The sequence below is a fragment of the Dyella marensis genome, assembly GCF_900112865.1.
Classification (GTDB): Bacteria; Pseudomonadota; Gammaproteobacteria; order Xanthomonadales; family Rhodanobacteraceae; genus Dyella_D; species Dyella_D marensis_A.
In genome coordinates, this window is the sequence record NZ_FONH01000009.1 from 1 (window position 1) to 113,941 (window position 113,941).

Genomic DNA, 113,941 nt, shown 5'->3' on the forward strand with positions numbered 1-113,941 from the left:
CCTACGACCCGCTAACCATCACCAACGCATAGGAGTTGATCATGGCTAAGCCAGATCATACGGGACTTCCGCGCTCGCCGATCCCCTCGGCGACACCCCCACCGACCATCCGGGCCGTCCGACGACGTTGCGGACACGGTTGAAGAACCGCAGGCTAAGAGTTTTCGCAGACAGTTTTCCGAGCCGTCCTACCCGGCGCGTAAGGCTGCGCCATAGCGAAACCTCCTAGTCCCGCATCCCACTTCCTCAATCAAGCCGCCCGGCGCTCAGCCTTTGAGCCGCCGGTGAACCCTCGAGTCCGTGTGATCGCGGTATGCCGTGCTGTCTGCGGCATGCCGTTTACGGAGCGAGGCCGCGGTGCTCAGCAAGGAGTTGCTTATGAACAACGTCTTTGGCGAACCCTGGATCATTCGACACACCAACTACTTCTCCGATCCGAACGCAGAGCCGGACGAACTGTTGAACGATGCCACCGAGTGGCTGCAGTACGCCTATAACGCCATCAAGCTGCTGGCGGAGTTGGTGCACGAACGCGGCAGTGTCGATGCCAATCGACTTCCAATCATGCTCGACGGCATCGCCGCCTTCATCGAAATGGGCACCCGCTGCACCACGCAGGCCCATCTACGCCTGCAGTGGCAACAACAATCGGCATAAACAACCGGCGTAGGTTGGGGTGAGCCGCAGGCGAACCCCAACGTTGCGGTGCACATCGATGTGCCGACGTTGGGGTTCGCTGTGCTCACCCCAACCTACGCCGGCTCTTTGCTCGTCATTCCTGCGCAGGCAGGAATCCAGTGGCGAAAGCTCAGGGTTTTCGCGACAAAGTCGATTTGGCTTTTCGCGACCATCGAGCGGTGTCGTTACTGGATTCCGGCCTGCGCCGGAATGACGAGCGGGGGGTGTTGACGCACTCCCAGGATGGGCGAGCTCTCTTCCGCGGCTCTGTCCGCTTTACTCCGCCGGCCCCGGCGCCAGCACGTCACGCTGTCCATTGATCCCCATCGGCGACACCAATCCCGCCGCCTCCATCACCTCGACCAATCGTGCCGCACGGTTGTAGCCAATGCGGAACTGCCGCTGCACGAAAGAGATCGACGCACGCCGCGTACGCAACACAAAAGCCGCGGCTTCGTCGTACAGCGGATCAAGCTCAGCGTCGCCATTTTCCTCAGCAAACAACTCGCCAGTGCCACCTTCACCCGGCGGCCCGGCAAGAATCTCGTCCTTGTAATCCGGCTCGCCATACTGCTTGAGATGCGCGACGACGCGATGCACTTCCTCGTCGGCAACGAAGGCGCCATGGATGCGCTGCGGATAACCCACACCCGGCGGCAGGAACAACATGTCACCCTGGCCAAGCAGACTCTCCGCGCCCATCTGATCGAGGATGGTGCGCGAATCGATCTTCGAAGAAACCTGGAAGGCAACGCGCGTGGGAATGTTGGCCTTGATCAGGCCGGTGATCACATCCACCGATGGCCGCTGCGTGGCGAGGATCAGATGGATGCCGGCCGCGCGCGCCTTCTGCGCCAGCCGCGCGATCAGCTCCTCGATCTTCTTGCCGGCGACCATCATCAGGTCGGCCAGCTCGTCGATCACCACCACGATCATCGGCAGCGTATCGAGCGTTTCCGGCACTTCCGGATGCGCGGGGAACGGGTTCATCAGCGGCCGCTCCGCGGCGCGCGCCTCGCGCACCTTGCTGTTGTAGCCGGCGAGGTTGCGCACGCGCAGATCGGACATCACGCGGTAGCGGTTTTCCATCTCGGCCACGCACCAGGCCAGCGCATTGGCGGCGAGCTTCATGTCGGTGACCACCGGCGCGAGCAGGTGCGGGATGCCTTCGTAGACCGACAGCTCCAGCATCTTCGGGTCGATCATGATCAGGCGCACGTCGTCGGGCGTGGCCTTGTACAGCATCGACAGGATCATCGCGTTCACCGCCACCGACTTGCCGGAACCGGTGGTGCCGGCCACCAGCATGTGCGGCGCACGCGCCAGGTCCGCCACTACCGGCTCGCCGGTGATGCCCTTGCCCATGGCCAGCGTGAGCAGCGAATCGGAGCCGCGGTATTCGCGCGAGCCGAGGATCTCGGACAACGCGATCATCTGGCGCTGCTCGTTCGGCAGCTCCAGGCCCATGCAGGTCTTGCCGGGGATCGTTTCGACCACGCGGATCGAAGTGCGGCCGAGACCGCGCGCGAGGTCCTTCATCAGCGCGACGATCTGGTTGCCGCGCACGCCGACCGCGGGTTCGACTTCGAAGCGGGTGATCACCGGGCCGGCGGAGGCGCCGACCACGCTGACCGGTACTTTGAACTCGCGCAGGCGCTGCTCGATCAGTTCGCCGGTTTCCGCCAGCTGCGTTTCGCTGACGGCGTCGGAGGTGGGCGGCGGTGAAGCGAGCAGCGAGAGCGGTGGGAGCAGGACGTTGGTGCGCGAGCGCAACGGCGTGGGAGCGGGCGCAGGCGCGGGCGCGGCAGCGATCGGCTCGTCGTCGTTGGCGGCGAAGCGGCGGGACGAGGCGGTGCGCGAGACCTGGGGTGCGTGGGCGAAGCTGGGTAGCTCTTCCGCGGCATCCATCGCGGTGTGTTCGGCGGATGCGGGCTCGACGAAGACAGGTTCGAAGACGGGCTCGGCGACGGTGGCTTCGGCGACTGGAATGCTCGCGGGTGCGATAGTGACGCGTGGAGCTTCGATCTCCGCCGGCGCGTGCGCACGCGCCGATGCGGCGCGCATGTCGATCTCCGTCGCGGCCGCTTGAACGTGGACACGCGCAGCCGGCTCATTCGCTGACGCACGCTCTGCCGCGGCCGCCATCGCCGCTGCAATCCGCCCTGTGGATACGCGCGGTGCGGAGACCGGCGCGACACGCGGCTGCTTCCACGGCTCGCGGATCACCGGCTCGTCCAGCGACGCCTTCGTGCGCTGCGTATCTCCACCGGGATGCATCTTGGACGGCGCGATGCGCTCCATCGTCGGCACGGGCGCAGCGGCCGGGCGCTGCGCGGTGTTCTGCGCCTGGCGCCGCGATACCGGCTTCGCCCCGGCGCGACGCACCGCGCCGCGCTGACGACGGGCGGGAAAACGCACACCACGAAAAGCCAGCAGGCGTTCGATCAAAACGGCAATACGATCGACCTTCGAGGACGTGCCCGCGAACAGCGCACGCCACGACACGCCGGGATACCAGCGCAAGGCCACCGCGAGGATCGCCAGCATCAGCAATGCCGTGAGCGCGGCGCCGAAGACCGAACCCAGTCCACTGGCCAGCACGCGACACACCGCACCGCCAGCCGACGGATCGTCCGTGTAATGCGCGACGACCAGACCTTCGAGCGTGGCGCTGGCCAGCAGCACCAACAGGCCGCCCAGCGCATACCGAATCGTGCCTTCACCACCTACCGGCCGTTTGCGGCCTTTGGCGACGAGGGCGCGAAGCGCGCGCCAGATCAACGGAATCAACCAAAGAGTGGACAGCCCGAAGGCGCCGAAGAAGAAAGTGAGCATGCTTGGTTTCGACTGGAACAGCGCCCCGCGAACTCAGCATGTTAGCGCCAATGCGTCAGGAACGGCAGAGGATAATGCCTTAAAGTGCTGTATTGCCTTCTAGACCGAACCGCCCACACCTTTGAATTTTTCGACGAACGCGGCGATCTTTCGGAAGACGTTCTGCTTCTTTGTCAGATATTGCGGATTGAGTGGACTCATCCGCGGTAGGAGAGTATTGAGCTCGGTGCCGTTTTCGCTGGCGAATTCCCGCTTGAGCGAAGCAGCGATATAGCGCTTTGCCGCCTCAAGATTCAGGCTCTCGGTCTCGATGAGTTCCCGAGCCTCGCGTTGCTGCTCTGCCTGGGCAAAGGTGAAGAAGACTTCGATCACACTGGCCTTGTCGCGAAGCTGATCCAGATCTGTCTGGTTGATGAAATCGACAACCAAGCTTTCTTTGGCACGGTTGCCCAGGCTCGCACGGATCACCCGGCGCACGTCCTCGACCAGGGCGACCTTGTCCTTGACCTTCTTGTTCTTCTCAAAAATCAACTCCAGGATGTAATCCAGGTTGATTTCCTGCGACTTGAGCAGGTCTACCTCGAAGACCACATCGTCCCAATCGATGCTGGATTTTTCTTTTTCCTCAGAGGATTTCTCTCGGCGCAGCCAGTCACGGATATCGTTGTACGTCGAACGGTAGTCCTGGACTTTACGATCGGAGGGAATGCGAATTGCCTGCAGTGAGGCCAGATCGGCATCGCTCAGATAATGCTTCGCCTTGAAGTCCTCGACAGCCTGCGGGTCGCTAAGGTCGATACCTTGCAAGGCTTTCAGACTGGCAAACTCATCGTAGTTCTGCAGGACATTCTCCACACGAAGATATTCGCCGAACAATTTGGCAAATACCTTCTTGTCGGACTCCTTTACGATGTCCACAGGATCAGGAAAGCGCTGCTCTAACTCACTGACCACGTCCATGAAGCCACGTCGGGCCTCACCGGTGACCACATCGGTGAAGCCGTCCATGTACTCCTTGTAGCTTTTCTCCAGCACCACGTTCCGGGTGTTCTTGTCGCCGAACAGGGTAATGGCATCGACGGTCGCCTTCTCCAGATCACGGAAGGTGATAATGTTCCCGAAGGTCTTAGTTGCGTCATAAATGCGATTCGTGCGCGAGTAGGCCTGAATCAAGCCGTGGTATCGCAGGTTCTTGTCAACAAACAACGTGTTCAGCGTCGGCGCATCGAAGCCGGTCAGGAACATCCCGACCACGATCAGCAAATCAACATCCTGATCTTTGACCCGTTTGGCCAGATCGCGGTAGTAATTCTGGAAGCCCTTGCTGTCCACGCTGAAGCTGGTCTTGAATAGCGCGTTATAGTCGGCAACGACAGCGTCAAGGAACTCCTTGGCACTGCTGTTCATGGCCGAGACTTCGAAGCCTTCGTCTGCGATGTCGCCTACCGCATCCTGTTCCTCATTGGCGGCGTACGAAAAAATGGTGGCTATCTTCAATGGCTTGTTGCGCTCCTTCTGCGAGATCTTGAAGGATTCGTAGTACAGCTTGGCCGCATCTACGCTGCTCACGGCGAACATGGCATTGAAACCCTTGGCGCCGGCTTGCAGACGATGGGTCTTTTGTCGGAAGTTGTTCAGGATGTATTGCGTGACTTCGCGGATACGGTCAGGATGCTGCAAGGCCTGCCTGTTTTCCGCCGCACTTAGCTTTTTCTCATCCAGCTCGCTTTCAATGGCTTTGAACCGCGGACGCACATCGTTGTAGTCGACCTTGAACTTAAGCACCTTTTCGTCGCGAATGGCATCGGTGATGACGTAGGAATGCAGTTCGCGGCCGAACACACTGGCGGTGGTATCCGCACCCAGGGCGTTCTGCGGGAAGATCGGCGTGCCAGTGAAGCCGAATTGGTGGAACTTCTTGAATTTCTTCTTCAGGTTTTTCTGTGCCTCGCCAAACTGACTGCGATGGCATTCGTCGAAGATGAAAACCACCTGCTCACCGTAGATCGGCAGATCGTTTTCGCTCTTAATCAGATTGTTGAGCTTCTGGATGGTGGTGACGATGATCTTGTTGTCGTCCTTGTCCAGATTGCGCTTGAGTCCAGCGGTACTCTCCGAACCGTTCACGCTATCGGGCGAAAAGCGCTGGTATTCCTTCATGGTCTGGTAGTCCAGATCCTTGCGGTCCACCACGAAGAACACCTTGTCGATGAATTCCAGCTCTGTTGCCAGGCGCGCCGCCTTAAAGCTGGTTAGGGTCTTTCCCGAACCAGTCGTATGCCAGACATAGCCGCCACCCTCAGTGCTGCTCCACTTCCCGGCCTGATGCGCGCTCTTTATCTTCCAAAGAATGCGCTCGGTAGCGGCAATCTGGTAGGGGCGCATGACCAGCAGGGTATCGCTGGCGTCGAACACCGAATATGTCAGCAGCACGTGGAGCAAAGTGTGCTTCTGAAAAAAGGTAGCGGTGAAGTCTTTCAGGTCTTTGATTGGGCTGTTGTCGGCCTGCGCCCAATTGATGGTGAAGTCGAAACTGTTCTTGTTGCGCTGCGTGGTATTGGCGAAGTAGCGCGTGTCAGTACCATTGGATATGACGAAAAGCTGCAAATATTTGAACAGAGATTGCTCGCTGTTGAAGCTTTCCTTGCCGTAGCGGTGCATCTGGTTGAAGGCCTCGCGAATGGCCACACCACGTTTCTTCAGTTCCACCTGCACTAGCGGCAGGCCATTGATCAGCACGGTCACGTCGTAGCGGTTGGCATGACGGCCGGTTTGCTCGAACTGCTTGATCACCTGCACTTTGTTGCGGGCGGTGTACTTCTTATCGAGTAGATAGATGTTCTGGATGTGGCCATCGTCGAACACGAAGTCATGTATGTGATCGTCATGAATCTTGCGGGTTTTTTCGACGACTCCATCACTGGGTTTGTCCAGCCAAGCTTCCACGAACCGCGACCATTCCCCATCCGAGAACCGGACGCTATTCAGTGCTTGCAACTGCTCACGGACGTTTGCGAGCAAGGCTTCGGGCGTGTTCAGGCGGGGCAGATATTCGTACCCTTGGTTGATCAGGTCCTGGATGAACTCCCGTTCGAGGTCGCCTTCGCTCTGGTAGCTATCGGCAACCTTCCACCCCTTGACGTACCTGTCGAGCACGATGAAGCTGTTCGACTCAGCGATGGGCTTGATGAACTCAACCATGTTGCGTTCCCTGTTGCTGCCAATAGCCATAACTGCCAATCAGGTGGTTCAGAAGGAATTTTACCGTCTGCTTCTCTTGCGGCGTCGGCTCGGCAACGGTCTCATCGGACAGGGTGCTGTGGCTGGTGAACTGGATGATACGATTTAAGTAGGCCAGCTTATCGTCGGGCAGTAGTTCCGACCATTGTGGGTAACCAAGGAAGCTTGCAGTTTTCTCATAGAGGTTACGCAGCAATGTGAAGTGATATCGCTGCACTTGGTCGGCGGCAATCGCCTGCTCAAGTGTCTTCCTGAGATGCAAGTGATAGGAAAAGCTCTTATTGGAATCGCCGTACTTGACGTTCAGATCGAAGGTGCCATCTTCCAAATGCTCCAATAGGTAGCAACCTTCCCTCTTTCCATTTTTGGCGAGCCCGAGCTCGTTATGGAGCACGTTGTAAAACAGTGGACTGTGAGTGGTGATGATGAACTGCAGGCTGGGCGGGCTGCTCCTGATAAGCTTCGCCAGATTGACGGCTAGTTCGATCAAGTGATTTTCGTCCAGCGAGCTCACCGGGTCGTCGATGAATACATATTCAAGTCGGTCAAACTCTCCGGTCTCACGATTTTCCGGCTCTGCAACACTGAGCGTACTGATGGCTTGATCCAGCAACGTATAGAAGATGCTCCAAATGAAGTTGCTTTCTTCGGCTTTCGAGATCTTGAGATTACCAGATCTTTCGTTATCGCCCCGCTGCAGCGAAAAGGTGACTTCGGAGAAATCTTCGCTGAAATGCGGGGTCAACTTGTCATTGGCATAGTGTTGAAAGTGCCTGACGATGTTTCCATCTTGTCCCAGATCTCTGAGCAGCGCGAGCAACCAGTCGGTAAACGAATTGGGCTGGATACGAAGCTTGGGCTCGGCATCCAGCGTCAGGTCATTATCCCAATAGAATAGGTCTTCGGTGAAGGCGCTATAGTACAAGATCTTTTTGTGTGGCGACCCGGACCGACTGACAGCCTCTCCTTCTCCATCAACGTTCTTAGGGGCGACAAACTGCTTGAATTCCCTAGAAAGACGCGTCTTGCCTGTACCGTTGAAGGCATAAATCAACTGCACCTTTTTGCCGGCGTCCTTAAGCTGCTTCGCGATTTCCCTGAGCGTCTTGCTCATATTATGCTACGTCCTCTCGCTCCACGAAGTTTAGTAGCTTGTCGCGGTAATATTCATACTGCTTGCTGCGTAACTCGATTTCACGCGGAAGACCTTCGCTGATGGAGTTGGCGAGAGCATCGAACTTATTGAGGATAGCGACAATGCGCTCCTGCTCTTCCAGTGGCGGCACCAAGATTCGAATCCTCAAAAGGATGTCGTCGTTGAGACTGACGCGCGTAGATAGGACAGCCATCTGAGTGATCTGTCTTCTAAAATGGGATGAGCGGAAGAAGTACGCGACGAATTGTGGATCGACGACGCCTTCCTCTTTGGGGCGAAGCCGCTTTGTGAAGCCATTGAATGTTGCTTTTGGATAGTCCCTGAGCGCGGCGCAGCTCATGCCGAGCCCTTCAAGGTCCTCGCTTGTTCTTGTGATGAAGACATCGCCCTTTTTGATCGAGTAGCGAGCTTGGTCCGCGTCCGTCGTATTGACAAGATCGGATAGGTCAGCCGGGACACTGAGATTGTTGAACACAGTCCTGAACGACAGAAACGGATGACCGAAGCCGAACTGATCCGCACTCTTTGAAAGTCCCGAAGACGACTCATATAGTTCGCCAACGGTGGTTAACCTCGCTTGTTTGCTTGCGCTATCCGCGCGTTCATCGAACGCCAGAAGCGCGTCGCGGTAATACTTGTATTGCCGCCGGCGCGCTTCCAGCTCCGCTTCCAGCTCCGCTTCCAGCTCCGCTTCCAGCTCCGTGAACGCGTCAAGCACTTTAACAATTTCGCGCTGTATTTCGAGCGCCGGAACAGGAACGCGTATTTTTGCGAGATTCCTCGCCGAAACATCAATTACTTTCGTTCCCGTTGCATATTTTTTTTTCTGATAAAAAAACTCAGGGGTGCGGAAGTAATACGAGAGATATTTCGGGTCCTGTTGATGTTTGATGACGGTGGCATGGCCACCGGTCACGATTTGCGATTCGCCAAGCCATGCAACCGCTTTACATACGTCTTCAATGTTTTCGCTCGTATTGGTTATGACTATGTCGCCAGTATCAACCTTTGCGAGCGGCGTTGCTGTTTTTGGAGCGACAAAGGAAATGGTTTTTGTAGCCCAAATGCCATAGTAAGTGTAAATCTGGCCGTAGTGGATGCACCCAATGCCAGACTCCGTAAATACGGATTTTGGCAGGCCATTGCCTCGCACGAGCTCAGCGATATCCCCGAGTGCTTTGAATTCCACACCATCTGGGCAGAGTTCCGAAATCAATTTGGCGATCCGACTCATGCTTCAGCCGTCCCACTTTCAATCTCGGCCACGATGGCATCAATTTCGGCACGCAACCTGTCGATTTTAGCCACCGTCGTTTTCAGCTCCGCGTTGACCTGGGTGATGTCCACTACTTCGCGGTTATCTCTCGCTTCGACATAGCTGCTCACAGACAGGTTGTAATCGTTACCGGCTATCGCCTCGTAAGCCACAGATTTGGCGAAGTGCGCTACGCCGGCCTTGCTGTCGAACACCTGCATGATCTGTTCGATGTACCTGTCGGATAGCTCGTTGTTGTTGGTTTTCTTGTCAAACAGGCCGCTCGCATTAATGAACTGGGTCTTGGTATCGGTCTTGTGCTTGGACAGCACCAGGATGTTGACAGCGATGGTGGTGCCGAAGAACAGGTTAGGTGCCAGCGCGATCACCGTTTCCACATAGTTGTTGTCCACTAAATATTGGCGGATTTTTTGCTCAGCTCCGCCCCGGTAGAAGATGCCAGGGAAGCAGACGATGGCGGCACGGCCCTTGCTGGAAAGATAGTGGAGCGCATGCAGTACGAAGGCGAAGTCGGCCTTGGACTTGGGTGCGAGCACACCGGCCGGGGCGAAGCGGTCGTCATTGATCAGGGTGGGGTCATCCGAACCTATCCACTTCACCGAATACGGCGGGTTGGAGACGATGGCGTCGAAGGGCTTTTCATCGTCGAAATGCGGGGTGCGCAGCGTGTCGCCAAGCTGGATGTTGAACTTGTCGTAGTTAATGTTATGCAGGAACATGTTCATCCGCGCCAGGTTGTACGTGGTGTGGTTGATTTCCTGGCCGTAGAACCCGTCTTCGATGATGTGTTCTTCGAACTGCTTCTTGGCTTGCAACAACAGCGAACCGGAGCCGCAGGCAGGGTCGTAGATTTTGTTGACGCTGGCCTGCTTATGCATGGCCAGCCGCGCGATCAGCTTGGATACGTGCTGCGGTGTGAAGAATTCGCCGCCGGACTTGCCGGCGTTAGCAGCGTAGTTGGAGATGAGGAATTCGTAAGCATCGCCAAACAGGTCGATGTGGCTGGCGTCGAAGCCGCCGAAATCCAACCCGGCCACACCCTTGAGCACAGCAGCGAGACGAGCGTTCTTCTCCTTGACGGTATTGCCGAGACGATTACTGGTGGTATCGAAATCGGCGAACAGCCCCTTGATGTCGTGCTCGGACGGATAGCCGCTGGCGGAGCTTTCAATGGCAGCAAAGATTCGAGCCAGGTCGGTGTTCAAGGTTTCGTTGTTGCTGGCTTGCGTGACCACGTTGGCGAACAGCTGACCGGGGTAGATGAAGTAGCCCTTGGTCTTGATGGCATCATCCTTGATATCCGCGGTGATGACGTTGTCAGCCACCTTGGCATACTGGATGCTGTCATCGCCACCCTCTATGTAGCTCGCGAAGTTCTCGCTGATGAAGCGGTAGAAAAGGGTGCCAAGGACATACTGCTTGAAGTCCCAGCCATCGACCGCACCACGCACGTCGTTGGCGATCTGCCAGATCTGGCGTTGCAGGGCGGCGCGTTGTTGGGTGCTTGTCATGCGGTGATTCCTAGTTCAGTGGGCTTGGCCCGCGTGCGAGGCGCGAGCCGATGGAGATCTGTTATCGCGACACTAGCTTGGTCGGTGTTCGGTCCAGTTTTTTTTAACCGGCAGTAGCGAATCCGTTTGCTCTCACTCGATCTCTACCGACCAAGAAATGTCGATAGAAGTCCTTGGATTATTAGGCCGATATTGGTGTATTGCTTAACTACCATCGATATTTTTAGGATCGGGCTATCCGCTGGATACCAAAAATGCGGTACTTCACGGTTAAGGATGCAATGACGTCTCGGTCCACAATCATAGGCAGTTGGGCAAGGTGACATCCATAGACGTCCATTGGATCACCTCACTTCCCGATACAAAATGACCCGAAGATCGCCCCCAGCAGATCGTCGCTGCTGTAGCTGCCGGTGATTTCGCCCAGTGCGTGCTGCGCCTGGCGCAGTTCTTCCGCGGCGAGCTCGCCCGCGTGTACGTCACGCAGCACGTCGGCGGTGCGGTCCAGGTGTTCGGCCACGCGTTCCAATGCCAGCACATGCCGGCGCCGCGCGCTGAAGGCGCCTTCGCCGCTGCCGGCGCCGGCCAGGCGCTTAAGGTGGTCGCGCAGGACGTCGAGGCCGTCGCCGTTCTTGGCGGAGGCCCATAGCCACCAGCTGCCTTCGCGCATCTCGCTGTGCGAAGGGCGGCGGTCGAGGTCGATCTTGTTGACCAGAACGATGCGTTCGACGTCGGCCTGCACGTCGGCGAACAGTTGCTGGTCTTCGTCGGCACCGGCGGCGTCGGTAACGAGGAGTGCGACGTCAGCGCGGGTCAGTTCGTGGCGCGCTCGGCGCACGCCTTCGCGTTCCACCGGGTCATCGGTATCGCGCAGGCCCGCGGTGTCGACCAGCTCCAGTGCGACGCCGTCGAGGTCGAGGTTCTCGCGCAGCACGTCGCGCGTGGTGCCGGCGATGTCGGTGACGATGGCGCGGTCGCTGCCGGCCAGCGCGTTGAGCAGGCTGGACTTGCCGGCGTTGGGGCGGCCGATGATGGCGACGCGCAAGCCGTCGGTGAGGCGCACGCCGCGCTGGGTTTCGCGCAGCAGTTCGGCCAGCTGTTTGCGCAAGGCCTGCAGTTGCCGCGCGATCGCTGGGTCGGCGAGGAAATCGATTTCCTCCTCGGGGAAGTCGATCGCCGCTTCGATATGCACGCGCAGCAGGATCAGCGCCTGCAGCAGTTCGTCGACCCGGCGCGAGAACTCGCCTTCCATCGAACGCAGCGCCGCGCGCGCGCCGGCCTGCGAACCGGCGGCGATCAGGTCGGCTACCGCCTCGGCCTGCGCGAGATCGAGCTTGCCGTTGAGGAAGGCGCGCTCGGTGAATTCGCCGGGACGGGCCAGGCGCGCGCCGAGTTCGCAGGCGCGGCGCAGCAGCGCATCGAGCAGCACGGCATTGCCGTGGCCCTGCAGTTCCAGCACGTGCTCGCCGGTGTAGGAGGCGGGGGCGGGGAAGTACAGCAGCAGGCCGCGGTCGATCAGTTCGCCGGCAGCATCGCGGAAAGCGGCGAAGTGCGCGTGGCGCGCTTCGGGCATGCGGCCCAGCAAGGCCTGCGCGATGGCGGGCACCGCCGGCCCCGACACGCGCAGCACGCCGACACCGGCGGCTCCGGGCGCGCTGGCGATGGCGGCGATGGTGTCGGCGGTGTCGCTCATGGCGGGGATTATCGTCGCCGCAAAAAGAAAAGGCCGCTTGCGCGGCCTTTTCGGTCAGGCGGTCTTGACCTTGTGGTCGGCGCGGTCCACCTGGCGGGTGATGAACCACTGCTGGGCCAGGCTGGTCGCGCCGTTGACCACCCAGTACAGCACCAGGCCGGACGGGAAGAAGGCGAACAGCACGGCGAACAGGATCGGCATCACCTTCATCATCTTGGCCTGGGTCGGATCCATGCCGGTGGTGGGGGTGAGCCACTGCGTGGCCAGCATTACCAGCACGTAGATCGCCGGCAGCACGAAGAACGGATCGGGCGCGGACAGGTCGTGGATCCAGCCGAAGAACGGCGCCTGGCGCAGCTCCACGCTCTCCATCAGCACGCGGTACAGGCCCAGGAACACGGGGAAGGTGACCAGGATCGGCAGGCAGCCGGCCATCGGGTTGACCTTCTCCTTCTTGTACAGCTCCATCATGGCCTGCTGCATCTTCATCTTGTCGTCGCCATAGCGCTCCTTGAGCGCGGTGACGCGAGGCTGCAGCTTGCGCATGCGCGCGCCGGAGCGGAACTGCGCAGCGGTGAGCTTCCACAGCGCGGCCTTCAGCAGCAGCACCAGCAGGATGATCGCCACGCCCCAGTTGCCGCTGATCGCGTGCAGCTTGGACAGCAGCCAGTGCAGCGGCTGCGCGATGACGGTCAGCCAGCCGTAGTTGGTCGACAGCTCCAGGCCCGGCGCGATCTGGTCCAGCGTGCCCTGCAGCTTGGGACCGAGATACAGGCGCGAAGCACTGGTCAGGCTCTGGCCCGGCGCCACGCTGAGCGAGGGGCCGACGGTGCGGATCAGGTAGTACGGCTGGGCCGTGTCCGGATTGACGACGCTGGTGGAGTAACCGTTCGCTTCCTGTGCCGGCGGAATCCACGCGACCACGAAGTAGTGCTGCAGCATCGCGGCCCAGCCGCCGGTGATCGAGCGGGTGAGCGGCTTCTTCTGGAAATCGGTAAAGGGCAGCGTCTCGAACTTGTCCTGCGGGCTGTACCAGCCGGCGCCGAAGAAGCTGTGTGCCGCCGGGTCGGTGTAGTTCTGCAGCCAGCTGCGGTTGTTCGGCTGGCCGGCGCGCTGCAGCTGCTCGTAGGCATTGCCCTGCCAGGCGACGGTGCTGCCGTTCTCGATCTTCTGGTCCATCGAGACGTCGTAGCTGCCACGCTTGAGCGCGTAGGTCTTGGTGACCTTCAGGCCCGCGGCGTCCTGCCAGGTCAGGTCGACCTTCAGTTCGTTCTGGCCTTCGGCCAGCTGGTAGGCGGTCTGCGCGCTCTGGAACACCGACAGGTGGGTCGGCGCGACCGAGGCACCGTTGCCCTGCGCGGTGGCCAGGCCGCTCTGCGCCACGAAGAAGTGCTCGGACTGCTCATCGAGCAGGCGCACCGGCGGGGGGCTCGGGTCCTTCTTGGTGACCGGCGCCGACGGATAGTGCAGCAGCTCGGAACGCACCACGCTGCCGCCGCGGGTGTCGACCGTCAGGCGCAGCACGTCGGTGCTGATGGTGATCAGCTGGGCCTTCGCCTCGGCGGTGGCGCTGCCGCCATTGGCCGGTACGGTCGCCGGCGCGCCGGTGGTGGAAGTGGCGCCGGGAACGCTGCCACCGTTGTCGGCGGAAGGCACCGCCGCGGTGCTGGCGCTCGCGACCGGCGCGGGGGCCGGCTTCGGGCCGTAGTCTTTCTCCCAATCCATCCACAGCAGATAAGCCACGGCCAGCAGGGCAAAGATAAGGAACGTGCGCGTTTGATTCATCGCGTGGCAGATCCGGTGAACGCCGCGGCTCCGAGCCGCAGAGAGGAAGGCGGGAAAAAGGTCAACGCGCGATTGTGCCGGCCGCGTCGTCCGGCTTCAATGCGGGCGGCCGCTTCTGCGACAAGAGCTTCTTCCACAGATAGTCGATTTCCGCGAGCAGTTCGGGGCCGGGCAGGCCGCTGGCCTGCTCGCGCGCCATCACCAGCAGATCGACGGCCGGAAGCTGGGCGCGGATGCGCCGGAAGGATTCGCGCACCAGGCGCTTGATGCGGTTGCGCTCGACGGCGCGCTTGGACACGCGCTTGGAGATGGCCAGGCCGAGCCGGGCCTGGCCGAGCTCGTTGTCCCTGTAGCGCACAGAAAAACAGCGGCCGCCGAGGCGGCCGCTGGCATTACGCATCGCGGCGAAGTCACCGGCGCGGCGGATCCGCGACTCGCGCGGCAGTCCGACACGCATGGACGAGACTCCGCTTACGGGATCAGGCGCTTGCGGCCCTTGGCGCGACGGGCGTTCAGGATCTTGCGACCGTCGGCCGTGGCCATACGGGCACGAAAGCCGTGCGTGCGGGCGCGCTTGAGCTTGCTGGGCTGGAAGGTCCGCTTCGACATGGCTTCCTCCTCTTGGGTATGTGGATAAAAAGGTTGGAAATTATGCCGCGCGTTCGAACGGGATGTCAAACCCCCGTTGCATCGGGGGTTTGCGTATCCTGTGGATAATTGTGTGGATAGCTGGCCGATAAGCGGCAGGCTGCTGTTAGACTTTCCGGTCCACCCTGCGCGCAAGCGCCCCTGCTGTGGCTGAAGAATACCCATGAGTGATCTGTGGCGGCGCTGTCTCGAGCGTCTCGAAGGCGAATTGAGCGCCGAGGACCTGCACACCTGGCTGATGCCGCTGCAGGCGCGCGACGACACCATGGGCCTGCAGCTGTTCGCGCCGAATCCGTACACCCTGGACACTGTGCGCGAGCGCTATCTGCCGCGCATCGAAGCCATGCTCACCCAGCTCACCGGGCACGAGCTGTCGGTGCGCCTGGAAGTGGGCTCGAGCGCCGCGCGCGTGCCGCCGCGCCCGGCTTCGGCCATGGCGCGCCCCGCGCCGGCGCCCGCCGTGGCGGAGCCGACGCCGATCCAGCCGCCCGCGCCGTTCAACCACAACCTCGATCCGCACTACACCTTCGAGACCTTCGTCGAGGGCAAGTCCAACCAGCTGGGCAAGGCCGCCGCCATGCAGGTGGCGATGAACCCGGGCCGCGCCTACAACCCGCTGCTGCTGTACGGCGGCACCGGCCTTGGTAAGACCCACTTGATGCACGCCGCCGGCAACCTGATGCGCGAGCGCAATCCGGACTTCAAGGTGCTGTACCTGCGTTCGGAGCAGTTCGTCGGCGCGATGATCGAGGCGCTGCGCACCAAGAGCATGGACGAGTTCAAGCGCCGCTTCCGTTCGGTGGACGCGCTGCTGATTGACGACATCCAGTTCTTCGCCGGCAAGGACACCACGCAGGAAGAGTTTTTCCACACCTTCAACGCGCTGTTCGAGTCCAAGCAGCAGATCATCCTCACCTGCGACCGCTATCCCAAGGAAGTGGACAAGCTCGAGCCGCGCCTGAAGTCGCGCCTGGGCTGGGGCCTGTCGGTGGCGATCGAACCGCCGGATTTCGAGACGCGCGCGGCGATCCTGCTGGCCAAGGCGCATGAGAAGGACGTGGCGGTGAGCGAGAACGTGGCGATGCTGCTGGCCAAGCGCATCCGTTCCAACGTGCGCGACCTGGAAGGCGCGCTCAACACGCTGGCCGCGCGCGCCAACTTCTACGGCAAGCCGATCACCACCGAGTTCGCCGAGGAAACCCTGCGCGACCTGCTGGCCACGCACGCGCAGGCGGTGACCGTGCCGAATATCCAGAAGACGGTGGCCGACTACTACCAGGTGCGCCTGCAGGATCTGCTGTCCAAGCGGCGCGTGCGCTCGCTGGCCCGCCCGCGGCAGTTCGCCATGGCCTTGTCCAAGGAACTGACCGAGCACAGCCTGCCGGAGATCGGCGAGGCCTTCGGCGGCCGCGATCACACCACCGTGCTGCATGCCTGCCGCACCATCAAGAAGCTGTGCGAGACCGATACGCGCATGCGGCAGGACTGGGAACAGCTGATTCGTATCCTCACCGGTTGATGAAATCGTCCCCGATTGGGATAAGCGCTTGAAAAGGGGTGGTGGAAGCTGTGGATAATAGGTGGACGTTCGTAGGCTCCCCGGTTATCCACAAGTGACCCACACGCAGCGGGCCAGTTCGATCACACCGTCTTTCTCGTTTAAAGCTTTGATATTTAAGTGGAAAACTAAGTTTTCAAGTTATCCACGGCACCTACTACCACCACAGAACTTCTTTTAAAAACAGAACAGCAGGTTTAGGGGAAGCGCCTACATGCAATTCAGCATCCAACGAGAAGCTCTGCTCAAGCCGCTGCAGCAGGTGGTTGGCGTCGTCGAACGCCGCCAGACCCTGCCGGTTCTCGCCAACCTGCTGGTCAAAGTCGGCGACGGCAAACTTTCGCTGACCGGTACCGACCTCGAAGTCGAAATGGTCGCCACCACGCCGGCCGACAAGCTGGTGGACGGCGAGATCACCATTCCGGCGCGCAAGCTGTTCGACATCGTGCGCGCACTGCCCGATGGCGCTCAGATCGAACTGAAGCTCAACGGCGATCGCATCGCCCTCCACGCCGGCCGCAGCCGCTTCACGTTGGCCACGCTGCCGGCCACCGAATTCCCCACCATCGACGAGATCGAGCTGGTCGAGCGGGTGAGCTTGCCGGAAGAAGTGCTGCGCGATCTGATGGAGCGTACGGCGTTCGCCATGGCGAACCAGGACGTGCGCTATTACTTGAATGGCATGCTGCTGGATCTGCAGGAACACACCCTGCGTTGCGTGGCCACCGACGGCCATCGCCTGGCGCTCAAGGAAACCAAGCTGGACAGCAAGGTTTCCACGCGCCGCCAGATCATCATCCCGCGCAAGGGCGTAAACGAGCTGATCGGCCTGTTCGAGACCGGCGACGGCCAGGTGGAGCTGGAGTTCGGCCGCAATCACCTGCGCGTGCGCCGCGGTGACGTGGTGTTCACCTCGAAGCTGATCGATGGCCGTTTCCCGGATTACGAAGCGGTGATCCCGCTGGGCGCGGACAAGTCGGCGACGCTGGATCGCGAGGTGCTGCGCAGCGCGCTGCAGCGCGCTGCCATTCTCTCGAACGAGAAGTACCGCGGCGTCAAGCTGGAGCTGTCCTCCGGGAAGATGCGCATCGTGGCGCACAATCCGGAACAGGAAGAGGCGGTGGAAGAGCTCGAGGCCGAGACGGTGGTGTCGGATCTCGCCGTGGGCTTCAACGTCGGCTATCTGCTCGATGCGCTTTCCGCGCTGCGTGGCGAGCGGGCTCGCCTGAACCTGCGCGACGCCCAGTCCAGCTGCCTGGTGCAGGAAGACGATAGTGAAGAGGCGCGGCACGTGATCATGCCGCTGCGCCTCTGATGGCCCAAGCAATGCGGGCCGACATGGCCAGCATGCAAGCCAGCAACGCCGGAGCTGTCGCAAGACGCTCCGGCGTTCTTGCATCTGGAGTCGCGCCATGAGGCTGGAACGTCTGCGCATTCGCGGGCTGCGTTGCCTGGCCGAGGCGGATATCGAGCTGGGCGAGGGTATTCACGCGTTTGTCGGCGCGAACGGGGCAGGGAAGACGAGCGTGCTGGAGGCGGCGTTCCTGCTTTCGCATGGGCGCTCGTTCCGGGCTGGGGCGAAGGACGTCTTGCTGCAGCGGGGGGCGTCAGCGCTCTCGGTGTTTGGCGAGATTCGCCATGAGGATGGCCGGATCGGGCGGGTGGGGCTCGGTCGGGAAGGCGCTCGATGGGAGGCTCGCTTAGATGGCCGGACGGCAAGTCTTGGCGAGGTCGTCAGCGAGTGCGCCGTGGTGTGTTTCGAGCCCGGCTCGCATGCGCTGATCGCCGGGGCAGCGGAGGAGCGTCGCCGCTACCTGGATTGGGGCGTGTTTCACGTGGAACACGAGTTCCTGCTTGCCTGGCGCCGCTATCAGCGTGCGTTGAAGCAGCGGAACAGCTTGCTTCGGACGGGCGGGGCGGTAGCCCCTGAGCTGTTCCAGTCCTGGGAAGCCGAGCTGTCCCAGGCCGGTGAGCGCATCCACGCCATGCGGCTTCGCTATCTCGACCTGCTCTCGCCGCATCTCGAAAGGACCATTGGCGGCCTGCTGCCTGAACTTGGCGCCATCCAGCTTCGCTACCGCCGGGGTTGGCCGGAAGAGAGGGGGCTGGGCGAGGTTCTGGCCGATCAGCGCGATCGAGACTTGGCGAGGGGCCATACCACCCAGGGAGTGCACCGGGCCGACTGGTCCATCAGCTTCGAGCAGGCCCCTTTGCGCGAGCATCTTTCCCGCGGGCAAGAGAAGCTGACCGCGCTTGGCTGTCTCCTCGCCCAGGCCGCGTTGTTCGCCGGTCAGAAGGGCGAATGGCCCATCGTCTGCCTGGACGATCTGGCCTCCGAACTCGATCTCGCCCACCAGACGGCCGTGGTGGGGCAGTTGACCGGGGTCGGTGCCCAGGTGCTGGTTACCGGAACCGAGCTTCCTGCGCCCTTACAGGGCCTCTCAGCGCATGTGTTCCACGTGGAACAAGGGAAAGTTGCTGCGCCTGCTATAATCACCGCTTAGTGTCCCTGCTCCGGCTCCAAGGCGCCGTGCCGGGCAGGGCAGATGGCGCCAGGAAACGATCACCGCATGAACTCATCCTACGATTCGAGCAACATCAAGGTACTCAAGGGACTTGAAGCGGTGCGCAAGCGCCCCGGCATGTACATCGGCGATACCGATGACGGCACGGGCCTCCACCACATGGTGTTCGAAGTCGTCGACAACTCCATCGACGAAGCCCTGGCCGGCTACTGCGATCACGTCATCGTGACCATCCACGAGGATGGCTCGGTCAGCGTCTCCGACAACGGCCGCGGCATCCCGGTGGGCATCCATCCGGAAGAAGGGCGCTCCACCGCGGAAGTGGTGATGACCGTGCTTCATGCCGGCGGCAAGTTCGACGACAACTCCTACAAGGTGTCGGGCGGCCTGCACGGCGTGGGCGTGTCGGTGGTGAATGCGCTGAGCGCGCATCTGTGGCTGACGATCTACCGCGAAGACCAGGAGCATCAGCAGGAATACGCCATGGGCGAGCCGCTGTATCCGGTCAAAGTGGTGGGGCCCTCCACCAAGCACGGCACCACCGTGCGTTTCCTGCCCAGCACGGAAACCTTCTCCAATATCGAGTTCCACTACGAGATCCTGGCCAAGCGCTTGCGCGAACTGGCCTTCCTCAACTCGGGCGTCACCATCGACCTGAAGGACGAGCGGGGCGAGGGCCGCCACGACACGTTCGCCTACGAGGGCGGCATTCGCTCGTTCGTGCAGCACCTAGCGCAGCTCAAGACCGCGCTGCACCCGAACGTGATCAGCCTGGCCGCACAGCAGGACGGCATCTCGGTGGAACTGGCGATGCAGTGGACCGACTCCTACCAGGAGACGATGTTCTGCTTCACCAACAACATTCCCCAGCGCGATGGCGGCACCCATCTCACCGGTTTCCGCGCGGCGCTGACCCGCTCGCTGCAGGGTTATATCGAGAAGGAAGGCCTGGCCAAGAACGCCAAGGTCGCCCTGTCCGGCGACGACATGCGCGAAGGCCTGATCGCCGTGCTGTCGGTGAAGGTGCCAGATCCGAAGTTCTCCTCGCAGACCAAGGACAAGCTGGTTTCCTCCGAGGTGAAGACCGCGGTGGAGCAGGCCGTCAACGAGAAGCTCGGCGAGTTCCTGCTGGAGCATCCGAACGAAGCCAAGGCGATCGCCTCCAAGGTGGTCGACGCCGCCCGTGCCCGCGAGGCCGCGCGCAAGGCTCGCGAGATGACCCGCCGCAAGGGCGCGCTGGATATCGCCGGCCTGCCGGGCAAGCTGGCCGATTGCCAAGAAAAGGATCCCGCGCTGTGCGAACTGTTCCTGGTCGAGGGTGACTCCGCCGGCGGTTCGGCCAAGCAGGGCCGCAACCGCAAGACGCAGGCCGTGCTGCCGCTGAAGGGCAAGATCCTCAACGTCGAGAAGGCGCGCTTCGACAAGATGCTTTCCTCCGCTGAGGTCGGCACCCTGATCACCGCGCTGGGCACCGGTATCGGCAAGGAGGAATACAACCCCGACAAGCTGCGCTACCACCGCATCGTCATCATGACCGACGCGGACGTGGACGGCTCGCACATCCGCACCCTGCTGCTGACCTTCTTCTACCGCCAGATGCCCGAGCTGATCGAGCGCGGCCACGTCTACATCGGCCTGCCGCCGCTGTACAAGGTGAAGCAGGGCAAGCAGGAGCAGTACCTGAAGGACGATGCGGCGCTCAACACCTATCTGATCGCCAGCGCCGTCGACAATGCCGGGTTGACCTGCAGCGAGGGCGAGCCGCCGATCACTGGCGAGGCACTGGAAAAGCTGCTGCGCGACTACCAGGCCGCACTGGACCAGATCGAACGCCTCGGTCACCGCTTCGACGCCAACGTGCTCACCGCTTTCCTCGAGCACACACCGATCGAACCCACGCTGTGGACCGACGCGGCCGCCATGCAGGCCTGGCTCGACGGCGCCGCGCAGCGCCTGGCTTCCAGCGGCCTGGGCAAGCCGCGTTACCGGCTGTCCCTGCGTCCGGCGCTCGACGAACAGCCGGCGGCGATCGAAGTGGTGCGCGACCAGCACGGCCTCAGCCACACCTGGCTGCTGCCGCAGCCGTTCTTTGCCGGCTCGGAGTTCCGCCCGATCCTGCACGCCAGCCAGCAGGTGGCCGGCCTGGTGCAACAGGATGCGGTGGTCCGCCGCGGCAACGCCTCGCGCGGCGTGCTCAACTTTGCCGACGTGCGCGGCTGGCTGCTGGACGAAGCGAAGAAGGGCCGCACCATCCAGCGCTTCAAGGGCCTGGGCGAAATGAATCCGGAGCAGCTGTGGGAAACCACCGTGAACCCGGAAACGCGCCGCATGCTGCAGGTCGGCATCGAAGACGCCTTTGTGGCCGACCAGATGTTCTCGATGCTGATGGGCGAGGCGGTCGAGCCGCGCCGCGAATTCATCGAAGCCAATGCGCTGAAGGTCGCGAACCTCGACATCTGAGGTTCGAGCGTTCGCAAGAAGGGCCTGCATTGCCCGTCCGAGGACGACGCATGCAGGCCCTCTTTTTTGCCGTCGTGCACTAGCGCATTAATACGCGAGCACATGCGTCAACCGCGGATTAAAGCTCTATCGACTTTGGTCGATAACGACAACGTTTACTGCGTCAGGGGACAATCGGACGATTCTCTGAGGTTTGTACGCGAACGCCTACGTGACCTCTGGCGGGGTGATCTCGAAAAGATTCGCCGGTGAATGTTGCAACTTATTGATTTTTAACAACCTTTCTTGCGGCACTGCGACTTGTTTCCTAGCGCCCGCTCGGGTTACGCTCCATGATCCCCCGCGCACCTTTGTGCGTGAAACCTTACACGAGGACTGCCATGAAGCACGTTCCCCTGATCAAGATGCTCGCCGGAGCGGCGCTTGCACTGACCCTGGCGAGCAGCCCGGTGATCGCGAAGGACAGCAATTCCAAGGAGAAGAAGGAAGCGCTGTATCCGAACGCGACCCGCACCGAGCCGAAGCTGGACCTCACCAGCGAGAAAGATCAGAAGGCTCTGAACGAAGGCCTCGACGCAGTCAATTCGCAGGACAAGGCGAAGGCGGAACAGATCCTCCAGCCGATCATCGACAGCAGCAAGAGCAAGTACGCGCAGGCGCTGGCCCTGCAGGGCCTGGCCAACCTGCATTACAACGATCAGGACGTGAAGGGCGCGATCGGTCTGCTCAAGCGCGCGCTGGACATAGGCGTCATGCCGAACGACACCTACTTCCAGCTGCAGTACATGCTCGCCCAGTTCTACCTGGCCGACGAGCAGTACCAGCCCGCGATCGACACCATCGAGAAGTGGCGCACCGACGGCAAGAAGGAAACCGCCGAGTCGTACGCCCTCGAAGGCAACGCCTATTACCGCCTCGAGAAGTACCCGCAGGCCATCGCCGCGATCAAGAAGGCGCAGTCGCTGACCGACAAGCCGAACGACAGCTGGAACCAGATCCTGATGGCCAGCTACGCCGAGTCGGGCCAGGGCGACCAGGCCGCGCAGCTCGCCCAGCAGCAGCTCGCCGCCAACCCGAACGATTCCACCGCGCTCAACAACGCCGTCGCGGTGCTGATGCAGTCGCAGAAGTATCCGGAAGCGATCCAGCTGATGGAGAAGTCGAAGGCGGCCGGCGCGTTCAAGAGCGAGAAGGACTACGTCAATCTCGCCAAGCTCTATCTGGTCACCGGCCAGGACAGCTCCGATCCCAAGCCCAATGCCGCCAAGGCGGTCGCCACCCTCAACGAGGGCATGAGCAAGGGCGTGGTGACCGACAGCTACGACAACCTCAAGCTGCTCGGCGACTCGTCCTACGTGGCCGACAAGCCGGCCGACGCCATCAGCGCCTACAAGAAGGCAATGGGCAAGGCCAGCGACGGTGAAGCCGCCATCCGCGCCGGCCAGCTGCTGATCAGCGAAGGCAAGAATGCGGAAGCGAAGACGCTGATCCAGCAGGGCATCGACAAGGGCGTGCAGCACAAGGGCACTGCCTACATGCTGCTGGCCGAAGCGTGCCGCGGACTCAAGGATAAGCAGGGAGCGATCGCAGCCATGCAGAAGGCTGCACAGGACCCCCAGACGGCCGACAAAGCGAAGGCCTGGCTGAAGACGGCAGGAGCCGGCAAGTAAGGCCGGCACAGGCGTTTTCAAGCGCTATCTGAAGGGCGGATGGACGTCCATTTATCTGCCCCTCAGATGCTATACAAACGCCATGTGCTGGTGTACCGTTGAAACCTTCCCGTGTTCGTGTCCAGTGGCAAATGTCATCCTTTGTGGAGACAACTTGCCGCCAAGTGTCGTGACCACGTCTCACCGAATGTCTAGCTTCAGATTAGTGACAGATGGCCTCAAGTAACGAAGCAACCGGCCAAGGGCCGTTCAATTGGAGGCGTACCTGGGCGCTGGCTGTTGCCATCGCGCTGCACGCGTTCGCGTTCCTCTTGCTGGTGGCGCCGATGGCGCCGCCGAAGACGGATCAGCAGAAGAAGGAACGCATCGTCCAGGTAAACTTCATCGAGCCGCCGCCGCCGCCGCCCCCTCCGCCGCCGCCGCCGCCGGAACCGCCGAAGCAGCCGCCGCCGAAGATCATCCAGCAGGTGCAGCCGCCGCCGACTCCGCCGCCGCCGGCTCCGCCGCCGGCTGTCGAGGAAGCGTCGACGAATCCGATCCCGGCTCCGCCGCCGGCTCCGCCTGCTCCCCCGGCTCCGCCTGCGGACATCACCGCCAGCCAGGACATCAGCTACAACAGCCGTATTCAGCCCAAGTATCCGCCGCAGGCGATTCGCCAGCGTCACGAGGGCACGGTTACCCTGATGATCCTTGTCGGCGTCGATGGTTCGCCCAAGGACATCAAGGTGGAAACGTCCAGCGGTTACCGTGAGCTGGATCAGGCTGCGATTGAAACGGCGCGCAAGTGGCGCTTCAATCCGAACATCAGGAACGGACAGAAGACCGAGGGTTACGTCCGTGTTCCGGTCAACTTCAATCTCAATCAGCTGTAACCAAAAGTTACGGTCAACCTGTTCACGCTTGACTTTCCAAGGGTAGCGTTATGTTCCAACAGACTCCTTCTCCGAACCCGGCCGCGGGCGGTACCTCCAACGCCGAAGCCATGAAGTCGATGGGCTTCGACCATCTCATCCACAACTTCGATTTCCTTGGCTGGATCGTGTTTGTGGTGCTGGTGGTGATGTCCTTCTCCTCCTGGTACTTCATCATTGCCAACGCCATCCGCAACGCCATGGTCCGTGGCCGCGCAGACAAGGTGATCAACGGCTTCTGGACCAACGGTTCCACGCAGGATGCGATCCGCGAGCTGGAAGCCCAGCCCAAGGGCGAACCCTTCTCGAAGATCGCGCTGGACGCCGCTTCTGCGGTGGCCCATCACCAGCAGGCTTCGGCCGGCGGTGGTCGCCTCGCCGAGTCGCTCAGCCGCTCCGAGTTCATCGACCGCGCCCTGCGCCAGGCCGTGGCTCGCGAGAGCCTGCGCCTCGAAGGCGGCCTGACCCTGCTCGCCACGGTCGGTTCGTCGGCACCGTTCATCGGTCTGCTTGGTACCGTGTGGGGTATCTACCACGCGCTGATCAAGATCTCCGCTACGGGCAACGCATCGATGGAAGCGGTGGCCGGTCCGGTGGGTGAGGCGCTGATCATGACCGCGTTCGGTCTGTTCACCGCGATCCCGGCCGTGCTCGCCTACAACTTCTTCAACCGCTCTAACCGCCTGACCTACGCTCAGTTCGACGAGTTCGCGCACGACCTGCACGACTTCTTCGCCACCGGCGCCCGCGTCGAAGGCAAGTGAGGGATTGACCCATGGCGATGAGCTCTGGAGATAGTTCCGGCGGTCCGATGTCGGAAATCAACGTCACGCCGCTGGTCGACGTGATGTTGGTACTGCTGATCATCTTCATGATCACTGCGCCGCTGATGTCCCACCGAATCACCGTTGAGCTGCCGACCGCGAATCCGAAGATTGTCGATACGGAACCGGTCGAGCCCATGGATCTGGCCATCAAGCCCGACGGCACGATGTACCTCAACGACGTTGAGGTGACGGAAGCCGAGCTGAAGGCCCAGTTCGCGGTTGCGGCGTCGAAGTCGCCGCAGCCGGAGCTGCAGATCCGTGCGGACAAGACGACGGAGTACAAGATCGTGCGTAAGGTCCTTGGCAGCGCCAAGGAGCAGGGCATGGTCCATGTCGGTTTCATCACGACCGGCAAGGAGTAAGAGTCATGGCATTCAGTAGTGGAAGCGGCAAGGGACCGATGGCGGATATCAACGTCACGCCGCTTGTCGACGTGATGCTGGTGCTCCTGATCATCTTCATGATCACGGCTCCCATCCTGACGCACAAAGTGAAGATCGACCTTCCGCAGCCGAACCCGAACGTGGTTCAGCCGGACAACCCGCTGGATCCGATCCGCTTGAAGATCGATCAGTCGGGCGCGTTGTACTGGAACGATACGCCGGTCGACGAGCTGGGCCTGCGGGCGCAGATCGCGGTGATCGCCAGCCAGTCCAACCAGCCCGAGCTGCAGATCAACGCGGACGACGGCGTGGCTTACGAGCATGTGGCCCGCGTGCTGGCCGCTGCCAAGAGCTACGGCCTCACCAAGATCGGCTTTACGGAAGGGCAGTAAATCCGGCAACGGATCGAAACAAAACTACCCTTGAAACCCCCGCTCCGGCGGGGGTTTTTTTATGCTCGAACGGAAGACTTCCGGGGTCCCGCACGGACGTATAGACGTCCATCTGTAAACCAGGCGAAGTCGGCGGGGCGGAAGCTGCCGCGTCGCCATCACCGTCAACGCAGGATCTGCAGGTAATTCCGCACCGTCGTCGCCAGCCCTTCGTACAAGGCCTCGCCGATCAAGGCGTGCCCGATCGACACTTCCGCCAGGCCCGGAATCGCCGCATGAAACGCGCCGAGATTCGCCTGGCTCAGATCGTGCCCCGCGTTGACCGCCAGCCCCGCCTGTTGCGCACGCCGCGCCGTCTGCGCGCATTGCGCCAAGGCATCGCGCGCATCGCCCTCGGCGAAGGCATGCGCATAGGGTCCGGTATAGATCTCGATGCGCTGCACGCCGATCGCCGCAAAACGCTCGAAGCCGCTCGCGCCGGCATCGACGAACACGCTCACGCGGCTACCGATCTCGCGCAGTTCCCTGACCAGCGGCCGCAGCTTGTCGACGTCGGCATCCAGCAAGGGATCGAAGCCATGATCGGAGGTGATCTGGCTGTCGCTGTCCGGCACCAGGGTCACCTGGGTCGGCCGCACTTCGCGCACCATGGCCAGCAGCCCGGGATAGCTGTCGCGCGCCGCAGCGAAGGGATTGCCCTCGATGTTGTACTCGACGCGGTTGCGCAGCATCGCGGCCAGCGCGCGCACGTCTTCCGGCTTTACATGCCGCTGGTCGGGACGCGGATGGACGGTGATGCCGCCGCAGCCGGCCTCGATGCAGGTCTGCGCGGCGCGCAGCAGGTCGGGTTCGTCGCCGCCGCGCGAATTGCGCAGCACCGCGATCTTGTTGAGATTGACGCTAAGCAGGGTCATGGACGCATCGGCTCGCAGGAAAGAACCTCCCGCGGGACCAGACACTCTTGCATCCCGCGCGGAGCAGGACCGGCAACATTGCGCCTATCCGGCGGCCGGAGCAAGTGTCCGCAACTGGATGGTCCTGGCCGCGCCACGCCAGGCGATGCTGCCGACATGATCGCCGTCCAGCGCCAGGCGATGCAGTTGCCAATGGGCCGGCAGTTCGCCATCGAGAAAGCGAAGCGCCAGGCGTTCGTCCTCGTCGGTGATGCCGAGCCGGTGCAGCCCGAACGCCAGGCCGCGCCCGGTCGCCTTCAACACCGCTTCCTTGGCCGTCCACAACTGCAGGAAGGCCGCATCGCGCCGTGCCGGCGCCAACGCCGCCAGCGCGGCGGTTTCTTCATGGCTGAAGTAGCGTTCTGCGATCTCCAGCGCACGCGGGCGAGGCCGCAGCCGCTCGAGATCCACGCCAGGCTCGATGCCCCGCGCCACCGCGCACAGCGCCTGGTCGCCGCTGTGCGACCAGTTGAAATGCAATGCGCCGGCCTCCGCGCCGGCCAGGCGCGGACGACCGAACTCGCCGGCCTCCAGGTGCACGTCTTCGATGCCGCGTCCCAGATAGGCCGCCAGCACGGCCTGGAACGGCGCCCGACCCTGGCGGTGGTCGTACGCCATCCTCCATACGTGTATCTCGTCATCGCGCAGGTGCTCTGCTACTTTCGCCGGCACCTGGTCGTACGTCATGGTCATCCGCGCATGGTGCCGGCCGGGCGGGGATCGAACAAGCGGCAGACCGGCCACCCGCCGCACCGCTTGCGGCACGCGCACCGGCGGTGCGCATCGGTGGCGACGGAACGCCCATGACGGGAGAACTGCCCTTGATCGCCGGCTGGCTGCTGCTGCTCGCGTCGTTGCTCTACGTGGGCCTGCTGTTCGTGGTGGCCTATGCCGGCGACCGCCGGCCGCTGTACCCGCGACAGCCCAAGCTGCGCCCGATCGTGTACAGCCTGGCGCTGGCGGTCTATTGCTCTTCGTGGACGTTCTACGGCGCCGTCGGCACGGCCGCGCGCGAAGGGCTCGGCTACCTGCCCATCTATCTCGGCCCGGCGTTGCTGTTCGTCTTCGGCTTCGGCTTGATGCGGCGCCTGGCCGTGGTGGCGCGCCAGCGCAATATCACCTCGATCGCCGACTTCATCGGTGCGCGCTTCGGCAAGTCGCACACGCTGGCCGCGACGGTGGCGCTGATCGCGGTGATCGCGATCGTTCCCTACCTGGCCCTGCAGTTCAAAGCGGTGTCGATGTCCTATGCCGCACTCGGCGGCGGCGCCTCGCAGTTCGGCGACAGCGCGCTGTGGTGCGCGATCCTGCTGGCCACCTTCTCGATCCTGTTCGGCACGCGCACCATCGATGCCACCGAACATCACCACGGCATGATGCTGGCGATCGCGCTGGAGTCGTTGATCAAGCTCGCCGCCTTCGCCGCGCTTGCCGTGTACGCGCTGTGGCGCGGGCCGGGCCTGGAGGCCACCGTCGCGTTGCCGGTGCAGCAGTTCGCCGAGGGCATCTCGCCCGGTTTCCTGGCGCAGACATTGCTCGCGTTCTGCGCGATGTTCTGCCTGCCGCGCCAGTTCCAGATCGGCGTGGTGGAGTGCGAGGACCCCAACGATCTCTATCGCGCGCGCTGGATGTTCCCGCTGTACATGCTGATCGTGAGCGTGGCGGTGATTCCCATCGTCGCCGCCGGCCTGCGCCTGCCGCAGGTCAGCCATGGCATCGCCGACGCCTGGGTGCTGAACCTGCCGCTGGCGCACGGCGACCGCGGCATGGCGCTGCTGGCCTTCATCGGCGGGTTCTCGGCGGCCACCGGCATGGTGATCGTCTCGTCGGTGGCGCTGTCGACCATGATCAGCAACGACCTGGTGATGCCGGCCCTGCTGCGCATCCGGCGCCTGCGCCTGGAGCAGCGCAGCGACCTGTCGCAGCTGGTGCTGCTGGTGCGCCGCATCGCCATTGTCGGCCTGGCCTGCATGGCCTACGTGTACTACCGCGTGGTGGCCGATACCGCCAACCTCGCCGCGACCGGCCTGCTGGCCTTTGCCGCGGTGGCGCAGTTCGCGCCGGCCATCGTCTCAGCGCTCTACTGGCGCGGCGCCAGCCGTCGCGGCGTGGCGACGGGCCTGCTCGCGGGCTTCGGCGTGTGGGTCTACACCTTGTTGATCCCGGCTACCCGCCCGAACGCGGCCTGGCTGCAGGACGGCCCCTTGGGCCTGAGCTGGCTGCAACCGCAGGCGCTGTTCCATCTGAGCGGCTGGGACCCGGTGATGCACGGCACGTTCTGGTCGCTGCTGGCCAATGTGGGCTGCCTGGTCTTCATCTCGCTGCGCTTTCGCCCCAGCCTGGAAGAACGCCTGCACGCCGCGATGTTCATCGAGCCGTACACGGTGGACCGCGGCAGCGTGAGCGACTGGCGCGGCCGCGTCGTCGTCGCCGACCTGCGCACGATTGCCGAGCGCATCGTCGGCGAGCGCAGCAGCCAGCGCGCGTTCGAGGAATACGGCGAGCGCCGCGGCCGGCCGCTGGCGCCGGGCGAAGCGGCCGATCGCGCCCTGATCCAGTACACCGAACGCCTGCTCGCTGCCGCCGTGGGCGCGGCCAGCGCGCGGCGCATCCTGATGGGCGCGCTGTCCGGCTCGGGCCTGGACATCGCCGAAGCCATGGCGCTGATGGACGAGGCCTCGCAGGAATTGCGCTTCAACCGCGAGCTGCTTTCCACCACGCTGGAAAACGTCTCGCAAGGCATCAGCGTGGTCGACGCCGGCATGCGCCTGGTGGCCTGGAACCGCCGCTACCTGGAGCTGTTCGATTACCCCGACGGCATGGTCTACGTCGGCGTGCCGGTGGCCGACCTGATCCGCTGGAACGCGGAGCACGGCGAACTCGGGCCTGGCGAAGTCGAAGACCAGGTGACCAAGCGCATCGCCTACATGCGCGCCGGCACGCCGCATCTGTTCCAGCGCGTGCGCCCCGACGGCACCGTGATCGAAATGCGCGGACGCGCACTGCCCGGCGGCGGCTATGTCACCACCTATACCGACGTCACCGCCTACAAGCACGCCGAGCAGGCGCTGATCGAAGCGAATGAAACGCTGGAGCAGCGCGTCGGCCAGCGCACGGCCGAGCTGAGCGACGCACTGGCCGCCACCGCGCGCGCGCGCCGCGAGGCGGAAGCGGCCAATGCCTCCAAGACGCGCTTCCTCGCCGCCGCCAGCCACGACCTGCTGCAGCCGCTCAACGCGGCGCGCCTGTTCACCTCGGCGCTGCGCCAGCATCCGGGCCTGGACCAGGACGCGGCCCAGCTGGCCGAGCGCATCGACGCTTCGTTCCGCTCCGCGGAGGATCTGCTCGATGCGCTGCTGGATACCTCACGCCTTGACGCCGGCACCTATCGCCCGGACGTCGGCAGCTTCGCCCTGGCTGATCTGTTCGATTCGCTGAAAGCGCAGTTCGCGGTGATCGCCGAGCAGCGCGGCCTGCAGCTGCACATCGTCGGCACCCGCCTGGCGGTGCGCAGCGACCCGCAGCTGCTGCGGCGGATCCTGCAGAACTTCGTCTCCAACGCGCTGCGTTATACCCGCAGCGGCGGCGTGCTGCTGGGCGCGCGCCGCATGGGCGAGGAAGTGCGCATCGAAGTGTGGGACACCGGGCCCGGCATCGCCGAGGAACAGCGCGCGCGCATCTTCGATGAGTTCCAGCGGCTGGAACGCCCGTCGCCGTGGGGCGAGAAAGGCCTGGGACTCGGACTGTCGATCTGCGACCGCATCGCGCACATCCTCGATCACCGGCTGGAACTGAGTTCGCGCGTCGGCCACGGCAGCCGCTTCGCCGTGGTGGTGCCGCGCGTGGCCGCGCTGCCGGCGCGCCGGCGCGCGGTGACGCAGCCGGCGATGGCCACCGAGCGCCTGCCGCTGACGGTGCTGTGCCTGGACAACGATCCGTCCATCCTCGACGGCATGCGCGCGCTGCTCACGCGCTGGGGCGTGGACTGCCGCGTGGCGCTGGACGTGCAGCAGGCGGAACAGCAGCTGCGTGGCGGCGGCATCGACATGATCCTGGCCGACTACCATCTCGCCGAGGACATGAACGGCCTGCAGGCCCTGCAGCATCTGCGCGGCGTGCTCGGCGACCTGCCGCCGGTCGCGATGATCACCGCCGACGGCAGCAGCGAATTGAAACAACGCGCGCGCCTGCTGGGCTACCCGTTGCTGCACAAGCCGGTGCGCCCCGCGGCGTTGCGCGCGCTGCTGAGCGCGCGCGTGCGCAAGGTTGGCGCGTAGCGCTTATTCGTCGTCGGGCAAGGGCTGTTGCAGGGCGCCCGGTTCCACCGCCAGCTGGCTGGCCGCCAGCGCCACCTGGGTGCGGTTGTTGACGCCGAGCTTGCGCATGATCGCGGTCATATGCGCCTTCACGGTCGCTTCGGATACGCCCAGGTCATAGGCGATCTGCTTGTTGAGCAGGCCTTCGGCGATCATGGTCAGCACGCGGAACTGCTGCGGCGTCAGCGAGGCCACGCGCGTGGCGACCTCGGCCTCGTCGTCTTTCAGCGCGCTGCCGCCATCGCCCAGCAGCGCATGCGGCAGCCACACGTCGCCATCGAGCACGGTGCGGATCGCCTGCACGATCTGCTCCCCGGAGCTGGATTTGGGGATATACGCCGACGCGCCATGCGCCAGCGCGCGCCGCGCCACCTGAGCTTCCTCGTGGCCGGAGACCACGATGGTCGGCAGGCCGGGGAACTGCCCGCGGATATGCGCCAGCGCCGAATAGCCGCGCGCGCCCGGCATGTGCAGGTCCAGCAGCAGCAGCTCCGCTTCCGGATACTGCTCCACCAGCGCCAGCAGGCTGTGCACGCTGTCGGCGCAATGCACGCTGGCTTCGGGCAAGGCGCCGAGGACCGCGCGCTGGAGGGCATCGCGGAACAGCGGATGATCGTCGGCGATCAGGACATCGGGCATGGTGAGAATCGGGAATAGGGAAGGGAGAGCAGGGAACAGGAATTGAGACTCGACAAGGTTCAACCGATTCTCTATTCCCGATTCCCTGTTCACTCATTTGATCAGGCGTTCTTCCACCAGGTTCTTCACCACGCTCGGATCGGCCAGCGTGGAGATGTCGCCGAGCTGGTCGGGCTGGTTCTCGCCGATCTTGCGCAGGATGCGGCGCATGATCTTGCCCGAGCGCGTCTTCGGCAGGCCCGGCGCCCACTGCAGGTAATCCGGCGTGGCGATCGGGCCGATTTCCTTGCGCACCCAGGCGACCAGTTCCTTGCGCAGTTCGTCGCTGCCCTGTTCGCCGGCGATCAAGGTGACGTAGGCATAGATGCCCTGGCCCTTGATCTCGTGCGGGCAACCGACCACCGCCGCCTCGGCCACTTTCGGATGCGACACCAGCGCGCTCTCCACTTCGGCGGTGCCGATGCGGTGGCCGCTGACGTTGATCACGTCGTCGACGCGGCCGGTGATCCAGTAGTAGCCGTCCTCGTCGCGGCGCACGCCGTCGCCGGTGAAATAATTGCCGGGGTAGGCGGTGAAATAGGTTTCGACGAAGCGCTGGTGGTCGCCGTACACCGTGCGCATCTGGCCCGGCCAGGAATCGGCGATCACCAGGTTGCCTTCGGTGGCGCCCTCCAGCACGGCGCCGCCGGCATCGACCACGGCGGGGCGGATGCCGAAGAACGGCTTGGTGGCGGAGCCCGGCTTGGCGTCGATGGCGCCGGCCAGCGGGGTGATCATGATGCCGCCCGTCTCGGTCTGCCACCACGTATCGACGATCGGGCAGCGCTCGTCGCCGACCACGCGGTAGTACCACTCCCAGGCTTCCGGATTGATCGGCTCGCCCACCGAGCCGAGCAGGCGCAGCGAGGCGCGCGAAGCCTTCTTCACCGGCGCCTCGCCCTCGCGCATCAGCGCGCGGATGGCGGTGGGCGCGGTGTAGAACAGGGTGACCTTGTGCTTGTCCACCACGTTCCAGAAGCGGCTGGTATCCGGGTAGTTCGGCACGCCGTCGAACATCACCGTGGTCGCTCCATTGGCCAACGGGCCGTACACCACGTAGCTGTGGCCGGTGACCCAGCCCACGTCGGCGGTGCACCAGTACACGTCGTCCTCGCGCAGGTCGAACACCATCTCGTGCGTAAAGCCGGCGAACACCAGGTAGCCGCCGGAGGTATGCAGCACGCCCTTGGGCTTGCCGGTGGAACCGGAGGTGTACAGGATGAACAGCGGATGCTCGGCTTCCACCGGCGTGGGTGGGCAGTCGGCCGACTGGCCCTCCATCAGCACGTGGTAGTAGCGGTCGCGCGGCGACTGCATCGGCACGGCGCTGCCGGTACGGCGCACCACGATCACGGTCTCCACGCTGTTGGTGCCGGGGCGCTCCAGCGCCGCGTCGACATTGGCCTTGAGCGGAATCTTCTTGCCGCCGCGCACGCCTTCGTCGGCAGTCACCACCACCTTGGCGGTAGAGTCGGCGATGCGGCCGGCCAGCGAGTCGGGCGAGAAGCCGCCGAACACCACCGAATGCACCGCGCCGATGCGTGCGCAGGCCAGCATCGCCACCGCGGCCTCGGGGATCATCGGCATGTAGATGGCCACGCGGTCGCCCTTGGCCACGCCCAGGTTCTTCAGCGTGTTGGCGAACTTGCATACCTCGGCATGCAGTTCGCGGTAGGTGAGGTGGCGCGATTCGTTCGGGTCGTCGCCCTCGAAGATGATCGCGGTCTTGTCGCCGCGCGAGGCCAGGTGGCGATCCAGGCAGTTGGCCGAGACATTGAGCTCGCCGTCCTCGTACCAGCGGATGTGCAGGTTCTTCGGGTCGTAGGAGACGTTCTTGATCTTGCTGGGCTTGCGGTGCCACTCCAGGCGCTCGCCGATGCGGCCCCAGAAGCCCTCCGGATCGCGCACCGATTCCTCGTAGAGGCGCTCGTAATCCTCTTTGCTGATGCGGGCTTTGGCGGCGAACTCGGGCTTGACGGGGTACACCTTGCTCATGGAGGGCTCCTGCTGGCCGGGCGGCTACGCCCGCGGGGATGTGGAGGCCGCGGCAAACCCTTGCCGGCGGCGCGTCCAGCGAGTGTAGCGAAAGGCCGGCAAAGCGCACGTGACGGGTCCGCTTCGACTTTGGTCGAGGTTCGACCAATGGGGAATAGGCGTCCGCATTGCAGCATCCCCAAGCTCGACGGGGCCATAGCCTGGGGAGGCACGACCATGGTGTTTACACGTTTAGGCGGCCATCGCGCCGCCATCGCGCTGGCCATCGCCGCCGCGCTGGCCTTGCCGGCCGGAGCGCAGGCCGAGCCGCAGGCCAAGAACAAGGCCAAGACCGCCACGCGCGAACAGCAGCTCGAATCGCGCGTGTCCCAGCTCGAACAGGAGCTGGCGGAACTGAAAGACATGCTGCGCCAGCAACAGACCACCCAGCAGCAACAGCAGCAGCAAGTGGTCCAGGCCCAGCAGCAGGCTGCCGAGGCCAACGCCACCGCGCAGAAAGTGGCCGCCGCGCCGCCGCCGAAGGAAAGCTTCAGCAGCGCGCCGGGCGTATCGGTGGCCTTGCACGGCTTCATCAGCGCCAGCGCCTTCAACCAGAGCAAGAACTTCTCGTTCGGCAACGGCCAGAACGCGGAGTACCCGATTCCCAGGACCACCGCCGCGCCTTCGTCCGGTTCGCTCAGCGGCGTGGACGTGCGCAACACGCGCTTCTGGCTCGACTTCAAGGGCGCCAAGTTCACCGACAGCTGGAGCGGCGGCGGCCGCATCGAGATGGACTTCTTCGGCGGCTTCAACGGTACCGGTCCCTACAGCGAACAGCAGCCCGTGCCACGCCTGCGCCAGGCCTATATGGACCTGACCAATCCGGACACCGGCAGCACCGTGCGCATCGGCCAGCAGTGGGAACTGCTGTTCCCGGTGGACATGGTCTCGACCTCGCTGTCGCACATCGCCTTCCCGCTGGGCTTCGGCACCGGCCTGATCGGCTGGCGCTTCCCGGGCGTGGTGTGGATGCAGGAGTTGAACCACAGCTCCAGCTCTGGCCCGAAATGGCGGTTGGACCTGGGCGCGTTCGAGGGCAACTGGAACGGGCCCGGCGACAACCTCAACTACCTGACCGCGGGCAACGCCGGTTTCCGTCCGCAGGTGGAAGCGCGCCTGCATGTGCAGGACAAGGACTGGCTGGCCTTCTTCGTGGCGCACTACAGCCAGGTCAACCTCAAGGGCGTGGGCGACACCGTGGCCACGCCGATCAAGGACAAGATCGACAGCCTGGTGTGGGAACTCGGCGGCAACTGGAAGCCCGGCCCGTGGAACCTCAAGGCGCTGGTGTATGCCGGCAAGGGCATCGGCCAGGTGTTCGGCGACCTCTCGCAGTTCGGCGACATCAAGGACAAGGGCGGCTACCTGCAGGTCGGCTACAACTTCACCAAGAACTGGAGCGTCAACGCGTTCTACGCGCAGAGCAATCCGGACGACAAGGACGTGATCCGCTGGGCCGGCAAGGCGCCGTTCGCCAATGCCCGCCTGCGTAACCGGCAGACCGCCTTGAGCCTGCAGTACGCCGCCGGCGCCTACGAACTGGGCGCGGAATGGATCTACGACAAGCTCGACTACACCACCAACGGCACCGACCGCAAAAAGCTCAACGGCAACCAGGTCAGCCTCAACGCGCTCTACAAGTTCTGATCCGCGCGGCGGCGCACGGTGTGCGCCGCCCACCCGGCCTGACATCCGCCGGCATTCACTCCGCATGGGGAGCAACATGGCTACGACCGCAATGGGCGCCGCGAACATCGGCACCGGTCACCGCAGGGTGATCCTGGCTTCCAGTCTCGGCACCGTCTTCGAGTGGTACGACTTCTATCTGTACGGCTCGCTCGCCGTGCTGATCGGCAAGCATTTCTTCTCTGGCCTCAACGAAACCAGCGCCTTCATCTTCGCGCTGCTGGCCTTTGCCGCGGGCTTCGCGGTGCGGCCGTTCGGCGCGATCGTGTTCGGGCGGCTGGGCGATCTGGTGGGGCGCAAGTACACCTTCCTGATCACCATCATCATCATGGGCCTGTCGACCTTCCTGGTCGGCGTGCTGCCGAGCTACAGCACGGTGGGCATGATCGCGCCGGTGCTGCTGATCGTGCTGCGCCTGCTGCAAGGCCTGGCGCTGGGCGGCGAGTATGGCGGCGCGGCTACTTATGTGGCCGAGCACGCGCCGGACGGCAAGCGCGGGCTGTACACCAGCTTCATCCAGATCACCGCCACCTTCGGCCTGTTCCTCTCGCTGCTGGTGATCCTCGGCACGCGCATGGCGCTGGGCGACAAGGTGTTCGAGGACTGGGGCTGGCGCATTCCGTTCCTGATCTCCTCGGTGCTGGTGGCGGTGTCGGTATACATCCGCCTGCAGCTGCAGGAATCGCCGGTGTTCCAGCAGATGAAGGCCGAGGGCAAGCACTCCAAGGCGCCGCTCACCGAAGCCTTCGGCCACTGGAAGAACCTCAAGGTGGTGATCCTCGCGCTGCTCGGCGCGACCGCCGGCCAGGCGGTGGTGTGGTACACGGGCCAGTTCTACGCGCTGTACTTCCTGACCCAGAGCCTGAAGATCGACGGCACCACGGCCAACCTGCTGATCGCCGCGGCGCTGATCATCGGCACGCCGTTCTTCGTGTTCTTCGGCTGGCTGTCGGACCGCATCGGCCGCAAGAGCATCGTGCTGGCCGGCTGCCTGCTGGCTGCGCTCACTTACTTCCCGATCTTCAAGGGGCTTACCCACTTCGGCAATCCGGCGATCGAGACCGCCGCCGCCAGTGCCCCGGTCACCGTGATCGCCGATCCGAACGCGTGCAGCTTCCAGTTCGATCCGGTCGGCAAGAGCAAATTCACCAGCTCCTGCGACGTGGCCAAGACCGTGCTGGCCAAGAAAGGCATTCCCTATCGCAACGAAGCGGCGCCGGCTGGCGCGGTGGCACAGGTGACGATCGGCACCGGCACCATCGAATCGTTCGAGGGCGGCGGCCTGGACAGCGCCACTTTCGCCGCGCAGAGCAAGGCCTTCGGCACCAAGATCGGCGACGCGCTCAAGGCCGCCGGCTATCCGGAAAAGGCCGACCCCGCGCAGCGCAACGACGTGATGCTGGTGATCCTGCTGGCGATCCTGGTGCTCTACGTGACCATGGTCTATGGCCCGATCGCCGCCTGGCTGGTGGAGATGTTCCCCACGCGGATCCGCTATACCTCGATGAGCCTGCCGTACCACATCGGCAACGGCTGGTTCGGCGGCTTCGTGCCTACCATCGGCTTCATGCTGGTGGCGTGGAAGGGCGATATCTACTACGGGCTCTGGTACCCGATCATCGTCGCGGTGGGTACGTTCTTCATCGGCCTGCTGTTCCTGAAGGAGACCAAGGACGTGAACATCACTACCTGACGGACATGCCAGGGAATAAAAAAAGCGGCGGCCATGGGGCCGCCGCTTTTTCTTGCGTCCGGGAAAAGCGCGTTACCGATTGAACGGCGGCTTCCCTTCGCGCAACCGCTGCAGGTCGTACTCGGACAGCGTTTCCGCGCGGGAGTGGGCGTCGATCTTCGACTGGGCGAAGGCCAGCGCGGTGGCGAACGCGCCCACGATGCCCAGCAGCAGCCACAGCCCCATCGCGCCGCCGCTGTGGCGGGTGAAGCTCAGGGCCAGGGAGAGCAGGGTGCCGATCAGCAGTAGCCAGCGCATGGGAGCCTCGTTCGCATGACAAAGGTGGTCGCCGGGATGCGGAGCAAGCTACGCCGACCTGGGCGCGGATCATAGTCGGCCGAAGGGCTGGGGTTTGCCGCGCCGCGCACAATCCATGCGGGTTCGCGGCGTAAGATCGGCCCGATCCAACCAGGGGACGATCCATGGAAGCGAAGTCCACCGAAGCCAGGCGCGGCGGATGGCTGCAGCGCCTGTTCGACAGCGCCGGCGGTGCGTTCGCCCTGCTGCTCGACCATCTCAAGCCCTTGCGCGTATCGCTGAGCATCCTGGCCTTCGCGGCGATCGTGGCGACCAGCGTGGACCAGGCGGCCGAGCTGTTCCTGATCGCGGTCTGGGTCGATCCGAGCCTGGGCCGCTACCTGGCCCTGCTGGCCAGCAGCGCGCTGGCCGGCCTGGCGGTCTGGTACGGCGCGCGCAATGCCTACCGGCTGACCTACCTGCGCTGGCCTGCCTTGCAGGAGGAGCGCGGCGCCGGCCTGCGCAATTGGCTGCCACGCATCATGGGCGCGTCGATTCCGCTGCTGGTGCTGCTCGGCTACGCGCTGGCCCTGGTCAAGGTGCCGCACGGGCCCTGCGGCATCACCCAGGACTGCGAGGGGCGCGTGTGGCGGGCAGCCGGCCTGCTGCTGGTGTCGCTGGCGCTGGCCGTGTTCTTCATGACGCGCCGCCGCCTGCTCAATGCGCTGCCGCGATTGGCCAAGGTGTCCGCCATTCCGTCCCTGGAAGATCGCGTCGAGCGCGTCGGCCAGCTCGGCCGCGCCGCGCGCAGGGTGTACCTGCTGTCGATCCTGGCCAACATCGCCGCCACCGTGCTGATCGCCTGGCGGCCGGAGCTGCTGGACGGCATCGGCCCGCTGGCGATCCTGCTGATTGCCGCCGCGTTCTTCGCCCTCAATGGTGGCTGGCTGTGCATGCTGGCCGACCGCCGCGGCTTTCCGCTGCTGACCGGGCTGCTGGCGCTGAGCGCGCTGCTGCACGTGCTGCATCTGAACGACAACCACCGCGTGCGTCAGTACCCCGGCATGAGCACGCACAGCCATCCGCAGACGGCGCCGGCGGACCATCGCCCCGCCTTCGACGACTACGCCAACGCCTGGCTGGACCAGCGCTGCGCCGGGCGCTCGCCCTGCCCGGTAGTGGTGACCGCGGCCGAGGGCGGCGGCATCCGCGGCGCGGCATGGACGGCGATGGTGCTGGCGCGGCTCACCGCGCTGGTGGACGCGCGGCATCCGCAGGCCGGCGAGCCCCTGCTGGCGCAGCACCTGTTCGCGGGCAGCGGTGTATCCGGCGGCAGCCTGGGCCTGGCGACCTATACGGCGCTGCTGCGCCAGCCCGCCGGCGCAAGCGCCGACACGCTCGAACGCCGTTCGCGCATCCTGCTCGACCATGACTTCCTCGCGCCGACCCTGGCCAACATGCTGTTCGTCGACTTCACCCAGCGCTGGCTGCCGGGCGCCTGGTTCGACGACCGCTCCCGCGCGTTGACCCGCGCCTGGGAACATGCCGGCCGCAAACAGGGCATGGACGCGTTCGCCCAGCCGTTCGCCGCGCTGTACGGAACTGGCGACGGCAAGCCGGACATCGGTACGCCGGCGCTGTTCCTCAACAGCACCACCGTGGCCGAGGGACGCCGCTTCATCCAGCACCCGTTCCGGCCGATGGCCTCGCCCCAATCGCAGCCGTGGACCGCCGCCTTCGAAGGTTCGGCCTGGCTGGATCCGCGCGTACCCCTGAGCGAAGCGGTGCTCGACAGCGCGCGCTTCACCTATGTCAGCCCCGCCGGCACGCTGGAGACCGCGCCGCCGCCCGGCGTCAATGCGCCGGTGCCCGCGCGGCTGCAGCTGGTCGACGGCGGCTACTTCGAGAATTCCGGCGCGGTGACGCTGGGCGAGGTCATGCACCGCCTGCGCGAGCTGGCGCGTGCGCGCGGCGTGGCGTTGCGTTTCATCGTGCTGCATATCAGCAACGATCCGGAGATGGCCGATTTCGTCGACCGCCACGACCCGGCCCGCCCGCTGCCGCTGTACACCACCGCCTGCCAGGGCCAGCAGCAGGCCGGCGGCAAGGGCAGCGCGCCGAGCGGCGAAGCCACGGCGCCGCTGCGCGCCCTGCTCGACACGCGCACGGCGCGCGGCGAGTACGCGCGGGCCCGCCTGCTGGAAAGCCTGCATACGGATGCGGCCGATCCCGCGCGCGGCGACATGCTGTGGCATTTCCGCCTTTGCCCCGGCGACTACCCGATTCCGCTGGGCTGGACGATTTCCTCGCCGGTGTTCGACGAGATGCAGCGCCAGCTCGAGCACAACTACCCGTTGGCGACGATGGCCGAGGCGCTGGACGCGCAGCTGTCCTCGGCGCATTGACGCAAGCGGTCGCAACGGCTGAATCTCAGCCGTTGCGACCGCGCTGGCGTAGCCTGTGCGGCATGTCCGAGCTCTCCAAACCCGCCCGCATCATCAAGGGCCGGGGTTCGTCGTCCCGCACCGTCAGCCGCTTCGACAAGCGCATTTACACGGCGGAAGACGATGGCTGGTACCAGGAACCGGAAGCCGCGCCGCGCCTGCCCACCGAGGTGCGCGAGGACATGGCGCGCAGCATCATCAGCCGCAACGATTCGCCGGACGTGGGCTTCTCGCAGTCGGTCAATCCGTACAAGGGCTGCGAACATGGCTGCGTGTACTGCTTCGCGCGCCCGAGCCATGCCTACCTGGATCTCTCGCCAGGCCTGGACTTCGAGACCAAGCTGTTCGCCAAGACCAATGCCGCCGAGCTGCTGCGCAAGGAACTGGCCAAGCCCGGTTACCGCTGCTCGTCCATCGCGCTGGGCATCAATACCGACGCCTACCAGCCGATCGAGCGCAAGTACCGCATCACGCGGCAATGCCTGGAGATCTTCGCGGAGACGAAGCATCCGGTCGGTTTCATCACCAAGAACGCGCTGATCGAGCGCGATATCGACCTGCTCGCCGCGATGGCGCGCGAGCGGCTGGTGAACGTGTATTTCTCGGTGACCACGCTGGACAACCGCCTCGCCTCCCGCATGGAGCCGCGCGCCAGCGCGCCGCATGCCAGGCTGCGCGCGATGAAAGCCCTGCATGAGGCCGGTGTGCCGGTCGGCGTGATGGTGGCGCCGGTCATCCCGATGATCACCGACCGCGAACTGGAAGCCATCCTGGAGGCGGCGAAGGAACACGGCGCGCAGGCGGCCGGCTATGTGCTGCTGCGGCTGCCGCACGAGCTGAAGACGATCTGGCGCGAATGGCTGGAACTGCATTACCCCGAACGCGCCGAACACGTCATGAGCCTGATGCGCCAGATGCACGGCGGCAAGGATTACGACAGCACCTTCGGCAAGCGCATGCGCGGCGAGGGACCGTTCGCGCAGCTGATCCAGCAGCGTTTCGCCAAGGCCTATGCGCGGCTGGGCTTCGGCCGGCTGGCGCCGGTGGACGCGAGCCGCTTCGTGCCGCCGCGGCCGCCTTCGCCGCAGGGCGAATTGTTCTAGCGAGCGTGTCGCGCGGCGCGAGACGGCGACGGCGCACACTCTGCGGATGGCCGCGCCTTCCGATCCCACCCCTGCTGATCCCTGGCTGCGCGCACTCAAGGGCCGTGGCGCCGCGTCCAATCCGCTGGGGCGCTTCGAGACCATCCGCCGCCACGCCGAGGACGACGGTTGGCAGCACGCCGTGCTGGACGAGGAACAGCCGCGTCCGCAGACCATGGTGACGGAAGAACGCGCGCGCAGCGTCATCACCCGCAACGACTCGCCGGATATCGGTTTCGACCAGGCGATGAATCCGTATCGCGGTTGCGAGCACGGTTGCATCTATTGCTTCGCGCGGCCATCGCACAGCTATCTCAATCTGTCGCCGGGCCTGGATTTCGAGACCAAGCTGCGCGCCAAGAGCAATTTCGCCGAAGTGCTGCGCGCCGAACTGGCCAGGCCTGGCTACGTGCCCAAGCCGATCAATATCGGCAGCAACACCGACGTCTACCAGCCGATCGAGAAGCATCGCCAGCTCACGCGTGCCGCGCTGGAAGTGCTGGCCGAGTGCCGCCATCCGTTCACCATCGTCACCAAGAACGCGCTGATCGAACGCGACCTGGATCTGCTCGCGCCGATGGCACGCAATGGCCTGGTGCAGGTGTTCATCTCGATCAACTCGCTGGACAACCAGCTCGCCGCCAAGCTGGAACCGCGCGCCAGCGCGCCGCATCGGCGCATCAAGGCGGTGCGGACGCTGGCCGAGGCCGGCGTGCCGGTCGGCGTGCTGGTGGCGCCGATCATCCCCGCGCTCAACGACCGCGACATGGAAGCCGTCCTCGACCAGGCCGCCGCCGCCGGCGCCAACAGCGCCGGCTACACCGTGCTGCGCCTGCCGCACGAGCTGAAAGTGCTGTTCCGCGAATGGCTGGCGCTGCACGCGCCGCAACGCGCGGAACACGTCATGAGCCTGGTGCAGCAGATGAATGGCGGCCGGGATTACGACAGCAATTTCGCCACGCGCATGCGCGGGCAGGGCGTGTTCGCCGATCTGCTGCGCCGACGTTTCGAAGTGGCGTGCCGGCGGCATGGCTTCGGCCGCGCCTGGGAGCTGACGCTCGATACCTCGCACTTCGTACCGCCGCGCGAATCGTCGCCGCAGGGGCAGTTGTTCTGACGCCGCAGCGATTCAGGCGAAGCGCTGTCGTATCCGCTCGATCTGCTCGTGATTGGCGGTGGCGATATCGCGGAACGCGTCACTGACCTGGGCGTGCTCGCCGACACGTTGCCAATAGTCAGTAGCCCAGGTTGCCGCCTGCTGCCACTGCGCGAGTACGTCGGGCCGAGGCGGGCGAGCCTGCAGGGGTGTGATGGGCAGGTTGCCGCTGGCGCCGGGGCGGTAATGCATCGGCAGCATGTCGTAGCTGGGGCAGAGCGCCAGCGGCAGCGTATCGTCGAGGAAGAAGGACAGGTTGCCGTAGTGCATGTCGGTGTTGGCAATGAGCCGCCCGAACCACCACAGGCGGGTGACATCGTCGACGGCGGCCTCGCCGAGCCAACCGTCCCGCAGCATGCGTGCCGCGGTGTCGGGCCAACCGTCACGCACACCATCGTGGGCATCGCTCCAGGCGGCCAGCGAGACCACGCCACGCCGGCCATGCGCACCGATGCGGTCGAACCGCGTCGATTCCAGGCAAAGCCTGTCGCCGGACCAAACCAGTTCGGTGCGTGCGCTGGCGATGCCTCGCTCGTGCAGCAGGCAGGCAGCGATGTGTTCGCTGACGAGCAGGTCCGCCCAGCGCCGGCCGACCGGATTGGCATGCACGGGCTCGGAGAACTTCACGATGACGTGCCGCAGCGAGCGGTCTTCCTCGACGACGCAGGCCGTGAACTTCGGTTGTTCTCCCGCAGCCGACGAACCTGCTTGCGGCCCGGACAAGGCGCGTTCGGCCAGTTCCGCATAGCGCAGCTGGCGTTCCCCCACGGGCAAGCCTGCGGCTGATGCACTCAAGGCCTTCTCGAGCGCGCGTTCGCCGAGCACGAACTGGCCGGGGCCATCCTCGCCGCGCAGCAGCAGGGCGGTCAGCACGTCGTCGTTGTTCCAGCGCAGGATGTCCTCGCCCAGCCCGAGCTCGGCCGCGTGCGCACGCGCGAACATGCGGCCGAGGAAGCCCTGCGGGCGCATGTCGTCCAGGAACCAGGGCAGGCCGGGAAACAACCCCTCGCCGAAGTCATCGCGTAGCCAGCCGGGCAGCCGACCGGCCTGGAGCAGGCTGCCATCGTTGTGCAGGGCAACCAGTTCGCCGAGTTCCTGGGGACGCCCTTGCGCATCGATCCGGTAAAGCGGCCAGCGATCGCCCAGCCCCCGCACCTCGCGGGTAACGGCATAGCGCGAGCGGCGTGCCTGGCCGATTCGGATGACCCGATCCCCCGCCTGGGTGAGCAGGCGGGATACGGTGGGCTGGCTGATGCCGAGGGTGTCGCCGAGGGCTCGGGCCGAGGCCACGCCCGCCCGCCGCAGTGCGGCGAGCAGTTGATCCAGCGAGATGACCTGGGTGTTCATGACTGAATAGATACTTGAATAGATACTTTCTATCAAGTCCTTTCTATATCAGCTAGTTATAATTATTTCACCCGAGATGTTGAATAGATTAAAGAATGGATTTCACGGCCTGTTACGGCGCCGCCGGCAGATACTTCTGGAACCACAGCAAGGCCCGCTGCAGCACATCGCGCTGGTGCTCCGGGTCGACGAAGTGGTGGCCTTCGTTCGGGTAGATCACCAGCGAGGTGGCCACGCCCTGCGCGCGCAGGGCGTGCCAGAACTCCAGTGACTGGGCGGCGGGGCATTCGGCGTCGCGGTCGCCGACCACCACCAGGGTGGGGGCGGTGGTCTTCTTGATGAAGTTGACGGCGGAACTCTTCGCGTAGGCCGACGGGTCGTCGTACACGGTGGCGCCGAAGTACGGCGGCATCCACTGGTCGATCAGGTTCTGGCCGTAATAGCTCTGCCAGTTGCCGATGCCGGCGCCGGCGACCACCGCCTTGAAACGCTGGGTCTGGGTGGGCGCGAACATGCTCATGAAACCGCCATAGCTCCAGCCGGTGAGGCCCAGGCGCTGGTCGTCCACCGGCAGGCGCTTTTCGATCGCGTCGATGCCGGCCAGCGTGTCGCCCAGGTCGCCGTAGCCGAAGTCCTTGCGGTTGGCCTGCACGAAGGCCTCGCCCTGGCCGAAGCTGCCGCGCGGGTTGGGCAGGAACACGAAATAGCCCAGCGCCGCGAACGGTATGCCGCCGTAGCCGACGCGGGGCCAGTGCGGGATCAGGGTGCTGGCGGGGCCGCCGTGGACGTTCACCACCATGGGGTAGGTCTTGCTCGGGTCGTAGCCGGCCGGATAGATCAGCCAGCCCTGCACGCGGCGGCCGTCGTGTTCCCATTCCACCGATTCGGCCTTGCCCCAGGACGGCTTGCTGTCGGCGTTGAGGTGCGTGACGGCAGGCGGCGGTGTCTGCGCGAGCGGGCCGGCATGGACTTCCGGCGCGGCGTCGAATGCGTGCTGCACGAAGGCCACGCGGGCCTGGTCGTCGGACAACGACAGGCTCATGGCCGCGCGCCCGTCGCCGATGGTGGCGGGCAGGGTGAACAGCACGCGCTCCTGCGTCGCGGCGGCGGCGGTGACCGTGTATTCGGCCACCTGGCTCTGCCCGCCGGCGAGCTGGCTGACCAGCATGCGCGCGCCGCCTTTCCAGGTCAGCCACACCGGCGTGACATGGATGCCTGGGGTGAGATTGGCGGGCTCGCCGCCGGTGGCAGGCACGCTGTAGATGTCGCCGCCGGTGGCGCCCTGGTCGCTCATCAGTCCGCCGATGAAGGCAATGCGCTGGCCGTCCGGCGACCAGCTCGGCAAGGCGAGCTGCAGGCCATGCAGGGGGCCGCGGGTGGTGGCGGGATCCACCACCGTCCTGGCGGTGGCGCCGGGCTGCGCGTCCTGCACCAGCAGCTTGGCGATCCACCAGTTGTTGTCGCCCGGCGGTGGCGCGGCGACGAAAGCCAGGCGCTGTGCATCCGGCGACCAGGCGAACTCGTAGACATGGCTGCCGGCCGGCGTGAGCAGGCGCGGCGTGCCGCCTTCCGCGGCGACGGCGGCGACGCGCTGCACTTCGACGCCGTCCACGCCGATCTCGCCTTCGGCCGGCTTGGCCGCTTCCAGTGCGCTGGAGCGGCGCGTGCCGTTCTCTACATACAGGAAGCCCAGCTCGCGGCCATTCGGCGCCCAGTTCAAATCCTGCGCCGGACCCTTCAGCACGGAGAGCTTCTTGAGCCCCTTCGCATCGGTGACGTCGGCGACGAACAGATCCTTGTGCTTGTCGCGGTTGCCGCAGTCGGAGAGAAAGGCCAGATGCCGCGAATCCGGCGCCCACGCGATATCGGTCTGGCTGCAGCTGCCCGCCTGGATCGAGGCGACGGGATGCGCGTCGCTGCCGTCGGCCTTGGCCACCTCGACCATCGGCTTGCCCTTGGTGCCGACCACCCAGGCCAGCCGCTGTCCGTCCGGCGACAGGCGCGCCATGGAAATCGGGCGGGTCCTGGCCAGGTCCGCGAGCACGCGCTCGATGCGCGGATCGCTCGCCGCCTGGTCGGCGAAAGCCAGCGGCGACAGGGCGAGGGCGAACAGGGGCAGCCAGCGGGTGGCGTGAGGCATGGGCTTAGGTCCGGCGTGCGGGGGAAAGCCGCACGCTAGCAGCCGCCTTATGGACAGGCCAGGGTGAGAAGCTGGGGGTTCTGGCGAAAGTTCTTATCCGCGCCCGGCGGGCGGCGCCTCAGTGCGTCGCCACCACCGGCGCGGCCGAAGCCTTGCGCGCCGCCTCCAGCGTGGCGAGCCTGGCCTTGATGGCCGGCATCGCCGCCAGCGCCGCGCGCTCGCCTTCCAGGATGGCCTGATTCTTCTGCTCGAAATCGGTGGCGCCGATCTGGTTGACCCGGGGACGAATCACCACGTCGGCGCGGGCCAGTTCCTGCTCGCCGAGCTTCTGGCCCATGATGCTGATCGACTGGCCGACCACGCCGAGCATGCCCTGCGGGTTGGAACCGTCGGCCTTGCTGGAGATGTCCACCGCGATCACCAGGTCCGCGCCGAGCTGGCGCGTGGCGTCCACCGGCACCGGGCTGACCACGCCGCCGTCGACGTAATGCCTGCCGCTGATCTCGACCGGCTCGAACACGCCGGGAATGCTGCTGGACGCGCGCACCGCCTGGCCGGTGTTGCCGCGCACGAACACCGTGCGATGGCCGTCCTCCAGCTGGGTGGAGACCGCCGCGAACGGCAGCTTGAGCTTCTCGATCGGGCGGTTGCCGACCAGCTGGTTGACGTAGTCCTGCAGCTTCTGGCCCTGCACCAGGCCGCGCGAGAACAGCTGCACGTCGCGGATCTTCGCCTCGTCCATGCCGAAGGCCTGCTCCTGCATCTGGAACGGATCCATGCCGCTGGCGTACAGCGCGCCCACCACGCTGCCGGCGCTGGTGCCGGCGACCACGTCGGCATGGATGCCATTGGCTTCGAGCATCTTGATCACACCGATATGCGCGAAGCCCTTGGCTGCACCGCCGCCCAGGGCCAGGCCGATGCGCAGCTTGGGCAGCACCACGGCGGGCGGCGGGACGGGCGTGGGTTTCGGCGCGCCGCCGAAACAGGCGGTGAGGGCGAGGGCGGACAGCAGCAGGACGAAGCGGGCGGGGCGCATGGAGTCGGCAGGCGAGTGGTCGGATGGCGGGCGAGTGTAAGGCCGGATCGGGGCGCCGGGCGGGAAGGATGCGGCGGCGCCGGGGACAGCTCAGCCGCCGTATAGCTTCTCGGCGCGCTGGAACAGCACCCAGCTGGTGGCGATGTACTTGTCGCCGCCGCGTGGCTGGTTGCCGCGATGGGTGTGGGTGAACGCCGCCGGTGCGATCAGCAGGCTGCCGGTGCGCGGCGCCACCTTGCGCTGCTGGTGCAGGAACTCGGTCTCGCCCTCGGCGAAGCTGTCGTTGAGATAGATCGTCCACAGCAGGTGCCGGTGCAGCGTCTGCGCGGTGGCGTCGCGCGGGAACAGCTCGCAATGCCAGTACGGATAGCCGCCGCTGTCGGCGCGGTAGCGCTGCAGGTTGATCGAGCCGGGCACGAACACCTGCCGCGCCAGCGCGCCCAGCGCCGCATCGTCCATCGCCGCCACGTCGGCCTCGCCCAGGCGGCGCGGCTCGCCCGTGGCCGGGTCGGGCACCTGCAGCATCAGCGGCGCGATCAGCGTGTAGGGATAGCGCCGCAGGTAGGCCACCAGGCCGGCCAGCATGGCCAGGTTGAGCGCGGTCTCGGCGTCGCGCCACTCCTGATGGTTGCTGATGGTGATGTCGCTGCTGCGCTTGAGCTGCGGATACACGCCGCCGCCGACCTGGCCCGGCACGACGGCGCCGCTGTGCTCGAAACGCTCGATCAGCGCGGCGCAATGCTCCGGCGCCAGCGCGTCGTGGAAGACCTCGATGAAATCGCCTGGCATGTCCCTTCCCGCGCCCACCCTGGTGATGTGCCTGTGACGGCTCAGCCCTGCGCGCCGTCGGCTTCCCGATGGTAGTGGGTGGCCAGCTCGATCTCCTTCCTGGAGCCGAGGAACACCGGCACGCGCTGGTGCAGGCCGGTCGGCTGCAGTTCCATGATGCGCTCGCGCCCGGTGGTGGCCGCGCCGCCGGCCTGCTCGATGATGAAGGCCATCGGATTGGCCTCGTACATCAGGCGCAGCTTGCCGCCCTTGGACTTGATCTTGGCGTCCAGCGGATAGAAGAACACGCCGCCGCGGGTCACGATGCGATGCACGTCGGCCACCATCGAGGCCACCCAGCGCATGTTGAAGTCCTTCGCGCGCGGACCTTCCGTGCCGGCCAGCAGCTCGCCTACATAGCGCTGCATCGGCGCCTCCCAGTGGCGCTGGTTGGACATGTTGATGGCGAACTCCGCGGTCTCTTCCGGAATGCGGATGTCGCGGCGGCTCAGGGTGAAGCTGCCCACTTCGCGGTCCAGGGTGAACTCGTGGGTGCCGTGGCCGAAGGTCAGCACCATCAGCGTGGCCGGGCCGTACACCACGTAGCCGGCGGCCAGCTGCTCGGTGCCCGGCTGCTGGAAATGCTCGGCGGCGGGTTCGGTGATGCCGTCGGGGCAGCGCAGGATCGAGAAGATCGTGCCCACCGAGATGTTGACGTCGATGTTGGACGAGCCGTCCAGCGGATCGAACAGCAGCAGGTGATTGCCCTTCGGGTACATGTCGGGGATCGGCTGCGGGTCTTCCATCTCTTCCGATGCGCAGGCGGCGAGCTGGCCGCCCCAGGCATTGGCTTCCAGCAGGATCTCGTTGGAGATCACATCCAGCTTCTTCTGCGCCTCGCCCTGCACGTTGTCGCTGCCGGCATTGCCCAGCACGCCGCCCAGGGCGCCCTTGCTGGTGGCCACGGCGATGCGCTTGCAGGCGCGCGCGACCACTTCGATCAGCAGGGACAGTTCGGCGTTGATGCGGCCGGCGCGGCGTTCCTCGATCAGGAACTGGATGAGCGAAACGGGCTTCATGGCGGGTCCGTAACGAAAGGGAACGCGCATTGTCCGGGCAGTTGCTGAACCGCGCCAGCCGGAAAACTACCCGGCGCCTTCACCGTTTCATCACCGCGCCGTGTCGGCGGCTGCTGACAACACGCTGGCAGCAGGGGGTCCCCAGACTGCGCTCCACGCATCGAGACCCCCACAAGGAACCCAAGGCCATGCTCAACCCCGTCGTCACCAACTGGTTCGAAATCCCGGTCCGCGAGATGGATCGCGCCATCCGCTTCTACGACGCCTCGCTGGGCACGTCGCTGCGCAGCGAGCTGTTCGGCGGCATGGAGCTGGCCGTGTTCCCGTACGACGCCGAGCAGCACGTCACCGGCGCGCTGATGCGCCTGGACGAGTGCGAGCCATCCATGCACGGCAGCACGGTGTACCTGAGCGTGGCCGACGTGGCGCAGACCCTGGCCAAGGTCGAGCAGGCCGGCGGCGCGGTGATCGTGCCGCGCACGGAGCTGCCGGAAGGCAAGGGCGCGTTCGCGCAATTTCGTGACAGCGAGGGCAACCGGGTGGGCCTATGGTCCCGGCAGTGACCTGAAACCCGCCCCGCCGCCGGCATGGGCCATGCGGCGGGCGAGGGAGGCGGCGCGATGTCGTGGCGCGCCGCCTTCATTCGTCGTTACCAGGATCGTCATCGTTATCCGGGGCTGAAGTTTTCGGGCGGCCGCCGGCAAGGCATAGCAATGGAGGGAACTGAACATGCGTGACACTGTGTATTTCCTGGTGTTCGACGGTTTTGCCGACTGGGAGGCCGCGCTCGCCCTGTGCGAGATCCGCCGTCCCGGCGACTGGCGCATCGTGACCGTGGGCTTCTCGGCCCGTCCGGTCACCTCGATGGGCGGGCTGAGCATCACGCCCGAGGTCACCCTGGACCGGCTCGACCTGTCCCGCGCGGCGCTCCTGATCCTTCCCGGCGGCCACCTGTGGCAGCGCGGCGAAGGCCAGGAAGCGGTGGATGCGGCCGAGCGCGTGCACGCCGCCGGCGGCACCGTCGCTGCGATCAGCAGCGCCGTGCTGGCGCTGGCCCGGCACGGGCTGATGGCGCGCAGCCGCCACACCGGCAATTTCACCGGCTTCGTCGGCGGCTATGGCGTCGTCTATGACGGCTCGGAGAGGTACGACCCCGATGCGCTCGCGGTCAGCGACGGTGGCTTCATCACCGCCAGCAGCCTGGGCAGCGTGGAGTTCGCGCGCGAAGTGATCCGTGCGCTGGACCTCTACAGCGGCAGCGATCGCGAGCATTGGTATCGACTGTTCAAGCATGCCGCCCCGCCGCCGTGGTACGCCGGCGAGAAGGCGGCCACTGTCTGAGGACTACCGTCATGGCTGATCCGATCAACCGTGCGCTGATGGCTCACCGGCCGCTGTTCCTGAGCGGCCTGCCGCTGGACGGGCAATACCGCCTGCCGCCGGCCAAGCCCGGGCGCAACCACTCTCAACCGGCCAGCGGCCTCGCCGCGGCCTTGGCCATCGCCGCGGCGGCGCGGCGCTCGACCCGAGGAATCACCCGATGACCAAGACTTATCACGGCAGCTGCCATTGCGGCCGCGTGCGCTACGAAGCTGACATCGACCTGTCGGCCGGTACCGGCAAGTGCAATTGCTCGATCTGCTGGAAGCAGCGCTTCTGGGGCGCCACGGTGAAGCCGGAAGCGTTCCGCCTGACCGAAGGCGAGAGCGAACTGGCCGGTTACCAGTTCAACACCAACAGCTGCCAGCACATGTTCTGCAGGCACTGCGGCGTGAAGCCGTTCGGCCGCGGCTATGTCGAGGAGATCGGCGGGGCCTTCATCTCCGTCAATCTCGCCTGCCTCGACGACGTCGCGCCGGGCGAGCTGGCCGAAGCGCCGGTGCGCTACTTCGACGGCCGCAACAACAACTGGATGGAAACGCCGGCGGAGACGCGGCACCTGTGACGACGCCGGCGGCCATCGATGTCATGGACGCTGCGCGCCATGACATCCGGCGCTGGCCGCCGTCGCGCGGCTCGGCGATCATGCACGGATGCGCCGCGCCGACCGCCTGTTCCTCATCATCCACGCCCTGCGCGGGCGCCGCACGGCGCTGCCGGCGCGGCACCTGGCGGATACGCTTGGCGTATCGCTGCGCACCGTCTATCGCGACGTGGCGGACCTGCAGCTCTCCGGCGTGCCGATCGAAGGCGAGGCCGGCGTCGGCTACGTGCTGCGCAAGGGCTCGGACATCCCGCCGCTGATGTTCACCGCCGAAGAACTCGAATCGCTGGTGGTCGGCACGCGCTTCGTGCGCGCCTTCGCGGGCGAGAAGCTGGCCGCCGGCGCGCAGGCGGCCCTGCTCAAGATCGAGGCGGTGCTGCCGCCGGAACTGCGCGAGCGCGCGGCGCGCACGCGCATCTATGCGCCGATCTGGCGCGACGCCGGACGCGTCGCCTTCGCCGCGATGATCGACCGCCTCAACGGCGCGATCAGCGACAGCCAGGTGCTGTGCCTGGACTACGCCGACGAGGCCGGCCGCACCAGCACGCGCGAAGTCGAGCCGCTGTGCCTGGCGTTCTGGGGCGGCAAGTGGACGCTGGGCACCTGGTGCCGGCTGCGCGAAGGCTTCCGCAATTTCCGCCCCGACCGCATCGCAGATTGCCGCACCACCGGCGAGCGTTTCGCGCCCCGGCCGGGGCGCGACCTGGATGCTTATCTCGAAGCCATGCGTGGTTATTACGAAGGCATGGATTGACGATTGACGTCCCGGCGTAGGTTGGGGTGAGCCAACGGCGAACCCCAACATGGCAGCACCGAGCGCAACGCATTGTTGGCGTTCACGGCGATTGCCGCAGCGCCTTGAGAATGCGCTGCCCGGGCCGGCCGTCATCGACAGGCAGCCCGCGCTTGCGTTGTTCCTCCTGGATCGCCTGCCGCGTCTTGTCGCCGACCATCCCGTCCACCGTGCCGATGTCGTAGCCGCGCGCCAGCAGCAGTTGCTGGATCTCGCGGCGTTCCGCGCGCGAGGTGCCCGGGTCGTCGGTGGGCCAGGCGGCGACCAGGCCGGGCTGGCTGCGCAGTCGGTCGGACAGCAGCGCGATCGCCAGCGTGTAATTGATCGACGCGTTGTATGCGTAGATCGCGTCGAAATTGCGCAGGGTGAGGAAGGCCGGACCCTGCGCACCCGCCGGCAACACCAGCCCCGCCGGTTCGTCGCCGCCGGGCAGGGGCGAGCCGTTCACCAGGCGCACGCCCTGCGCGCTCCAGTAACTGAGCGGCCGCTTGGCCGTGCGTCCGCTGATCTTGCTGTCGAAGGCGGCAGGCAGCTTCACCTCGTAGCCCCAGGGCTGGCCGGCCTGCCAATGCGACATCTGCAGGTAGTGCGCGGTCGAGCCCAGCGCGTCGGGCACGCTGGCGATCAGGTCGCGATGGCCGTCGCCGTCGAAATCCACCGCCACCCGCTCGAAGGTGGACGGCATGAACTGCGTATGCCCGAACGCGCCGGCCCAGGAACCCTTGAACTCGTCCGCGCCGATATCGCCGCTCTGCACGATGCGCAGCGCCGCGAAGAACTCGCCGCGGAAATACTCCTGCCGCCGCCCCATGCACGACAGCGTGCCCAGCGACTGCAGCAGCGGCTTCTGGCCGAACTGCTGGCCGTAGTTGCTCTCCACGCCCCACACGGCGACCACGGTGGCCGGATCGACGCCGTAGGTGCGCTGCGCGCGTTCGAGCACCGCCGACCATTGCTTGAGTCGGGCCTTGCCGTCGTCGATGCGCTCCTGGTCGACCAGGGCGGACAGGTAATCCCACACGGGGATCACGAACTCCGGCTGCTTGTTGAGCGAATCGATCACCGTGGTATCCGCCACCAGGCCGCGCGTGTAGCGCTGGTAGGTGTCGGCCTGCACGCGCGCCTGCGCGGCCTTCGGCGCCAGCCCGGCCAGGCAGCGGGCGAAGTCGTCCTGCGATGACGTGTCCTGGGCATGGGCCAGCGCGGGCAGGGCAAGAGCGAGAACGAACGGAGCGAGGCGGCAGCGGGATGCGGGCATGGCGTGACCGTCGTGGTGGCGTGGGAAGCGCCCAGCGTAACGCAGCCTCCGGCGCAAGAAGCCGTGGCCGGCTTGGGCTACTCTCGGCGCGCGTTGCCTGCACGGGTCCGCCATCCATCGAGGAACTGTCCATGTCCGAGCCGCATGTGCGTCATCCGCTGCTGAGCGTCGCGCCCGACAAGCTGCGGCCTACCCAGGTGACGGTCGGCAAGGCCGAGGTGACCCAGAAGCGCGATATCTGGCGCGGCCTGGGCAAGAAGAAGCGCAAGGAGCTGATCGACGCGCACTGGTTCCCGGGTGTGCTGGGGCCGAAGAACAAGGTCTACATCGTCGATCATCATCACCTGGGCCTGGCCCTGCTCGAGGAAGGCGTCAAAAGCGTGCCGGTGATGGTGCAGCGGGATTTCTCCTGGCTGGAGCCGGATGTGTTCTGGCGCACCATGGAGTTCAACCGCTGGGCGCATCCCTACGACCAGCGCGGGCAGCGCATCGGCTACGAGGCGATGCCCGCCAGCCTGGAGCGGCTGGTGGACGATCCCTATCGCACCCTGGCCGCGCGCCTGCGCGAGGCCGGCGGCTATGCCAAGGACGCCACGCCCTATGCCGAATTCCTGTGGGCGGATTTCTACCGCCGCCGCGTGAAACTCGCCGGCGGCAAGATCAGCAAGCGCGTACTGGATGAAGCGCTGCTGCACGCGCATACGCACGATGCGGCCTATCTGCCCGGCTGGACAGGCGTGATCGGGTGAACGCCGACGCGGCCGCCGGCAGGCCGGCGCCCGGCATCGCCGCGGATCTTCTCGCGGGCCTGGCCATCGCCGGCCTGCTGCTGCCGGAGGCGGTGGCCTATGCCGGCATCGCCGGGCTGCCGCCGCAGGCCGGCGTGATGGCGCTGTTTGCCGGGCTGGTGTGCTACGGCGCGTTCGGCCGCAGCCGCTACGCGATCGTCTCGGCTACCTCGTCGTCCGCGGCGGTGCTCGCCGCCGGCACGCTGGCGCTGGAGGGCGGCGATCCGGCCTCGCGCGCGGCCATCGTCGCCGGCCTGGTGGTGCTGACCGGCCTGTGCTTTCTGCTGGCCGGCGCGTTGCGGCTGGGGGGTCTGTCGCATCTGATCGCCCGTCCCGTGCTGCGCGGCTACACCTTCGGGCTGGCCTGCGTGATCGCGCTCAAGCAATTGCCGACGCTGCTGGGTGTGCCGGCCCTGCATGGCGACTTCGTGCCGGCCTTGCTGGTGGATCTGCTCGGCGATATCGGCGGGACGCGGCCGGCGGCGCTGGGCATCGGCGCGATCGCGCTGTTGCTGTTGTTCCTGTGCGAACGATGGCGCCGGCTGCCGGGCAGCCTGCTGGCGATCGCGCTGGGCATCGCCGGGTCGGACTGGCTGGCGCGGTACGGCGTGGCCCTGGTCGGCGCGATGCGGCTGGCGCCCCAGTGGGCCTGGCCGAGCTGGCCGTCGAGCGGGCAATGGCTGCCCAGTGTGGAGCTGGCGGCGGCGCTGGTGCTGATCCTGTATGCGGAGTCGTACGGCTCGATCCGCAACTTCGCGCTCAAGCATGGCGATGCGGTCAATCTCAATCGAGACCTCGCCGTGTTCGGCGTGGCGAATGTCGTCGCCGGCCTGCTGCACGGCATGCCGGTGGGCGCGGGCTATTCGGCCACCTCGGCGAACGAAGCGGCCGGCGCGCGTTCGCGCCTGGCCGGCCTGGTCGCGGCGGGCGGCGTGTTGCTGATGGTGCTGTTCCTGCTGCCGTGGATCGAGCGCATCCCGATGCCGGTGCTGGCGGCGATCGTGATCCACGCGGTGAGCAAGTCGCTGCGCCTGTCCGCGTTCAGCCCCTACCTGCGCTGGCATCGCGACCGCCTGGTGGCTCTGGCGGCAGTGCTGGCGGTGTTGTCGCTGGGCATCCTCAACGGCCTGCTGTTCGCCATCGCCTTCAGCCTGATCATGCTGCTGCGCCGCCTGGCCACGCCGCGGCTGAGCGTGCTGGGGCGGCTCGATGGCGGGCACGACTTCGTCGACCTCGCGGCGCATGCGCAGGCGCGCGAAGTGCCGGGCGTGCTGATCGTGCGGCCGGAAGAGCCGCTGTTCTTCGCCAACGCCGAGGCGGTGTTCGCGCAGGTGCGCCATCGCGTGGCCGACCGCAGCGACCTGCGCGAGGTAGTGCTGAGCCTGGAGGAATCGCCCGATCTCGACGGCACGGTGCTGGAATCGCTGGGCGATTTCGTCGCCTGGCTGGACGCGCGTAGCATCGCCCTGCGCGTGGCCCGCCTGAAAGATCACGCGCGCACGGCGCTGGAACGCATGGCCTTGCCCCAGCTTCCGCCACAGGCATTGGAATACTGGAGCGTGGAGGATGCCGTGCTGGCTGCCACGCCGGCAGCAAAGGAAACCACCTGAGTGAAGACCCCGCATCGCATGACCTGGCTGGCGCTGGCCGCGCTCGCCCTCGCCGCACCCGCCTGGGCCGACGACACCGCCGCCCGCTTCCATCGCATCTACGAACAGGAATGGGCCTGGCGCAACGGCCAGGCCGGCATCAATAACGCCGGCGAGGCCCAGCCCAGCAACGCGCGCCTGGACGACGTCGATGCCGCCAGCCAGCAGCGCCGGCTCGAAATGTGGAAGAAGACGCTGGCCGACCTGGACGCGATCGACCCGAAGCAGCTCGGCGCCGAGGACAAGATCAACTACGCCGTGTACCGCACGCAGATCCAGAACATGCTGGCGGGGCAGCAGTACAAGCAGTGGCAGATGCCGTTCAACAGCGACTCGGCGTTCTGGAGCGACCTGGGCTACGTGCTCAACGCCGACGAGCTGCGCACACCGCAGGATTATCGGCGCTACCTCGACCGCCTCGGCCAGGTGCCGGCTTATTTCGACCAGCAGATCGCCAATATGCGCGATGGCCTCGATCGCGGCTTCACCGTGCCGCGCGCGGTACTGGACGGCCGCGATGTGTCGATCGCGGCGGTGGCGGAGCTGAAGGACCCGACCAAGAGCAGCTTCTACAAGCCGCTCGAAAACGTCTCGACCAGCGTATCCGCCGAAGATGCCGCGCGCATGCGCGAGGAGGCGAAGCAGACCATTGCGCAGAAGGTGATTCCCGCCTACGCCAGGCTGCTGAAGTTCTTCCGCGAGGAATACCTGCCGCGCGCCCGCACCACGCTCGCCGCCGAAGCCATGCCGGACGGCAAGGCCTGGTATCGCCAGCAGATCCTCGAATACACGACGCTGGACCTCGATCCCGGCGCGATCCACCAGGTCGGCCTGGAACAGGTGGCGAAGATCCATGCGCAGATGGTCAAGACCATGCAGGAGAGCGGCTTCAAGGGCAGCTTTCCCGAATTCCTGAAGTTCCTGCGCACCGACCCGCAGTTCCACGCCAAGACGCCCGAGGAGCTGCTGATGCGCAGCGCCTGGGTGGCCAAGCAGGTGGATGGCCAGCTGGGCAAGTTCTTCGGCCGCCTGCCGCGCCAGCGCTTCGCCATCGTGCCGGTGGCGCCGGACATCGCGCCGTACTACACCTCCGGCCGCGGCGGCGCGAGCGCTTATCTGGTCAACACCTACGACCTGCCGTCGCGCCCGCTGTACAACGTGGCGGCGCTGACCCTGCACGAATCGGCGCCGGGGCATTCGCTGCAGCTGGCGCTGGCCGCGGAGCAGAAGGGGCAACCGGCGTTCCGCCGCCAGGGTTATATCTCGGCCTACGGCGAGGGCTGGGGCCTGTACTCGGAATACCTCGGCAACGAGATGGGCATCTACAAGACGCCCTACGACCGCTTCGGTTATCTCACCTACCAGATGTGGCGCGCCTGCCGCCTGGTGGTGGACACCGGCATTCACCACATGGGCTGGACCCGCCAGCAGGCGATCGACTACCTCACCGACAACACCGCGCTGTCCGCGCGCGAGATCGCCAACGAGGTGGACCGCTACATCAGCTGGCCGGGCCAGGCGCTGTCCTACGAGCTGGGCTATCTGAAGATTCTGGAACTGCGCCGCAAGGCCGAGCAGGACCTCGGCACCCGCTTCGACATCCGCCACTTCCACGACACCCTGCTGGAGATCGGCTCGGTGCCGCTGCCGGTGCTGGAGCAGCGGATCGACCGCTTCATCGAGGAAGGCGGCCCGGAGCCGGCATTCGGCTGCGATTGCGCCAAGGACCGCAGCAAGTCCTGAAACAGGCGTGCCGGGCAGGGTCCTGGTCGATGGTGGCGTGAACTCCACATATGGAGTAGACTGCACATCAACTTCACATGGAGAGTCGACAATGGCGGCCCACCTCCAGCCCGAATTCGTCGCGGCGTCCGAGCTCGGCGGTCCGGCCTTGCGTGCCTTCTTCAAGCTGGCCGAGCAGTGGGGGCTGCGCATCAGCGATCAGCGCCGGCTGCTCGGCGATCCGCCGGAATCGACCTTCTACAAATGGAAGCGCCAGCAGGAAGGCAGCCTCGGCCGCGACGTACTCGAGCGCATCAGCTACCTGCTGGGCATCTACAAGGACCTGCAGATCCTGTTCCCCGATGCGAGCCAGGCCGATGCCTGGGTGCGCAAGCCGAACCAGGCGCCGCTGTTCGGCGGCCGCTCGGCGCTGGAGCGCATGTTGTCGGGCAACGTGGCCGATCTCTACGTGGTGCGGCAATACCTCGACGCGCAACGCGGCTGGTGACCGGCGCGGCACGCGTCGCAGTCGGCGATACCCCGGGGCTGCATACTTGCCTGTCCTGGCAGGCACAGTGAAGAAGCTTCCGTCATGGCAGACACCCCACCCCTGAAACGCATCCGCTGGAGCCAGGCTCTGCGCATCGTGCCCAGCCGCTTTCCGCCGGTGAGCGTGTACGACCGCATCGCCGATCCGGACGATCTCGAAGCGTTGTTCGCCATCGAGGCGCTGACCAATCCGCGCATCCGCGACGAGCTCGGCGTGCTGCCGCTGGTGCCGCAGGAGCGCCGCGTCAGCGGGCCCGGCACCACGCCGGTGATGGCTGCTTTCACGCATCTGAATCCGGATGGCAGCCGTTTCTCCGACGGCAGCTGGGGCGTGTTCTACGCGGCGCGCAGCCTGACCACCGCGGTGGAGGAAACCGTCTTCCACCGCGAGCGCTTCCTTGCCGCCACCGCGGAACCGCCGTGCGACGTGGAGATGCGCTGCTACCGCACCAGCATCCAGGCCAAGCTGCACGACCTGCGCGGCGGCTGGCCGGCCGAGCACGATCCGGACAGCTACGTGGCCAGCGTGAAGCTGGCGCGCCGGCTGCGCGCGGACGGTTCCGACGGCATCGTGTACGACAGCGTGCGCCACGCGGGCGGCGAATGCGTGGCGGTGTTCTATCCGGACTGCGTGGCGCCCTGCGTGCAGGCCGAGCACCTGCGCTATTGCTGGGACGGCAAGCGCATCGCGAAGGTGCTAGCGGTGAGCGAGTTGAAGCGCGGCAAGAAGATGGTGCAATGAGCGTCGTCGTCATGAGACATGAAAAGGCCCGCGCGTGCGGGCCTTTTCTTTAGGGTGGACGCCGATGTCGCCTCAGGTATCCGCATCGGTCGCGAAGCCCTCGCGCGTGCCGCGGGTGAACACGCGGTCGCTGTCGAGGACGTCGGCGGCGGCATGCGCCTCGCGCGTCTTCAGGTCGGCGTAGATCGGCGTGAAGTCCGGACGGGTCGCATCGAACAGCTGCTCGAAGCTGTCGATCACGAAGTAAGTCTGCTGGAAGGTGTCGATGCGGTAGCGCGTATTCATCACGCGCTCCAGCCCGAAGCCGATGCGATTCGGCGCGGCCGAATCCAGACAGTAGATCGACTCGCCCTTGGAGCTGACAATGCCGGCGCCGTAGATGCGCATGCCTTCGCTGGTGTTGATCAGGCCGAACTCCACCGTGTACCAGTACAGGCGCGTGAGGTTCATCAGCGCTTCCGGGCCGATGCCGAAGGCCTTCATGCCGCCGCGGCCGTAGGCCTGCATGTAGTCGGCGAACACCGGATTGAGCAGCAGCGGTACGTGGCCGAACAGGTCGTGGAACAGGTCCGGTTCGCTCAGGTAGTCGAGCTGGTCGGGGCGGCGGATCCACCAGCTGACCGGGAAGCGGCGGTTGGCCAGGTGATCGAAGAACACCTCGTCCGGCAGCAGGCCCTCGACCGCGACCAGCTCCCAACCCGTGGTTTCGCCCAGCACCTTGTTGAGGTCGGCGAACTTCGGGATGCCGTTCTCGCCCATGCCGAAGCGTTCGATGCCGTCGAGGAATTCCTGGCAGGCGCGGCCCTTCAGCAGTTCGCGCTGGCGGCGGTACAGGGTGTTCCAGACCTCGTGGTCGGTCTGGCTGTAGTCGGCCCAGGGCTGCTCGACCACGCCGGTGGCATACACCGGCACATAACCGCGGTCGGTCTGCTGGTGCTCGACTTTGCGTGGCGTGCTGTGGTCCATGGCGGGCCTCCGGTAGAAGGACAACAGCATACGGCGGCGGGCGCGCATGAAGGTTGTTTTATTGCACTATTGGGCTGCGAAAGCGCAATAATCATGCGCTAAGACGATCAATCATCGGAGTATCTTGCATGGCAACCCTCGACCGCACTGACCTGCGCATGCTCGCCGTCCTGCAGAGCGAGGGGCGCATCACCAATGCCGATCTGGCCGAGCGGGTGAATCTTTCCCCCTCCGCCTGCCTGCGCCGCCTGCAGCGGCTGGAAGCCGAGGGCGTGCTCACCGGCTACAGCGCGCAGGTGGATCCGGAAGCGGTCGGCCTGGGCCTGCAGGCCTTCGTCCGCGTGCAGCTGGCCAAGCACGAGGGCGAGGCGATCGAGCGCTTCGTGCGCAACGTCAACGAGTGGGACGAGATCGTGGCCTGCTACGCGCTGACCGGCGACATGGATTACCTGATGCATATCTATGTCGCCGACCTGCAGCACTTCTCGCGTTTCCTGCTCGACCGCCTGCTCAATGCCTCCGGCGTGGCGGACGTGAACTCCAGCTTCGTGCTGCGCACGGTGAAGCGCTCGGCGGCGCTGCCGCTGTCACAGCTGGAATCGTAGGTTGGGGTGAGCGCAGCGAACCCCAACGTTGCGACGCGCCTGAAGGCCTGTTGGGGTTCGCCCTTGGCTCACCCCAACCTACGCCTCTACGCCGCCTCGCCGGCCAGCGCCGGCAGCTCGCGGCGGCGGCCGATGCGCAGCGCCAGGAAGGCCGCCACCACGCCGGTGGCGCCGGCGATCACGAACGGCGTCATGTAGCTGCCCAGCTGCACGCGCAGCACGCCGGCCATGAAGGCCGCGGCGGCGGCGCCCACCTGGTGGCCGGCCACCACCCAGCCGAACACCACCGGCGCGTCGCGCTCGCCGAAGGCGTCGGTGGTCAAGCGCAGCGTCGGCGGCACGGTGGCGATCCAGTCCAGGCCGTAGAACACGCCGAACAGCGACAGGCTGTACAGCGAGAAATCCGAGTACGGCAGATAGATCAGCGACAGGCCGCGCAGGCTGTAATAGACGAACAGCAGCTTGCGCGGGTCGAAGCGGTCGGTCAGCCAGCCGGACGCCGTGGTGCCGACCAGATCGAAGATACCCATCAGCGCCAGCAGGCCCGCGGCGCGGACTTCGGGGATGCCGTGGTCGCCGCACAGCGCGATGAAGTGCGTGCCAATCAGCCCGTTGGTGGTGAAACCGCACACGAAGAAAGTGGCGAACAGCAACCAGAACGTGCCATTGCGGCTGGCCTTGCGCAGCACACCCAGGGTCATCGCGAACAGGTTGCCCGCCGGCGCGCCGACGTCGACCGGCTCGTCCGCCGCGGCGCCGTAGCGGCGCAGGCCGATGTCGGACGGCCGTTCGGGCAACAGCCACGCCGCCAGCGGGATCAGCGCCGCGGAGACTGCGGCAATGGTCAGCACCACCGCCTGCCAGCCGGCGTGCTCGGCGATCGCCGCCAGGCCCGGCAGGAAGATCAGCGTGCCGGTGGCGGTGCTGGCGGTGAGCAGGCCCATCATCAGCCCCCGATGGGTGCTGAACCAGCGGCCCACCACGGTGGCGCCCATCACCACCGCCACGCAGCCGGTACCGGCGCCGGACAGCACGCCCCAGGTCGCCAGCAGTTGCCAGGGCTGGCTCATCAGGGCGCTGGACGCGGCGGCGACGGTCATCACGGTCAAGGCCACCAGCAGCACCCGGCGGATGCCGAAGCGCTGCATCAGCGCCGCGGCGAACGGGCCCATCAGGCCGTACAGCAGGATGCCGACGGCAGCCGCGGAGGAAATGCTGTCGCGGCTCCAACCGAAGGCCGCGCCCAGCGGCAGCATCAGCACGCCGGGCGTGGCACGCATGCCGGCCGAGGCCAGCAGCGACAGGAAAACCACGGCGACGACCACGAAGGCATAGTTTTGGCCGAAGGGCCGGCGGCGTTGTATAGTCATGTTACCGATCGGTACGGGACGGAAGTGCAGAGTACGTACCGATCGGTAACATTGTCAACAGGTCGATCCATGTCCAAACGCACGAAATCCATGCCGGAACCCGCCGACGTCGCCGAAACGCCGCGCCGCGCCGCCGATCGCATCCGCGACACCGCCTTCGACCTGTTCTATCGCGAAGGCATCCGCGCCATTGGCGTGGAGGAGATCGTCAACCGCGCCGGCGTGACCAAGCCCAGCCTGTACCGCGCCTTCGAGTCCAAGGACGAGCTGATCGCCGAGTACCTGCGCGACTACGACCGCCGCTTCCGCGACAACTTCGCGGCCCAGGGCGCCGGACATCCGGACGACCCCAAGGCCCAGCTGCTCGCCTATGTGGATTACCTCGCCGTGCGCGCCAGCACCGAGGGTTATCGCGGCTGCGGCCTGACCAATGCGGTGATCGAATACCCCGACCCCGCCCATCCCGCGCACCAGGTCGGCGTGGAGAGCAAGCAGGCCCTGCGCGAACGCCTGCGCGAGATGTGCCACGCCATGGGCGCTGCCGATGCGGACGAACTGGCCGACGGGCTGCTGCTGCTGATCGAGGGCAGCTACGTCTCCGGCCAGGCCTTCGGCGAGCGCAGTCCCGCGCGGGTGCTGGGTGCGATGGCGCGCCGGCTGATCGAGGCCAGCCTGGCCTCGCGCTGATTCACCCGGGCATCGGTTTGAAACGTCAGTGGAATGCCGTCTGCACCATGCGCATGCGCACAGCCGACGTATCGTCTGACTAACGCTAAACTAACCGGACCGATGAGCACCGATACCGTCTCCGCCCAGGACCGAGATTTCCTGCGACCGCTGCGCTACTTCTGGCGCATCCCCCTGCTGCTCCTGCATATCGTGCTGGGCGTGTTCCTGTGCGCCGGCATCCTCAGCTGGAACCGGCATGCGGTGATGAAGGACGGCATCGAGCCGTTCGCCCATCGCATGATCCGCTGGTGGTCGCGCGCACTGCTGCGCATCTTCGGCCTGCGCTCGGTGCGCCACGGCCAACCGCTGCGCGATCCGGTGCTGTTCGTCGCCAACCACACCTCGTGGATCGATATCGAGCTGCTGCACAGCCAGCGCGCGGCCTGCTTCGTGGCCAAGGCCGAGATCGCCAGCTGGCCGCTGGTCGGCTGGCTGGCCGCCAGCGGCGGCACCATCTTCCATCGCCGCGGCAGCAATCATTCGCTGGCCACCGTGATGCAGGTGATGGTCGAGCGCCTGCGCAGCGGCCGCTCGGTGGCGGTGTTTCCCGAGGGCGGCACCGGCCATAACGGCGTGCTGCGCGTGTTCCATGCGCGCATCTTCCAGGCCGCGCTGGACGCCGAGGTGCCGGTGCAGCCGGTGGCGCTGCGCTTCGCGCGCGACGGTCGCCGGGTGATCGACGCGGGCTTTCGCGAGCACGAGAACTTCATGCAGAACTTCCTGCGCCTGCTGGGCGAGGCGCCGCTGGACGCCGAAGTGCATTTCCTCGAGCCGGTGCCGGCCATGCCGGATGCGCGCCGCCGCATGGCCGAACTGTCGCGCGAACGCATCGCCGCGGCGCTGGAAGACCGCACCGCATGACGCTCCCCCGAGGCGCCGACTTCAACCCGCCGTGGCCACTCACCAGCGGCCACATCCAGACCATGCTGTCCTCCAGCGGCGTGCGCCGCCAGCTGCTGCCGCGCGCGGCGCAGGCGGTGCGCGAAGGCGCCGAGGAAACGATGGTGGATGGCGGCGACGGCGTGCGCCTGACCGGCGCCTACACCGCGCAGAAAACACTCCCGCAGGCGCGCGGCCTGGCTGTGCTGTTCCACGGTTGGGAAGGCAGCGTCGATTCCACTTATGTGCTGCAGACCGGCAGCCGCCTGCTGGCCGAAGGCTGGGACGTGTTCCGGCTGAATTTCCGCGACCACGGCGACAGCCATCCGCTCAACGAGGCGCTGTTCCATTCCTGCCGCATCGACGAAGTGGTGCACGCGCTGGGCGACATCGCGCGCCGCTGGCCGTCGCGCAAGCTGGTGCTGGCGGGCTTCTCGCTGGGCGGCAACTTCGCGCTGCGCGCCGCGTTGCGCGCGCCGGAAGCCGGCGTGCCGCTGGATTACGCGCTGGCGGTGTGCCCGATCGTCGATCCGGGCGAGGGCCTGTTCTCGTTGGAGGAATCGGCGCCGTGGTTCTACCGGGCGTACTTCCTGCGCAAGTGGCGCCGGTCGCTGCGCGCCAAGCAGGCGGCCTTCCCGCATCGCCAGTACTTCGAACTGGATGAGCTCAAGCAGAACCTGCGCGGCCTGACCGAATCGCTGGTGCTGCGCCATACCGACTTCGGCTCGCTGCAGGCTTATCTGGACGGCTATTCGGTGGCCGGCGCCGCGCTCGAGCGCATGCAGATTCCGGCGACCATCCTCACCGCGCGCGACGATCCGGTGATTCCGGTCGACGCCTTCGAGAAGCTGCAGCTGCCGCCCTGCGTGGAGCTGGACATCGCACCGCACGGCGGTCATTGCGGCTTCATCCGCGGGATGGACATGACCAGCTTCACGGACGAGTACATCGCCGCGCGCTTCAACGCGCTGGCGGACTGACGCCCGTCAGAACACCGAGCCCGGCTCGCGCCGGCGCATCCAGCAGGCGATGCTCATGCGCTCGCGCGTAGCCGGCAGCACCTCGTGTTCGAAGCGCGCGGACAGGAACAGCACCATGCGGCCCGCGTGCGGCACCACGTCGTGGTGGCTGCCGTCGTCCAGATACAGGCGCAAGGCGCCGCCATCTTCCAGATGCCAGTCGGCATTGAGGTAATAGACCGCCGACACCACGCGCGCTTCGAGCTGACGCGGCTGGTCGAGATGACGCGCATAGCGCGCACCGGGCGGATACACCGCGTAATGCGCTTCGCTCTCCACCAGGCCGAGCATCAGGCTGCGGTTGAACGCCACGCGCAGCGTTTCGAGCGCATCGACATACGGCTGTTGTGCCGCGGTCGGCGCATTCATGTCGAACCAGCGGGTGCGATCGCCGCGCAGCGTGGACGCCACTTTCTCGCGGCCGATGCGCGCTTCCATCAGATCACCCGATGCATGCAAAGCCGCGCATTCGCGCGCCAACGCAGCAGTGGCTTCGTCGGAAAGCAGACCTTCGAGCACGCACCAGCCCTCGGCGGCGAGCGCATCGATGGCGGCATCGATGGCGGCATCGATAGCGGCATCGATCTTGGCCGGATCCATGGCCTCAGTCCGCCGGCACGCAACGTCCGCGCGCCCAGATGCGCAGCGCCTCGACCTGTTCGCGCATCAGCACCGACAGCGGCCGCGTCGCGCCCAGCGCGGCAAGCAGCATCGGCTGGTCCGGCGGCGCGGCGCCGCTGGTGGCGTCGTAAAGTGCGCTGACCACGGCCTGCTCGATTTCCGCGCCGGAGAAACCTTCGCTGGCAGCGGACAAGGCAGGGAGATCGAACTGCTCCACCGGCAGCTTCCGCCGGCGCAGATGCATCGCGAAGATGTCGTTGCGCACCGACGGCTTGGGCAGGTCGACGAAGAAGATCTCGTCGAAGCGTCCCTTGCGCAGCAGCTCGGCCGGCAACTCGTCCACCGCATTGGCGGTGGCGACCACGAACACCTTCGACCTGCGCTCGGCCATCCAGGTCAGCAGATAGCCGAGCACGCGGCGCGACACGCCGCCGTCCTCGCCGCCGCTGGCCAGGCCTTTTTCGATCTCGTCGATCCACAGCACGCAGGGCGACAGCAGCTCGGTGCTGTGCAGCGCCTCGCGCAGGTTCTTCTCGGTCTCGCCCTGGTACTTGTTGTACAGCGCGCCGAAATCCATGCGCACCAGCGGCACGCCGAAGCCGCCGGCGATGGCCTTGGCCGCCAGGCTCTTGCCGCAACCCTGCACACCCAGCAGCAGCACGCCCTTGGGCGGGTCGAGCGTGGGATCGGGTTCGGCGGCCAGGAAGATCGCGCGCCGCCGCTGTACCCAGTCGCGCACGCGGCTGACCCCGGCGATGTCGGCGAAGCTGGCGGTGGCGTATTCGTAATGCAGCAGGCCGGAGCGGTTGAGCAGTTCGAACTTGGTGCGCATCAGCTCGGGCAGGTCGCCGGCGGAGAGCGCGCCGTCGTTGTAGATCAGCTTGCGCACGATGCGCCGCGCATCCGGCGCGGCCAGGCCCAGCAGGTTGCGCACGATGGTGCGCGCGGCGTCGCCGTCCACTTCCACCCGGCGGCCGTGCTCGCGCTGCCAGGCCAGGGCCTCGGCGCGCAGGATCGCGGCCAGCTCCTTGATGTCCGGCAGCGACAGCGGCACGCGCATGCATAGCGCTTCCAGCTCCTCCGGCAGCTCGATCCGCGCGCCGACCAGCACCACCGTGTGCGCGGCCGAGCGCTGGCGCTGCACGATCTCGCGCAGCTGGCGCAGGGTCATGGCATAGCGCAGGAACGGATGGAAATCGAACAGCAGGTAGATGCCGCGCTCGGGCGCCTCGCGGATCGCATCCAGCGTGCTGTCGGCATCCGGCGCGATCGGCTCGCCGCCCTGGGCGAAGTCCAGCCGGTTCAGGCCGTCGGTCAGGGTCCAGCGCCACAGTGGCCGCAGCGACTGCGAAATGACGTGGCGGAAACACTCGATCACCCGCTGCTCGTCTACCGTTTCGATGACCAGCAGTGGCGTGGCAGCGCGCACCAGGGTGGTCAGGTCCTGCAGTTCGCTCATCGATCGTCCCTTCTCAGGCGCGCACGATATCAGAGCGGCAGAGGCAAACTCACGCGCGCCGGTATAGGCTTCGGGGCTCCGCCCATCCGGAGGTCCCCCATGCGTCCGTTCCTCGCTCTCGCGCTCGGCCTGCTCGCCCTACCGGCCCTGGCCGATCCCCAGCTGGACAAGCTGACCCTGCCCAAGGGTTTCCACATCGCCGTCTACACCGACCAAACCCCCAATGCCCGCGAGATCGCGCTCGGCGCCAAGGGCACGGTGTTCGTCGGTTCCAACGACGCCGGCAAGGTCTATGCGCTCACCGACAGCACCGGCAGCGGCAAGGCCGACAAGGTACGCGTGATCGCCACCGGCCTGCAGCTGCCGGTCGGCGTGGCGTTCAAGGACGGCGACCTGTACGTGTCCGCGGTGAGCAAGATCGTGGTGCTGCGCGATATCGAGAACCACCTCGACAGCCCGCCCAAGCCCGAAGTGGTCTATGACAAGTTCCCGACCGATACGCACCACGGCTGGAAATTCATCGCCTTCGGCCCCGACGGCAAGCTGTACGTGCCGATCGGCGCGCCTTGCAATATCTGCGACAAGGGCAAGGACTACGCCAAGCTCACCCGCCTCAACAAGGACGGCACCGGCCTGGAAGATGTGGCCTACGGCATCCGCAACACGGTCGGCTTCACCTGGCGCCCGGGCAGCAACGACCTGTGGTTCACCGAGAACGGCCGCGACCTGCTGGGCGACGACATGCCCAGCGACGAGCTCAACCGCCTGACCAAGGTGGGCGAGCACTTCGGCTACCCCTATTGCCACCAGGGCGACACGCTCGACCCGGAGTTCGGCAAGGGCAAGAACTGCAAGGACTACACGCCGCCGGTGCTCAAGCTCGGCCCGCACGTGGCGTCGCTGGGCCTGCGCTTCTACGAGGGCAAGCAATTTCCGGCCGCCTACAAGGGCGCGCTGATCGTCGCCGAGCATGGCTCGTGGAACCGCACCAAGAAATCCGGCTACCGCGTGATGACGGTGCGCCTCAACGGCAACAAAGTGGTGTCGTACGAGCCGCTGATCGAAGGCTTCATGCAGGACGAGAAGGCCTGGGGCCGCCCCGCCGACGTGCAGCCGCTGCCGGATGGCAGCCTGCTGGTCAGCGACGACGAGGCGGGCGCGGTCTATCGCGTCACCTATCAGGCCAAGTAAACCACCAGGAGACCGCCGTGCAACTTCGCAGTGACAGTTTCCAGAACGGCCAGCCGGTGCCCGCGCGCTGCGCATTCGGCAAGCCGGGCGATCCGGTCGCCCTGTCGGACAACCTGAGCCCGCACCTGGCATGGAAGGACGCGCCGCCGGCGACGCGCTCCTACGTGCTCACCTGCATCGATTCCGACGTGCCCAGCCGCGGCGACGACGTCAACCAGGGCGACCGCGTGGTGCCGGCGGATCTGCCGCGGGTGGAGTTCGTGCACTGGCTGATGGCCGATATCCCCGTGGAGTACACGGAGCTGGCCGAAGGCGCGTGCAGCGACGGCATCGTCGCGCACGGCAAGCGCGCACCGTCCGGCCCGCCCGGCAGCGTGCAGGGCAAGAACGACTACACCGGCTGGTTCCACGGCGACAAGGACATGGGTGGCGAATACCTCGGCTACGACGGCCCGTGTCCGCCGTGGAACGACGAGCGCGTGCACCACTATCACTTTCGCGTGCATGCGCTGGACGTGGAGAAGCTCAATCTCGCTGACGGCTTCACTCTCGACGAACTGCGCAAGGTGATGCACGGCCACGTGCTGGCGCAGGCCGAGATCGTCGGCACGTATGCGATCTACGGCAAGGCGGTGGTGCGCGCTTAGCTCGCGTTCAATCGAAACGCAGCCTGGCACAACGATGTGGTGAGGGCGTGGAGGCCGCGGCGCGCGGCCTTCACGCAGGCAAGGCGCGGGCTATGGATGAATGGCCGCAAGGGGCTTTCGACCGCAGCTATCGAGGAACCTCGCCATGCTTCACTATGCCCTGGTCTTTCTGGTCATCGCCATCATCGCGGCGCTGCTGGGCTTCACTGGCATCGCGGGCGCCGCGGCCGGCATCGCCAAGATTCTGTTCATCGTCTTCCTGATCCTCGCGATCATTGCCTTCTTCCGACGGGCCAGCTGAACAGGGGCGCCGCCGCGCGCCCATCGAGGCGGGATTTTCGCTAGAGTCAACAACCCGCGGTCGATACCCGCAGCCCACCATCCCGTCCCCCAAGGAGAACGCCATGAACAAAGAAGTCCAGGCGAAGGAAGTGGTTCCCGAGCAGGCCGTCGGCACGGGCGGCAGTCGTATCGAGGAGAACGCCGAGCGCTTCAAGCGCGCCACCTCCGATGCGGTGGCTACGGCCAAGGACAAGGTCGACCATGTCGCCGACCGCGTCGAGGACGGCCTGCATCGCGCGACCGACAAGGCCGCCGACGCCGCCACCCGCGCCAGCGAAAAGGCGAACGAATACAGCGAGCGCGGACGCGAAGCCTACGACGAGGCGATGGACCGCGCCGACGTGTGGCTGGAACGCGCGCGCGACTACGTGCGCGAGAAGCCGGTGCAGTCGGTGGCCATCGCGCTCGGCGCGGGTTGGCTGCTCGGCCGCATCCTGCGCCGCTGATCTTGCAGAGATCAGCGGATGCACGATCCCGGCCGTGAGGGCGGCGGGCGCGAGGACAGCCCCGCCGGTCCCGGGGAACGCCCCCGCGAAGAACCGTTTCACGGACAGCCGTCCGCCGAGGCGGACGCTGTCGATCCGGGCATTCTCGACGAGATAGGCCGCGCCGGGCGCGCGGCCAAACACCTGTTCGGCGCGCAGCTTTCGTTATTCGTGGCCGAGCTGGGCTTGGCGCGCAGCGCGGTTTCCTGGATGCTGCTGGCCGCGCTCGCCGCCACCGTGGCCGGCGTCGGCCTGGGCCTGACCATGATGGCCCTGGCCGGCGTGCTGCTGGCCGCATGGCTGCATTCCTGGCCGTTGGCGCTGGTGATACTGGGCGTGCTGCAGCTGCTGTTCCTGGTCGGCATGATCTGGCTGTTCCGTCGCTGCATGCATTGGCTGACGCTGCCCGACTCCCGTCACGCCTGGCGTGAGACCATACGGCAGGCGATGCGCCGTTCGGAGCGCCAGGCGCCGCCGGATCCGGTCGCCGACCGGGAGGAGGGGATATGAGTCTGTTCAAGCATCTTCGTGCCGTGCGTGAGGCGCGCGAGCGGGTCGCGGATGCGCGCCAGGCGCTGGCGGAACCTGCCGGCGCCCTGTTAGCGCGCGGCCGCCAGCATCCGCTCGGCACCGTCAGCGTGGCCGCGGGCCTGGGCTTCGTACTGGGCCAGTTGAACGTGCATCCGCTGCGCATCCCCGGCCTGGGCGCGCTGCTCAACGGCACCGTGGCCGAACTGGTCGCCCAGGGCGTGCGCCTGGTGGCCGAATTCAGCGAAGGCGGCTTCGACCCCTCATGAACGCGATCGGTCCCCTGGCGCCGCCGCCGGAGAGCAGCGGCGGCGCTCTGCCTGCGCCACCCTCGCCGGTCGATGAGCCGCCACCCAAGCGCCGCATGCCGTCCGTGCGGTTTACCCAGCGCCACCTGCTGGGCATTCGCGCCGTGCTCAATGTGCTGCTGCTGCTGGCGTTGCTGTATACCGTCACGCTCGCGCGCGACCTGCTGATTCCGCTGGTGCTGGCCGGCTTCATCGGCCTTGCGCTCAATCCCATCGTCGCTTTCGCCGCGCGCCGGCGCGTTCCGCGCTGGCTCAGTGCCAGCTTCCTGGTGATCGCGCTGATCGCCGGCATCGGCACCGGCATCGCGCGCCTGACGCCGCCGGCGCTGGAATGGTTCCACGATGCGCCCAGCCTGGTGCGCAGCTTCGTGCCCAAGCTGCGCACCGTCATGCAACCGTTCGAAGCGGCCAACCGCGCGACCCAGAGCCTGGTCGGCGGTCCGGCGCGCCCGGCGCCGCGCGCCGCCGCGGTAAGCATCGACGCCTGGGACGTGCTGGCCGGCACGCCCAAGGTGCTGGCCGCGGTGCTGACCGTGGTGCTGCTGGTGTTCTTCTTCCTGATCTACGGCGACGCCCTGCTGCGGCGGCTGGTCGAGATCGCGCCGAACTTCCGCTACAAGCGCCGCACCGTGTCCATCGTGCGCAGCATCCAGGTCGAGGTGTCGCGCTACATTCTCACCACGGTGGTGATCAACGGCACGCTGGGCGTGGTCACCGCCACCATGCTATGGGCGTATGCGGTGCCCGACCCCCTGCTGTGGGGTTCGGTGGCGATGATCGCCAACTTCATTCCCTACGTCGGCTCGATCACCACCACCACGCTGCTGGCGGTGGTCGGCCTGCTGCATTTCGACCAGCCGGGCCAGGCCCTGCTGCCGGCGCTGACCTTCGCCGGCATCACCGCGGTGGAAGGCAACCTGATCACGCCGCTGATCCAGGGCCGGCGCATGCGCCTGAGCCCGGTGGCGATCCTGCTGTGGCTGCTGGTATGGGGCTGGCTGTGGGGCATCCCCGGCGCGCTGCTGGCCGTGCCGATGCTGACCAGCGTGAAGCTGATCGCGGAGAAGATCCGCGGCTGGCGCTGGTTTGCGCTAGTAGTGCAGCGCTGACCACACGCTTCGCGCATGTTGGGGTTCGCTGTGCTCACCCCAACCTACGTTTACCACGCAATCGGTGCGCGATCGCGGAAGAAACCGCCGGTGATCGCGCCCTGCGGCGGCAGGCTCGCCGCCCATACGATGCCGGCCGCGCCATCGGCCACCGGGCGCCCGCCCGGGCCGCCCATGTCGGTCGCGACCCAGCCCGGACACACCGCATTCACCAGAATGCCGCTGCCTTTCAGTTCCGCGGCAAGCATGCGCGTATAGCTGTTGAGCGCCGCCTTGGACACGCGATACGCGGGGCAATCCTCGCCTTCGCTGTCGATCGCCCCGCACCCGCTGGAGACATTGACGATGCGCCCATAGGCATGCCGGCGCATGAAGGGAACCGCCGCTTCGCATAGCCGCCATGCGCCGAGCAGATTGGTGTCGAGTGCGCCGCTCACATAAGCCAGGTCGACCGACGACGCGCGGTCATCGAGATTGAAATACGCACCGGCGTTGTTGACCAGCACATCGAGCCGGCCGAAATCGCGTTCGATGCGCTCCGCCAGCGCGTCGACATCCGCCTGCGCGGTCACATCCAGCTGCACGGCCGTGACGTCGCCGCCTTCGCGCCGCAAGGCCTTGGCCGCCTTCTCGCCGGCCGCGAGGTTGCGCGCACCCAGCAACACGGTCATACCGGCCGCGGCGAGCTGGCGTGAAACCTCCAGCCCGAGTCCGCGGTTGGCGCCGCTGACCAGCGCGATGCGCTGGCTCGGCGGCGGCTCGGTGCCGAAGCGCCCGCGCGGCGCGCGGCGCGGAAACGGGACAGGAGGACTCATGGCGCTACAACCTCACTTCACCTGCGCAACCTGGCTGCAGCTCTCGTCGCCGCAGGCTTCCCAACCGCCGCCGATGGCCTTGTATACCGCCACCGCGCGCAGGTTGATCGCCGCTTCCGCTTCGGCCAGCGCATCCTCGGCGGCCAGCTGCGTGCGCTCCGCATCGAGCAGCTGCAGGAAGTCCGCCGCACCTTCGTTGTAGCGCACCCGGGCAAGATCGGCCGCGCGGCGGCTCTGCGCCACCTGGTCGAACAGCTTCTGCACGCGCTCGCGCTGCAGGTTGAAGCCGACCAGGGAATTGCTCACGTCCTCCACCGCCTGCAGCACGGTGCGCTGGTAGTTGGCCAGCGCCGCGTCGGCGCGCGCCTCGCTCGCCTTCACGTTGTTGCGCACGCGCTGCACATTGAGGCCCGGCCAGCTGATGCTCGGCGCGATCGACCACGCACGCGTGGACGGCCCGCCGAAATCGTTGCTGCGCCCGGCCAGGAAGCCGACGAAGCCACCCAGCGTGATGTGCGGGAACCAATCGGCCTTGGCCACGCCGATGCGTGCATTGGCTGCGGCCAGTTCGCGTTCGGCGATGCGCACGTCGGCACGGCGCGCCAGCACGTCGCCGGCGTTGCCGATCGGCAGCGCCACGTCGATCGGCTTGAAGTTGCCGGGCGACAGGTCGATGTCCACCAGTTCGCCGGGACGCTCGCCCAGCAACACCGCCAGATGCGCTTCGTCCGCATGCGCCTGGGTCTGCAGTACCGGCAGCTGCGCTTCGGTCGAGGCCAGCCGCGCATTCGCGCTCGCCACATCCTGCTCGGAACCGGTGCCGATATCGAAGCGCGCACGGATCAGCCGCATCGTCTCGCGCTGGTTCTCGATATCGCGCCTGGCCACGTCGACGCGCAGCTGGGTGCCGCGCAGGTCGAAGTAGTAGCGCGCCACTTCGGCGAACAGCGTCACCTGCGCGTCCTGCAGCGAGGCCGCGCTGGCCTGCGCTTCGGCACCGGCCGCTTCCACCGAGCGGCGCACGCCGCCAAACAGATCCAGCTCCCAGCTGGCGTCGAAGCCGGCGCGGTAGCTTTCGGTGGTCACGCGGTTGGTGGTGAAGCCGGGTTGCTGCGCGCGGCTGCGCTGGTAGTCGATATTGGTATCGATGGTCGGCCACTGGTCGGCGCGCGTCACGCCGAGCAGGGCGCGCGACTCCTTCAGATGCGCGATGGCGATCTTCAGGTCCGGCGCGTTCTTCGCCGCGCGCTGGATCAGTGCATCCAGCGCGGGATCGTTGAACTGCTTCCACCACGCGGCCTGGAAACCTTCGGCGGTTTCCTGCTTGGCGTCCGCTTCCTGCAGAGTCAGCGGTTTCTCGTCAGGGCGGTGGTAGTCCGGGCCCACACTTACGCAACCGGCCAGCAGCAGTGCGGTTGCCATCGCGCTCAGGCGAAGGTTCCGGGTAGAGCGCCTGGCAAACCAGGCGCGTACGTTCTCAATCACAGTAGACATCAGTGTTCCTCCAGCGCGGGCGTGTTGAGGCCCTTGGCGGCGCGGCGGGCGGCGCGACGCGCTTCGGCGCGCTCGCTCCAGCCGCGGATGATCACGTAGAACAGCGGGGTGAAGATCAGGCCGAAGAAGGTCACGCCGAGCATGCCGGCGAACACCGCCACGCCCATGGCATGGCGCATCTCCGCGCCGGCGCCGTGCGAGGTCACCAGCGGCACCACGCCCATGATGAAAGCGATCGAGGTCATCAGGATCGGGCGCAGTCGCAGGCGGGCGGCTTCCAGCACGGCCTGCTTGCGGTCCATGCCTTCCAGGATCTGCGCTTCGCGAGCGAACTCCACGATCAGGATGGCGTTCTTGCAGGCCAGGCCCACCAGCACGATCAAACCGATCTGGGTGAAGATGTTGTTGTCGCCGCCGGACAGCCACACGCCGGAGATCGCGGACAACAGCACCATCGGTACGATCAGGATCACCGCCAGCGGCAGGGTCAGGCTTTCGTACAACGAAGCCAGCACCAGGAACACCAGCAGCACGCACAAGGGGAACACCAGCACCGCGGTATTGCCGGCGAGGATCTGCTGATAAGTCAGCTCGGTCCATTCGAACGACATGCCGTTGGGCAGGTTCTCGCGCGCCAGCTTCTCCATCGCATCCTGCGCCTGGCCCGAGCTGAAGCCCGGCGCCGGGCCGCCGTTGATCTCGGCGGTCGGATAGCCGTTGTAGTGCTGCACGCGGTCCGGACCCACGCCCTGGTGCACGGTCAGGAACGAACCGAGCGGGATCGCATCGCCGCGCGCGTTGCGGGTGCGCAGCTGCAGCAGGTCTTCCGGCTCACGGCGGAAGCCCTGGTCGGCGGACACGTTCACCTGGTAGGTGCGGCCGAAGCGGTTGAAGTCGTTGACGTACAGCGAGCCCATGTAGGCCTGCATGGTCTGGTACACGTCGGCCAGGTCCACGCCTTCGGCCTTGGCCTTCTCGCGGTCCACGTTGGCGTCGATCTGCGGCACGCTCACCTGGTAGCTGGAGAACAGGCCGGCCAGGGTCGGGGTCTTGCGGCTTTCGGCGATCAGGTTCTGGGTCTGCTTGTACAGCTCCTCGAAGCCGACGTCGCCGCGGTCCTCGACCTGGATGCGGAAGCCGCCGATCGTGCCCAGGCCCATCACCGGCGGCGGCGGGAACACCGCGATATACGCGTCCTGGATGCCGCCGAACTTCTGGTTCAGCGCCATCGAGATCGCACCGGCCGACAGCGACGCATCGCGGCGCTCCTCGAACGGCTTGAGCGTGGCGAACACGATGCCGGAGTTGGTGCTGTTGGTGAAACCGTTGATCGACAGGCCCGGGAACGCCACCGCGCTCTGCACGCCCGGCTGCTTCAGGGCGATCTCGCTCATGCGGCGGATCACGTCTTCGGTGCGGTCGAGCGAGGCCGCGTCGGGCAGCTGCGCGAACGCCACCAGGTACTGCTTGTCCTGCTGCGGCACGAAGCCGGTCGGCACATGGGCAAAGCCCAGGAAGCCCAGCGCCACCAGGCCGCCGTACACCATCAGGGTAACGGTGCCGGCGCGCAGCACGCGCTTCACGCCGCCCACGTAGCGGTTGGCGCCGCTGGTGAACACGCGGTTGAACGGACGGAACACCCAGCCCAGGCTCTTGTCCATCCACACCGTGAGCTTGTCCTTCGGCGCGTCATGGTCGCGCAGCAGGATGGCGGCCAGCGCCGGGCTCAGGGTCAGCGAGTTGAACGCCGAGATCACCGTGGAGATGGCGATGGTCAGCGCGAACTGGCGATAGAACTGGCCGGTCAGGCCGCTGATGAAGGCGGTCGGCACGAACACCGCGCACAGCACCAGGGCGGTGGCGACGATGGGGCCGGTCACTTCCTTCATCGCCTGGCGCGTGGCTTCCTTCGGCCGCATGCCGTGCTCGATATGGCGCTCGACGTTCTCCACCACCACGATGGCGTCGTCCACCACGATGCCGATCGCCAGCACCAGGCCGAACAGCGACAGCGCGTTGAGCGAGAAGCCCGCCAGGTACATCACCGCGAAGGTGCCGATCAGCGACACCGGCACCGCCACCAGCGGGATGATCGAGGCGCGCCAGGTCTGCAGGAACAGGATCACCACCAGCACCACCAGGGCGATGGCTTCGAACAGGGTATGCACCACCGCCTCGATCGAACCGCGCACGAACACGGTCGGGTCGTACACGATGTGGTAGTCGATGCCCTGCGGGAACTCCTTCTTCAGCTCCGCCATGGTGGCGCGCACTTCGTCGGAGATCTGGATCGCGTTGGAGCCCGGGCGGGCGAAGATCGGAATCGCCACCGCCGGCTGGTTGTCCAGCAGGCTGCGCAGCGCGTAGTTGTTGGAACCCAGCTCCACGCGGGCCACGTCGCGCAGGTGCGTCACGCCGCCGTCGGCGGTGGTGCGCACGATGATGTTGAGGAAGTCTTCCTCGGTGACCAGGCGGCCCTGGGTATTGATGTTGAGCTGGAACGCGGCATTGCCCGGACCGGGCGGCGCATTCAGCGCACCGGCGGCCACCGCCACGTTCTGTTCCTGGATCGAGTGGATCACGTCGCCGGTGGTCAGCTGGCGCGAGGCCAGTTTCTCCGGGTCCAGCCACACGCGCATGCTGTATTCGCCCGCGCCGAACAGCTGCACGTCGCCGACACCGTTGAGGCGTGCCAGCTGGTCCTTGATGTGCAGCCGCGCGTAGTTCGACAGGTACAGCATGTCGTAGCGGTTATCGGGCGAGGTCAGGTGCACGACCATGGTCAGGTCGGGCGAACTCTTCTGCGTGGTCACGCCCAGGCGCTGCACTTCCTGCGGCAGCTTGGTCAGCGCCTGCGCCACGCGGTTCTGCACCTGCACCTGGGCGTTGTCCAGGTCGCTGCCCAGCGCGAAGGTCACGGTCAGCGTCATGGCGCCGTCGCTGGTCGACTGCGAGGAGGTGTAGAGCATGCCCTCCACGCCGTTGATCTGTTCTTCCAGCGGCGTGGCGACGGTCTCGGCGATCACCTTGGGGTTGGCGCCGGGATAGCTGGCGCGCACCACCACGGTGGGCGGCACCACTTCGGGGTATTCGGAGATCGGCAGCTTGAACAGCGAGATGCCGCCCGCGATGACGATCAGTACGGAGAGGACGCCGGCCAGGATCGGCCTGTCCACGAAGAATTGGGCGATTTTCATCGGATCGGTCCTGAGAGTTCTTTAGGACAAGCCGGCCCTGCAGGCGCGTCTTCAGACGCGCCGGAGGGTGCCGTTTCGTTCCCTGTCCCCGCCGCGACCGCGGCGGGGTGTTGCCGTCGGTCAGTTCTGCGCGGCGACCTTGGCGTTGCTGCCGCCGCCGCTTTGGGCCAGCTGCTTGTCGGCATCGAGGCTGCGGGTTTCCATGGCCACCTTGGTCGCGTTCACCTCGGCGCCGGGGCGCACGTGCTGCAGGCCGTTGACCACCACCACATCGTCCTTGCCCAGGCCTTCCTCGACCACGCGCAGGCCGTCCAGCAGCGGGCCGGTGACGATGCGGCGGTATTCGACCTTGCGGTCCTTCACCACCAGCACGTACTTGTTGCCGAGGTCCGAAGCGACGGCGCGGTCGTCGATCAGCGCACGCGGGCGCTGGCTGTCGCTGCGCAGCTGCACGCGTACGTACAGGCCGGGGGTGTAGCTGCCGTCGGCGTTGTCGAACACCGCGCGCAGGCGGATCGTGCCGGAGCCGGCGCGCAGCTGGTTGTCGACGAAGTCGATGCGGCCGGCGTGCGGGAAGCCCTGCTCGTTGGACAGCGCCATCGCCACCTTCGGTGCGACGCCACGCTCGCGGCGCAGCTGTTCGAGCTTCAGATAGCTGTGCTCGTCGACGTCGAAGTAGGCATAGACCGGATTCACGCTGACCACGCTGGTCAGCACGTCATTGCTGGTGACCAGGTTGCCGGGGGTGATCAGGGCGTTGCTGACGCGGCCGTCGACCGGCGCGCGCACTTCGGTGAAGCCGAGATTAAGCTTGGCGGCGTCCAGCGCGGCGCCGGTGGAGGCCAGCTGCGCCTTGGCGCTCTGCGCCGCGGTGCTGAGGCGGTCGCCTTCCTCGCGCGAAATGGCGTGCTGCTCCAGCAGCTTCTGGCCGCGGGCCGCGTTGGCGTCGGCCAGGCTCAGTTCCGAGCGGGCCTGGCTGAGATTGGCCTGGAGGCGGTCCACTTCGGCCTGGTAGGGACGCGGGTCGATGCGGAACAGCAGCTGGCCCTTCTTGACCATGGCGCCCTCGGTGAAGTGCACCGAGTCGACATAGCCGCTCACGCGCGGCCGCAGCTGGATCGTGTCCACCGCCTGCAGGCGGCCGGTGAACTCGTTGGAATCGTTGACCGCGCGGACCAGCACCTGGGCGACGGTCACTTCGGGCGGACCGCCGGCGGCGGCCTGGGCGTGGGTTTCACCGCGGCTGCCGAGCACGGCCCAGCTGCCGGCCACGGCAACCACGGCGAGGGTGGCGAAGATCCATCGTTTCTTCATGATGCGCTCCGAGAATTAGTGAACCGATTGGTTCAAACCGTTCGAGGCGCGAGAGAATAGGTGTACCTTCCGGTTTAGAAAATACCCTGCTTGTGCAATGCAGTAGTGACTGTCAGTCACGAATGAGCGCAGAATCGACTCCATGGAAGACTTTGCCGCAATATCCGCCTTCGTTCGCGTGGTCGAAGCCCGCAGCTTCGCCGCCGCCGCCGTCCAGCTGGGCATGACCCCCTCCGGCGTCAGCCGGGCAGTCTCACGCCTGGAAGAGCGCCTCGGTGCCCGCCTGCTGTTCCGCTCGACCCGTTCGCTGCGGTTGACCGACGATGGGGCCGCGTTCCACGCACGTTGCAAGGAAATTCTTGCCGATCTGGCTGAGGCGACCGAAGCCCTTAACTATGCCACCCGCAAGCCCACTGGCCGCCTGCGAGTGGGAATTTCGCTGGCCGTGGGCCGGGCCGCGGTGATTCCGCGCCTGGACGAGTTCGAACGCCGCTACCCGGATATCCGCCTGGAGCTGTCGATGAGCGACAGCCCGGCCGATCTCAATGAGGAAGGCATCGACTGCGCCATCCGCGTGGGCGAGTTGGAGGATTCCAGCCTGATCGCCCGCAAGATCGGCTACCTGCGCAACGTGGTCTGCGCCTCGCCGGAATACCTGGCCAAGTACGGCGCCCCGCGCAGCATCGAGGATCTGAAGCAGCACCGCTGCATCAACTATGTCTATCCCAACGGCCGCCCGCGCCAGTGGCAGTTCGACACGCCCAGCGGCCAGGTCGGGGTGGATGTGGACGCGCACCTGCTGATCAACGACGGCGAGTCGGTGATCCAGGCCGCCGCCGCGGGCCTGGGCGTCACCCAGGCGCCGCACATGCTGCTGTGCTGCATGCTCGACAAGGGCATGCTCGAGCTGGTGATGACCGACACCATCTCCACCGGCAAGCCGGTGTGGATCGTGTATCCGCAGAAGAAGCACCTGTCGGCGCGCGTGCAGGCCTTTATCGAATGGGTGCGCGAGCTGTTCGACCGCACCAATGAGCCGGGCTACAAGAAGGTGCCGGCGGTCGGGAAAGCGGATGTGCCGGAGCGCCTGAGCGCCTGAGTTCTGGCGCCCGCTTCGCATGCAGCGTCCGAAACTCGGACGTTGTTTATTTTTTTAGGATCCCTCCGCATTGCCTATGGGCTTCCGATAAAGCAAGGATCCCATCCGGGAATACGTCATTGCCTGGCCATCCTGGACCAAGGCAAGACCGCATGCCCGAACGATCCTGATCGTCAAGCCATAAGCGGAGGAACATCCCATGGTCGAGCTAAGCTCAAGTGAGATCGCCCAAGTCAGCGGCGGACTCAAATGGAGTCGTGCCGAGATGTCGGACAATGTCGAAATCGATCCTGGCGTGCCGAATGACACGCGGATGATGTGGGCCGCATGGGGTAACCGTAATGAGTGGCTGGCCTGAGGCGGAATAGTTCTAGCCGCTGATGGACTTCACGGTGCGGCGCCAAGACGGGCGGTGGACTCCGTTCACCGCCCGGCTGCGAAGCGAAACCATCGAGACGCTGTCGACACACCAGGAATCGCGCCGATGCCGATACCAGCATCCTTACGACAGCTTGCGGTTTCAGGCGCGGTTCTGGCCCTCGCGGCCGGCTGTGCCTCGTCGGCAGACAGCGATCAGGGCAGGGAGTCTTCCATCCATGGTGCAACCGGTGGAGTCACCCAGCCGAGCTCCGATGAAAGCGCAAGGCTCCTTTCGGAGAAGTTCACTGAGATCGAGGATGTAGGCGCCATACCACCTGCCTGCAAGGCCGCTTTTGCGAAAGCCACGGGAGAATCGAGCTTTGCGCTTGCCAATCCGGGCGCTCCCTATCAATCGACCGACGTCGTGACGACAGGGGCAAAATTGCCCTGGCGGCGCCTCATTTACGGTGGCCTGTCGTCTGATCGATGCGTGCTCTACTACGAGATCGGTGGCTTCACCACGACCTACGCCGTTGTCGTTTTTGATATATCGGCGCCAGGCAGCGCCAAATGGATCTGGGGAGGCGTGGATGGTTTCGAGGTCACCAGCTTTCAGTCCTTGCTCCTTCAAATAGGTCGAGGAAGCTTCAGGCAGAACGGTGGGCGTTACTGACAAGTCTTCGCCAGCAACAAGATAGCCGCCTTCCTTCCGGAGGGAATCGCACACCGGTTCATAAAGGTGCGATCCACGGCGGTATAAGCCATTGATCTGAATTGACTTCAGAAATCTTCATTCGCTTTTCCGGCGCTTCAGCCGCCGTCCCGCTGGACTCCATGGGCACACCCACTCACGGAGTCACCGATGCATCGTCCCTGGCCTTACCTCCTCGCCGCCCTGCTGGCCGGCTGTTCCTTTGCGCTCGCCGCGGCCGACTATCGGGCACCGGTGTCGCACGATGACGGCTGGCCCGTCGCCGATGCCCGCGCCGTACATCTCGACACCGCCCCCTTCGCCGCCCTCGAAGTCAGGCTGGCCGACGGCAGCTACAAGAACATCACCAGCATCCTGGTCGCGCGCGACGGCAAGCTGGTCTACGAGCACTACTTCAACGGCGGCGACGCCGAGCATCTCAACGACGTCCGCTCCGCCAGCAAGAGCGTCACCGCGCTGCTGGCCGGCGCGGCCATCGATCGCGGCCTGATCCCCGGCGTGCAGGCCAAGGTCTACGGCTTCTTCCCCGACAAGCAGCCGGTGCAGCATGCCGACCCGCGCAAGCAGGCGATCACCCTGGAAGACCTGCTGACCATGAGCTCGCTGTGGGAATGCAACGACGAGAACGAGTTCTCTTCCGGCCACGAAGAACGCATGTACGTCAGCGAAGACTGGCTGCAGTTCGCGCTGGACCTGCCCATCAAGGGCTTCGCCCCGTGGATGAGCAAGCCCGCGGACAGCCCGCACGGCCGCGCCTTCTCCTACTGCACCGCCGGCGCCTTCGTCGCCGGCGCCGTGGTGGAACGCGCCGCGCGCATGCCGCTGGCGCGCTTCGCCGCCGAGGCGCTGGAAAAACCGCTCGGCATCGAGCACGCGCAATGGAACACCTCGCCGCTGGGCATCGGCATGGGCGGCGGCGGCACGCGCTACCGCAGCCGCGACCTGGCCAAGCTCGGCCAGCTGGCCCTGGACGAAGGCCGCTGGCATGGCAAGCAGGTGATCTCGGCAGCGTGGATCCGCGCCATGCTCGGCGTGCATGCGCAGGCGCGCGACGACGCGGACTACGGTTATCTGTGGTGGTGCTTCCGCAAGCCGGTCACCGGCATCGACGAGCCGGTGTGGGCGATGGGTGGCAACGGCGGCAACTACGTGTTCGTGGTGCCGTCGCGGCAGCTGGTCGCGGTGATCACCAGCACCGCCTACAACCAGCGCTATGCGCATCCGCAGTCGCAGGAAATCCTGCGCGAATACTTGCTGAAGGCGGCGCAGCCGGGCCGTTAATGCACGTCGCGCAGGTCCGCCGGCCGCCAGTCGGCCGCCAGGACCTGCGCACGCTGCGCCGCGCCGCGCCGGCTGAGCGCATCGATCGATGCAGCGTAGGCCGGCTCGTTGGCGAGACCGCGCAGCAGCGGCGAGGTCTGCAGGTAGGCGCGGTCGCTGTAGCCGGCCTGCACGGCGGTATCCACCGAGCGCAGCGCATCGGCGCGCAGGCCTCGCGCTTCCTGCAGCAGGGCCAGTTCGAGATAGTCGCCGGGATAACCGGCGCCACCGAGGAACTGCCGCTGCAACTGCGCGATGCGTTCGTCGAGCCAGGCCGGCGTGGGCGCCGCCGTGCCGTATAGCGTGGCCAGCGTGGTCGGCGCGCTCATCTGCGGACGCAGCTGGCGCGCCTGTTCGAAGGCGTGGCGCGCCGCATCGCGGTCGCCGCGCAGCAAGGCCAGTTCGCCGCCGAGCACGTAGAGGTCCACGTGCGGCGTATTGCGCGCCAGCGCCTGGTCCAGCGCGTCCTGCGCTTCCTTGAAGCGTCCCTGCAGGAACAGGTGGCGCGGCCAGGCGATGTTGGAGAACACGTTGTCCGGATACAGCTGGAAGCTCTCGCGATAACGCCGCTCCGCCGCATCGGTGAAACCCAGCAGTTCCAGCTCGCGGGCGATCTGCACGGCGCGGAAACGCACACGCGCCGGATCGCCATGCATGTCCAGGTTGGCATGCAGTGCATCGGCGAGACGGCCTTGCTCCTGGTAGAGATAGGCCGCCGAAGCGCGCGCTGCATCGTCGTTGGGATCGAGCGCCAGCGCTTTCTCGTAGGCGCGTAGTGCAGCGGCCAGCTCGCCCGCGCAATCGTGCGCATAGGCCAGCGCGACCCAGGCGCCGCTGTTGCCGGGTGCGGTCTTCAGCACGGTTTCCGCTTCGCGCTGCGCCCGTTGCGTCCAGTCGTAGGGGAAGTTGTAGAGGCAGACGCGGGCGCTGTAGGCGCGGCTCAGGCCCAGGTGCGCGGCCGTGCTCGCCGGATCGCCGGCCAGCACCTGCTGATAGAGGTTGATCGCGCGCTCGTTGTTGTCCTTCTGCCCGATGCCCGCGTAGTAGGCGGCACGATTCAGCAGCGTCTGCGCGGGATCGACGCCACCGGGGCCGCCGGTCGAGCGATGCCACCACCAGCCGCCCGCCGCCGCCAGCGCGAGCACGCCCAGCCCGGCGATCCACGCGACCGGCGAACGCCGCGTCGCGAGCGGCTCTTCTACGATCAACGCCTCCGTGCTCAACGGCGGCTCGCACAGCTGATAACCCCGCCCGCGCACCGAGCGGACATAGCGCGGATGGCGCCCATCGTCGCCCAATGCCTGGCGCAGCAGCTTCACGCGCTGGGTGACGGTCTCTTCGTTCACCACCGCCGGCGCCCAGACCTCGGCCATCAGCGTGTCGAAGTCGACCACCGCATCGCCATGGCGCAGCAGGCAGGCCAGCAGCTGGAAGTTCAGGCCCTGCACGTCCAGAGCATTGCCATCGCGCGTCACGCGCTGGCGCGCTGTGTCGATGTGCAGGTCGAGCAGGCGGTAGTGGGGCGACGGATCCATGCGCGCCGAACTATGTCACGGAACGTAGGAGCGTAGGTTGGGGTGGGCCGCCAGGCGAACCCCAACGCCACGATGCGCTTGGAGCTTGCGACGTTGGGGTTCGCCTGGCGGCTCACCCCAACCTACGCCGTGCCTGCTCAGGCGCCGCTCGGCATCAGCAGCAACAGGGCGATGCCCAGCGCGATGCGGTAGATCGCGAACGGCGTGAAGCGATGCGTGCGGATATAGCCCAGCAGCCACTTTACGGCGATGAAGGCGACGATGGCCGAGACTACGAAGCCCACGATCAGCGCCGTCCAGTCCTCGTGCGCCACGCCGTCGCTCTTCACCACCTTCAGCAATTCATAGCCGGTGGCGGCATACATGGTGGGAATGCCGACCAGGAAGGCGAATTCGGTGGCCGCCGCGCGGTTGCTGGTGCCGGCCAGCATGGCGGCGAAGATGGTCGCGCCGGAGCGCGAGGTGCCGGGAAACACACCGGCCACGATCTGCGCGATGCCGACCAGGATCGCCACCGTCCAGGTCACCTCGGTGCGGTCGACCTGGCGCGCCGCCATCTGCTCGGCGCCGATCATCCACAGGCCGCCGATCACCAGCGCCCAGGCGATCGGCGTCACCGCCTCGGGCAGCTTGAAGCCCATGTGGGTGACGATGAAACCCAGCACAGCGGTGATCATGAACGCCACGAACAGCTTCAGCACATAGTCGCGGTTGGCCGGATCGCGCCACTGCGTGAGCAGGCCCCAGATGCGCTTCCAGTAGATCAGCGTGACCGCGAGGATGGCGCCGGCCTGGATGCCCACGTTGAACAGGTCCGAGCGCTCGCCCAGGCCCAGCTTCTCGGCGATCAGCAGATGGCCGGTGCTGGAGATGGGCAGGAACTCGGTGATGCCTTCGATGATGCCGAGCAGGATGACTTTGATCAGATCGGTCACGTGCGGGACTCCGGGCCACTGCAAAGCGCCATAGCTTAAGCGCTAGCCCCTTCCTTGGGGCACGGCCACGCCTTATTTGCTGACTGCCGGTTCATGCGGAGCTTCTTGCGATGACGCGGACCAGGCGCGCATGTCGGGCAACGCGGGATCGATGCGCGTGGCATCCAGGCGTCCGCGCAACCACGACGACAGCTTGTCCAGCGGACAATGGTCGGTAACGGGGCAAGGCGTGAGCCTCAAGGTCTTGCGCGTCAGCGCGGTGGGCCGGGCGACATCGGCGCGGCGCAGGGCATCGAGCGTGGGCATCGCGGTGGAGACCGTGACGCTGTAGGTGTCATGCGTCTGCCACAGATCGAACACCAGCGCGCCACCGGGCGGGTAGTCGTCGGGATGCGCGGCGTCATGCCAGTCGACATCCAGCAGGCCGGCCAGTTGCGCGAGATTGGTGTCGTGGCCGACCACCAGCACGGCGCGCGCGGATGCCGGTGCGAGCGCCGCGGCATCGGGCTTCTCGCCGTCAGCCTGCTGTAACGTGGCGAGCACGTGTGCAAGCAGGTTGGAACCGCCGCGTGCCGCGGCCGGCATGGCCTTCTTGCTCAGCGCGAACTGCAGGTTGTGCAGGGTGACGAGGCGGCCGATGGTCGCTTCGTCGCCCTGACCCCAAGCCACCTGCGCCGAAGGGAAACCCTGCGCGTATTCGAGCATCAGGTTCTCGCTCAGGCTGCCGGCGGTCTTCAGTGCCTTGGCGCGTGCGGCGTCATCCGCCGCGTCGAGCAGGGTCTTGCGGCCATCGGCATGCGCTTTCGCCAGGCAGGCCTGGCCTTCGCAACCGAGCAGCACGCGCTGCAGCTGCGCCAGCACGGCCGGCGGCCATGTGACGGGCAATGCGGGCTTGTCGTCCTCGTCCTTGTCGTCATCCTTGCCACCGAAGTGGAACAGCGGATTGTTCTGGTCGGTGGGCAGCGCCAGATACGTGCCGTCACATGCCGGCGCCAGGCCCTGCACCAGCGCCGCGCCGCTGGCGTGATTGCGCGGCGTGCTGTCGGCGATCACCACCAGCTGGTCCATGCGATCGCAGGCGCCGGACCACAGGCCGTCGGCGGCGAGCGTGCGGCGATAGTTCGCTCCGAGCGCGCGCATGCCTTCGATGCCATGCGGTGTGAGCTGCCCCGGCGCCACCGGCCAGGTCTCCCACGGCCGGCTGGCATACGGCGCCAGCGCGTCCGGCGCCTTGGTCGGCGCACGCACGCCGTGCCGCAGCACCACCACGCGCAGGCGCAGCGTCGCATCGTCCGCCTGCGCCAGCACCGGCGCGAGCAGCGCCGCGCCAAGCAGCGCGGCGCGGGCGAAGCGGCCCGGCGGCCTCACAGCTTCACCGACAGATCGAGGAACACGCCACGACCCGGCAGCCCGAAATACAGCGGCGTGCCGCTCACCGACTGCGTGCCTGCATAGCCGGTCAGCTTGTGCACGTTGAACAGGTTGTTGACGTCCACGCTCACCGAATACCCCTTCGCGCCCCAGGGACCATGCTCGCCGCGGAAGCCGAACGCCGCATCCCACGAGGTGTAGCCGGCGATGCGCGCGCCGTTGGCGAACACGTCGTTGCCGCTGGCGTCGGTGGCATTGTCCAGGCCGTACTGGTGACCCACGAACTTGCCCATCAGCGAGCCGAACCAGCCCTGCTGGCTGCTGTAGAGCAGGCCCAGCGCACCGGTCACCTTCGGCGTCGCCGCCACCTGCACGTTGCTGCCCTTGTAGGTCGCCTTGTTGTAGCTGGCATTGCCGTACAGGCTCAGGCTGGGCGTCAGCGCATAGGTCCCTTCCACCTCGGCGCCCTTGTACACCGCGCCGCCGCCGTTGACGTAAGCGCTTTCGTTGCCGTTGGCGGTCTTCACCTCGGTTTCGGTGATGAAGTTCTTGAAGTCGATGTAGTACAGGCTGGCGCCGAAGGTCAGTGCGCGCGTCGCGTAGGCGGTGCCGATCTGGTAGTTGGTGGTGAGCTCCGGATCCAGCCCGCGCGTGCCATTGAGTTCGATCACATCGATCGGCGGCGCCAGGAAGCCGCGTGCCACCTGCGCATACGCGCTCCACTCGTCGCTGAGGCGGTCGTGCAGGCTCAGCGAGGGCAGGGTGGCGCTGTAGGTGGCTTCCGCATGCGAAGGCACCGGCGGCGAGATCTTGTTGAGCGCCGCGTCGAGGCTGCGGGTGACCGAGGAGTAGCGCAGGCCCGGGCTCAGCGTGAGCTGGTCGGTGATGCTCCAGTCGTATTGCACATACGGCTGCGCGGTGTCGGTGCGGTCCTTGAGCTGGTAGTTGTAGACCGGGCCGTACTTGGTGCCGCTGCGCTGGCCGGTGGTCATGTCCAGCGGCAGCTGGTAGCGCTCGTCGAGGTTGCGCTCCAGCCACACGCCGGTCTGCAGCGTCCCCGGGCCGAGCGAACGCGCCAGGCGCAGCACGTCGCCGAAGGCGCGGAAGCCGTTGTCGGCCTGCTTGCCCGGCACGTCGGTGGCGGACTTGCCCACCTTCTTGCCCTTGGCGTCGTAGAAGGTCACGCCGTTGTCGGCGGGGTTGTTGTCGGTAGCGTCGCTGGCCTTGAGCGACCAGTGGTCGAAGCTGTTGTAGTAGACCTTGTTGTCCACGTCCCAGTCGCCCAGTCGCGTGACCAGGCCGACGTAGGTGAAGCTGGAGTAGTACGCGGCCCTGTTGTAGCCCTGGTACGACTGCAGCCGCGGATCGTCGCGCAGGCCGTAGCGCCAGCCGTACTGTGCGATCTCGTCCAGCGTCGCGCCCTGCACCGTGTTCTGGTGTTCCTGGTTGTAGCTGGTGACGAAGGTCAGCGTGGTGGCCGGTCCGAGGTCGCTCACCGTCTTGATGAAGGCGTGCTCGCGGCGGTCGTCGGTGCCCTTGAGGTAGGTGTCGCTGGCTTCCTTGGAGATGTCGGCGAACAGCTTGGTGTGCGCGCCGAGCTGTTCGTCCGCGGCGACGCCGCCGGCACGCGTGTTCCAGCTGCCCACGGTGAGATAGGGCGTGATGCCCGGCACGTCGCTGGGATCGCGCGAACGCAGGCCCACGGTGCCGCCGAAGGTGGCGTTGCCGATAGTCGATCCGCCGCCCGGACCACGGTCGATCTCGGCCTGGCCCAGCACGTGGTTGTTGAAATAGGCCGAGGTGGTGTGGTGCAGGTCGCTGGCGTCGCCGAACGGAATGCCGTCGAAGGTGATGTTGAACTGCCCGTCCTGGAAGCCGCGGATGCTGATGCCTTCGTTCTTGCCCAGGCCCGGACCTTCCGGCGAGGTGACGGTGACGCTGGGCGCGTACTTGATGATGTCGTCGAAGTTGGAATTAAAGCGCAGGCCGTCGCGGATGAAGCGCTCGTCGATCACCGAGGTCGGCTGCACCGCGTCCAGCGGCGCGGCGCTCGGCGCCAGCGTGTCCACCGCGTTGGCGTGCACGCTGATCGGCGCCAGTTCGCGCGTGGCGTTATCGGTGTCCACCGGCGGCAGGCCGCGCGACGCCGTCGCGTCCGCGGCCGGGGCGTTTCCCGTGCGCGCCGCCGGCACGATGGTCACCGTCGTGGGCGTGACGAAGCGGTAGTCCAGGCCGGTGCCGGCCAGCAGCTGGCCCAGCTGCGCGCGCGGTTCGCCGGCGGCGGCGCCGCGGCTTTTCACGCTTTCGGCCACCTCGGCCGAATACACCAGCTGCAGGCCGCTGCGGCTGGCCAGCAGGTCCAGCGCCTGCGCCAGCGGCATCGGTGCGATGGCCGGTGCGGGTGCGACATGATCCTGCGCATGCAGGGACAGGGACAGCGTGCCGCCGAGCAGCAGCGCGATGTGGAGGGCGAGCGTCTTGCGCATGGAACGGACCTTGGGCGAGAGGGGAGATCGAAGGCGGCGATGCACACACGCATCGCCGCCGCATGACCTCTACGAGTGCCCGGAGCGCCAGTCGGGTACCGCCGATTCGATGAATTTTTTCTTACAGCCTGCGCGTCACCCGGATGTCATCCGCGCCGCGCTGCACGCGCACGCCGGGCAAGGTGCCCAGGTAGGCGACGAAAGCCTCCGGATCGCGCGCATGGAAGCGGCCGCTGATGCGCGTGGCGGCCAGCGCCGGGTCGTCGATGCGCAGCGGCTTGCCGCCATAGGCGTCGAAGCGGCGCGCCACCTCGGCCACCGTGCTGTGCTCGAAATGGATATCGGCCGGCAGCCAGGCGGTGCGCCGGGCGAGGTCGGCCTGGCGTTCCAGCGCGGCCAGCCGGCCATTGGCGACTTCGGCGTACTGGCCGGCGTGCAGGTCCGCCAGCGTGTCGGCACGCGCGCCCGACGGTTCGCCCGGCCACACGCGCACTTCGCCGCTGATCACCGCGACGCTGGCACCGTTCGCGTTGCGATGAGCGTCGAACACGGTGCCGACGTCTTCCAGCACCTGCTCGCCAACGCCAACGCGCAGCGGGCGCGCGGGGTCCTTGCCCACGTCGAACAAGGCACCGCCGCGCAGCAGTTCGAAGCGGCGCTGCGTGCCGTCGTAGCGCACGGCCATCGCGCTGCCGCGATCGAGCTGCACCAGCGTGCCGTCGTCGAAGCCGAGCTGGCGCACTTCGCCGGCGGAGGCGTAGACGTCCATCGGCGCGACCGTACCGCGCACATAAGCGGCGCCGCCGATCAGCGCCACCGCGACGGCAGCGACCGCCTGCTGCCACCACGACGTGCCGCGTCGGCGCGTCGGTACCGCGGATGGAGTGCGCGGCATCAGCGGGCGCAGCGGCACCACCGCGCGTTCAGTGGCGGCCAGCGCGGCCAGCGCGTCGGTATCCAGCGCATCGAGCGCCGCGGCCGCGCCCAGATTGCCGTGCAGGCGGGCCATGCCGAGGTATTCGGAAACATGCAGCGGCGACAGCCGCAGCCAGGCGAGGAAGCGTGCATGCTGCGCCTCGTCCAGCCCTTCGCGCTGGTCGAGATACCACTCGGCCGCCTGCTCGGCGATGCGGCGCAGCAGGCGCGGGTCGACGGCGTCAGTCATAGCGCGCCATCCCGGTGCGGCACGCGGCCAGCGCCTTGACGATGTATTTCTTGACCATGTTGGAAGAGACGCCCAGGCGTTCGCCGATCTCGCGGTAGCCCAGCTCGTCGCGGTAATGCATGACCAGCACCGCGCGGCAGCGCGGGGTGAGGCGCGCGATCAGCTCGCCCAGCCGGCGGCGGCGCAGTTCGCGGTCCACATCGGCGGCCGCCTCGCAGGGCGTCGCCAGCCGTTCCAACACGTCTTCCAGCGCATCGCCGTTGACGGGCGCGCGCTGGCGCAGCGTCGCGTGCTCGCGCAGCAGGTTGGAGGCGATGGTGAACAGGTACGCCTCGGGATTGCGGATGTCTTCGGCGCCATGCCGGTCCGCGCGCAGCAGGCGCAGATAGACCTCCTGCACCAGGTCCTGCGCATCCCAGGCGTGCGCGGTACGCCGGAGGAAATAGCGATTGAGGGTGTCGCGCTGTTCCTCGAACAGGCGCGACAGCCCGGCGGCGGGGTCGGTCACGGATGCTCGCGGCGCGGTGGGATAGGCGCGGGACGCTAGTGCGTAGCAGTGACGACTGTGTGACGACGTAGGTTGGGGTGAGCCAAAGGCGAACCCCAACGTGGCGGTGCGGGGATGTTGGGGTTCGCCTTCGGCTCACCCCAACCTACGCCGGTGCCTTGGACTCAGGCTAGGATGGTGGGTGTCGTGGGCGAGGGAGGTGCATTCGGCCTTCCTGGTGCAATCCCGTTGTGGGATTAGCACCAATTCGGTGCGTGTTCGCGGCCTCGCTTCACGTCATCCTTACGCAAGTAACTGATCCGGCATGCCTCCACGCGCTGGCATGGAGCTTGCCAAAGAGCGAGTTGTTTCCACGTCCCCATCCATTCGAGGTTCGTCATGCCCGCCCAGAAAGTGCTCGACCTGATCCAGGAACACGACGTCGAGTTCGTCGACCTGCGTTTCGCCGACATGCTCGGCAAGCACCACCACGTCACGTTCCCGGCGCACACCATCGACGAGTCGACCTTCGAGGACGGCAAGATGTTCGACGGTTCCTCGATCGCCGGCTGGAAGGGCATCAACGAGTCGGACATGATCCTGCTGCCCGATCCGGACACGGCCTACCTCGATCCGTTCAGCGGCCACACCCAGCTGGTCCTGCACTGCGACGTGCTCGAGCCCAGCACCATGCAGGCCTATGGCCGCGACCCGCGCTCGATCGCCAAGCGCGGCGAGGCCTTCCTGAAGTCCACCGGCATCGCCGACACCGCCTTCTTCGGTCCGGAGCCGGAATTCTTCATCTTCGATTCCGTGCGCTGGCAGAACGACATGGGCCGCGTGTTCTACGAAATCGGCTCCGAAGAAGCCTCGTGGTCGTCGCGCTACAAGTACGAAGACAACAATACCGGCCACCGTCCGGGCGTGAAGGGCGGCTACTTCCCGGTCAGCCCGGTCGACTCGCTGGGCGACCTGCGCGCCGACATGTGCAAGGTGCTGGAGTCGCTGGGCCAGGTGGTGGAAGTGCACCACCATGAAGTGGCCAACGCGGGCCAGTGCGAGATCGGCGTGAAGTTCAACACGCTGGTGCAGAAGGCCGACGAGCTGATGACCATGAAGTACGTCATCAAGAACGTGGCGCACCAGAACGGCAAGACCGCCACCTTCATGCCCAAGCCGATCGTCGGCGACAACGGCAGCGGCATGCACGTGCACCAGTCGCTGGCGAAGGACGGCAAGAACCTGTTCGCCGGCGACCTGTACGGCGGCCTGAGCCAGACCGCGCTGTGGTACATCGGCGGCATCTTCAAGCACGCCAAGGCGATCAACGCCTTCGCCAACTCCACCACCAACAGCTACAAGCGCCTGGTGCCGGGTTTCGAAGCGCCGGTGATGCTGGCCTATTCGGCTCGCAACCGCTCGGCCAGCTGCCGCATCCCGTACGTGTCCAACCCGAAGGGCCGCCGCATCGAAGTGCGTTTCCCCGATCCGATGAACTCCGGCTACCTGGTGTTCACCGCGCTGATGATGGCCGGCCTCGACGGCATCATCAACAAGATCGACCCGGGCGCGCCGGCCGACAAGGATCTCTACGACCTGCCGCCGGAAGAAGAGAAGAACATCCCGCAGGTGTGCTCCAGCCTCGACCAGGCGCTGGAAGCGCTGGACAAGGACCGCGACTTCCTCAAGGCCGGCGGCGTGTTCACCGACGACTTCATCGACGCGTACATCGCGCTGAAGATGCAGGAAGTCACCCGCTACCGCGCCAGCACGCATCCGCTGGAATTCCAGATGTACTACGCGCTCTGAGGAGCGCCGAAGCTGGAAGGGACGAAACGGGCGCTGCGGCGTCCGTTTTGTTTTGCAGCGCCGGCTTCCGCGGGCGGCGTTGGCCGTATGCTCTGCGCAGCTTCGCCACCGAGAACCGCGCCCATGAACCGCACCGCCCTGGCCATCCGCCACGTTGCCTTCGAGGATCTGGGCCTGCTCGAACCCTTGCTGGCGGAACGCGGCTACCGCGTGCGCTATCTGGAAGCCGGCGTGGATGCCATCGATGGCCATCTGCTGGATGCGGCCGACCTGGTCGTCGTGCTCGGCGGGCCGATCGGCGTCTACGAGACGGATCGCTATCCGTTCCTCGTCGACGAATCCGCGGCCATCGCATCGCGGCTGGCTGCGGGCAAGCCGACCTTGGGCATCTGCCTCGGCGCGCAGTTGATCGCGCAGGCGCTCGGCGCGGAAGTGGCGCCCACGGGCAGGGCCGAAATCGGCTTCGGTGCGTTGACGTTGACCGACGAAGGGCGCGAGTCGGTGTTGAAGGACATCGGCGAAGTGCCCGTGCTGCATTGGCACGGCGATCAGTTCGCGATACCCGCTGGCGCAAAGCGGCTGGCGCAGACGACAGGCTTCCCTAACCAGGCGTTCGCCATCGGCGAGCACGTGCTCGGCTTGCAGTTCCATCTGGAAGTGGAACCGGAGCAGCTGGAGCGCTGGCTGATCGGGCACGCGCACGAGCTGTCTGCGCACCGGATCGATCCGAAAGTGTTACGCGATGATGCCGCTCTGCATGGCGCTGCACTCGCGCGTGCGGCGCGGGGAATCCTTGACGCCTGGTTGGATGGGCTCTAATGCCGCGGGACTGCGACTGAGAAAAGTCGCGCGATAGTCCCGTATTCCTCTGATTGATGAAAAAGATGGCCGATGTCAGCGTCTACGCAGCCACGCGTACGCGGTAGCCAGCTTCCTCAACGCATGGGAATACGACCATGAAGAACATGCTTGCCCTGTTCGGCGTGCTGCTTGCAGCAGACTGCGGCGCCGCGGTGATCGACGGAACGTTATATAACCTGCGTGGCCCAGTTTCCGGCTACAAGACAGCGGATAAGGCCGGCACCTGCTACGTAGCCATAACCGCATCGGACTGGTACTACAAGGACGGCTACCATTTCGTGGACGATCGCCAGTTGTGCAAACTCGCTCGTGCGAGCTATCTGCTGCGAAGTGACCTAAGGGCCAGGGCAGCGGTCAGATATGGCACGGACACCAACGAGCTCGTTGAATTCGAGGCGACACGCGACGGCGCGCCCTACTGGCCGCCCTATCGCACCGCAAGCAATAGAGCTGAGTACAAGTTGATTGGCCCGGTCAACGGCTATCTGCTCGTCATCAGGAATATGTCCTGCTTCGTGTCGATCAAGGGCAATGACGCACTAAGCAACGGCTACCACGAGGTCAAGAACCGCTCCCACTGCGACACTCTGTTCGGCGCCTATCTGGACGGTTCGACGGTCCAGCTGTCGGTTAAGAAAGCCAAGAACATAAACCAGGTCGTCAGTGTGGCGTTGGGCGACAACCCCAAGGTGTACTGGCCGCCCTACGGCAAGCATTGACCACCTCGCCCTGCTTTGTGTGTGGCGCATAAGCCGCACGCTGACCTTGAACATTCCAGCGCTTCGGACCGTGGCCGCCGCTCCAGGGCGCGACCACCTCCTGTCGGTCCGAACGCAGATTCCGAACATCAGGACCGATCAATGAAGAGCATCGTGCTAGTTCTCGCCCTTATGCCTCTGGCCGCCCAGGCCGGCTCCGCAACCAGCTACACCATGAAAGGCAAGATCGTCGGTTTTACGACGGAGAAAAACGGTGTGTGTCATCTTGCCATCGACACGCCGGACTTCCCTCAATACAGCCACGCCTATCATCACCTCGAAGACGGCGATTTCTGCCATGTAGTGCGCCTGGCTTATCAACTGAACGAGAGGGTGGTGGTCAAGGCCAATGTCTATTCGTATATGGCGGGCAATGAGGGAGCCATCACCCACGGTATAGAAAATGTGGAACTGACGCGCGACGGCAAGGCGTACTGGCCGCCGTATGGGCAGAGCAGATAGCGCTGACGGCGGTCGATCGAATCGCATTGATCTGACGAAGCGGATAAACAACATGAAAGACTCATCTGGAACAGCGCCTTTCGCCAAGCGCCAGCTTCGCCCGGCGTTACTGCTCATCATGCTTGCCTGGATGGTTTCCCCGGCGTCACGGGCCCAGGTTCAACATCTGTATTTTTACTCGGCGTCGCCGCCGGAAAGAGTGTTCAATGGCCCTATCAGCGGGCGCGGAACGCACCTCAACCTACTGAGGTTTGTATTGACTCCCACCACGCCCAGTGCATTTGTATCCGCTACGGCGAGCTACGGGCTGGCGCTGCGGGTCGCCGAAGCCCGATTGCGCGATGGACACGACGCCGCTGGTTATATCTACAGGATTACCGCCAATCCACGCTTTTACGATGTAACGCTCAGCTTGGAGCGGTTTCTGGAAAGCGAGTCAGCTAGCGGCGGCGTAACGGCACAGCGCCGTCCTCTGGCCAGACTGATCCAGGCGGCGATCAGGTTTTATGGAGACAATCGTGAGTTCGTATCGGAAGATAGGATTCTCCCCTCCATGGTTTCGTGGGCCATGCCGGTCGTTGGCATCAACGAACCGGACGGCCGCTTTCGAGTACAGGAGGGCGCGCGACGGGATAATCCGCGCTGGGACGGCACACGGAACAGCCAAGCCAATATCAATCGCTACCCGAACATACACTGGCCTGCCGGTGGTTTGAGCGAGGAGCTGTTGGCAGTTGCGGCACCTGGCGGATGGCTTCATCCGGCGCTTGTTCCGGATTGCGAACCACCTCAGAGAGAAAAGAGGGATACCGGCGACGTGAGTTGCTCCGGGCCGCAACCACTGATAAATCTTTCGAGATTGCTTGGAGTTCTTGCCATCATGTCATCAGAGCAAGACTCTTGGGATCGATCTGCTTCTTCGCGAAGGACGTCAGATGAACTATAAAATTGAAGGCATGCTGCGCAGCGCGGTCAAGCTCGGCCTGGCCGCGTGGATGTGTACCGCGATAGGACAGGTGCCTTCGGCGCGTCCATGGAGCGACCCGAAGCTATCCCCCGACCTGCGCGCCGACCAGTTGCTGGCGCAGCTCACCCAGGACGAGAAGTTCCACCTCATCCGCAGCTACTTCGCCGGCCCGCGCAAGCCGGAAGACAAGCCGGTCCCGCCGGGTTACATCGGTTCCGCCGGCTATATCCCGGCACTCGAGCGAGTGGGCATCCCCGCCATCCAGGAGAGCGACGCCGGCCTGGGCGTCGCCAGCTCCGAGCGCATGCGCCCCGGCGACTACGCCACGCCGTTGCCCGCCGGCCCCGTCACTGCGGCCACCTGGGATCCGAAGGTGGCATTCCGCGGCGGCGCGATGATCGGCGGCGAGGCGCACGCCAAGGGCTTCAACGTGCTGCTGGCCGGCGGCACCAACCTGATGCGCGAGCCGCGCAACGGGCGCAACTTCGAGTACGCCGGCGAGGATCCGCTGCTGGCCGGCACCATGGTGGGCGAGGCGATCCGCGGCATCGAAAGCCAGCACGTGGTCTCCACCATCAAGCATTTCGCCCTGAACGACCAGGAGACCGCGCGCACCACCGTCGACGTGCGCATCGGCGAGCAGGCCATGCGCGAATCCGACCTGCTCGCGTTCGAGCTGGCGATCGAGCGCGGCAAGCCCGGGTCGGTGATGTGCTCGTACAACAAGCTCAACGGCGACTGGGCCTGCGAGAACGACTACCTGCTCAACCAGGTGCTCAAGCGCGACTGGAAGTACCCCGGCTTCGTGATGTCCGACTGGGGCGGCGTGCACAGCGCGGCCAAGGCGGTGAACGCGGGGCTGGACCAGGAATCGGCCGCGGAGATCTTCGACAAGGACATTTACTTCGATAAACCGCTGCGCGATGCGCTGGCCAAGGGCGAGGTGAAGCAGGCGCGCATCGACGACATGGTCCGCCGCATCCTGCGCAGCTTCTTCGCTGCCGGTGTGTTCGAGCATCCGGCGAAGAAGGCCCCGATCGATGAGAAGGCGAATCTGGCCGTAGCGCGAGAGACGCTGGAAGCTGGCGCGGTGCTGTTGCGCAACGACAACCAGCTGTTGCCGCTCGACGTGGCGAGGCTGGAGTCGATTGCCGTGATCGGCGCACATGCCGACAAGGGCGTGCTGGCCGGCGGCGGTTCGTCGCTGGTGACGGCCAAGGGTGGCAATGCGGTGCCGGGGCTGAAGCCGAGCGACTGGCCGGGTCCGGTGATGTATCACCCGTACTCGCCGCTCAAGGCGTTGCAGTCGATGGCGCCGAAAGCCAAGGTGCAATTCACCGGTGGCGACGATGTGGCCGCTGCCGCGGCGCTGGCGGCGAAGTCGCAGGTCGCGGTGGTGTTCGTGCAGAAGTGGGCCGGCGAAGACTTTGACGCGCGAGATCTGTCGTTGCCGGACGGCCAGGACGCGCTCGTCACCGCCGTCGCCAAAGCCAACCCGCGCACCATCGTGGTGCTGGAGAACGGCAGCCCGGTTGCGATGCCCTGGCTGGAGCAGGTCGGTGCGGTGCTGGAGGTGTGGTACCCGGGCGGCGACGCCGGCAACGGCATCGCCAACCTCCTCTCCGGCAAGGTCAACCCTTCCGGCCGCCTGCCGCTGAGCTGGCCGCGCGATGTCTTGCAGTTGCCGCGCCCCGAATTACCTGGTGCAGGCGGCAGCGGCGCGCTGCCACAGAGCGTGGATTACGCGATCGAAGGCGCGAACGTGGGTTATCGCTGGTATCAGTCGAAAGATCTCCAACCATTGTTTCCGTTCGGCTATGGCCTGTCGTACACAAGCTTTGAACACGGCGCGCTAAAGGTCGATACGAAGGACGGCAAGGTCACCGCCACCGTGACCGTGCGCAACACCGGCAAACGCGCCGGCGCCGACGTCGCGCAGGTCTACGTGCAGGTGCCGGGTGCGAAGGCGCGGCGTCTGGCCGGATTCTCGAAGGTGTTCCTCAAGCCCGGCGAACAGCGGGAGTTGAGCATTCCGCTGGAGCGCAAGTTGCTGGCGGATTTCGATACGGCGAGGCATGGGTGGGTGGTGCGTGGGGGTGAGTACGTGGTGAGCGAGGGACGCTCATCGGCTGATCTTGGCAGGCCAGCGGCGGTGCAGTTGTCTGCGGGCGTGCTTCCGTAAACCCACCGCCATCATTCCTGCCTGCGTATGACAAGCAAAGAGCCGGCGTAGGTTGGGGTGAGCGAAGCGAACCCCAACGTCGGCATGCCGATGTGCACCGCAACGTTGGGGTTCGCCTGCGGCTCACCCCAACCTACGACGGTTGTTTACGCCGATTGTTGTTGCCATTGCAGACGGAGGTGCGCCTGCGTGGTGCAGCGCGTGCCCATCTCAATGAAGGCGGCGATGCCGTCGAGCATGATCGGCAAGCGATGTGCATCGATGCTGCCGCGTTCGTGCACTAACTCCGCCAGCAGCTTGATGGCGTTATAGGCGTACTGCAGCCACTCGGTGGCGTCGTTGAGCAGTTCATCCGGCTCTGCGCGCGGATCGGAGAAATAGTTGGTGTGGCGGATGATCCAGGGTTCGCCGAAAACGTTATTCATGAGCAACTCCTTGCTGAGTGCCGCATCCTCGTTCCATAAACGGCACGCCGCATACAGCACGGCGTGCCGCGATCACACGGACTCGAAGATTCACCGACGGCCCAAAGGTTGGGCATCGGGCGGCTTGATTGAGGAAGTGGGGTGCGGGGTTAGAGCGTTTCGCCATTGCGCAAGGCAACGCGCCGGGTTGCACGGCTCGGATTAATTCCTGCGAAAACTCTTAGCCCGCGGTTCTTCAACCGTGTCCGCGTAGTCGTCGGACGGCCCGGATGGGCGGTGAGGATGTCGCCGTGGGGATCGGCGAGCGTGCGAGTGACGTATGATCTGGCTTAGCCATGATCAACTCCTGACGTAGTTGGTGATGGTCAGCAGGTCGGGGGTGTTAACGGCACCCTCGGCCTGCGCTTTTCACAGCATTGCTGCCATGGTTGCTCGCGACGCAGTTCGAAGCACTCCGCGAACAACACACACGAAGCTAGCAAATTCAACTTTGGGTTGTCTGTAGTACTTCGCTTAAATATGCCGTCATTCCGGCGTAGGCCGGAATCCAGTGACGAAGGCGCATGCTTTTAGCGATAACCTCGTTGATTGGTCCTCGCAGAAATCGAGTGTGATCGCTACTGGATCCCGGCCTGCGCCGGGATGACGATCAAGAGCGAGTGCGACGACAATGGCCCGAGGCTCACGCCCGCTTGGCGTGCTTCTCGTCGCCGTTATCGGTCACGACACGATTGCGCCCACCGCGCTTCGCCCGATACAACGCCGCATCCGCATCGCGGCACAACGGCTGCATCGCATAACCCGACATGTCGGTCGCCGCCATGCCGATACTCGCCGACAGCGCAACGGCCAGATCCTCGCAATGCCCCGGCGATGCCTCGATCGTCCTGCGCACACGCTCCGCCAGCATCATCCCCTGCTCGCGACCGCAATCCACGAACAGGATGCCGAACTCCTCGCCGCCCAGGCGGCCGAACAGATCGCTGGTGCGCAGCAGCGGCCGGCACAGCGTCACCACATGCTTGAGCATGTCGTCGCCCACCGCATGGCCGTGCGTGTCGTTGATCTGCTTGAAATGATCCAGGTCGATGAAGATCAGGCAGGCCTTGCCGTGCTTCTTCTCGGTCAGATGCAGCGCACGGCTCGCTTCGGCGATGAAGGTCTGGTGATTGAGGATGCCGGTCAGGCCGTCCACGCAGGACAGCTTCTTGAAGCGCAGCTGCGAACGCTTGATGCGGAACAGCCAGAGCACGATCGACACCAGCATCATCAGCAGCAGGGCGATGTACAGCCGGCCGGTTTCGACGGCCTTGGTGTTCAGTGCCTGCTGCAGGCGCAGGATGCTGTTCTGCTTGGCCAGCGCGTCGGTTTCCAGACGCTGCACGTGCAGGTGCTGCTGCGCCATCTCGTAGGCCAGGGTGCGCGCGCTGATGTCGTTGAGATAGCCCTTGTCCTGCGCGGCGTACTGCTCGTGGTAGACCAGCGCGGCCGCGGTGTGGCCCTGGCGCTTCTCCACCTCGTAGAGCACTTCGTAGGCGACCATCAGCCATTCGCTGATCTCGCCCTGGTGCGCCATGGCGGCGGCGGCCAATCCCGCCTTGCGCGCTTCGCTGTCATTGCCGAGCATGGATAGCGCCTGCGCGCGCTCGGCCTGCGCGGAGAGCATGTGCGGATAGAAGCGGTTGAGCCGGACAGTGGGCTCGATGCGGTCGAGCAGCGCCAGCGCCTTGGCCGGCTGCTTCTCGTCGATGTACAGGCTGCCGAGCACCAGCCGGATGCTGTTGGTGGCCACCGGTTGCTGGGCCGCGGTGCAGGCGTCGATGCCCTCCTGCACTTCGGGGCTGGCCGAATGCAGGCGCTTGCCGTTGTAGAGCGCGGCCACCAGCAGGTTGAGCGGCAGGCAACGGTTTTCGCCGGCGGGGATCGCCTCGTCCATCATGCGCGCGTACTTGATCGCCAGGTCGGTCTGGCCGGCCAGGTCGAGCATCTGCGAGAGATTCATCAGGACCAGGAAGCGCGTCATCGGGTCCTTGATCGACGGCAGCTCCGAGGCCAGTCGGTTGGCCAGCGTGAAGGCTTCTTCGTAGCGCTGGTTCCAGCCCAGGTTCATCAGCAGCAGCGACGAGGCGCGGAAGCGGATGGCGTCGTCGGTGGCCTTGGCGATGATCTCGCGCAAGGCCTCTTCCGACTTGGCGTAGTTGCCCTGGAACATCACTTCCCAGGCATCCAGGTAGCGCAAACGCCATTCGTCGCGCGGCGAGAGCTTGGGCGTCTCGCGGTGCAGGCGTTCGAGCATCTGCACGAACTTCGGATGATCCTTGCGCTGCAGGCTTTCGGCCTGGTCGAGGAAGGCCGATGGATTGCCGATAGTGGACTGCACCGCCGGCCCGGTGGCGGTGTCGACCATCAGGCTGGCATGGCCGGGCTGCGCAAGCGCGCCCAAGCCCAGGACCGCGAGCGCGGTCCAGGTCTTCAAGCGGTTCGGCAGCCGGGCCATGGCGTCGTCGTGTCCGACGCGGACGCCGTGCTTATTCTTCTTCTTCGGGCGACAGCGGCGTCGGCAGTTGCTCGGGGAGGTCTTCCTCCTCGGTGCCCGGCGCCTGCGTGACCTGCGGCGGTTCGGACTTCTGCGCGCCGAGTTCGACCACCAGCGGCGCACTGTCGCCGGTGCTGGCGGCGGCCTTCAGCGCTTCGGAAGCCTGCGCTTCCAGCTGCTTCGCCAGTTCGTCACCCGGCAGGTGGCGCAGCGACGCATCGCTGCCAATGGCCTCGAGCAAATCGATGGTATCCATCATGTTTTCCCCTCATCCCCTGTTTACGTTCGTTATGGTGCGGCTGCTTGGTGTCGCACGCCGGCGCAATGGATGCGCCGGTCGGTTTCCTGGCCGTTCGCCACGCCTTGGGGCGCAGCGTACCGCCGGGTCACGCGGGGCGGTGTGCCCCCAAAAGCATGAGCGCGCGCCGTGCCGGCATCATGCCAGCGCGCTCTCCTTGTCCAAGGCTTCCAATCGTTCCCGCATGGCGAGATTGAGACGCAGGGTTTGCGATGGCGGCAGCACCACCGTTTCCTCCGAGGTCACCGTGACGTGCGGCAGCTCGCGCAGCGTAGTGCGGCGGATGCGCGGCTTTTCGATCGGCAGCGTCGCGCCGCGATAGATGATGACTTCGTGGTCCAGCGGGTAGTCGCGGCTGAGCAGTTCCACCAGCAGCTCGCGGTATTTCGGCCCGGTGCTGAAACGGCCCAGCGAGCGGTCGCCGACCAGACCCACCTGCCACAGCACCAGGTAACCGGCGTTGTCGATGCGGCGTTCGTAGAACAGCAGCTGGCTCGCCTCGAAATGCTGGCAGCCGTAGCGGCCCGGATCGATGCCCAGGTCCGCGTAGAGGCAATCCTCGGCGGAAATGCCCGGCTCCATATGCGCCTGGAAGCCTTCCGCACGCGCCGTTTCGATCACTTTGTGCGGCGACCAGGCGAAGATGCCGGGATGTCCGTAGAACACGCCGCACACGCGGTTGCCGGCGCGCACCTCGACCATCATCAGCTCGACCCATTCCCGATAGGTCTTCATGCGCGACTTGCCTTCGCGGTAGTACGGCTGAAGGCTGCGCACGTCCGGATGCATGCGCTGCAGCCACAGCTCCACCACGCCATCGGAAAGCCCGGCGAACACCACATCCGCCTGCTGGATATGGCTGCGAGCCAGCGGCGTCAGGTGGGAACCCAGGGTCATCCCCAGGCCGACACAGGCGAGACTGCCGCGGCGCGGTTCGTTGGAGGCTGGTGAAGGATGGGTCGGCATCGCGTGATAGTAGGGCAGTTTTGTGAGCGGACGCACATCTTCATTTGTGAAGGGTGTGCTGCTGCGCCGGCGGCTTCCTTGCTGTCGCCCGGAAGTGGCTTCGAGCTGTCGATACGTCATGCAGCTGCCCGGCGTCCCGGGTGATGGCGGATATGCCGCCACATAAAAGTTTGTATAAACAACGATGTGCATCGCATATGGCGGAAATGCCTGATGGATGGCGATAAATATTCAGCCATCGTTTATTTTGAGGGCCAGCCACTAGCGGATAGATCCGCAGACATTTGCACCAGCCCAAAGCATTGTCCATGATGGTGCAATGAACACGGCATCCTGGCGCGGCTGGGCAGAGCAGATGTCGACCGGGCTGGCCCTGGTCGACGCGGGGCTGCGGGTGGTGTGGATCAATCCCGCGCTGGCGGAATGGCTGGATACCGGGCCGCGCAGCGCGGTGGGTCAGCCGCTGGGATTGTTGCTGCATGAGCCGGACTGGCTGGGGCAGGCCGAGCGTGCCCTGGCGGAACAGCGCGCGGTGCAACTGCGCGGGGTGGCGCTGCGCACGGCGCGCGGGCGGGAATGGCCGGCCGATGTGGCGCTGCAGCCGGTGGACGGTGGCGTGTTATTGGAAGTGCATGTGCTGGCACCGGCTGCGCCGGCCGCTTCGCCGCTGTCCGCCACGCTGCGCGGCTTCGCGCATGAAGTGAAGAACCCGCTTGCCGGCCTGCGCGGCGCGGCGCAGCTGCTGCAGCGCCGGGTCGCCGACGAGGACCTGAAGGCGCTGGCCGGCCTGGTAATCGCCGAGGCCGACCGGCTCGCCTCGCTGGCCAACCGGCTGCTGCATCACGACGGCGCGCCGCGGCTGGGTCCGGTGAACATCCACGAGCAGCTGGAATGGCTGACCGACCTGCTGCAGGCCGAACCCGAGCCGCCGCAGCTGCGCCACGACTACGACCCCAGCCTGCCCGACGTGAAGGGCGACGCCGAGCGCCTGCAGCAGATCCTGCTCAACCTGGCGCGCAATGCGATTGAAGCCGGCGCGCGCACGCTCACCCTGCGCACGCGCGTCGAGCACGGCCTGCGCGTGGGCGAACGCATGCTGCGCACCGCCTTGCGCGTGGATGTCGCCGACGATGGCCCGGGCGTGCCCGCCGCGCTGCGCGACACCTTGTTCGAACCGCTGGTGTCCGGACGCGCCGACGGCAGCGGGCTGGGTCTCGCCCTGGCGCGCGAGATCGCGCGCGAGCACGGCGGCGAGCTGCGCTACGCCAGCCGGCCGGGCGAGACGGTGTTTTCGCTGTACCTGCCGCTGGAGCGCACCCATGAGTGAAGAAATCTGGATCGCCGACGACGATCGCGGCGTGCGTTTCGTCCTGGCCGAAGCGCTGCGCGACGCGGGCCTGGCGGTGCGCGAATTCGGCGATGCCGAATCGGTGCGCGAGGCGTTGCGCGATGCGCGTCCCGCGCTGCTGTTGACCGATGTGCGCATGCCGGGCGAAGGCGGCCTGGCCTTGCTCAATGACCTGAAGGCGCGCGGCGTCGGGCCGGTCATCGTGATGAGCGCGTTTACCGATGTCGCTACCACCGCCGCCGCCTATCGCGCCGGTGCGGCGGATTACCTGGCCAAGCCGTTCGATCTGGATCAGGCGGTCGCCGCGGTGCAGCGCGCGCTGGCCGATGTCCCCGCTGCCGCCGCGCCGCCGCCCGCGCCGGTGGTCCCCGCGCATGCGCTGCTCGGCGAAAGCCCGGCGATGCGCGAGGTGTTCCGCCTGATCGGCCGCGTCGCGGCAAGCGAACTCAATGTGCTGATCACCGGCGAGACCGGCACCGGCAAGGAACTGGTAGCGCGCGCGCTGCACGAGGAAAGCGCGCGGCGCGAGCGTGCGTTCGTGGCGCTCAACACGGCCGCGATTCCCAGCGAGCTGCTGGAAAGCGAACTGTTCGGCCATGAGGCCGGCGCCTTTACCGGCGCCACGCGCCGCTACGCCGGCCGTTTCGAGCAGGCCGAGGGCGGCACGCTGTTCCTGGACGAGATCGGCGACATGCCGCTGGCCTTGCAGACCCGTCTGCTGCGCGTGCTGGCGGGCGGCGAGTTCTATCGGGTGGGCGGACGCGAGCTGATCCGCGGCAATGTGCGCATCGTGGCGGCCACACACCAGGACCTGGATGCGCGCGTGGCGGCCGGCCTGTTCCGCGCCGACCTCAAGCACCGCCTGGACGTGGTGCGCATCGAACTGCCGGCGCTGCGCCAGCGGCGCGCAGATATTCCGCTGCTGGCGCAGCATTTCCTCGCCGCGGCGGCGCGGGAGCTGAAGCTGCCGCCCAAGCGCTTTTCCAAGGCCGCGCTGAAAGCCGTGGCGCAACGCGATTTTCCCGGCAACGTGCGCGAGCTGGAGAACCTGTGCCGCCGTCTGGCGGTGATCGCTCCGGGTGTGGAAATCCTGCCGGCGGATCTCGGCGGTCCCGCCGCCGCTCCTGCGCTGGGCGACTGGACCGACGCGCTGCGCGAATGGGCCGCGCTGGCGCTGGCCGACGGCGAGAGCGACATCCATGCGCGGGCACGCGAGGCGATGGATCACACCTTGATGCAGGCCGCGCTGGCCGTGCATGGCGGGCATCGCCAGCATGCGGCGGCGGCGCTGGGGGTCGGGCGCAATACGTTGACGCGCAAGCTGGGCGCGTCGCGTACGCGGCGGCCGTCGCGGCCTTGAGTCACTTACGAATCTAGCGGAGCTTTCTCCATGTCACTCACGGTGCGGGCCGCGCAACGCGGCGATATCCAACACATTGCCGACTGGAACCAGGCGATGGCCTGGGAGACCGAGCAGAAGCGGCTGAATCCCGAAGTGCTGGCGCGCGGCGTGGCGGCGGTGTTCGACGAGCCGCGGCGCGGCTTCTACCTGGTGGCCGAGCGCGAGGGCGAGCCGGTGGGGTGCCTGCTGGTGACGTATGAGTGGAGCGATTGGCGCTGCGGGGATTTCTTCTGGATCCAGAGCGTGTATGTGGTCGAGCATGCGCGGCGGGGCGGGGCGTTCCGGGCGATGTACGAAGCCGTGGCGCAGCGCGCGCGTGAAGCCGGCGCGGTCGGCGTGCGTCTGTATGTCGAGACCGAGAACGAGCGTGCGCAGCGCACGTATGCGGGGCTGGGCATGGAGCGCTGTCATTACTTCATGTACGAAGCGGGCTTTTAAAGCCCCTCTCCCCTCGGGAGGGGCGTAGGTTGGGGTGAGCCGCAGGCGAACCCCAACAATGCGAGGCGCATCCATGTAGCGATGTTGGGGTTCGCCTGCGGCTCACCCCAACCTACGCCGGGCGCAGTGGTCAGGCGGGAACCAGCAGCCGCTCGAACTCCACCGCCGGCATCGGCGCGCCATACAGGAACCCCTGCAACAACCGGCACCCCGCCTGGCGCAGATAATCCGCCTGCTCCGGCGTCTCCACGCCCTCCGCCACCACGCTCATCTCCAGGCTCTGCGCCATGGTGATGATCGCGTCGGCGATCGCCGCGCTATCGGTATCCGTCGCCACGTCACGCACGAACGCGCGCGGGATCTTCAGCACGTCGATGGGGAAGTGCTTGAGGTAGGACAGGCTGCTGTAGCCCGTGCCGAAATCGTCCAGCGCCAGGCTCACGCCGAGCTCTTTCAGCTGCTGCATCAGCGCGCGGCTGTGGTCGCCGCCGGACATCACCATGCGCTCGGTCAATTCAAGCTCGATCATCCCCGGCGGCAGCTCGCTCTCGCGCAGCATGTCGCGCAGCGCGTCGTGGAAGCCCGGCTGCAGGAACTGCGGCGGCGCGACGTTCACTGCGATCGACACGCTGCGCCCGGAGCGATGCCACACCGCCGCCTGCTGGCAGGCCTGCTGCAGCGCCCAGCGGCCGAGCGGACCGATCAGTCCGCTCTCCTCGGCCACCGGCACGAACTGGTCGGGGCGATAGACGTCGTGGCCGTCGACCTGCCAGCGCAGCAGGGCCTCGGCGCCGACCACCACGCCGGTGAGCGCGTCGACCTTGGGCTGGTAATGCAGTTGCAGGTCGCCGCGGCGCATCGCGGTGCGCAGGTCGCGCTCGATGCGCATCTGCGCGGCCGGGCGCTCGGTCATCGCCGCGGTGAACAGCCGGTAGCTGTTGCGGCCCTGCATCTTGGCTTCGTACATCGCGGTGTCGGCGTGGCGGATCAGCGCCTCCGCGTCGTCGGCATCGTCCGGATACAGGCTGATGCCGGCGCTGAAGCTCAAGGCGAGTTCGGCCAGCTCGTGCGGCGGATGCTCGTGCCAGCGGCGCATCAGCAGCTCGCAGGTCTTGGCCGCGTCGACGGCGCTGTCCACGTGCGGCAGCACCACCATGAACTCGTCGCCGGCGGTGCGGCTGACGATGTGCTCGCCGCCGAGCAGGCCGCGCAAGTGCGCGGCGAACAGGCGCAGCAGCTGGTCGCCGGTCTGGTGGCCGAGCGAATCGTTGATGTGCTTGAAATGGTCCAGGTTGATGAAGATCAGCGCCGCGCGCCCATGACGCCGCCGTGCCGCGGCGATCACCTGGGCCAGCCGCGCCTGCAACAGATGGCGATTGGGCAGGCCGGTCAGCGTGTCGTGCTGCGCCATGTGCGCCATCTTCAGCACCAGCGCGCGGGTGGCGCTGACGTCGTGGAATACCAGCACGCCGCCGATCACGTTGCCGGCATGGTCGTGGATCGACGCCGCCGAATCCTCGATCGGCGTGCGGAAGCCATTGCGATGCACCAGCATCGCATTGCCGCGCAGCTCCACGATGGTGTCGCGGCCGATCGCCTCGCGCAGCGGATTGCGCAGCAGCTCGTCGCTGTCGCCGTCGATCAGGCGGAATACGTCTTCGATCGGCTGGCCCAGCGCCTCGGCATGGCTCCAGCCGGTCATCGCCTCGGCGATGGGATTGAGCGAGGTCACGCGCAGCTGCAGGTCGGTGGTGATCACCGCGTCGCCGATCGAGCGCAGGGTGACTTCGGCCAGCTCGCGCTCGCGGAACAGGGCTTCTTCGTAGGCCTTGCGCTGGCTGATGTCCTGGATCTGCGCCACGGCGTGGAACGGCGTGCCGTCCGGCGCGCGCACCAGCGACACGGTCAGCAGCACGTGCACCACGTGGCCGTCATGGTGGAAGTAGCGCTTTTCCAGCTGGTAGGAGTCGCGCTTGCCGTCCATCAGCTCGGTGGCCAGTTCGAAGCTCTTGGCCACGTCGTCCGGATGGGTGATGTCGCGGATATTGAGCTGCAGCAGTTCCGGCTCGCGGTAACCGAGCATGTGGCACAGCGCGGCGTTGACGCGCAGCAGGCGGCCGTCCGGCGCGACCAGGCCCATGCCGATCGCGGCGTGCTGGAAGGCGCCGAAGAAACGCTGCTCGCTTTCGCGCAGGCGCGTTTCCAGCGCATGGCGCTCGGTGATGTCGATCAGCACGGTGAATACGCCGGTCACCGTGCCGTCGGCGTCGTAGTCCGGCTGGAAGCTGCCATGCACGTAGCAGCGCGACTGGCCGGCGAACATCTCGCCTTCATACACGGAAGGATGGCCGCGGAGGGCTTCGTCCAGGCAGGGGCTGGCGCGCTGCAGGCTGGCTTCGTCCAGCACTTCGCTGACGTGGCGGCCGAGCAGTTGGGCGGGGTCGACACCGAGCCAGGACTGGTGCGCGGCATTGGCGAAGCGGATGCGCAGCTCGCGGTCGATGTAGGCGATCAGGGCCGGCGCGCCGTGTACGACACGAGCGGTCCAATCGGGCTCGGTCGAAGCCGGCCCGGTCTGCCGATCGGGTTCGATCCGCTGCATGCCCATATCGCCCGTCCGTCCACCCCTGTAGGACGCTAGAGACCGCATGATGCGCCAAGTCGCGGCGGGTGGGCAGTGGGTGGCGATGCGGTCGAAGTGAAGGAAATGTCTACGCGGCCATGCTTTCCGACGTCGGCCGCATGCGGGCGTCAGTGCAAAGGTTCGGCCGGTGCGCCGAGGCGTCCGGACTCATCCAGCACGATGCGGCCCAGCGCATGCAGCTCAGCCGGAATGCCGCTGCGCTCGGCCAGCGCGGCGACCAGCGGACCCAGCGCCCGCGGCTGCAGCGGATAACCGTTGGCGAGCACTCGTGCGCGGCCGTTCTCGCCGCGCTGGGCCAGGGTGACCGCGATCACGCCCAGGCCCGGCGCCTCGTGCGCGTGAATGCGCGCCTCGCCATACGCCGGGTCCAGCGCGCCGAACACTTCCAGCAGGTAGCCGGGTTCGGCCGCGGTGGCGCTGGCCTGGGTCGACTCCAGCGCCTGCGCGATGCGGTGCGCATCCAGCAGGGCGGCGTACTGGCGCAGCTCGAACACGATGCCGGCCAATTCGTGCGCGCGATGCCCAAGCTCGACAGGGGTGGGGTCGATGGCCTGCGCGGCGGCCCAGTCGGAGGGCGACTGGATCCATACCTTGCCGTCGGCGTAGCGCAGGCCCAGGCCGCGGGCGCTCAGCGTGGCTTCCTCGCGGTAGGGCGTGAGCAGCGCGCATTCCAGCAGCGTCCACAGGGCCGCGAGGTTGACGTGCTCGTACTGCACGCAGGTCATCGCCAGCAGGTCGTTGCGGCTGAGGAAGCGCGCATGCTCCAGCCGCACGCCGAGCGCGCGCATCAGCCAGTCTGAGGTGCGCGCGCCGGCTTCGCCGCGGCCGACCAGTTCCACTTCCAGGCGTTCGGCCAGTTCCTCGGCCAGCGCCTCGGGCGCAAGCAGGCTCAGCGGCAGCAGGCGCATCGGGCCATCGGCGTAGGTGCGTTCCGGCTCCAGCGGCTGGGCCGGCATGTGGCCTTCGTGGGTGCCGAAGGCGACCACGTTGTCCAGGTGGCCGCGCGGCACGCGGCGGGCCAGCTCATCCAGCGTGGCCCACACGGGGAAGCCGGGGCGCAGCAGTTCCACCGCATCGAACAGCGCGCCGGCCACGGCCAGGCGACATTGCTCCACCTGCGGCACCAGCGCGTGCAGGTCGGCGGCGGCCAGGGCGGCCAGTTCGGCGGCCTCGTCGCGGCCCAGGGTCAGGCGCTGCGGTGTTTCGCCGGGCGACAGCTCCAGCGCGAGCACGATGGGCAGGGCGACCAGCGACGAGGCTTCCACGTGGGCGAATCCGAACGGCAAAGAACCGAGAGTCTAGCATCCGCTTAACACGGGCTTTCGCGAGCTGGCACGGCGCGTTAGCCTTGAACGCTCGCCCCGGCTGGAATCCTCAACGACATGGACAACACCCCCAAGCGCGTCGGTGTGATCGGCGGCATCCGCATTCCCTTCTGCCGCAACAACACCGCGTATGCCGACGTCGGCAACTTCGGCATGTCGGTCAAGGTGCTCGGCGCCCTGGTCGAACGCTTCCGCCTGCATGGCGAGGAGCTGGGCGAGGTGGCGATGGGCGCGGTGATCAAGCACTCCTCGGAGTGGAACCTCGCACGCGAAGCGGTGCTGTCCTCGGGCCTGGCGCCCACCACCCCCGGCATCACCACGGCGCGCGCCTGCGGCACCTCGCTGGACAACGCCATCATCATCGCCAACAAGATCGCCGCCGGGCAGATCGAGGCGGGCATCGCCGGCGGCTCGGACACCACCAGCGACGTGCCGATCGTGCTGGGCGAGCGCTTCCGCAAGCGCCTGCTGGCGATCAACCGCGCCAAGGGCTGGCAGGACAAGATGGCCGCCTTTACCCGCGGCTTCTCGCTGAAGGAATTGAAGCCCTCGTTCCCGGGCGTGGCCGAGCCGCGCACCGGCATGTCGATGGGCGACCACTGCGAGCGCATGGCCAAGGAATGGCACATCGGCCGCGAGGCGCAGGACCGGCTGGCGCTGGAAAGCCACCAGAAGCTGGCCGCCGCCTACGAGGCGGGCTTCTTCGAGGACCTGGTGGTGCCGTTCCGCGGCCTGAAGCGCGACGGCTTCCTGCGCGCGGATTCCAGCATGGAGAAGCTGGGCACGCTCAAGCCTGCGTTCGACAAGATTTCCGGCCACGGCACGCTTACCGCGGGCAATTCCACCGGCCTGTCCGACGGCGCCGCCGCGGTGCTGCTGGGCAGCGACGAGTGGGCTGCCAGGCGCGGCTTGAAGGTGCAGGCATATTTCCTCGATGCCGAAGTGGCCGCCGTGGATTTCGTGCACGGCGAGGGCCTGCTGATGGCGCCGACCGTGGCCGTGCCGCGCATGCTGGCGCGCCATGGGCTCACCCTGCAGGACTTCGACTTCTACGAGATCCACGAAGCCTTCGCCGCCCAGGTGCTGTGCACGCTGCGCGCGTGGGAGAGCGAAACCTACTGCCGCAATCGCCTGGGGCTGGAGCAGCCGCTGGGCAGCATCGATCCGGCCAAGCTCAACGTGCACGGTTCCAGTCTCGCCGCCGGCCATCCGTTCGCCGCCACCGGCGCGCGCATCGTCGCCACGCTGGCGAAGATGCTGGAGGAGAAGGGTTCGGGCCGCGGCCTGATCTCGATCTGCACCGCCGGCGGCATGGGCGTCACCGCCATCCTCGAGCGCTGAGCCGCTCGCCGCCGCCATGTTCCGCCTGCGCACCACCACCGTCCTGAGCCTGCTCGCGCTGGCGGTGGGCGTGGCCGGCACCGCCTGGCTGAGCGGGCTGACGGCGGGATGGAAAGGGCCGGACCGCATCGCCGCGAAGCCCATGCCCTCCGTGCCGACTCCGGCGCAGCACCGGCGCGCGGCTCCCGCGCCGCGCCCGCCGGCGCATGCCGCGCACCTGCCGCCGGTGGACGTTGCGCAGGCCGCCGCCGCACCGGCCGAGACGGAGACGCCGACGCTGACCCCGGTCGAGATGCCGCAGCTGCCAAGTTCGATCTTCAGCCGCCGCGTCGCGCGTGCCGGGCTGGTGGTGCTGCATCTGTCGGTCGATGCGCAGGGGCATGTGATCCATGCCGCGGTCGACCAGTCCAGCGGCGATCCCCAGCTGGACCAGGAAGCCGTGCAGACCGTGCAGGGCTGGCGCTTCGCCGTGCCGGCCGGTCATCCGGAAGGCGTCAGCGGCAACCTGCCGATGCGCTTCGCCGGCAACGACCGCCCGGCCTGAACGCACCTGGCCGAAATCAGAGAATCCCGTTGGCGCCGGCACCGAATGCCGTCAGCAGGCGCGTGTAGATCAGCTTGGGCGGGCTGGCCACCTCGGGAAAGTCGCCCACCGCCTGGTAGCAGCTGAAGAAATCCGGATCGCTCGGGCGCATCGGCGTGCAGCCCTGCTTGAGCTCATAGCTGGTGGCGTAGCGGTACGGCCAGAAATCGAACAGCGGCAGCGCGGCGGACAGGTCGCCGATGGCGGCGTTCAAGTCCGACAGCAGCGGGATGGAGCGCTGGCGCGGCGCGATCACCCAGGCGTTCTCCGGCTCGGTCTCGCGCATGATCGCGCTGCGCAGCTGCTGGGCGAACGCGGGGTCGTACACGATCACGCCGGCCTCGGTGTTGTAGTGGTCCGAGCGCGGGTCGAAATTGTGCGAACCGACCATGGCGAAGCGGTCGTCCACCACGATGGACTTGGCATGCAGGCCGAAGCGCCGGCCCGCGCTGACCAGCGGCGCGGGGCGGTTGCGCTTGCCGCCGCGGCCCAGCAGGGTGCGCGTTTCGATACCGACGTAGCGGCGCTTGCTGGCGGGCTTGCCGCCGGCCGGCCTGGCGTCGCTGCCGCCGTCGTCGGGGCCGTCGTCCGCGCTGGCCCAGGCGTTGTCCTCCGCCGGACCCAGCGCGCGCGGCTTCAGTTCGTAGATCTCGAAGCCGTAGTCGCTGAGATAGCGCTTGCGGTGCTTGTACGACATCGCATACACGGCGAAGGCGTCGGTGGAGGCCAGCGAATTGGTCGAGACCACGATGCGCGGCGGCGCTTCCTGCTGGTGCAGGCGGTCGAAGATCCGGCGGGCGCGCTTGCTCATCACCAGGTACGGCGTCTGCAGCACCACTTCCTGCTTGGCCGAGCCGACCATGCGCATCACGTTGGCGGTGAACTCGCGCGCGGCGCGCTCGCGCGGCTGGTCGGTCTTGGCCGGCAGGTCGCTGAAGAATTCCACCGGCGCGGTGGTGCGCAGGGTGGGCGCGACAAGGTATTCGTCGAGCCAGTCGGCGTCGTCCGCTTCCTCCTGCACGCGCGCCACGCGGTCCGGATGCAGGTAGACCGGCTCGCGCCAGGGCGCGGGCGTGGCGCTGGTCAGCAGGCGGTAGATGTCGCGCAGATGGGTCAGCGGCACTGCGCGCTTGTGCGTCCAGAAACGTTCGAAGGTCTCGCCCATCGCCTGTGCGGCCGGGCCGCCGACCATCACGTCGCGGTCGACGTAGTCGAAGTCGTTGTCCCAGTTGAAGTAGCGGTCCTGGTAGTTGCGCCCGCCGGTGATGCCGATGCTGTTGTCGACCAGCAGGATCTTGTTGTGCATGCGCTGGTTGAACTTGTAGAAGCAGCACACGATGCCGGCGGCGAATTCCAGCGGCGAGGTCTCCGACTTGTGGAAGGTCGGGTTGTACAGGCGGATCTCCAGGTTGGCGTGCGCGCGCGCCAGGCGCGTCAGCCAGACGCTGTCGTTGAAGGAGAACAGCTGGTCGGCCAGGATGCGCACCTTCACGCCGCGCCGCGCCGCGCGCACCAGTTCGTCCAGGATCAGCTGGCCGGCGTCGTCCTGGTCCCAGATGTAGATCTGGATGTCGATCGAATGTTTTGCCGCGCGGATCAGGTTGATGCGCGCCACCAGCGCCGGCTCGCTGTCGTTGAGCAGGGTGACCACGTGCACCGGCGCCTGCGGGGTCGAGGCGGCGATCGCCGCGCTGGCCGCGTCGAGCAGGGGCGAGGGCTCGGCGCAGCTGTCCGGCCCGGCGCAGTCGATGGCGTGATCGGTCTGCGCGGCCACCACCGCATCGGCACGGCGGATCTGCGCCGTCGACAGGCTGCATCCTGGCAGCAGGGTCGAGGCGAGCAGGAGAAGAAGTACGCCCGTCCAGTGCGATCGCATCCGCACATGATAAATAGCCCCGGGCCATTTCGTCGCCGGTGCGGCGACCGGCGGAACGGCGCCGGGCCAGTGCGCGTTCATGACCCGGTGCTGGTCGGCACGCGGTCGATGGCGATGATCAGGCCCAGGCGGACCTGGTCGGACAGGGCGGTGCGATGGCCGGTCATGCCGAAATCGCTGCGCTGGATGTCGCCGCGCACTTCGATGCGGCAGTCGCTGGGCTGCTCCAGCGGGCAGGGCGAAGGCAGCAGCTCGAAGCGCGCCGGCCGCGATATGCCGCGCAGGGTGAGCGTGCCGAACAGCTCGCCGCCATGTTCCAGCGAGGCCACCGGCACCGGCTCGGAGACGAAGTGGATGGTGGGGTAATGCTCCGCGTCGAAGAATTCCGGCGCCATCACCCAGCGGCGGAAGCGCTCGGAGGACATGCGGATGCTGTCCACCGCGATGTGCGCGTCGACCACGGCCACGTCGCGCCGCCCGCTCAGGGTCACCTCGCCGTCGATGCGCTCGAAGCTGCCGGTGACCTGGGTCAGCCACAGCAGGCGCACGCCGAATTCGGCGTGCGAGCGGGCCGGGTCGATACGGTAGTCGGCGGCGTGGAGCGTGGAGGCCGCGGCGAGAGCGAGAACGAGACAGGCTGCGGCGCGCTGGACGGGCCAGCGTCGGCGCTGGCGGCTCACGGCGACCAGAAGGCTTCCAGGCGGGCGTGACCCGGTTCGAAGCCCTCGTCCGAATGGAACACCGCGATGCCGGCAGGCGGCATGCCGCGGTATTCGTCGGAACGGCCCTCGGCCAGCAGCGCGACCAGGCGCTCGATGCCGGGGTTGTGGCCGATCAGCAGCACCGATTCGGCATCGCCGTGGTCGTCGAGCAGGGCCAGCAGCTCGCCCTGGGTGGCCTCGTAGATGTCTTCGCACAGCTCCGGTTCCGGCGCGCCCTGGATCTCGGCCAGGGCCAGCGTGGCGGTGGCGCGGGTGCGCTCGGACGGCGAGCACAGCACGCGGCCCGGCCGCTGCTGCTTGTGGCGCTTGAGCCATTGCTCCAGCCAGCGGCCCGCGGCGCGGGCCTCCTGCTCGCCGCGTCCGCTCAGACGCCGGCCAAGGTCGTCGCCCCCCGGCTGCGAGGGCTGGGCTTCGGCGTGGCGCAACAGGATGAGTTCTCGCATGGACGGCTCCGGACGGACAGGTGAATTAATGCTGGCGCTTGATCCAGCGCAGGAGGTGTTTCCAGTCTTCCTGGTGGTTGCGCACCTGCTCGGAGGCATAGTCGAAGATGCCCTTGCCGAGCGCGGTGAGCAGCACGTAGGCCTGGCTGTCGCGCAGCTCCGCCACCACCGGGAACGGCGACTGGCCGGCCAGCTGCTCCATCGCATCCTGGCTGGCGCGGGTCCACGGCTTGAGGCGGTTGCCCACCAGGCCCACCGGCAGCTTGCCGCGCTTGATGCGCGGGATCTCCTGCAGATGGGTCAGGAAGGCCAGGGTGGCGTCGAGGTCGAAGGTCGAAGGCAGCACCGGCACCAGCAGCACGTTGGCCTGTTCGAGGTATGGCTCCAGCTCGCGTTCGTGCGAGCCGGCGGGCGTGTCGATCAGGGTGCGCTGGGTGTCTTCGGGCAGCTTGTCCAGCGCGCGGCGCCCGCCTTCGACGGCGAGCACGCCCGGAACGTTGTTCTCGGCGCGCCGCGCCGCCCAGCGGAAACTGGAACCTTGCCGGTCGGCATCCACGATGGCCGTGTGCTTGCCATCCTGCGCCCAGTGCGAAGCCAGCTGGGTGACCAGCGTGCTCTTGCCGCAACCGCCCTTGCTGCTTGCTACCAGCACCGTCAGCATGCGCCGCCCCTTCGTTTCGAAGTGGACCCAAGGGTACACGGGAAGGGGGAACCGGCAACAGCGCGCACGACGTGCGCCAGTGCTCAGCCCTTGGCCTGGGCCGGCTCGCCGGCGCCGGCCTGCTGGCCTTGCGGCTCGGCCGGCGCGTCGACCGGGATCTTGTAGTCGCGCAATGCCGCGAGCACCAGGCTCATCTCGGTGCCGCCGGTACGCGCCAGCGCCAGCAGGTGCTGGGCGAGGGCAAGGTCGGTCTGGGCGCGGGCCGAGAGCTGGGCGAAGTTCTGCACCTGCCAGACCAGGTTGCGACGGGTGCGCCTGGCGTCGTCCTGCTGGGCCGGATCGGCGGCCAGCACCTCGCGCAGATGCAGGCCCAGCGAACGGGCCAGCGGGCTGGAACCCCATTCGAGCAGGCGGCCTAGCTTGAGGCAGTCGTCCTTGAGCGCGGCGTCGTCGCCGGCGTTCTCGCACAGCTTGGAGGTGGCCTGCAGGCCTGGCTGCGGCTGGGTGGCGGCCATGCCGAACACCAGGGTCAGCTGCACGCCGGTGGCGCCGGTGGGCGAGGCCGGATCGATGGTCGCCGGCGGCGGCGGCAGCGTGCTGACGTTGGCGGCCAGCGCCTTGAGGCTGGTGCCGGTGTAGTCGTCGTAGAGCTTGGCGGCGGCGGCCTTGGCCAGGTCGTCGCGCGCGGCCTGGTCCTTGCCGTCGTGATGGTCCTGGCCGAGCTTCAACAGCCACACGGCGGCGTTGTCCGGGGCCTGCCCGGTGAGTTTGGCCAGCGCGTCGGCGTTGGGGCAGTCGTCGGCGTTGGCGTCGCAGTCGCTCAGGCGCAGCCAGCTCACCGCGGGGATGGTGTCCTCGGCCTTGGATGCGCGCTCGATCAGGGTATGGAAGTCGTTGTACTTGGCCTGCTTGGGCAGCGGGCGGGCGAGCAGGGCGGCGCCGAGCAGGGGCATGGCGTCGGCGCGCGGGGCCAGCACGCTGACCAGGTCGCGCTGGAAGGCCAGCAGCGCCTCGTTGCGCGCGTCGGGCTTGGCCGCTGCCGGCGCCGGTTTGCCGGCCTGCTTGGCGTAAACCGGGGCGATCGACAGGACACCGGCGAGGCCCAGGGCGAGGTAGCGCCATCCGCGCATGCTGTTCTCCATCCGCAAAACGAAGCGGCCAGCATACTTATCCAGCATTAAGCCTGCCTGATCCCGCGAACGCTCGCGGCCGCCGCGCCGGGCCGCGCTTGCTAGCATGGCCCTTCACCCAATCGGGCGCGCGCCTGCGCGCCACCGCTGTCCCGGGCGCGCCTGCGCGCCACGCACAGGAGAAACGTAAGTGGATCAAATAGCGATCATGGCCGACGGGCGCGCCCCCTGGTTCGTGGGCTGGGGCACGCTGGCGCTGATCAATGCGGGTCTGGCCCAGGGCAAGAACCGCAGCGGCCTGGCCTGGTTCCTGCTGTCGCTGCTGCTGGGGCCGATAGCGACGCTGGTGCTGGTGCTGCTGCCGAAGGTGCGTTCGACGCTGTTCTGAGCGTCCCCCCGAAAAGCAAAAACCCGCCCCGCGTCGCCACGGGG

The 113,941-nt window shown here is 66.3% G+C and carries 97 protein-coding genes and 2 pseudogenes; 53 read left to right on the top strand and 46 right to left on the bottom strand.

Annotation, left to right across the window (positions count from 1 at the left end; translation table 11 throughout):
* The first annotated feature begins 378 nt into the window (after window positions 1–378).
* Window positions 379–657, top strand: a complete 279-nt coding sequence (locus BM172_RS13090; protein WP_026634696.1) for a hypothetical protein — start codon at window positions 379–381, stop codon at window positions 655–657.
* Between the two features lie 297 nt (window positions 658–954).
* Here the strand turns inward: BM172_RS13090 and BM172_RS22980 are convergent.
* From BM172_RS22980 to rpmH, 10 genes and pseudogenes are all read right to left on the bottom strand, one after another.
* Window positions 955–2,496: pseudogene (locus BM172_RS22980) on the bottom strand (DNA translocase FtsK); the annotation flags it as partial.
* A 675-nt stretch (window positions 2,497–3,171) separates the two neighbouring features.
* Window positions 3,172–3,513, bottom strand: a pseudogene (locus BM172_RS22985) (DNA translocase FtsK 4TM domain-containing protein); the annotation flags it as partial.
* Between the two features lie 99 nt (window positions 3,514–3,612).
* Complete coding sequence (locus tag BM172_RS13100; RefSeq protein WP_026634694.1) at window positions 3,613–6,714, bottom strand: type I restriction endonuclease subunit R; 3,102 nt, start codon at window positions 6,712–6,714, stop codon at window positions 3,613–3,615.
* On the bottom strand, window positions 6,707–7,867 hold the full coding sequence (locus BM172_RS13105) for an AAA family ATPase (RefSeq protein ID WP_026634693.1): 1,161 nt from the start codon (window positions 7,865–7,867) through the stop codon (window positions 6,707–6,709). Before BM172_RS13105 ends, BM172_RS13100 begins: the two co-directional genes overlap by 8 nt.
* A gap of 1 nt (window position 7,868) precedes the next feature.
* On the bottom strand, window positions 7,869–9,143 hold the full coding sequence (locus tag BM172_RS13110; protein WP_081805122.1) for a restriction endonuclease subunit S: 1,275 nt from the start codon (window positions 9,141–9,143) through the stop codon (window positions 7,869–7,871).
* Entirely contained in the window at window positions 9,140–10,696 is a 1,557-nt protein-coding gene (locus BM172_RS13115; protein WP_026634691.1) for a type I restriction-modification system subunit M, read from the bottom strand. Before BM172_RS13115 ends, BM172_RS13110 begins: the two co-directional genes overlap by 4 nt.
* 349 nt (window positions 10,697–11,045) lie before the next feature.
* Complete coding sequence (gene mnmE, locus BM172_RS13120; protein ID WP_026634690.1) at window positions 11,046–12,389, bottom strand: tRNA uridine-5-carboxymethylaminomethyl(34) synthesis GTPase MnmE; 1,344 nt, start codon at window positions 12,387–12,389, stop codon at window positions 11,046–11,048.
* Window positions 12,390–12,443: 54 nt separating this feature from the next.
* The gene (gene yidC, locus BM172_RS13125; RefSeq protein WP_026634689.1) at window positions 12,444–14,174 is read right to left on the bottom strand and encodes a membrane protein insertase YidC; all 1,731 of its coding nucleotides are present in this window, start codon (window positions 14,172–14,174) and stop codon (window positions 12,444–12,446) included.
* A 61-nt stretch (window positions 14,175–14,235) separates the two neighbouring features.
* Window positions 14,236–14,631, bottom strand: coding sequence for a ribonuclease P protein component (rnpA, locus tag BM172_RS13130; protein WP_026634688.1), 396 nt, complete (start codon window positions 14,629–14,631; stop codon window positions 14,236–14,238).
* Window positions 14,632–14,645: 14 nt separating this feature from the next.
* Window positions 14,646–14,783, bottom strand: a complete 138-nt coding sequence (rpmH, locus tag BM172_RS13135; protein WP_019464789.1) for a 50S ribosomal protein L34 — start codon at window positions 14,781–14,783, stop codon at window positions 14,646–14,648.
* A 202-nt stretch (window positions 14,784–14,985) separates the two neighbouring features.
* Here rpmH and dnaA point away from each other — a divergent pair, with 202 nt between their 5' ends.
* The 9 genes from dnaA to BM172_RS13180 all read left to right on the top strand — a co-directional run bounded on the left by dnaA (window position 14,986) and on the right by BM172_RS13180 (window position 25,548).
* Window positions 14,986–16,341: a chromosomal replication initiator protein DnaA gene (gene dnaA / locus BM172_RS13140; RefSeq protein WP_026634687.1), complete on the top strand. Its 1,356-nt coding sequence runs from the start codon at window positions 14,986–14,988 to the stop codon at window positions 16,339–16,341.
* Window positions 16,342–16,594: 253 nt separating this feature from the next.
* Window positions 16,595–17,695, top strand: coding sequence for a DNA polymerase III subunit beta (gene dnaN, locus BM172_RS13145; protein ID WP_026634686.1), 1,101 nt, complete (start codon window positions 16,595–16,597; stop codon window positions 17,693–17,695).
* A 97-nt stretch (window positions 17,696–17,792) separates the two neighbouring features.
* The gene (gene recF, locus BM172_RS13150; RefSeq protein WP_026634685.1) at window positions 17,793–18,884 is read left to right on the top strand and encodes a DNA replication/repair protein RecF; all 1,092 of its coding nucleotides are present in this window, start codon (window positions 17,793–17,795) and stop codon (window positions 18,882–18,884) included.
* A gap of 66 nt (window positions 18,885–18,950) precedes the next feature.
* Window positions 18,951–21,365, top strand: a complete 2,415-nt coding sequence (gene gyrB / locus BM172_RS13155) for a DNA topoisomerase (ATP-hydrolyzing) subunit B (RefSeq protein ID WP_026634684.1) — start codon at window positions 18,951–18,953, stop codon at window positions 21,363–21,365.
* A gap of 380 nt (window positions 21,366–21,745) precedes the next feature.
* A complete protein-coding gene (locus BM172_RS13160) occupies window positions 21,746–23,035 on the top strand; it encodes a tetratricopeptide repeat protein (RefSeq protein WP_026634683.1) in 1,290 nt (429 codons plus the stop codon).
* 212 nt (window positions 23,036–23,247) lie between these two features.
* On the top strand, window positions 23,248–23,907 hold the full coding sequence (locus BM172_RS13165; protein WP_026634682.1) for an energy transducer TonB: 660 nt from the start codon (window positions 23,248–23,250) through the stop codon (window positions 23,905–23,907).
* 50 nt (window positions 23,908–23,957) lie between these two features.
* The gene (locus BM172_RS13170; protein ID WP_026634681.1) at window positions 23,958–24,710 is read left to right on the top strand and encodes a MotA/TolQ/ExbB proton channel family protein; all 753 of its coding nucleotides are present in this window, start codon (window positions 23,958–23,960) and stop codon (window positions 24,708–24,710) included.
* A gap of 11 nt (window positions 24,711–24,721) precedes the next feature.
* The gene (locus tag BM172_RS13175; protein WP_026634680.1) at window positions 24,722–25,135 is read left to right on the top strand and encodes an ExbD/TolR family protein; all 414 of its coding nucleotides are present in this window, start codon (window positions 24,722–24,724) and stop codon (window positions 25,133–25,135) included.
* A gap of 5 nt (window positions 25,136–25,140) precedes the next feature.
* Window positions 25,141–25,548 carry an ExbD/TolR family protein gene (locus BM172_RS13180; RefSeq protein WP_026634679.1) on the top strand — a complete coding sequence of 136 codons (408 nt, stop codon included), beginning with the start codon at window positions 25,141–25,143 and terminating at the stop codon, window positions 25,546–25,548.
* A 164-nt stretch (window positions 25,549–25,712) separates the two neighbouring features.
* On the opposite strand, the gene BM172_RS13185 is transcribed toward BM172_RS13180, so the two are convergent.
* Both BM172_RS13185 and BM172_RS13190 read right to left on the bottom strand, forming a co-directional pair.
* Window positions 25,713–26,462: a pyridoxine 5'-phosphate synthase gene (locus tag BM172_RS13185; protein ID WP_026634678.1), complete on the bottom strand. Its 750-nt coding sequence runs from the start codon at window positions 26,460–26,462 to the stop codon at window positions 25,713–25,715.
* A gap of 84 nt (window positions 26,463–26,546) precedes the next feature.
* Entirely contained in the window at window positions 26,547–27,188 is a 642-nt protein-coding gene (locus BM172_RS13190; protein WP_231504168.1) for a 4'-phosphopantetheinyl transferase family protein, read from the bottom strand.
* A gap of 134 nt (window positions 27,189–27,322) precedes the next feature.
* Between BM172_RS13190 and BM172_RS13195 the strand changes: the two genes are divergently transcribed.
* Complete coding sequence (locus tag BM172_RS13195; protein ID WP_026634676.1) at window positions 27,323–30,778, top strand: hybrid sensor histidine kinase/response regulator; 3,456 nt, start codon at window positions 27,323–27,325, stop codon at window positions 30,776–30,778.
* Between the two features lie 3 nt (window positions 30,779–30,781).
* On the opposite strand, the gene BM172_RS13200 is transcribed toward BM172_RS13195, so the two are convergent.
* Both BM172_RS13200 and acs read right to left on the bottom strand, forming a co-directional pair.
* Window positions 30,782–31,456 carry a response regulator transcription factor gene (locus BM172_RS13200; protein WP_026634675.1) on the bottom strand — a complete coding sequence of 225 codons (675 nt, stop codon included), beginning with the start codon at window positions 31,454–31,456 and terminating at the stop codon, window positions 30,782–30,784.
* 93 nt (window positions 31,457–31,549) lie between these two features.
* Window positions 31,550–33,490 (bottom strand): acetate--CoA ligase, encoded by a 1,941-nt coding sequence (acs, locus tag BM172_RS13205; RefSeq protein WP_026634674.1) that lies wholly within the window; start codon window positions 33,488–33,490, stop codon window positions 31,550–31,552.
* Between the two features lie 216 nt (window positions 33,491–33,706).
* On the opposite strand from acs, the gene BM172_RS13210 reads away from it, so the two are divergent.
* A complete protein-coding gene (locus BM172_RS13210) occupies window positions 33,707–35,176 on the top strand; it encodes a porin family protein (protein WP_035323042.1) in 1,470 nt (489 codons plus the stop codon).
* Between the two features lie 76 nt (window positions 35,177–35,252).
* Window positions 35,253–36,908 carry an MFS transporter gene (locus BM172_RS13215; RefSeq protein WP_026634672.1) on the top strand — a complete coding sequence of 552 codons (1,656 nt, stop codon included), beginning with the start codon at window positions 35,253–35,255 and terminating at the stop codon, window positions 36,906–36,908.
* 72 nt (window positions 36,909–36,980) lie between these two features.
* Here BM172_RS13215 and BM172_RS13220 read toward each other — a convergent pair whose 3' ends face one another.
* Window positions 36,981–37,205 (bottom strand): hypothetical protein, encoded by a 225-nt coding sequence (locus BM172_RS13220; RefSeq protein ID WP_026634671.1) that lies wholly within the window; start codon window positions 37,203–37,205, stop codon window positions 36,981–36,983.
* A 164-nt stretch (window positions 37,206–37,369) separates the two neighbouring features.
* On the opposite strand from BM172_RS13220, the gene BM172_RS13225 reads away from it, so the two are divergent.
* From BM172_RS13225 to BM172_RS13235, 3 genes are all read left to right on the top strand, one after another.
* Window positions 37,370–39,589: a hypothetical protein gene (locus BM172_RS13225; protein ID WP_026634670.1), complete on the top strand. Its 2,220-nt coding sequence runs from the start codon at window positions 37,370–37,372 to the stop codon at window positions 39,587–39,589.
* A 62-nt stretch (window positions 39,590–39,651) separates the two neighbouring features.
* Complete coding sequence (locus BM172_RS13230) at window positions 39,652–40,731, top strand: PA0069 family radical SAM protein (protein WP_026634669.1); 1,080 nt, start codon at window positions 39,652–39,654, stop codon at window positions 40,729–40,731.
* Between the two features lie 46 nt (window positions 40,732–40,777).
* Window positions 40,778–41,887 (top strand): PA0069 family radical SAM protein, encoded by a 1,110-nt coding sequence (locus tag BM172_RS13235; protein ID WP_026634668.1) that lies wholly within the window; start codon window positions 40,778–40,780, stop codon window positions 41,885–41,887.
* 12 nt (window positions 41,888–41,899) lie between these two features.
* Here the strand turns inward: BM172_RS13235 and yjjJ are convergent, their stop codons facing one another.
* From yjjJ to BM172_RS13260, 5 genes are all read right to left on the bottom strand, one after another.
* The gene (yjjJ, locus tag BM172_RS13240) at window positions 41,900–43,273 is read right to left on the bottom strand and encodes a type II toxin-antitoxin system HipA family toxin YjjJ (RefSeq protein ID WP_026634667.1); all 1,374 of its coding nucleotides are present in this window, start codon (window positions 43,271–43,273) and stop codon (window positions 41,900–41,902) included.
* Window positions 43,274–43,385: 112 nt separating this feature from the next.
* A complete protein-coding gene (locus BM172_RS13245) occupies window positions 43,386–45,413 on the bottom strand; it encodes a S9 family peptidase (RefSeq protein WP_026634666.1) in 2,028 nt (675 codons plus the stop codon).
* Between the two features lie 118 nt (window positions 45,414–45,531).
* The gene (locus BM172_RS13250; RefSeq protein ID WP_026634665.1) at window positions 45,532–46,452 is read right to left on the bottom strand and encodes a patatin-like phospholipase family protein; all 921 of its coding nucleotides are present in this window, start codon (window positions 46,450–46,452) and stop codon (window positions 45,532–45,534) included.
* A 90-nt stretch (window positions 46,453–46,542) separates the two neighbouring features.
* Window positions 46,543–47,241, bottom strand: coding sequence for a 2OG-Fe(II) oxygenase (locus BM172_RS13255; RefSeq protein ID WP_035323040.1), 699 nt, complete (start codon window positions 47,239–47,241; stop codon window positions 46,543–46,545).
* Window positions 47,242–47,282: 41 nt separating this feature from the next.
* Window positions 47,283–48,299: a class 1 fructose-bisphosphatase gene (locus BM172_RS13260; RefSeq protein WP_026634663.1), complete on the bottom strand. Its 1,017-nt coding sequence runs from the start codon at window positions 48,297–48,299 to the stop codon at window positions 47,283–47,285.
* Between the two features lie 188 nt (window positions 48,300–48,487).
* Here BM172_RS13260 and BM172_RS13265 point away from each other — a divergent pair, with 188 nt between their 5' ends.
* The 5 genes from BM172_RS13265 to BM172_RS13285 all read left to right on the top strand — a co-directional run bounded on the left by BM172_RS13265 (window position 48,488) and on the right by BM172_RS13285 (window position 51,037).
* Entirely contained in the window at window positions 48,488–48,862 is a 375-nt protein-coding gene (locus BM172_RS13265; protein ID WP_026634662.1) for a VOC family protein, read from the top strand.
* 166 nt (window positions 48,863–49,028) lie between these two features.
* Window positions 49,029–49,640 carry a DJ-1/PfpI family protein gene (locus BM172_RS13270; protein WP_026634661.1) on the top strand — a complete coding sequence of 204 codons (612 nt, stop codon included), beginning with the start codon at window positions 49,029–49,031 and terminating at the stop codon, window positions 49,638–49,640.
* Window positions 49,641–49,651: 11 nt separating this feature from the next.
* Window positions 49,652–49,843 carry a hypothetical protein gene (locus BM172_RS13275; protein ID WP_035323037.1) on the top strand — a complete coding sequence of 64 codons (192 nt, stop codon included), beginning with the start codon at window positions 49,652–49,654 and terminating at the stop codon, window positions 49,841–49,843.
* On the top strand, window positions 49,840–50,244 hold the full coding sequence (locus tag BM172_RS13280; protein ID WP_026634660.1) for a GFA family protein: 405 nt from the start codon (window positions 49,840–49,842) through the stop codon (window positions 50,242–50,244). The genes BM172_RS13275 and BM172_RS13280 overlap by 4 nt, the downstream gene beginning before the upstream one ends.
* Window positions 50,245–50,332: 88 nt before the next feature.
* Window positions 50,333–51,037: a helix-turn-helix transcriptional regulator gene (locus tag BM172_RS13285; RefSeq protein WP_026634659.1), complete on the top strand. Its 705-nt coding sequence runs from the start codon at window positions 50,333–50,335 to the stop codon at window positions 51,035–51,037.
* A gap of 82 nt (window positions 51,038–51,119) precedes the next feature.
* On the opposite strand, the gene BM172_RS13290 is transcribed toward BM172_RS13285, so the two are convergent.
* Window positions 51,120–52,334 carry a lytic murein transglycosylase gene (locus tag BM172_RS13290; protein WP_026634658.1) on the bottom strand — a complete coding sequence of 405 codons (1,215 nt, stop codon included), beginning with the start codon at window positions 52,332–52,334 and terminating at the stop codon, window positions 51,120–51,122.
* Window positions 52,335–52,465: 131 nt separating this feature from the next.
* On the opposite strand from BM172_RS13290, the gene BM172_RS13295 reads away from it, so the two are divergent.
* The 5 genes from BM172_RS13295 to BM172_RS13315 all read left to right on the top strand — a co-directional run bounded on the left by BM172_RS13295 (window position 52,466) and on the right by BM172_RS13315 (window position 57,784).
* Entirely contained in the window at window positions 52,466–53,083 is a 618-nt protein-coding gene (locus BM172_RS13295; RefSeq protein ID WP_026634657.1) for a ParB-like protein, read from the top strand.
* On the top strand, window positions 53,080–54,732 hold the full coding sequence (locus BM172_RS13300; RefSeq protein WP_051548500.1) for a SulP family inorganic anion transporter: 1,653 nt from the start codon (window positions 53,080–53,082) through the stop codon (window positions 54,730–54,732). Before BM172_RS13295 ends, BM172_RS13300 begins: the two co-directional genes overlap by 4 nt.
* Before the next feature lie 18 nt (window positions 54,733–54,750).
* The gene (locus BM172_RS13305) at window positions 54,751–56,514 is read left to right on the top strand and encodes a DUF885 domain-containing protein (protein ID WP_035323104.1); all 1,764 of its coding nucleotides are present in this window, start codon (window positions 54,751–54,753) and stop codon (window positions 56,512–56,514) included.
* 91 nt (window positions 56,515–56,605) lie between these two features.
* Window positions 56,606–57,001 carry an MbcA/ParS/Xre antitoxin family protein gene (locus tag BM172_RS13310; RefSeq protein WP_026634655.1) on the top strand — a complete coding sequence of 132 codons (396 nt, stop codon included), beginning with the start codon at window positions 56,606–56,608 and terminating at the stop codon, window positions 56,999–57,001.
* Between the two features lie 84 nt (window positions 57,002–57,085).
* Complete coding sequence (locus BM172_RS13315) at window positions 57,086–57,784, top strand: RES family NAD+ phosphorylase (RefSeq protein WP_026634654.1); 699 nt, start codon at window positions 57,086–57,088, stop codon at window positions 57,782–57,784.
* 72 nt (window positions 57,785–57,856) lie between these two features.
* Here BM172_RS13315 and phhA read toward each other — a convergent pair whose 3' ends face one another.
* Window positions 57,857–58,750, bottom strand: a complete 894-nt coding sequence (phhA, locus tag BM172_RS13320) for a phenylalanine 4-monooxygenase (RefSeq protein ID WP_026634653.1) — start codon at window positions 58,748–58,750, stop codon at window positions 57,857–57,859.
* 128 nt (window positions 58,751–58,878) lie between these two features.
* On the opposite strand from phhA, the gene BM172_RS13325 reads away from it, so the two are divergent.
* Window positions 58,879–59,355: an Lrp/AsnC family transcriptional regulator gene (locus BM172_RS13325; protein WP_026634652.1), complete on the top strand. Its 477-nt coding sequence runs from the start codon at window positions 58,879–58,881 to the stop codon at window positions 59,353–59,355.
* Between the two features lie 86 nt (window positions 59,356–59,441).
* Here the strand turns inward: BM172_RS13325 and BM172_RS13330 are convergent, their stop codons facing one another.
* Entirely contained in the window at window positions 59,442–60,725 is a 1,284-nt protein-coding gene (locus BM172_RS13330) for an MFS transporter (RefSeq protein ID WP_026634651.1), read from the bottom strand.
* Between the two features lie 69 nt (window positions 60,726–60,794).
* Here BM172_RS13330 and BM172_RS13335 point away from each other — a divergent pair, with 69 nt between their 5' ends.
* From BM172_RS13335 to BM172_RS13345, 3 genes are all read left to right on the top strand, one after another.
* On the top strand, window positions 60,795–61,412 hold the full coding sequence (locus tag BM172_RS13335) for a TetR/AcrR family transcriptional regulator (RefSeq protein ID WP_026634650.1): 618 nt from the start codon (window positions 60,795–60,797) through the stop codon (window positions 61,410–61,412).
* A 102-nt stretch (window positions 61,413–61,514) separates the two neighbouring features.
* Entirely contained in the window at window positions 61,515–62,315 is an 801-nt protein-coding gene (locus BM172_RS13340; RefSeq protein ID WP_026634649.1) for a lysophospholipid acyltransferase family protein, read from the top strand.
* Window positions 62,312–63,313, top strand: coding sequence for a YheT family hydrolase (locus tag BM172_RS13345; protein ID WP_026634648.1), 1,002 nt, complete (start codon window positions 62,312–62,314; stop codon window positions 63,311–63,313). The genes BM172_RS13340 and BM172_RS13345 overlap by 4 nt, the downstream gene beginning before the upstream one ends.
* A 6-nt stretch (window positions 63,314–63,319) precedes the next feature.
* On the opposite strand, the gene BM172_RS13350 is transcribed toward BM172_RS13345, so the two are convergent.
* Entirely contained in the window at window positions 63,320–63,952 is a 633-nt protein-coding gene (locus BM172_RS13350; protein WP_051548499.1) for a 2OG-Fe(II) oxygenase, read from the bottom strand.
* 4 nt (window positions 63,953–63,956) lie between these two features.
* Window positions 63,957–65,432: an AAA family ATPase gene (locus tag BM172_RS13355; RefSeq protein WP_026634646.1), complete on the bottom strand. Its 1,476-nt coding sequence runs from the start codon at window positions 65,430–65,432 to the stop codon at window positions 63,957–63,959.
* A 99-nt stretch (window positions 65,433–65,531) separates the two neighbouring features.
* Here BM172_RS13355 and BM172_RS13360 point away from each other — a divergent pair, with 99 nt between their 5' ends.
* The 7 genes from BM172_RS13360 (at window position 65,532) to BM172_RS13390 (ending at window position 70,042) form a co-directional block, all read left to right on the top strand.
* On the top strand, window positions 65,532–66,623 hold the full coding sequence (locus BM172_RS13360) for a PQQ-dependent sugar dehydrogenase (protein WP_026634645.1): 1,092 nt from the start codon (window positions 65,532–65,534) through the stop codon (window positions 66,621–66,623).
* A 17-nt stretch (window positions 66,624–66,640) separates the two neighbouring features.
* The gene (locus BM172_RS13365; RefSeq protein WP_026634644.1) at window positions 66,641–67,270 is read left to right on the top strand and encodes a YbhB/YbcL family Raf kinase inhibitor-like protein; all 630 of its coding nucleotides are present in this window, start codon (window positions 66,641–66,643) and stop codon (window positions 67,268–67,270) included.
* 145 nt (window positions 67,271–67,415) lie between these two features.
* Window positions 67,416–67,571 (top strand): DUF1328 domain-containing protein, encoded by a 156-nt coding sequence (locus tag BM172_RS13370; RefSeq protein ID WP_026634643.1) that lies wholly within the window; start codon window positions 67,416–67,418, stop codon window positions 67,569–67,571.
* A gap of 103 nt (window positions 67,572–67,674) precedes the next feature.
* Window positions 67,675–68,058, top strand: a complete 384-nt coding sequence (locus BM172_RS13375; RefSeq protein WP_026634642.1) for an ElaB/YgaM/YqjD family protein — start codon at window positions 67,675–67,677, stop codon at window positions 68,056–68,058.
* An 18-nt stretch (window positions 68,059–68,076) separates the two neighbouring features.
* Window positions 68,077–68,607 carry an ABC transporter ATP-binding protein gene (locus tag BM172_RS13380; RefSeq protein ID WP_231504167.1) on the top strand — a complete coding sequence of 177 codons (531 nt, stop codon included), beginning with the start codon at window positions 68,077–68,079 and terminating at the stop codon, window positions 68,605–68,607.
* Window positions 68,604–68,894 (top strand): hypothetical protein, encoded by a 291-nt coding sequence (locus BM172_RS13385; protein WP_026634641.1) that lies wholly within the window; start codon window positions 68,604–68,606, stop codon window positions 68,892–68,894. The genes BM172_RS13380 and BM172_RS13385 overlap by 4 nt, the downstream gene beginning before the upstream one ends.
* Complete coding sequence (locus BM172_RS13390; RefSeq protein WP_035323033.1) at window positions 68,891–70,042, top strand: AI-2E family transporter; 1,152 nt, start codon at window positions 68,891–68,893, stop codon at window positions 70,040–70,042. The genes BM172_RS13385 and BM172_RS13390 overlap by 4 nt, the downstream gene beginning before the upstream one ends.
* 50 nt (window positions 70,043–70,092) lie before the next feature.
* Here the strand turns inward: BM172_RS13390 and BM172_RS13395 are convergent, their stop codons facing one another.
* The 4 genes from BM172_RS13395 to BM172_RS13410 form a co-directional block, all read right to left on the bottom strand.
* Complete coding sequence (locus tag BM172_RS13395; RefSeq protein ID WP_026634639.1) at window positions 70,093–70,857, bottom strand: SDR family oxidoreductase; 765 nt, start codon at window positions 70,855–70,857, stop codon at window positions 70,093–70,095.
* 12 nt (window positions 70,858–70,869) lie between these two features.
* Window positions 70,870–72,279 (bottom strand): efflux transporter outer membrane subunit, encoded by a 1,410-nt coding sequence (locus tag BM172_RS13400; protein WP_035323031.1) that lies wholly within the window; start codon window positions 72,277–72,279, stop codon window positions 70,870–70,872.
* Between the two features lie 71 nt (window positions 72,280–72,350).
* Window positions 72,351–75,548 (bottom strand): efflux RND transporter permease subunit, encoded by a 3,198-nt coding sequence (locus BM172_RS13405; RefSeq protein WP_026634637.1) that lies wholly within the window; start codon window positions 75,546–75,548, stop codon window positions 72,351–72,353.
* A 120-nt stretch (window positions 75,549–75,668) separates the two neighbouring features.
* Window positions 75,669–76,862 (bottom strand): efflux RND transporter periplasmic adaptor subunit, encoded by a 1,194-nt coding sequence (locus BM172_RS13410; protein ID WP_026634636.1) that lies wholly within the window; start codon window positions 76,860–76,862, stop codon window positions 75,669–75,671.
* A 142-nt stretch (window positions 76,863–77,004) separates the two neighbouring features.
* Here BM172_RS13410 and BM172_RS13415 point away from each other — a divergent pair, with 142 nt between their 5' ends.
* From BM172_RS13415 to BM172_RS13420, 4 genes are all read left to right on the top strand, one after another.
* Window positions 77,005–77,961, top strand: coding sequence for a LysR family transcriptional regulator (locus tag BM172_RS13415; protein ID WP_026634635.1), 957 nt, complete (start codon window positions 77,005–77,007; stop codon window positions 77,959–77,961).
* 199 nt (window positions 77,962–78,160) lie between these two features.
* Window positions 78,161–78,319: a hypothetical protein gene (locus BM172_RS22545; RefSeq protein ID WP_155964695.1), complete on the top strand. Its 159-nt coding sequence runs from the start codon at window positions 78,161–78,163 to the stop codon at window positions 78,317–78,319.
* A 126-nt stretch (window positions 78,320–78,445) separates the two neighbouring features.
* Window positions 78,446–78,994, top strand: a complete 549-nt coding sequence (locus tag BM172_RS22205) for a hypothetical protein (protein WP_143096520.1) — start codon at window positions 78,446–78,448, stop codon at window positions 78,992–78,994.
* 189 nt (window positions 78,995–79,183) lie between these two features.
* The gene (locus tag BM172_RS13420; RefSeq protein ID WP_026634634.1) at window positions 79,184–80,314 is read left to right on the top strand and encodes a serine hydrolase domain-containing protein; all 1,131 of its coding nucleotides are present in this window, start codon (window positions 79,184–79,186) and stop codon (window positions 80,312–80,314) included.
* On the opposite strand, the gene BM172_RS13425 is transcribed toward BM172_RS13420, so the two are convergent.
* The 6 genes from BM172_RS13425 to BM172_RS13450 all read right to left on the bottom strand — a co-directional run bounded on the left by BM172_RS13425 (window position 80,311) and on the right by BM172_RS13450 (window position 88,353).
* A complete protein-coding gene (locus BM172_RS13425) occupies window positions 80,311–81,888 on the bottom strand; it encodes a winged helix-turn-helix transcriptional regulator (RefSeq protein WP_026634633.1) in 1,578 nt (525 codons plus the stop codon). The two genes, BM172_RS13420 and BM172_RS13425, sit on opposite strands and share 4 nt — an antisense overlap.
* A 137-nt stretch (window positions 81,889–82,025) precedes the next feature.
* Window positions 82,026–82,823, bottom strand: coding sequence for an undecaprenyl-diphosphate phosphatase (locus tag BM172_RS13430; protein WP_026634632.1), 798 nt, complete (start codon window positions 82,821–82,823; stop codon window positions 82,026–82,028).
* Window positions 82,824–82,895: 72 nt separating this feature from the next.
* Window positions 82,896–84,191, bottom strand: coding sequence for a histidine-type phosphatase (locus BM172_RS13435; protein ID WP_051548495.1), 1,296 nt, complete (start codon window positions 84,189–84,191; stop codon window positions 82,896–82,898).
* A complete protein-coding gene (locus BM172_RS13440; RefSeq protein WP_026634631.1) occupies window positions 84,188–86,680 on the bottom strand; it encodes a TonB-dependent receptor in 2,493 nt (830 codons plus the stop codon). The genes BM172_RS13435 and BM172_RS13440 overlap by 4 nt, the downstream gene beginning before the upstream one ends.
* A 121-nt stretch (window positions 86,681–86,801) precedes the next feature.
* Complete coding sequence (locus BM172_RS13445; protein ID WP_051548494.1) at window positions 86,802–87,845, bottom strand: FecR family protein; 1,044 nt, start codon at window positions 87,843–87,845, stop codon at window positions 86,802–86,804.
* Entirely contained in the window at window positions 87,838–88,353 is a 516-nt protein-coding gene (locus BM172_RS13450) for an RNA polymerase sigma factor (RefSeq protein WP_231504166.1), read from the bottom strand. The genes BM172_RS13445 and BM172_RS13450 overlap by 8 nt, the downstream gene beginning before the upstream one ends.
* Before the next feature lie 378 nt (window positions 88,354–88,731).
* On the opposite strand from BM172_RS13450, the gene glnA reads away from it, so the two are divergent.
* From glnA to BM172_RS13475, 6 genes are all read left to right on the top strand, one after another.
* Window positions 88,732–90,141: a type I glutamate--ammonia ligase gene (gene glnA, locus BM172_RS13455; protein ID WP_026634628.1), complete on the top strand. Its 1,410-nt coding sequence runs from the start codon at window positions 88,732–88,734 to the stop codon at window positions 90,139–90,141.
* Window positions 90,142–90,264: 123 nt separating this feature from the next.
* Window positions 90,265–90,960 (top strand): glutamine amidotransferase, encoded by a 696-nt coding sequence (locus tag BM172_RS13460; RefSeq protein ID WP_026634627.1) that lies wholly within the window; start codon window positions 90,265–90,267, stop codon window positions 90,958–90,960.
* 137 nt (window positions 90,961–91,097) lie between these two features.
* On the top strand, window positions 91,098–91,721 hold the full coding sequence (locus tag BM172_RS13465; RefSeq protein WP_026634626.1) for a hypothetical protein: 624 nt from the start codon (window positions 91,098–91,100) through the stop codon (window positions 91,719–91,721).
* 141 nt (window positions 91,722–91,862) lie between these two features.
* Window positions 91,863–92,222 carry a hypothetical protein gene (locus BM172_RS13470; RefSeq protein WP_026634625.1) on the top strand — a complete coding sequence of 120 codons (360 nt, stop codon included), beginning with the start codon at window positions 91,863–91,865 and terminating at the stop codon, window positions 92,220–92,222.
* Window positions 92,223–92,274: 52 nt separating this feature from the next.
* Window positions 92,275–93,168: a hypothetical protein gene (locus BM172_RS22210; protein WP_143096521.1), complete on the top strand. Its 894-nt coding sequence runs from the start codon at window positions 92,275–92,277 to the stop codon at window positions 93,166–93,168.
* Complete coding sequence (locus BM172_RS13475) at window positions 93,158–95,371, top strand: beta-glucosidase family protein (RefSeq protein WP_081805121.1); 2,214 nt, start codon at window positions 93,158–93,160, stop codon at window positions 95,369–95,371. The genes BM172_RS22210 and BM172_RS13475 overlap by 11 nt, the downstream gene beginning before the upstream one ends.
* Before the next feature lie 146 nt (window positions 95,372–95,517).
* Here BM172_RS13475 and BM172_RS13480 read toward each other — a convergent pair whose 3' ends face one another.
* The 4 genes from BM172_RS13480 to BM172_RS13495 all read right to left on the bottom strand — a co-directional run bounded on the left by BM172_RS13480 (window position 95,518) and on the right by BM172_RS13495 (window position 99,596).
* Window positions 95,518–95,796 carry a hypothetical protein gene (locus BM172_RS13480; protein WP_026634623.1) on the bottom strand — a complete coding sequence of 93 codons (279 nt, stop codon included), beginning with the start codon at window positions 95,794–95,796 and terminating at the stop codon, window positions 95,518–95,520.
* A gap of 682 nt (window positions 95,797–96,478) precedes the next feature.
* Complete coding sequence (locus BM172_RS13485) at window positions 96,479–98,293, bottom strand: tetratricopeptide repeat-containing diguanylate cyclase (RefSeq protein ID WP_026634622.1); 1,815 nt, start codon at window positions 98,291–98,293, stop codon at window positions 96,479–96,481.
* Between the two features lie 31 nt (window positions 98,294–98,324).
* Window positions 98,325–98,588 (bottom strand): hypothetical protein, encoded by a 264-nt coding sequence (locus BM172_RS13490; RefSeq protein WP_231504165.1) that lies wholly within the window; start codon window positions 98,586–98,588, stop codon window positions 98,325–98,327.
* 180 nt (window positions 98,589–98,768) lie between these two features.
* Window positions 98,769–99,596: an SAM-dependent methyltransferase gene (locus BM172_RS13495; protein ID WP_051548492.1), complete on the bottom strand. Its 828-nt coding sequence runs from the start codon at window positions 99,594–99,596 to the stop codon at window positions 98,769–98,771.
* A gap of 319 nt (window positions 99,597–99,915) precedes the next feature.
* Here BM172_RS13495 and BM172_RS13500 point away from each other — a divergent pair, with 319 nt between their 5' ends.
* The 3 genes from BM172_RS13500 to BM172_RS13510 are packed head-to-tail and all read left to right on the top strand — an operon-like array spanning window position 99,916 to window position 102,784.
* Complete coding sequence (locus BM172_RS13500; RefSeq protein ID WP_026634620.1) at window positions 99,916–100,923, top strand: two-component system sensor histidine kinase NtrB; 1,008 nt, start codon at window positions 99,916–99,918, stop codon at window positions 100,921–100,923.
* Complete coding sequence (ntrC, locus tag BM172_RS13505; protein WP_026634619.1) at window positions 100,916–102,304, top strand: nitrogen regulation protein NR(I); 1,389 nt, start codon at window positions 100,916–100,918, stop codon at window positions 102,302–102,304. Before BM172_RS13500 ends, ntrC begins: the two co-directional genes overlap by 8 nt.
* Before the next feature lie 30 nt (window positions 102,305–102,334).
* Window positions 102,335–102,784: a GNAT family N-acetyltransferase gene (locus tag BM172_RS13510; RefSeq protein WP_026634618.1), complete on the top strand. Its 450-nt coding sequence runs from the start codon at window positions 102,335–102,337 to the stop codon at window positions 102,782–102,784.
* A gap of 130 nt (window positions 102,785–102,914) precedes the next feature.
* Here BM172_RS13510 and BM172_RS13515 read toward each other — a convergent pair whose 3' ends face one another.
* Window positions 102,915–105,386 (bottom strand): sensor domain-containing protein, encoded by a 2,472-nt coding sequence (locus BM172_RS13515; RefSeq protein WP_051548568.1) that lies wholly within the window; start codon window positions 105,384–105,386, stop codon window positions 102,915–102,917.
* 149 nt (window positions 105,387–105,535) lie between these two features.
* Complete coding sequence (locus BM172_RS13520) at window positions 105,536–106,693, bottom strand: hypothetical protein (protein ID WP_026634616.1); 1,158 nt, start codon at window positions 106,691–106,693, stop codon at window positions 105,536–105,538.
* Window positions 106,694–106,810: 117 nt separating this feature from the next.
* Here BM172_RS13520 and BM172_RS13525 point away from each other — a divergent pair, with 117 nt between their 5' ends.
* Together BM172_RS13525 and BM172_RS13530 are read left to right on the top strand one after the other, a co-directional pair.
* Entirely contained in the window at window positions 106,811–108,094 is a 1,284-nt protein-coding gene (locus BM172_RS13525; protein ID WP_026634615.1) for an acetyl-CoA C-acetyltransferase, read from the top strand.
* Between the two features lie 16 nt (window positions 108,095–108,110).
* A complete protein-coding gene (locus tag BM172_RS13530; RefSeq protein ID WP_026634614.1) occupies window positions 108,111–108,638 on the top strand; it encodes an energy transducer TonB family protein in 528 nt (175 codons plus the stop codon).
* Between the two features lie 16 nt (window positions 108,639–108,654).
* On the opposite strand, the gene BM172_RS13535 is transcribed toward BM172_RS13530, so the two are convergent.
* The 5 genes from BM172_RS13535 to BM172_RS13555 all read right to left on the bottom strand — a co-directional run bounded on the left by BM172_RS13535 (window position 108,655) and on the right by BM172_RS13555 (window position 113,509).
* Window positions 108,655–110,553 carry a phospholipase D-like domain-containing protein gene (locus BM172_RS13535; RefSeq protein ID WP_026634613.1) on the bottom strand — a complete coding sequence of 633 codons (1,899 nt, stop codon included), beginning with the start codon at window positions 110,551–110,553 and terminating at the stop codon, window positions 108,655–108,657.
* Between the two features lie 77 nt (window positions 110,554–110,630).
* Window positions 110,631–111,233, bottom strand: a complete 603-nt coding sequence (locus tag BM172_RS13540; RefSeq protein ID WP_051548491.1) for a YceI family protein — start codon at window positions 111,231–111,233, stop codon at window positions 110,631–110,633.
* The gene (locus BM172_RS13545; RefSeq protein WP_026634612.1) at window positions 111,230–111,718 is read right to left on the bottom strand and encodes a SixA phosphatase family protein; all 489 of its coding nucleotides are present in this window, start codon (window positions 111,716–111,718) and stop codon (window positions 111,230–111,232) included. Before BM172_RS13545 ends, BM172_RS13540 begins: the two co-directional genes overlap by 4 nt.
* Window positions 111,719–111,743: 25 nt before the next feature.
* Window positions 111,744–112,379 carry a ParA family protein gene (locus BM172_RS13550; protein WP_026634611.1) on the bottom strand — a complete coding sequence of 212 codons (636 nt, stop codon included), beginning with the start codon at window positions 112,377–112,379 and terminating at the stop codon, window positions 111,744–111,746.
* Between the two features lie 83 nt (window positions 112,380–112,462).
* Window positions 112,463–113,509: a hypothetical protein gene (locus BM172_RS13555; protein ID WP_026634610.1), complete on the bottom strand. Its 1,047-nt coding sequence runs from the start codon at window positions 113,507–113,509 to the stop codon at window positions 112,463–112,465.
* Window positions 113,510–113,717: 208 nt separating this feature from the next.
* On the opposite strand from BM172_RS13555, the gene BM172_RS13560 reads away from it, so the two are divergent.
* Window positions 113,718–113,897 (top strand): antitermination protein NusB, encoded by a 180-nt coding sequence (locus tag BM172_RS13560; protein ID WP_081805120.1) that lies wholly within the window; start codon window positions 113,718–113,720, stop codon window positions 113,895–113,897.
* Window positions 113,898–113,941 lie beyond the last annotated feature (44 nt).

What these genes read in the sequence shown, in the direction of transcription:
- rpmH (WP_019464789.1), bottom strand. Translation starts at nt 14,783, where the DNA reads ATGTCGAAGCGGACCTTCCAGCCCAGCAAGCTCAAGCGCGCCCGCACG.
- BM172_RS13325 (WP_026634652.1), top strand. Translation starts at nt 58,879, where the DNA reads ATGGCAACCCTCGACCGCACTGACCTGCGCATGCTCGCCGTCCTGCAG.
- BM172_RS13225 (WP_026634670.1), top strand. Translation starts at nt 37,370, where the DNA reads ATGGAAGCGAAGTCCACCGAAGCCAGGCGCGGCGGATGGCTGCAGCGC.
- BM172_RS13425 (WP_026634633.1), bottom strand. Translation starts at nt 81,888, where the DNA reads ATGGATCCGTCGCCCCACTACCGCCTGCTCGACCTGCACATCGACACA.
- BM172_RS13400 (WP_035323031.1), bottom strand. Translation starts at nt 72,279, where the DNA reads ATGGCAACCGCACTGCTGCTGGCCGGTTGCGTAAGTGTGGGCCCGGAC.
- mnmE (WP_026634690.1), bottom strand. Translation starts at nt 12,389, where the DNA reads ATGAGCGACACCGCCGACACCATCGCCGCCATCGCCAGCGCGCCCGGA.
- BM172_RS13500 (WP_026634620.1), top strand. Translation starts at nt 99,916, where the DNA reads ATGAACACGGCATCCTGGCGCGGCTGGGCAGAGCAGATGTCGACCGGG.
- BM172_RS13215 (WP_026634672.1), top strand. Translation starts at nt 35,253, where the DNA reads ATGGCTACGACCGCAATGGGCGCCGCGAACATCGGCACCGGTCACCGC.
- BM172_RS13230 (WP_026634669.1), top strand. Translation starts at nt 39,652, where the DNA reads ATGTCCGAGCTCTCCAAACCCGCCCGCATCATCAAGGGCCGGGGTTCG.
- BM172_RS13235 (WP_026634668.1), top strand. Translation starts at nt 40,778, where the DNA reads ATGGCCGCGCCTTCCGATCCCACCCCTGCTGATCCCTGGCTGCGCGCA.
- gyrB (WP_026634684.1), top strand. Translation starts at nt 18,951, where the DNA reads ATGAACTCATCCTACGATTCGAGCAACATCAAGGTACTCAAGGGACTT.
- BM172_RS13345 (WP_026634648.1), top strand. Translation starts at nt 62,312, where the DNA reads ATGACGCTCCCCCGAGGCGCCGACTTCAACCCGCCGTGGCCACTCACC.
- BM172_RS13180 (WP_026634679.1), top strand. Translation starts at nt 25,141, where the DNA reads ATGGCATTCAGTAGTGGAAGCGGCAAGGGACCGATGGCGGATATCAAC.
- BM172_RS13465 (WP_026634626.1), top strand. Translation starts at nt 91,098, where the DNA reads ATGAAGAACATGCTTGCCCTGTTCGGCGTGCTGCTTGCAGCAGACTGC.
- BM172_RS13200 (WP_026634675.1), bottom strand. Translation starts at nt 31,456, where the DNA reads ATGCCCGATGTCCTGATCGCCGACGATCATCCGCTGTTCCGCGATGCC.
- BM172_RS13105 (WP_026634693.1), bottom strand. Translation starts at nt 7,867, where the DNA reads ATGAGCAAGACGCTCAGGGAAATCGCGAAGCAGCTTAAGGACGCCGGC.
- BM172_RS13335 (WP_026634650.1), top strand. Translation starts at nt 60,795, where the DNA reads ATGTCCAAACGCACGAAATCCATGCCGGAACCCGCCGACGTCGCCGAA.
- BM172_RS13475 (WP_081805121.1), top strand. Translation starts at nt 93,158, where the DNA reads ATGAACTATAAAATTGAAGGCATGCTGCGCAGCGCGGTCAAGCTCGGC.
- BM172_RS13115 (WP_026634691.1), bottom strand. Translation starts at nt 10,696, where the DNA reads ATGACAAGCACCCAACAACGCGCCGCCCTGCAACGCCAGATCTGGCAG.
- BM172_RS13090 (WP_026634696.1), top strand. Translation starts at nt 379, where the DNA reads ATGAACAACGTCTTTGGCGAACCCTGGATCATTCGACACACCAACTAC.
- recF (WP_026634685.1), top strand. Translation starts at nt 17,793, where the DNA reads ATGAGGCTGGAACGTCTGCGCATTCGCGGGCTGCGTTGCCTGGCCGAG.
- BM172_RS13255 (WP_035323040.1), bottom strand. Translation starts at nt 47,241, where the DNA reads ATGCCAGGCGATTTCATCGAGGTCTTCCACGACGCGCTGGCGCCGGAG.
- BM172_RS13470 (WP_026634625.1), top strand. Translation starts at nt 91,863, where the DNA reads ATGAAGAGCATCGTGCTAGTTCTCGCCCTTATGCCTCTGGCCGCCCAG.
- BM172_RS13420 (WP_026634634.1), top strand. Translation starts at nt 79,184, where the DNA reads ATGCATCGTCCCTGGCCTTACCTCCTCGCCGCCCTGCTGGCCGGCTGT.
- BM172_RS13405 (WP_026634637.1), bottom strand. Translation starts at nt 75,548, where the DNA reads ATGAAAATCGCCCAATTCTTCGTGGACAGGCCGATCCTGGCCGGCGTC.
- BM172_RS13220 (WP_026634671.1), bottom strand. Translation starts at nt 37,205, where the DNA reads ATGCGCTGGCTACTGCTGATCGGCACCCTGCTCTCCCTGGCCCTGAGC.
- BM172_RS13515 (WP_051548568.1), bottom strand. Translation starts at nt 105,386, where the DNA reads ATGCAGCGGATCGAACCCGATCGGCAGACCGGGCCGGCTTCGACCGAG.
- BM172_RS13440 (WP_026634631.1), bottom strand. Translation starts at nt 86,680, where the DNA reads ATGCGCAAGACGCTCGCCCTCCACATCGCGCTGCTGCTCGGCGGCACG.
- BM172_RS13250 (WP_026634665.1), bottom strand. Translation starts at nt 46,452, where the DNA reads ATGCGCCCCGCCCGCTTCGTCCTGCTGCTGTCCGCCCTCGCCCTCACC.
- BM172_RS13260 (WP_026634663.1), bottom strand. Translation starts at nt 48,299, where the DNA reads ATGAAGCCCGTTTCGCTCATCCAGTTCCTGATCGAGGAACGCCGCGCC.
- BM172_RS13355 (WP_026634646.1), bottom strand. Translation starts at nt 65,432, where the DNA reads ATGAGCGAACTGCAGGACCTGACCACCCTGGTGCGCGCTGCCACGCCA.
- BM172_RS13380 (WP_231504167.1), top strand. Translation starts at nt 68,077, where the DNA reads ATGCACGATCCCGGCCGTGAGGGCGGCGGGCGCGAGGACAGCCCCGCC.
- BM172_RS13110 (WP_081805122.1), bottom strand. Translation starts at nt 9,143, where the DNA reads ATGAGTCGGATCGCCAAATTGATTTCGGAACTCTGCCCAGATGGTGTG.
- BM172_RS13360 (WP_026634645.1), top strand. Translation starts at nt 65,532, where the DNA reads ATGCGTCCGTTCCTCGCTCTCGCGCTCGGCCTGCTCGCCCTACCGGCC.
- BM172_RS13290 (WP_026634658.1), bottom strand. Translation starts at nt 52,334, where the DNA reads ATGCCCGCATCCCGCTGCCGCCTCGCTCCGTTCGTTCTCGCTCTTGCC.
- BM172_RS13310 (WP_026634655.1), top strand. Translation starts at nt 56,606, where the DNA reads ATGGCGGCCCACCTCCAGCCCGAATTCGTCGCGGCGTCCGAGCTCGGC.
- BM172_RS13185 (WP_026634678.1), bottom strand. Translation starts at nt 26,462, where the DNA reads ATGACCCTGCTTAGCGTCAATCTCAACAAGATCGCGGTGCTGCGCAAT.
- BM172_RS13210 (WP_035323042.1), top strand. Translation starts at nt 33,707, where the DNA reads ATGGTGTTTACACGTTTAGGCGGCCATCGCGCCGCCATCGCGCTGGCC.
- BM172_RS13375 (WP_026634642.1), top strand. Translation starts at nt 67,675, where the DNA reads ATGAACAAAGAAGTCCAGGCGAAGGAAGTGGTTCCCGAGCAGGCCGTC.
- BM172_RS13175 (WP_026634680.1), top strand. Translation starts at nt 24,722, where the DNA reads ATGGCGATGAGCTCTGGAGATAGTTCCGGCGGTCCGATGTCGGAAATC.
- BM172_RS13555 (WP_026634610.1), bottom strand. Translation starts at nt 113,509, where the DNA reads ATGCGCGGATGGCGCTACCTCGCCCTGGGCCTCGCCGGTGTCCTGTCG.
- ntrC (WP_026634619.1), top strand. Translation starts at nt 100,916, where the DNA reads ATGAGTGAAGAAATCTGGATCGCCGACGACGATCGCGGCGTGCGTTTC.
- yjjJ (WP_026634667.1), bottom strand. Translation starts at nt 43,273, where the DNA reads ATGAACACCCAGGTCATCTCGCTGGATCAACTGCTCGCCGCACTGCGG.
- phhA (WP_026634653.1), bottom strand. Translation starts at nt 58,750, where the DNA reads ATGGACCACAGCACGCCACGCAAAGTCGAGCACCAGCAGACCGACCGC.
- BM172_RS13410 (WP_026634636.1), bottom strand. Translation starts at nt 76,862, where the DNA reads ATGAAGAAACGATGGATCTTCGCCACCCTCGCCGTGGTTGCCGTGGCC.
- BM172_RS13190 (WP_231504168.1), bottom strand. Translation starts at nt 27,188, where the DNA reads ATGACGTACGACCAGGTGCCGGCGAAAGTAGCAGAGCACCTGCGCGAT.
- BM172_RS13305 (WP_035323104.1), top strand. Translation starts at nt 54,751, where the DNA reads ATGACCTGGCTGGCGCTGGCCGCGCTCGCCCTCGCCGCACCCGCCTGG.
- yidC (WP_026634689.1), bottom strand. Translation starts at nt 14,174, where the DNA reads ATGAATCAAACGCGCACGTTCCTTATCTTTGCCCTGCTGGCCGTGGCT.
- rnpA (WP_026634688.1), bottom strand. Translation starts at nt 14,631, where the DNA reads ATGCGTGTCGGACTGCCGCGCGAGTCGCGGATCCGCCGCGCCGGTGAC.
- BM172_RS13525 (WP_026634615.1), top strand. Translation starts at nt 106,811, where the DNA reads ATGGACAACACCCCCAAGCGCGTCGGTGTGATCGGCGGCATCCGCATT.
- BM172_RS13445 (WP_051548494.1), bottom strand. Translation starts at nt 87,845, where the DNA reads ATGACTGACGCCGTCGACCCGCGCCTGCTGCGCCGCATCGCCGAGCAG.
- BM172_RS13550 (WP_026634611.1), bottom strand. Translation starts at nt 112,379, where the DNA reads ATGCTGACGGTGCTGGTAGCAAGCAGCAAGGGCGGTTGCGGCAAGAGC.
- BM172_RS13170 (WP_026634681.1), top strand. Translation starts at nt 23,958, where the DNA reads ATGTTCCAACAGACTCCTTCTCCGAACCCGGCCGCGGGCGGTACCTCC.
- BM172_RS13495 (WP_051548492.1), bottom strand. Translation starts at nt 99,596, where the DNA reads ATGCCGACCCATCCTTCACCAGCCTCCAACGAACCGCGCCGCGGCAGT.
- BM172_RS13100 (WP_026634694.1), bottom strand. Translation starts at nt 6,714, where the DNA reads ATGGTTGAGTTCATCAAGCCCATCGCTGAGTCGAACAGCTTCATCGTG.
- BM172_RS13270 (WP_026634661.1), top strand. Translation starts at nt 49,029, where the DNA reads ATGCGTGACACTGTGTATTTCCTGGTGTTCGACGGTTTTGCCGACTGG.
- BM172_RS13485 (WP_026634622.1), bottom strand. Translation starts at nt 98,293, where the DNA reads ATGGCCCGGCTGCCGAACCGCTTGAAGACCTGGACCGCGCTCGCGGTC.
- BM172_RS13275 (WP_035323037.1), top strand. Translation starts at nt 49,652, where the DNA reads ATGGCTGATCCGATCAACCGTGCGCTGATGGCTCACCGGCCGCTGTTC.
- BM172_RS13510 (WP_026634618.1), top strand. Translation starts at nt 102,335, where the DNA reads ATGTCACTCACGGTGCGGGCCGCGCAACGCGGCGATATCCAACACATT.
- BM172_RS13535 (WP_026634613.1), bottom strand. Translation starts at nt 110,553, where the DNA reads ATGCGATCGCACTGGACGGGCGTACTTCTTCTCCTGCTCGCCTCGACC.
- BM172_RS13560 (WP_081805120.1), top strand. Translation starts at nt 113,718, where the DNA reads ATGGCCGACGGGCGCGCCCCCTGGTTCGTGGGCTGGGGCACGCTGGCG.
- BM172_RS13160 (WP_026634683.1), top strand. Translation starts at nt 21,746, where the DNA reads ATGAAGCACGTTCCCCTGATCAAGATGCTCGCCGGAGCGGCGCTTGCA.
- acs (WP_026634674.1), bottom strand. Translation starts at nt 33,490, where the DNA reads ATGAGCAAGGTGTACCCCGTCAAGCCCGAGTTCGCCGCCAAAGCCCGC.
- BM172_RS22545 (WP_155964695.1), top strand. Translation starts at nt 78,161, where the DNA reads ATGGTCGAGCTAAGCTCAAGTGAGATCGCCCAAGTCAGCGGCGGACTC.
- BM172_RS13330 (WP_026634651.1), bottom strand. Translation starts at nt 60,725, where the DNA reads ATGACTATACAACGCCGCCGGCCCTTCGGCCAAAACTATGCCTTCGTG.
- BM172_RS13285 (WP_026634659.1), top strand. Translation starts at nt 50,333, where the DNA reads ATGCGCCGCGCCGACCGCCTGTTCCTCATCATCCACGCCCTGCGCGGG.
- BM172_RS13395 (WP_026634639.1), bottom strand. Translation starts at nt 70,857, where the DNA reads ATGAGTCCTCCTGTCCCGTTTCCGCGCCGCGCGCCGCGCGGGCGCTTC.
- BM172_RS13480 (WP_026634623.1), bottom strand. Translation starts at nt 95,796, where the DNA reads ATGAATAACGTTTTCGGCGAACCCTGGATCATCCGCCACACCAACTAT.
- BM172_RS13350 (WP_051548499.1), bottom strand. Translation starts at nt 63,952, where the DNA reads ATGGATCCGGCCAAGATCGATGCCGCTATCGATGCCGCCATCGATGCC.
- BM172_RS13295 (WP_026634657.1), top strand. Translation starts at nt 52,466, where the DNA reads ATGTCCGAGCCGCATGTGCGTCATCCGCTGCTGAGCGTCGCGCCCGAC.
- BM172_RS13415 (WP_026634635.1), top strand. Translation starts at nt 77,005, where the DNA reads ATGGAAGACTTTGCCGCAATATCCGCCTTCGTTCGCGTGGTCGAAGCC.
- BM172_RS13460 (WP_026634627.1), top strand. Translation starts at nt 90,265, where the DNA reads ATGAACCGCACCGCCCTGGCCATCCGCCACGTTGCCTTCGAGGATCTG.
- BM172_RS13390 (WP_035323033.1), top strand. Translation starts at nt 68,891, where the DNA reads ATGAACGCGATCGGTCCCCTGGCGCCGCCGCCGGAGAGCAGCGGCGGC.
- BM172_RS13370 (WP_026634643.1), top strand. Translation starts at nt 67,416, where the DNA reads ATGCTTCACTATGCCCTGGTCTTTCTGGTCATCGCCATCATCGCGGCG.
- BM172_RS13265 (WP_026634662.1), top strand. Translation starts at nt 48,488, where the DNA reads ATGCTCAACCCCGTCGTCACCAACTGGTTCGAAATCCCGGTCCGCGAG.
- dnaN (WP_026634686.1), top strand. Translation starts at nt 16,595, where the DNA reads ATGCAATTCAGCATCCAACGAGAAGCTCTGCTCAAGCCGCTGCAGCAG.
- BM172_RS13530 (WP_026634614.1), top strand. Translation starts at nt 108,111, where the DNA reads ATGTTCCGCCTGCGCACCACCACCGTCCTGAGCCTGCTCGCGCTGGCG.
- BM172_RS13490 (WP_231504165.1), bottom strand. Translation starts at nt 98,588, where the DNA reads ATGGATACCATCGATTTGCTCGAGGCCATTGGCAGCGATGCGTCGCTG.
- glnA (WP_026634628.1), top strand. Translation starts at nt 88,732, where the DNA reads ATGCCCGCCCAGAAAGTGCTCGACCTGATCCAGGAACACGACGTCGAG.
- BM172_RS13340 (WP_026634649.1), top strand. Translation starts at nt 61,515, where the DNA reads ATGAGCACCGATACCGTCTCCGCCCAGGACCGAGATTTCCTGCGACCG.
- BM172_RS13385 (WP_026634641.1), top strand. Translation starts at nt 68,604, where the DNA reads ATGAGTCTGTTCAAGCATCTTCGTGCCGTGCGTGAGGCGCGCGAGCGG.
- BM172_RS13280 (WP_026634660.1), top strand. Translation starts at nt 49,840, where the DNA reads ATGACCAAGACTTATCACGGCAGCTGCCATTGCGGCCGCGTGCGCTAC.
- BM172_RS22210 (WP_143096521.1), top strand. Translation starts at nt 92,275, where the DNA reads ATGAAAGACTCATCTGGAACAGCGCCTTTCGCCAAGCGCCAGCTTCGC.
- BM172_RS13165 (WP_026634682.1), top strand. Translation starts at nt 23,248, where the DNA reads ATGGCCTCAAGTAACGAAGCAACCGGCCAAGGGCCGTTCAATTGGAGG.
- BM172_RS13545 (WP_026634612.1), bottom strand. Translation starts at nt 111,718, where the DNA reads ATGCGAGAACTCATCCTGTTGCGCCACGCCGAAGCCCAGCCCTCGCAG.
- BM172_RS13245 (WP_026634666.1), bottom strand. Translation starts at nt 45,413, where the DNA reads ATGCCTCACGCCACCCGCTGGCTGCCCCTGTTCGCCCTCGCCCTGTCG.
- BM172_RS22205 (WP_143096520.1), top strand. Translation starts at nt 78,446, where the DNA reads ATGCCGATACCAGCATCCTTACGACAGCTTGCGGTTTCAGGCGCGGTT.
- dnaA (WP_026634687.1), top strand. Translation starts at nt 14,986, where the DNA reads ATGAGTGATCTGTGGCGGCGCTGTCTCGAGCGTCTCGAAGGCGAATTG.
- BM172_RS13315 (WP_026634654.1), top strand. Translation starts at nt 57,086, where the DNA reads ATGGCAGACACCCCACCCCTGAAACGCATCCGCTGGAGCCAGGCTCTG.